Source organism: Mesorhizobium sp. P160219 (assembly GCF_057786095.1).
Genome location: NZ_JBYNWG010000001.1, coordinates 4,632,756 through 4,741,329, shown reverse-complemented (window position 1 = coordinate 4,741,329; position 108,574 = coordinate 4,632,756). Strand labels below are relative to the sequence as shown.

The following is a 108,574-nucleotide window of genomic DNA, read 5'->3' as shown; positions in this document are numbered from 1 at the left end:
TCCGACCGCCAACACGCTGATCATCCATCGCGCCGATATGTTCGGCCTGTCGCAGCTCTACCAGCTGCGCGGCCGCGTCGGCCGTTCCAAGGTGCGGGCATATGCGTTGTTCACGCTGCCGGCCAATCGCAAGCTCACCGACACCGCCGAGCGCCGGCTGAAGGTGCTGCAATCGCTGGACACGCTTGGCGCCGGCTTCCAGCTCGCCAGCCACGACCTCGACATCAGGGGCGCCGGCAATCTACTCGGCGAAGAACAATCCGGACACATCAAGGAGGTCGGCTTTGAGCTCTACCAGCAGATGCTGGAGGAGGCGGTGGCCGAGGTGAAGGATTCCGGTGAGGTGCAGGATGGCGGCTGGTCGCCGCAGATCGCGGTGGGCACGGCGGTCATGATCCCGGAAAGCTATGTGCCGGACCTGCAGCTCAGGCTGGCGCTCTACCGCCGCCTTGGCGATCTCGAAAGCACCGAGGAGATCGATGCTTTCGGCGCCGAGCTGATCGACCGCTTCGGCCCGCTGCCGGAGGAAGTGAAGCATCTGCTCAAGATCGTCTTCATCAAGGCACTCTGCCGGAGGGCCAATGTCGAAAAGCTCGATGCCGGCCCCAAGGGCGTCGTCATCCACTTCCGCAAGCGCGAGTTTTCGAACCCGGTCGGGCTGGTCAAGTACATCGGCGAACAGGGCTCGCTGGCCAAGATCAGGGCCGACCACAGCGTGGTCTTCATCCGCGACTGGCCGACGGCGGAAAAGCGCCTGGCGGGCTCGGCTGTCGTCATGACGCAGTTGGCGCGGCTGGTGGCCACCTAGACTTTCGGATGGAAATTCGACTGCAACTGCAGGTCGGATGCCGAGAACGTGCCGGCGCCGACGATGACGTGCCCGGCAGGCACGGTGAAGCCGCGCGCGGCGCCGGCGCCTTTCAGCAATCCGGCCCGGCGGTCGGGGTCGGACTCACGAAAACTGCCGCCCGGTTCCAGCCGGCAACTGTCGACGGTGATCGCGCCGAGAAGCTGGCTGCCCGAACCGAGCACCGTCTCACCGAACACCGCCGCGCCGTTGAGATAGCGGCCTTGATCGCCGATCACGATCGAGGCTCCCGGCCTGTTGGCCTTTGCAGTAAAACCGCCTTCGCCAAACTGGTTGCGTGAGCCGACGCGGATTGCGCCGGCGGATGCTTCGAACAGTGTGTTGGCGTGGAAAATGTTGGCGTCGCCGATCTCCAGCGCGCCACCGTCGGTGCAGAACAGGTAGACGCCGGGGAAGAAGACGTTGCCTCGCCCGATGACGGCGCCTGCGGAAATCAGCGTGGAGTAGGGGTCGTAGATCACGTTGCCGCGCTCGGACAGGCCAACAACCTCTTCGATCGTAAACAGGCCTTGCTCGCGGCGCACGCGGTCAAGGTAGGCGGACACGGACATAGGGACTCCATGGAGAATTGTTGCGCAGCGGACGATGACCGGCGCGACTACATCGGTGAGGATCGATTCTGGCACCAAGGGATATTGCACAGCCGTCGCGAAGATAAGAAGCCAAAGTGGGTCGCGGCATGGAGCTCCCCATCATTCGCCAGCGCTTGAATTCCGGTCTAGAATAGAAAATCGGCTTCGTGTATGGAGCCGCCATCCCCATATGGGGCGGGAATGGCGGGCAAAAGCCTGCTGGAAAGAGCGTTTGGGTGCAGCGATGACGAAATGGTCGCCGAATTCTTGGAGAGCAAAGCCGATCAAGCAGGTTCCTGCCTATCCGGACCTCGCCGCGCTGAAGAACACGGAAGCCCAGCTCGCCACCTTTCCGCCGCTGGTTTTTGCCGGTGAGGCGCGCAAGCTGAAGAAGCAGCTTGCGGCTGTCGCTGCCGGCGACGCATTCCTTCTGCAGGGCGGCGATTGCGCCGAGAGTTTCGCCGAACATGGCGCCGACAACATCCGCGACTTCTTCCGCGTCTTCCTGCAGATGTCGGTGGTGCTGACCTTTGCCGGCGCGCAGCCGGTGGTGAAGGTCGGCCGTGTCGCCGGCCAGTTCGCCAAGCCGCGCTCGTCCGACAATGAGACCAAGGGCGAGGTGACGCTGCCAAGCTACCGTGGCGACATCATCAACGGCATCGAGTTCGACCCCAAGTCGCGTATTCCCGACCCGGCCCGCCAGGAAATGGCCTACCGCCAGTCGGCGGCGACGCTTAACCTGCTGCGTGCCTTCGCCCAAGGCGGCTACGCCAGCCTGGAGAATGTGCATCGCTGGATGCTGGGCTTCGTCTCCGACAGCCCGCAAGGCGAGAAGTATGGCATGCTCGCCAACCGCATCACCGAGACGATGGACTTCATGAAGGCCGTCGGCATCACCTCGGAGACCAACTACGCGCTGCGCGAGACCGACTTTTACACCAGTCACGAGGCGCTGCTGCTCGGCTATGAAGAGGCGCTGACCCGCGTCGATTCGACCTCCGGCGACTGGTACGCAACGTCGGGCCACATGATCTGGATCGGCGACCGCACCCGACAGCCCGACCATGCGCATGTCGAATATTGCCGCGGCATCAAGAACCCGCTCGGCCTCAAATGCGGCCCGTCGCTGACGACTGACGGCCTGCTGGAGCTCATCGACCTGCTCAATCCGGAGAACGAGCCGGGCCGGCTGACGCTGATCGCCCGCTTCGGCTCCGACAAGGTCGCCGACCATCTGCCGAAGTTGGTGCGCGCGGTGCAGAAGGAAGGTCGCAGCGTCGTGTGGTCGTCCGACCCGATGCACGGCAATACGATCGAGGCTGCCGGCTACAAGACGCGGCCGTTCGACCGCATCCTCAAGGAAGTGCAGACCTTCTTCGAGGTGCATCGCGCCGAAGGCACGCACCCCGGCGGCATCCATGTCGAGATGACCGGCAAGAACGTCACCGAATGCACCGGCGGCGCCCGCGCCATCACCGCCGAGGAGCTGCAGGACCGCTATCACACCCATTGCGACCCGCGCCTCAACGCCGACCAGGCGATCGAGCTGGCGTTCCTGGTGTCGGATCTCTTGAAGAAGAGCCATCCGGTGCAGCACAAGCAGGTGGCTAACGGCTGAACCCGTTTTCAGAATTGAAATGATAAGCGCCAGAGAAATCCGGCGCTTTTTCGTTTGATCAACGCCCGCGTTCCCAGCGCAATCCGTTGAGCCGGGGATCATTGGCGAAGGCGGTTCTGGAAAACTCGATGCGCCTTTCCGGAAATTCGCAGATCCCCTGGACGCCGAGGGAGCCTAGCCGGATGCGCCATGTGTGCGGCTCCAGCGGCTTGGCCTTGGTAAAGCCGCGGCATGTCAGCAGCGCCACATTGACGCCCTTCGGGTCGCGCGCCGAACGGTAACGGATCGCCTCCAGCCCAGCCTCACGCGCGACATCGGCAATCGCCTGGCTGGCGGCATAGTCGGTCGGATGCGTCCAATGGGCCCGATCGCGGTCGAGCGGCGGCCGCGTCAGGTCGATGGCATTGTCGGTACGGATCGCGGCGGCGAAGGCGGTGTATTCGGCGGCGTCGCGCGGCCATGGCGTGTCGGGCGAATCGGCGAAGAACAGCAGGCGGTAGAAGGCCATTTCGGCGACCGCCGTCATGATCGTCTCCGCCGCATAGTAGACGCCCAGGGTGCGGCCGGCGCGGCGGAAGCGCGAGCCGTAGGGATAGATCGAGCCGTAGCGGAAGGGCGTCGCCAAGAGATAGTGGAGATGCCGGCATTCCATGGGGATCTGCGGCTTGGTCTCCTCGATCAGATCCTCGAGCAGCGCCTGTTCGTCCAGCGTGTCGACGATCTTCAGCGTCGAGACGCGGTGCTGCGCCTCGACCATGCGCCAGTATTTGCCGTCGAGCCGGACGGCTTCAGACGAGAGCGCGTCGGGAGTCCAGATAGGCAATGACATCGACAAGCCCGGTAATGGTGAGGATCTTTTCAAGCGGGCTGCCATCGAAAGCCGTGTTGGCGTTCTTCAGCCATGCCCGGGCTATCGTCTCGTCACCGCCGACAATGGCATCGAGCGAACGGAACAGCCGCACGAACAGCACCGCGAGTTCGAACGGCTTGGTGCCGCGCTCCAGCAGGAATTCCTGCCTGCGCATGCGTGAAACCGTGGCTTCCGAGACGCCGATGATCGACGCAAGCACCCTGGCGGTTATATCCAGGAGTTCGGCGGCACGCAGCGTGGCCTTGGTCAGAACCGCGTTTTCGGCCGCCGTCGCGGTGAGATCAGGGGCGGCATTGGGTTGTGTAACAGACATGGCCTCTCTCTTTCCATGGAAAATATAGTCCACTGAAATTCATATGGAAAGAGGCGGGATCCGATAAATTTGCCTGTGCCCGGGAATTAGCTGCACGCCGAAGCGTCAGTCTTTCTTGTATAGCAGCCAGTTCTTGCCGGTGCGGCCGGCCATTGTCGAGTGCCGGGTGACGCGGTTGCGCCCGCCAACCTTGGAGCGGTAGAGCGCCCGGTCCGCCTTGGTGTAAAGATCCTCCGGGCTTTCCGCTTCGGAAGCCATGCAGATGCCCATGGAAACGGTCACCGTGCCGTAATTGGCGCCGGTCTGGCTGCTGGTGAACGGCGTCTGTTCGATCAGCACGCGGATGCGTTCGGCGATCTCGTAAGTGGTATCCTCGCTGGCGCCCTCGACGATCAGCGCGAATTCCTCGCCGCCGGTGCGGGCAACGAACATGTCTTCACGGATGCTGGTCTGGAAGATTTCAGCGACGATCTGGATGATCTTGTCGCCGACCGGGTGGCCGTAGCGATCGTTGACACCCTTGAAATGGTCGATGTCGGCAAGGATCAGGGCGTTGAACAGGATCCCCTTGTTGGAGGTGTAAATCGCCGTGATTTGCTTGTCGAAGGCGCGGCGGTTCCAGATATGGGTCAAGGGGTCGGTGTCGGCGAGCCGCTTGTACTCCTCAAGCTTCGACTTGACGCTCTCCAGTTCCGCCGTCTTGTCGCTCAGCGTGGTTGCAACCTGCTTGCCGTGGTCGAGGGTCGAGTTGGTGGCTGCCGCCATGGCGCTGGCGACCTTCTGCAGCAGATCCTGCGAAAGCAGGCTGCGGTTGGCGAGGCCACTCGACGTCTCATCGAGGATCTTGCCGTATTTCTCGATATGGCTACGTTCGCTGCGCAGCAGCAAGGCGATGTCCTCGAGTTCCCTGGCCAGCACGTCGCGCGCCTGCTCGACAATGCCGGGACCGTGATGCTGGGCAAAGAAAGCGCGGCCGATGCGGTCGAGATCGTCCTGCGTCGGCTGGTTGCCCAGCGCGACGACGGCCAGGCCGAGTTCGCGATTGGCGCCTTTCAGTGCTTCGTAGAAGATTTCGTAATTGCGCGGCAGGCCAAGCACGCCGAGCTGACGCATGGTCGCCACAACGGCTGTTGCAATGTCGCTGTTTCGGTCGGTCTGGACGGCTGCCGGCTGCATGTTCTGTTCACTCTGCCTCTGGGAACCATCGCAGACCGTGCGAGATGCCGCCGACCGGAGAGTGCCAGCCGTATTTCGGATCATCCTGCGAAAGACACGTCCCCAATCGCGACATTCGCTTGGCAACGACCATAGATGCGCCGGCGCTAAAGTTTCCTTAATGTGCCGCCAGGTAACGCGTCCGTTCTACCGCAGGCTGCAGAAATGGTTTGCAAAGATCCTGAGGTCAGGTCCGAACGCGGCCACCCCATGTCGCATTTGCCGGTGCCCGGCTGCGGCAAAACTGAAATCCTCTCGGCCAGCGGCGAAGCCCTGGACGATGGCTGGTGGAGGTAGGGATGAGCAACAACCACAGCGGATCTTGCCTGTGTGGAGCCGTGCGTTTCCAGACGCGAGGGCCGTTGCGCGGCGTCATTTATTGCCACTGTTCGCAGTGCCGCAAGCAGAGCGGGCATTTTTACGCCGCGACCAACGTCGCCGACGGCGACATCACGATAACCGGCGCCGACAACATCAGCTGGTACGAATCGTCTTCCTTTGCCAAGCGCGGCTTTTGCAAGATCTGCGGCTCGGTGCTGTTCTGGAAGCCGGGTCAGGATGCCTATGTCTCAGTTCTGGCCGGATCGTTCGACAACCCGACCGGGCTCGAAGGCCAATGCCACATCTTTGTCGGCGACAAGGGCGATTACTATACGATCGACGATGGACTGCCGCAGTTCGAGAAGTCGACGCCGACAATCAAGGTTGCGGAGGAGTGATTTTGCGGCGGCTGCCTTATTCCCTTGATCCAGCCATTGCGATATCCCCTGCCGGTGATTCGAAGGGGATGCGGCATGCAGCGGCTGATCGGTGCTTACTTCAATTCTGTGCGAGCCTTTCGCAAGCTCGCCGCCAGCGAAAGGGCATTTCAGCAGGAACTGATGCTGCTGGTGCTGGCGCTGCCGCTCGGCTGGTTCGTCTCGGTCTCGTGGCGCGGCTACGCGCTGTTGATCGGCGCGGTGCTGCTGCTCATCATGGTCGAAGTGCTGAACACCGGCATCGAGGCAGCCTGCGATGCCTTCAGTCGCGAGTTCAACGTCGACATCCAGCTCGCCAAGGACTGCGGCTCGCTGGCGGTGCTGATTTCGGTTGTTATCGTCGCCGGCGTCTGGGGAATCGCCCTCATCGAGCGCATCACGGGACTACCGATCTGATCTGAACGCTCCCATATGTTAGTCACCAAAGGAGACTGACGTCGTGGAAGCCAATTTTCTGCTGCTTGAAAGAGCCGGCCTGCCGGAAGACCTGCGCTGGCTGGCGGAAAAATATCCGCGCGAGACATGGCAGGGCCACGCCAACATCCACGGCATGGCAAACATGTGGCTGCAGCGGCACGACATGTTCCGAGAGCTGGGCGGCATGCTCACCAACGGCATTGGCGACTATCGCGAAGGCAGGCTGACGGCGCCGGATTTCGCGCGCTGGTTCGCGCCGCGGCTGAACCACTTTCTCGGCAATCTCGACGGCCACCACAATGTCGAGGACTACCAATATTTCCCGGCTTTCGCCAAGGCGGAGCCGCGCCTGAAGCGCGGCTTCGAAATCCTCGATGCCGACCATCACACCATTCATGAGGGGCTGGAGCGCAACGCCGAGACGGCGAACGCCTTCATCCGCACGCTCGAGGAGAGCGAGGACAGGCAGCGCTTCGCCGCCGACGCCTATGCGGACGAGAACAGCCGGCTGATCGCCATGCTGAAGCGGCATCTGGCCGACGAGGAAGATCTCATCATCCCGCTGATCCTCGATCGCGGCGACCGGGCTCTGGTCGAGGACGACGACTGAACCTTACGATGTGGTTTCGCTGTCGCGGGCGTCCTTGGCGCGCTCCTTACCGGCGATGGTGCGGGCGATGAGCCAGGCAAGGATGGCGACACCCAGACCTATGGCAAGCGCGATCAGCAGCCGTTCGTGATGGAGCAGTGCCTTGCCTATCATCTGCTCGGCGCCGAGGCCGAAGACGTAGCCGATGCCGCAGAACAAAGCCGCCCAGACCAGCGACGACACCGCGTTGAGGATAACGAAGCGCGCTACCGAAATGCTGGCGAAACCGGCCGCGATGCCGCCGACCAGGCGCAGGCCATAGATGTAGCGGTTGGACAGGACGAATATGTTGGGATGGGACGAGACGAGACGGTAGGCGTGGTTGAAGCCGGGCCTCGCCTTCAGTTTCAGCACCCTGGGATGGTCGGCAAAGCTGCGGCCGAGAATGAAGAAAAACGTGTCGCCGACGAAGGCGCCAATGGCGGCCGCGAGGAAAGCCTTCCAGAGGATGAAGACATGCTGATGGGCGAAGAAGCCGCCGAGGATGGCCGCACTTTCGCCTTCGGCGACACAGCCCAGGAAAACCGCGATCAACCCATATTGCTCGATGAGGTGATGGACGATCCCGGTCATTGAGAGGTTTGCCGGCCCGACACTTTTTCGTCTATGCGGTTCACCTGTTCGGCCAGGCGCGCGATGTCCTCGCGCACGCCGATGATCTGGCTGTGGCGCAGTTCGTCCAGCTTTTCATGCAGAGCCATGATCTCGATCTCGGCCTTGAGGTTGACCTCATAGTCATGCGCGGCGTCGATGCGGTCGCGTGCGGCCTGGCGGTTCTGCGACATCATGATCACCGGCGCCTGCAGGGCGGCGATCATCGACAGCACGAGATTGAGGAAGATGAAGGGGTAGGGGTCGAATGAGTCTCGCCCGAGCAGCCACCAATTGGCGCCGATCCACAGCACCAGGAAAGCAATGAAGGACAGGATGAACGTCCACGAGCCGCCGATGCGGGCAATGGCATCGGCGATCCGGTCGCCGGCGCCCTGAAGGCCGGTGAGGCTGTCGTTGATATCCTGCGAGATGGGCTTGCGGTCGACAGTGCTCTGCAACACCCGCCGCTCGAGCTCGCTGAGGCCCTCCGGCGTTCGCCTCAGCCAGCGGTTGGCCAGTTCTGGCACGGTCTTGTGCATGGATGTCTCCATAGGAAAAGCATCGGCTTGGCAGCCTCGTTTGCATATAGGAAGATGGCGTTTCGTCAAAAGCGCGGCGCGAGGATGCAGGATGCCCGATTTCGCGAAGATTCGCGCCCGTGCTGCAAAACGCAAAGGCGGCGACGCCGTGCTGACCTCGCTGCTCGGGCCGGCGCCTGACAATGCTGCTGTTGCCGACATTACGGACGATCGCATCCTGTCGACGATGGCCGAGCGGGTGTTTGCCGCCGGCTTCGTCTGGCGCGTCATCGAACAGAAATGGCCGGGCTTCGAGGAAGCCTTTCTCCATTTCGAGCCGAAACGGCTGTTGTTTCAACCTGATGACTTCTGGCATGACCTGACGGCTGATCAACGCATTGTGCGCAACCCGCAGAAGATCAAATCCGTCCGCGACAACGCCGCCTTCGTTGAGCGTGTGTCGAAGGAACATGGCGGTTTCGGCAAATTCCTCGCGGAGTGGCCTGACGACGACCAGGTCGGGCTGATGGCGTATCTCGGCAAGCATGGCAGCCGGCTTGGCGGCAACACCGGCCAGTATTTCCTGCGTTGGCTGCAATGGGACGCCTTCGTCATCTCGGCCGATATGGTCGCGGCTTTGCGTGACGCCGGCCTCGACATCGCCGAAAGTCCGACGTCGAAGAGGGATCTCGACAGGATTCAGGCGCAGATCAACAAATGGGCGCAGGAAACCGGCCTGCCGCGCCGGCACATCTCGCGCATTCTGGCGATGTCGATCGGAGAGAACCATTCGCCGCAATCGCTGCGGGAATATATGGGCGATGACTGATCACCGAATTGGTCCAAACGAACGCCATTGCCCGGGCAAATTTGCCGCGCTAAACCGCAGGCATGACCCAGAAGACCGCACCCGATATTCTGCGCATCGCCGTTGCCCAGCTCAACCCGACGGTCGGCGATGTCGCCGGCAACCTTGCCAAGGCGCGCGAGGCGAGGGCCGATGCCGCCCGCCAGGGCGCCGACATCGTGCTCTACACCGAGCTTTTCCTTGCCGGTTACCCGCCGGAGGACCTGGTGCTGAAGCCGGCCTTCCTCAAGGTTTGCGAGAAGGCCGCGCAAGACTTCGCCGGAGATACCGCCGATGGCGGGCCGGGCGTCATCATCGGCACGCCGCTGAAGCGCAAGAGCGGCACCCACAATTCGATCATCGTCGCCGATGGCGGCAAGATCCTCGCCGAGCGCTACAAGCTCGATTTGCCAAACTATGGCGAGTTCGACGAGAAGCGCGTCTTCCAGGCCGGGCCCGAGGCTCAGGGACCCGTCAACTTCCGTGGTGTGCGCATCGGAATTCCGATCTGCGAGGACATCTGGGGCGACGTCGGCATCTGTGAAACCTTGGCCGAGAGCGGCGCGGAAATCCTGCTGGTGCCGAACGGCTCGCCCTACTACCGCGCCAAGATGGACGTGCGCCATCAGGTCGTTATCCGCCAGGTCATCGAGACCGGTTTGCCGATGATCTATGCCAATCAGATCGGCGGCCAGGACGAGCTGATCTTCGACGGCGCCTCTTTTGCCATCGGCGCCGACAAGACGCTCGCCTTCCAGATGAGCCAGTTCGAGGAAACTGTCGACGTCACCACCTGGAAGCGCAACCGCGTCGCCGCAGGCGCGCAAAACGCAGAAGAGTTCGACGGCTGGGTCTGCTCGGAAGGGCCGATGTCGAAAATCCCCGAGCGCGAGGAGGCGGACTACCGCGCCTGCATGCTCGGCCTGCGCGACTACGTCAATAAAAACGGCTTCAAGAACGTCGTGCTGGGTCTCTCCGGCGGCATCGATTCGGCGATCTGCGCCGCATTGGCCGTCGATGCGCTCGGCGAGGAGCGGCTGCGGGCGGTGATGATGCCCTACCGCTATACCTCGGAGGATTCGCTGAAGGATGCCGAGGATTGCGCCCGTGCGCTTGGCTGCCGCTATGACATCGTGCCGATCTTCGAACCGGTCGAGGGTTTCCTACACACGCTGGCGCAGCTTTTTGAAGGCACCAAGGAAGGCATCACCGAAGAGAATCTACAGAGCCGCGCGCGCGGCACGATCCTGATGGCGATTTCCAACAAGTTCGGCTCGATGGTCGTCACCACGGGCAACAAGAGCGAGATGTCGGTGGGCTACGCCACGCTTTATGGCGACATGAATGGCGGCTTCAACCCGATAAAAGACCTCTACAAGATGCAGGTCTATGCGCTGTCGCGCTGGCGCAACAGCCATGTGCCGCCGGGCGCGCTCGGTCCCTCAGGCGAGGTGATCCCCAGGAATATCATCGACAAGGCGCCGTCGGCGGAATTGCGCGAGAACCAGACCGACCAGGATTCGCTGCCGCCCTATCCGGTGCTGGACGACATTCTGGAATGCCTGGTCGAGAACGAAATGGGCGTCGACGACATCGTGGCGCGCGGCCACGACCGGGCGACGGTGACGCGCGTCGAACATTTGCTCTACATTGCCGAGTACAAACGCCGGCAAGCGGCGCCGGGTGTGAAGATCACCCGGAAGAATTTTGGCCGCGACCGCCGCTATCCCATCACCAACCGTTTCAGGGATCGCGGCTAAACATCTGATTAAATTGATGAACCTTGGGGGACGCATGTTTATCAGCTATTTCAAGGGAACACCTGAGTATCACATCCTGCGCTTCAAGAACGGCAAGATCAGGGAGCAGGGGCGCGGCATCTCCTTCTGGTACGGCACGTTCGGCACCACGATAGCGATGGTGCCGGTGACGTCGCTCGATAACCCCTTCATCTTCACCGAGACGACGGCGAATTTCCAGGATCTGGCAATCCAGGGGTCGGTCAGCTACCGCATCATCGATCCACTCAAGGCAGCCGAAGGTTTTGATTTCAGCGCCAAGCTCAGCCGTGCCGACGTCGTCGGCGACGGCCGGGAGAAGATCGCCGAGCGCCTGGTGCTTGCGATACAGAGCCGCGCCCGCGCGGTGGTTTCGAGCATGACGCTGGAACAGGCGCTGGCCGAGGTGACCAAGCTCGGTGGCAATCTCGCCGAACTCCTGCGCAACGATCCGATTGCCGCGACCGCCGGCCTGTCGATCGAGGAGGTTCACATCACCTCGGTCCAGCCGACGCCGGAGATCCGCAAGGCGCTCCAGACCGAATATCGCGAGGCGCTGCAGCGCCAGGCCGATGCCGCGATCTATGGGCGCCGTGCCTGGGGCGTGGAGAAGGAGCGCGAGATCAAGCAGAGCGAGCTGGCGACCGAAATCGAGCTTGCCGAACGCAACAAGCTGCTGGTCGATACCGAGGCGCGCAACAAGCTGACGCTTGCCGAGGCGCAAGCCAAGGCCCAACAGCTCGAACTCACCGTCTATTCGTCGGCGCCGGCGCACGTGCTGACGGCGATGGCTTTCAAGGCCTGGGCGGAAAAGGGCGGTTCGGTCGGCAATCTGTCGATCACGCCTGACATGCTCACCAGCGCGCTCAGCCAGCTTTCCACGCCGAAAGCCGGGTCCTGAAAGGCAAGCACGGGTGGCAAGCGACCAGAGCGGCAGGCCGATCGACCGGGTGATCGTCGTCACCCGCAAGACCGAGCTGGAGGAGCTGACGACGCGCTTCAACACGCAGGGACAGGCGCGCTTTTATCTCCGGCAGGCCGGCATGAATTTCGACCCGGTCAAGGCGGCGCATGACGTCTATCACCAGGCGCTCGACCGGGTGATGGGTTCGCTTCCCCAAGGCCTCAAACAGTTGCGGCTCGACCGCGAACTGGTACCGCAGTTCGAATTCGGCTCCGACGCGGTGATCGCGCTCGGTCAGGACGGGCTGGTGTCCAACACCGCGAAGTACCTCCCGTACCAGCCGCTGATCGGCATCAACCCGAACCCGGCGCTTTTCGACGGCGTGCTGCTGCCGTGGAATGCCGACGATACCGAAAAGGTCCTCGGCCTGACGATCGCCGGCAAGGCGAAGCGCCAGGCGGTGGTGATGGCCGAAGCGCGCTCCAATGACGGACGCCGGCTGATCGCCTTCAACGATCTGTTCGTTGGCGCCTCGACGCATGTCTCGGCGCGCTACGAATTGACCTATGGCGGCAGGACCGAGCGCCAGTCGTCGAGCGGCATTATCATCTCCACGGGCGCCGGCTCTACCGGCTGGCTACGCTCGGTGATGGCGGGCGCCGCGGGACTGGCTGCGGCCTATGGTGACAACTCCGTGCCGACCGTGCCGCCGCAAGGCTATGACCGCGAAGGCGAACAGCTGTTCTTTTCGGTGCGCGAACCATTTCCGAGCAACACGACCGGCGTGTCGCTTGTGCATGGCGTCATCACCCGCGACCGGCCGCTGGTGGTTTCTTCGCGGCAGAGCAGGGGCGGCGTAATCTTCAGCGACGGGATGGAGCTCGATTTCGTCGAGTTCAATTCCGGCACCGACGTGACCATCGCGATCGCCGACCAGAAGGCCTATCTCGTGGTGCCGTAAGCGCGCCAGGTCGGTAACCAAACCACGGGCCGGACCGAAATTCGGCCGCCCTCATTCTTTGCGAGGCACCATGCCCGACTCTGAGATCAGCTTCGACATGTCACGGATCGACTTCCGGGCGACCTCCGACCTGTTGATGGCGAGTTATTGGGGCGCCGGCCGCAGCGATGAGTTTCATCGCCGCGCTTTTGCCAACTCGTTCTGCACCGCGGCCTATATCGATGGGAACCAAGTCGGTTTTGGCCGGGCCATCACCGACCGTACGGTGTTTGCCTATCTCGCCGACATCATCATCTGGCCGCAGCATCGCGGCCAAGGCATTGGCACGCAACTGGTGCGGGCGCTCATCAACCACCCTGAACTCAGCACGGTCTCGCACTGGAGCCTGTCGACCAGTGACGCGCATGGCCTTTATGAGAAGCTGGGCTTCAAGGCATCGATCGACGGCCGCTACATGCGCCTCGATCGCAACCCGGAATGAGGCATAGCGAGGGGGTTGACCGGCTGTTGTTGCAAGATAACCTCACTGGTTGGACCAGTTACGCTTTGCCACGTGCCCGGCCTTGGCGATCCTTCATGGCGTCTCTATAAGGACCGCTCCGCAAGTGCCTTGCGGGAGGTCCGAATGGCAGTATTTCACATGGTAATGCGAGGCCGCGAAGCCTAGGTCTCACCTGGCGTCCGGCGAAGGTTTGTCCTTCGCACCGATGCCGGGTCGAGCACAGGCTTCTGCCGATGCCGGTCGCCACCCGGCAAATCGGGCGCGCCGCCACCTATGCCGAACCTCCGCAGCCCCGGGCGAATTGCCCAGCGCGGTTTTCAATTTCAGACCTTACCGGGACCGGGCAGATTTGCGCCCGGATGACAACATGGCTCGTTTCCGAATCGATCTGCGTGCAAGCGCCTTTCGCAGCGTTCTTAGCTTCACGCTCAGCCACTGGCGGCGCCAGCCGTGGCGGCTTTCGCTGATCATGGGCAGCTTCCTGCTGTCGACCCTGGCCGACGTCTTGACGCCGCTCTATTCCGGCCGGCTGGTCGACGCCGTCGCCAGCAGTGCGTTGGCTGACGATGTCGCGTGGAATGCGGCAATGGCGGCGTTCTCCGCGCTCATCGCTTTGGCGCTGACCGGCGTGGTGCTGCGCAACCTGGCTTTCATGGGTATTGTCGAACTGACGCTGAAGATGATGGCCGACGTCGCCGCCGACGCGTTCCATCGCGTGCAGCGCTTCTCAACCGACTGGCACGCCAACAGCTTTGCCGGATCGACGGTGCGCAAGGTCACGCGCGGCATGTGGGCTCTCGACCTGCTCAACGACACCATCCTGATTGCGTTGCTGCCGTCGGTCGCCATGCTGGTCGGCTCGACGTTGCTGCTCGGCTGGTTCTGGCCGCTGATGGGGCTGGTCGTGGCAGTCGGCTCGCTGCTGTTCATCACCGTGACGGCGCTGCTGTCGCTCGGCTATGTCGCGCCCGCGGCACGGCTCGCCAACATCTGGGATACGCGGCTTGGCGGCTCGCTTGCCGATGCCGTGAGCTGCAATGCCGTGGTCAAGGGTTTCGGCGCCGAGACGCGCGAGGAAACGCGGCTTGCCAAGGTCGTCGCCAAATGGCGCGCGCGGACCAGCCGCACCTGGGCGCGCGGCACCATCAACGGCACGACGCAAGGCGCCATGCTGCTGGTGCTGCGGACGGCAGTAATCGGCCTGTCGCTGATGCTGTGGGCCTGGGGCCAGGCAAGTGCGGGCGATGTCGCCTTCGTGCTGACCTCGTTCTTCGTGCTGCAGGGCTACCTCAGGGACATCGGCACGCATATCCGCAATTTGCAGCGTTCGGTCAACGACATGGAGGAACTGGTCGATTTCCAGTCGCAACCGCTCGGCGTCGAGGACCGGCCCGGCGCCAAGCCGATCCGGATCACGCATGGCCACATCGCCTTCGATAACGTCACCTTCCACTATGGTAGCCATCGCTTGCCGCTCTACCGCGACTTTTCGGTGGAGATAGCGGCGGGCGAGCGGGTCGGACTGGTCGGCCATTCCGGCTCGGGCAAGACGACCTTCGTGAAGCTGATCCAGCGTCTCTATGATGTCAGCGGCGGCAGGATCCTGATCGATGGCCAAGACATCTCCCAGGTTGCACAGGCGTCGCTGCGCGCGCAGATTGCCATCGTCCAGCAGGAGCCCATCCTGTTCCACCGCTCGCTGGCGGAAAACATCGCCTATGCCCGTCCGGACGCCACGCAGGCCGAGATCGAGCATGCCGCCAAGCTCGCCAGCGCGCACGACTTCATCACCGGCCTGCCGAAGGGCTACGGCACGCTGGTCGGTGAACGCGGCGTGAAACTGTCGGGCGGCGAGCGCCAGCGGGTGGCGATCGCGCGCGCCTTCCTGGCGGATGCGCGCATCCTGATCCTGGACGAGGCGACATCGAGCCTCGATTCGGAATCGGAAGTGCTGATCCAGCAGGCGATGGAGCGGCTGATGGTTGGCCGCACGACGCTGGTCATCGCTCACCGTCTGTCGACGGTGCGGGCGCTGGACAGGCTGCTCGTGTTCGACCGTGGCAAGATCGTCGAGGAAGGCTCGCATGACGAGCTGATCCGGCTGAAGGGCGGCATCTACCGCCGCCTGTTCGAGCGGCAGGCGCTGGAACTGACCAAGGGCCTGGTGATCTGAGCTGAACGCAGAGCCCTATCCGAGGGATAGGGCTCTGCCTGGTTCATCCAGGCATTCGCTCGAATGGCTGAAGCGCTGGGTCGATCGTGTCCCAGGCGTGGCCGCGCACGGTGTAGGTGACCGCCTGCGGGTCGAACTGGCCGGGATCATCGAGGCTCGTGGCCTGGATAGCCGTCACCTCCGGCATGGCGACGAACGTTACGTAGACCGGCGTGCCGCAGGTCGGGCAAAAGGCCTGGGCTTTTTCATTGCCGCTGTCGGCGATCATCCGCCACGTGCTCGGCTCGCCGGTGATCTTTACGTCAGCGCGCCGGCCGAAGGTCACATAGGAACAATGGCCAGTACCGCTGCGCTTTTGGCAATCGAGGCATTGGCAGTGATTCTGAAAGATCGGCTCGCCGCTGGCCTCATAGCGGATCGCGCCGCAGGCGCAGCCGCCGGTAAAGTGCCTGGTCATTGTCGTTCTCCCGCTGTCAGATTGCTTCAGGCCGATTTCGGCTTGGCGAACAGGTCGATGCCTGTGCCGGTTTCGAGGAAGGATTTCATGCTGGACAGCACGGCCGGCCAACCCTGGCTGATGCCCTTGGCCATGCCGCTGCCGGCTTCGAGCTCGTCATGGCTGACGGTCAGCTTGACCATGGTGTCGTATTCCTCGATGGCGAACGTCACCTGGCTGTGCTTGGTCGGATCGTCGGCCTGCGAGGCGTTGGCCCAGCTCATGACCAGCCGGGTTGGCGGCGAGATTTCGACGACCTTGCCAACGAGTTCGACGGTCCGTTCGTCATTGGCGCGGATGTGTTCCCATTTCGAGCCGGGCTTCCAGTCGGAGACGTTTTCGTGGCCCCAGTAGCGCTTGGCGATATCGGGCCTGGTGATGGCTTCGAACACCTTTTGTGGCGTCGATCTGATGTAGGTCACGTAGACAAAACTGGTGGTTTCCCGGGTCATTGGTCGTCTCCTTCGAGTTCTTGTTTCAGGTCGTGCAGCAGGCTCAGCCGCTGCCGTTCGAATTTTCGCACCCACCGCTCGTAGACTTCGTGCAGCGGCACGGGGTTGATGAAATGCAGCTTCTCTCGGCCACGCTTGACCGTGCTGATCAGATTGGCCGCCTCCAGAAGATCGATGTGCTGGGTCGCGGATTGCCTTGCCATGTCGAGGTTTTGGCAAAGCTCGCCGAGCGTCTGGCCGTTCTTCTCACACAGAAGATCGAGCAGCCTTCTGCGGGTCGGGTCGCCCAGCGCTTTGAAAACCTTGTCGGCGTCCATCGGTCTCACTCATCTTGAAGACACAATATGCAGGTAAATACCTGCATGTCAAGCTGTGGCTAAGCTTGGCCTGAAGGGGAGGGATTTATAGTGTCGGATTGCTGGCGCGCGGAGCGAAGCACCGAGCCCGGAATCGGGGCAAGAACCGGTGCGGGCGCGCAGGACTATGCAGCGGTGGCTGTGAGCTAGGCTCTAACGACGAACTTGTCGGGATCGGCGCAGAAATGGGCGATGATCTGGCAGAGGTCCGGCTCGTTGACCATGCGTACGGCCTCGGCCCCATTGACCCATTTGCGGGTGCGCGCGCGCTTTTCCTTCCAGCGGTCGGCAACGTGCTCGACCTGCAGCGGAAACACCAGCACTTCGCAAGGGACTTCCTCGCCGGACGCGAGGGCCTTGGCGTAGAAGTAACGACCGGCCTCGAAAAGCGAAATCTTGCCACGCAATCCGGCTTCCTCGCCCGCCTCGCGCGCCGCTGCCTCGCAGAGCGGCTCCCTGGCCTCGGGCCAGCCCTTCGGCAGCACCCAACGCCCGGTGTCTCGGCTGGTGATCAGCATGATCTCGACGCCGTCTTCGTTATTGCGCCATGGCAAAGCGGCAACCTGCAGGCGACAAGGCGAAGTGCCGAAGAGCTTGCGGACCCTTTCAGCCAGATGGTCGTGTGTCGCCGGTGTCGTCAGCATCAGTGAAAGCTACCCCAGCCCTCAGAATCGTTAGCCGCCGTATGAATCTTACCGACAAGTGTAAGTCTTAAAAGTAAAAAACATCACACCGACCCGTCAAACTCCGCCAACAGCTGTCGATTCGACAGAATATTGTCCCTTCCAGTGCCTGTTTTCATAGCAAACGGGGCGGGTTTGGCCGTCTGGGCAGAAATGGGGGCTGGCGCGAATCAGCCGGCGTGATCGTCGGCGATCGGCTTCTGGTAGGTAAAACCCATGTCCCAGGGAAAGTAGATCCAGGTGTCCTGACTGACTTCGGTGATAAAGGTGTCGACCAGCGGCCGGCCTTTCGGCTTGGCGTAGACGGTGGCGAAATGCGCCTTGGGCATCATGGCGCGCACGATGCCTGCCGTCTTGCCGGTGTCGGTGAGGTCGTCGATGATCAGCACGCCCGCGCCATCATCGGCGAGCAGCGCCGGGGTGATCTCCTTCAGCACCTGCAACTGCCCTTGGCTGGTGTAGTCGTGATAAGAGGCGACGCAGACCGTCTCGATGACGCGTATTCCGAGTTCGCGCGAGATGATGGCGGCGGGAACCAGGCCGCCACGGGTGATGCAGACGATGGCCTTCCACTGACCCTTGTTGGCGCCGGCAAGCCGCCAGGCGAGCGCCCGGGCATCGCGGTGGAACTGGTCCCAGGAGACCGGAAAGGCTTTTTCGGGAAGGGACATTCTGCACTCCGCGCGCAACATTGTGGAATGCGCGCGGAATTAACTGGAAAGTCAGGGCATTGGCAAGGGCGGGGCCAGCTGTGGAGTTACCGCGACAAAAAGGCCGCAACCGGCACGCTGCGCAACACGGTGCGCGTGACGCCGCCGAACAAAAGCTGACGCAGCCAGGAATGGCTGTAGGCGCCGAGCACCAGAAGGTCGGCTCCGGTCTCGGCGATCCGGGTCTGGATGACGTCATCGACCGAAGCATTACCCGATTTCTGCACCGACACGCTGACCGTTGCGCCATGCCTGGAGAGTGCCGCGGCGATCTCGGCGCCGGCGGCTTCCGGGTTGTCATCCAGCGTATCCGGCGGATCGATGACCAGAATGTCGGTCTTTTCGGCCTCGATGATGAAGGGCAGCGCGTCGAAGGCGGCACGCGCCGCCTCCTTGCTGCCGTTCCAGGCCAGCAGCACATGTTTGAATGTGGTGACCAACGGCCCCTCATGCGGCACCACCAGCACTGGCCGGCCGGCATCGTAAACCAGCGTGTCGACATCGGCGCTCGTGTCGCCCCCGGTCTCGCGCTGCGCGGCAATAATCAGATCGGCGGCGCGCACGCTGGAAATACCCGTCAGCGCGCTGTCGCCGGAAAAGCTCTCGAGGCTGCGCCATTCGAAGGAAAGGCCGGAATTCTCGATCCGCCCAACGAAAAGCGCCTGCAATTTCTCGGCGCGCTCGCGGTTCATGTCGGCGGAGACCTGCAGGAACTCAGTGTCGGGGAAGCCGGTTGCCGAGGTGTAGGGAACGGGCAGCGCTTCGGCATGGATGCCGATGAGATGGCTCTCGAACCGGTCGGCAAGCGGGATGGCGCAGTCGAGCACGCGTTCGGCGTCCTGTTCGTTCTGCAATATGGCGACGATGGTCTTGAAGCGCATGCGAAATCCCTCAAATCTGCCAGCGCGTGCTGCGCCCGAGGGAAAACGTGGGAGTGCGGTGCTTGGTTCCGGCCCGGCGATGGTCCGCGAACCCAGGGTCAATTGGCGGCGGTGAAGCCGGCCACCATCGCCTCGACGTCCTTGCGTGCCGAATCCAGCGCCTCCTGGCTGCGGGCGCGGACCACCAGCTCCGTCCAGAATTTGCCGTCGCCATATTTCGGATAGGAGCCGATGATGGTGTCGGGATGCGCCTTCTGGATGTCGCCCAGGGGACCGCCGATCAGGCCTTCGCCGAACGGGCAATGGACGGTGGCCGACAGCATCTTGGTGCCGGCCTTCAGCGTCGGCACGACATTGTCGAGCATGGCCTGGAAAATCGCCGGCACGCCGGCCATGACATGGACGTTGCCGATGCGAAAGCCGGGCGCGACGGAGACCGGATTGTCGATATGGTCGGCGCCGCGCGGCATGCGCGCCATGCGCTTGCGGGCCTCGGTGTATTCGATGCCGCGCGCGGCATAGCTCTCGCCCAGCATGGCATAGGCCTTGGCGTCGTATTCGCACGGCACCCCAAAAGCCTTGGAAACGGAATCGGCGGTGATGTCGTCATGCGTCGGGCCGATGCCACCGGTGGTAAAGACATAGGTGTAGCGGGCGCGTACGGCATTCACCGCAGCGACAATCTCGTCCTCCTCGTCGGGAACGATGCGCACTTCCTTCAGGTCGATGCCGATGGCCGTCATGATGTCGGCGAGGTGGCCGATATTTTTATCCTTGGTGCGGCCGGACAGAATCTCGTCGCCGATGACAAGCATGGCGGCAGTGACGATTTCAGGCATGGAAGGCTCCGGCAAACAGGCCCGTTGGCAGACAAGGTCGCCTGAGGCAGAAAGAAGGTCGCCTGAGATAGCGCGCCATCGAACTGGCGGCAATGCCGACACAAGCCGCCATCTGCCTTGCCGAGCGTTCCTCAGTGGGTGATGGTGCGCGCCGGTCCGCTTCCCGGGTGAAAACATGCTGGTATCGATTCTGCTTTGGCTTGTCGCCGGCCTGTCCGTGCTGGCTCTCGTCATCGTGGCCTGTCTGATGGCCGCTACGCTCTGGATTGCCGCCAAGGCCGAAAGGCTGGTGCCGGCCAGCGGAAACTTCGTCGAGATCGACGGCAGCCGCATCCATTATGTCGAAACGGGCGAGGGACGGCCGATCCTGTTCGTGCACGGACTTGGCGCGCAACTCCACCAGTTTCGCCACACGCTGTTTGAGCGCTTTGGCCCTGGCTACCGCCTCATTGCACTCGACCGGCCGGGATCGGGCTATTCTGTTCGCGCGCGAGGAGCCACCGGCCGTCTGCCTGAACAGGTCGAGATCATCAGGCGCTTCATCGAAACACTCGGGCTGGAAAGGCCGCTCGTGGTCGGGCACTCGCTGGGGGGCGCCGTCGCGCTGACCCTGGCCTTGGAGCATCCCGGCGCGATTTCCGGCATCGCCTTGCTGGCGCCGCTGACGCATCTGGAAGCCGGCGCCCGCGAGAAAGCGGGCCTGCTCTATATCCGTTCGCGGCTTTGGCGCTGGATCATGGCCTACACCGTCGCGATACCGACAAGCCTCAGATATGCGCGGCAGACACTGGAGTTCATCTTCGCGCCGCAGGCCGTTCCCGCCGACTACATGATCGATGGCGGCGGATGGCTCGGGCTGAGGCCAAGCCATTTCCATGCAACCTCCACCGATTTCGTAGCGGTCGAACAGGATCTTGGCCGCATCGAAGAGCGCTATGAAGAGATCGCCATGCCGGCCGGCATTTTCTTCGGGACAGCCGATCGCGTCATCGCCATGCGCATACATGGGGAGCCGATGAAGGACAGGATCGAAGGGCTCGATTTCGAGACGGTCGAAGGCCTCGGCCACATGCCGCAATTCGTCGAGCCGGACCGCGTCATCGCCTTCATCAAGCGCATTGCCGAGCGGACATTCGCCGGCCAAGACCTCACCACAGCCTCACAACAATTTCACTGAACCATTCGGCTGATATCCGGTTTTACCCCGTGTCGCACCCAAGGCGGCGGATACGGAGTAATTCAATGTACAGGAAAGTTTTTGCAGCATCCGTGCTGACGATCGGTCTTGCCACATCGGCGATGGCGCAGTCATCGGACAGCACGTATTCCAACCATCACAGCTGGTGGCCGTTCGGGAACGAGCAGTCATCGACCGTCGACCAGAGCACCACCGGCAGCATCAATGCCGACGGCAGCCAAGGCTATGGCGGCGCTACGGGGCCGTGCGCCTCCGACCCGTCAGGACCCTATGGAAATGTGAGGCCCAACGTGAACGATCAATATTGCGGCAAGTGATCAAGCCGCGGCTTCGACTGACCGGCAGGATGTCCCGCCTGTTTGTTTTGACACGCAATTCCCAAGGGAATTGCTTAGGCGAGCATCCATGGCCGGCAGCGAAAGCTGAGGGGCAAGGATCAGTCGGAAACTTCGGTCTGCGGCCGGTCGCGGCCGTCGGCCAGTTCGTCGTGCCACTTGCCTTCGGCATCCTCATACTGGATGCCGTCCGTGGCGCCGGCGATCTGCTGTTCGGCCGAGGCGATCTCGGCGGCGCGCAGCGCATCCTGGTGGGTCGGGAATGTCTCCGAGAATGTCGAACCGACCTTGTAGGCCCAGCCCCCGTCATGCTCGACGATCTTGTAAGTCAGCTTCGCCATGGAATCCTCCGGTTCGTCCGTCCGCTCAATGCGGCCCGTTTTTCATTGCAATTTGGGCTTCAATGCAACTTGGCGTCTGGCAGCCGGTCTTCGGGAACCAGCACTTCCGATTCCTTGGCCGCTTCGATCAAAGCCCTGCGTGCATCGGCCGTCGAACGATAACCTTCCAGCACTTTGAGGCAAGTGTCGAGAGCATCACGATGGCGCGGGCCGCGATTGAGCGGCCACACCGTCATCAGACACTCCGCCGCTTCCTGGGTGCTGCGGATCTGGCGATATTTGCCGACATGGCCGAGTTCGACCACGACCGGGGTTTCAAAAGGTTTGTTATCCATGATGGCCGCAACGCAAAGCAGCCAATATGGTTGCAAAAATGGCCGTCAGCCTGCGCCCAAACGTCTCACCAACCGCAATCGTTGGTCTCAGTAACCGCAGTCGTTGCGCAGCCAGTGGGCGTTGGCCCAGCCGGTCCGTCCGCCGATTTCGACCTGGTACCAGTTGCCCCGGCGGTCGAAAATCTCGGTGTGGTCGCCGTTGAACAATTGCCCGATCATGCGCGACGACGAGTTCGGCCGTGCGCGCACGGCGAGAAACCCGCTGCCGGTATCCAGATCGTAGTGCCTGGACAGGCCGTGCACCGTGCCTTCGCAATATTGCGCGCCGACCGGAGACGACGCGGCGAACGACAGTGCGACCACCAGAGCGGCGGCTGCCGGATAGATTGCCCTTGATGCCATGGACTTTGCTCCCAACCCGGCCGCCAAGGCGGCCTACCCCCAGGGACTATAGCGGGCGGATTAAAGCGAAGCTGCGGCAATCTGTCCAGCAGATGCGTTTGGCGCATCCGTCGGCGCTGCCTGTTCAGCCCTTCGTCCAATGCTGCATCGTCGTCACCGAGCGGGCAAGCTGCGGCGCGGGATGGATTTTTTCGCTGAAGGTGGCGGCGGCGCGCCAGCCCCAGCGCGGATCGGCGAGGAAGGCGCGGGCCAGCGCCACCATGTCGGCGCGGCCGTCGGCGACGATCGCCTCTGCCTGCGAGGGATCGTCGATCAGGCCGACAGCCCGTGTCGGGATGCCGGCGCCCTTGCGCACCGCTTCGGCCAGATGCACCTGATAGCCGGCGCCGGTCGGCAGCTTCTGCAACGGCGAATTGCCGCCGCTCGAACAGCAGATATAGGCAACATTAAGCGCCTTCAAGGCTTTGGCCACCTCGATCGCCTCGTCGACCTCGAAACCGCCATCGACCCAGTCCTTCACCGACAGGCGGGCGCCAAGCATCAGGTTTGGAACTGCCTTCCTCACCGATTTGGCGATCTCGATGAGGAAACGCATGCGGTTTTCCAGCGAGCCGCCCCAGCGGTCGGTGCGCTGGTTGGAAAGCGGCGACAGGAACTGGAAGATCAGATAGCCGTGCGCGGCGTGCAGCTCGAGGAAGTCGAAGCCGGCGCGCTCGGCCCGCCTCGCGGCTTGAGTGAAGCGCTCGACAAGCTGCAGGATTTCATCTTCCTCCAGCGCATGCGGCACATTCCAGCCGGTGTCATAGGCGATGGCCGAGGCTGAGACGGTCTGCCAGGGATCCTCGCCCGGCTGCAATGGGCCGCCGCCCTCCCAGGGCTTTCGGTTGGATGCCTTGCGGCCGGCATGGGCAAGCTGAATACCGAATTTCGTTTCCGGCGCGGCGACGCGCCTTGCTGCATCCAGCGTGCGCCGGGCGGCCGCCTCGTTGTCGTCGGAATAGAGGCCGAGGCAGCCATGGGTGATGCGGCCGCGCCGTTCGACGTCGGTCATCTCGACGGTGACCATGCCGGCGCCCGACATCGCCAGGTTCATCCAGTGATAGAGATGCCAGTCGCTGGCCGAGCCGTCTTCGGCGGAATACTGGCACATCGGCGCCACCGCGATACGATTCGGAAAGGTCAGGCCATCGAGGGCGATCGGCTGGAAAAGCGCTGCGGTCATCAAAAAACTCCGGAGAGGGACTGCAGCTATTTAGGCGATGGCAGTTGCCGGCACCAGACACGAGGCGGTGAAAGCTTCGCCGTTTCGGTTGCGCGCAAAACCGTTCGCGGTTACGCCATGGCGCCGACAGCTTGGAGCTCATCATGGAAGATCGTATCCGCATCCGCTCGGAGGAAGTCCTGTCCGACGACTGGGCGGTTCTGAAGAAGACCGTCCTCGATTATCGCCGGCGCGACGGGCAGTGGGAGACGCAGATTCGCCAGACCTACGACCGTGGCGACGGCGCGGTGATCCTGCCTTTCGATCCCGAGCGTCAGACGGTGCTTCTGGTGCGGCAGTTCCGCTACCCCGCCTACGTCACCGGCCACCGCGAACCGCTGATCGAGGCCTGCGCCGGCCTGCTCGACAAAAACGATCCCGAAACCGCCATCCTCAAGGAGGCCGAGGAAGAGCTCGGCTATCGCCTACAGAACATCGAGCGGCTGTTTTCCCCCTATATGAGCCCAGGCAGCGTCACCGAACGGCTGTGGTTCTTTGTGGCGCGCTATTCACCCGCCGACCGCATCTCGGCCGGCGGCGGCGCGGCCGACGAGGGCGAGGACATCGAGGTTCTGGAAATGCCTCTTGATGAAGCGCTGGCCGGCATTTCAGACGGCCGCATCATCGATGCCAAGACGATCATCCTGATCCAGCATTTGAAACTGTACCCGATGAAGGGCTAGCTCGGCGAAGCTCGACGTGCCTCACTGCTGCGGGCAGGGTGGCACGTCCACTTCGCGGATGAAGTTGCGCAGGTTGCAAGGACAGCGGAATGGCGCGTGGCGCAAAGGCATGGCTGAAGCGAAACAGCGCGCGGGCATCTCTCCTGTTGCTGAACGCCGCGCTGCTTGTCCGCTACCGCCGGTTGACCCAGCGTTTCCTTGAGCGGATGCGGCATCTGCCGAATTTTGCAGCCCCGGTGACGTTCACGGAAAAGATCCACTGGCGCAAGATTTTCGATGACGATCCTCGCTTTACCGGTCTTCTCGACAAGCTCAAGTCCAAGGAAATCGTCAGGGAGCGGCTTCCCGGGCTCGCCATCCCTGAGGTGCTGTGGCAGGGCGACGATCCGCGCCAGATCCCCTTCGATGACCTGAAAATCCCCTACGCCGTCAAATGCAACCACGGTTGCGCCATGAATGTCATCGTTCGCGATCCGGCCAACGCCGACCGGGAGGCGATCATTGCCGAGATGACGGAATACCTTGGCCAAACCTATGGCGCCCGGAAGCTGGAGCGCAGCTATGCGCACATAGAGCGGCGGGTTTTCGTCGAAGCACTTGTGGGCAAGGACCAGGGCTATGACCCGGTCGACTACAAATTCTGTGTGCTGGCTGGCCGCGTCGCCTACATCGTCGTCGTCGCCTTCCGTTCCACGGTCAAGAATACCGCCCACCTGGATCGCGATTGGCGCCCGCTGAACATCGTCCAGGGCGCGATCAACTCGAGCCTGGAAATTCCCCCTCCCAAGAGCCTGGCGCGGATGATCGAGGCAGCCGAGGCGCTCGGCAGCGAGTTCGACATGGTGCGTGTCGATTTCTACGAGGAGGAGGGGGAGCCGATCTTCGGAGAATTCACGGTCTACCCACGCAGCGGCTTGCTGCAATTCGACCCGGCTGCCTTCGACCGCGAACTGGGCGCGCATTGGGATATTGGCGCGTCAGCTTACCTCAGTCGTTTGCCCAGCCGATTTGCCCGGCGATATAAGGCAACGCTGGTCGCCGCCGGCTATCTCGACGTTTGACGGCTACTGGGTGGCCTGCCACCCCGAAGCTCGAAGAGCGAAGGATGGTGCGGAGAACCCATACGATTAGAGATCGAGGGAAACTGATAGCTCAGCAGGTCAATAGCCGTGATTTCGAAGTGCTGCCTCAACTGAGCCGTAGCGGTCAATTTGCCCTGCTGGGATCAATCTTCGTGAGCCGCTGCCTGGTCTCGACCACGCGCCTTTGCGCAGATCGGATTCGGCAACACAAAGGCGAGATTCATAGCGACGCCGCAGTCTTCATGGAGCAAGTTTTCAGCGCGCTTCCTGCTGCGACTCGGCCGATTACCGCTAAGGTTACCGGCAAGCTCTCCCACGTCCGGACTGGGTCGAGATCATTTGAAGAACTCTTTCAGCTTGTTGAGTCGACTGTCGCCAGAGGCCCTCCGGTCTTCAGGACTCGGCGCCTCGCCGATCGTATCCTGCTGGATAAAGCGAGGTTCTCAGCCACCATTTTCTCGCTGAGTACCAGCGCGAACTCGGTCTGTTTGATGCGCTGCTGAGCATCAGCGAGTTGCATCGTGAAAAGATCGGTTGCCATTGTTGATCCGGGATCCGCGAGATTCATGATTGCGTAACACATGGCGGCCGAAATCGTTCCTAGTTGTCGGGCGAAACCGGTGCCGCAAAGGGCGGCTGAGTTTGAACTTCCCACCCGACCAGACGTCCGCGAGCGCCAAGGCATCGAGAGCCCAGTGATCGGAGGGCCACTACGAGCGGGCGCAACCCGACCACTTAAGTGATCAGCCTCGCTACAGCCTTGACAGGTACAGTCGCGGCCTCATCAAGGGGAGGTATCAATGGTCTCGGCGATTGGAAACCAACATCGGCAGGCAGCTGAAACTCGACCGAAACCCGCAAAGACAGAACCGGGCGAAGGATTTGCGCCAGGCAAAAGCGCAGACAGCGTAGGACATCGCGCCAAGGCAATGGCGGCAGAAAGTGGCGACACGGTTTCTGGCGCCCAGGGGCGCGCCGCATCGACAATCGCCAGGATGGATATCACCGTTTTGGCTCCACAGAGCGAAGAGCCGCCTTTGGAGTAGCCCGGGCGGCCGTGCCGCTGCCTCGGTCCTTGTGCAGCACAACGCGCGCTGGCTACGCTCGGTGGACATCGTCGTCTCGAAACACTTCGGGCGTTGCACTGCCGCGAGCCGCCTTCGCTGCTGGTCGAGGGGCTGTAACCCTTGGTGAGGCCGGCATCGCCTCGCCGGTCGTTGCGAGCCCACGATCGCGCGGCCAAGCGACCTTCCCTGTGTCGGTCTCTATTTGATACTAGGGGACGGCGGTTTCATCACGGGCAATTGCAGCTGGTCAATGGTTGCGACGATGCCGGCGGCAATGGCTTCCGCCTCATGGATCAGTTCCGGACCATAGAGCCCATTGACCATCTCTTCGCTCGGCAGCACGCCAGGAGGACAGTTCTTCCATTGTGCGCCGGATGAGCGTCAGCGCTGCCCGGCATTGGTCGGCTTCGATCTTCATAGCCCTTCAAACATCCAATTCGTCTAAAATGTTCCGGAACTAATTTAGCAATTGCTAATTGAAGTCGCAGTTCTGCGAGTCAGTGCATGCGTCTGAAATTCATCAAGCCCATGGAACCCGAACTGGTCGACACGCCGCCGATGGGCGATGATTGGATTCATGAGATCAAATTCGATGGCTACCGCACCCAGGTCATCAAGGATGATGACGGGATTCGGCTGATCACCAAGAACGGTTATGATTGGACGGGCCGCTACATCCAACTTGCCGGTGAGGCGGAAGCGATCGAGGCGAAAGACTTCATCATCGACGGCGAGACCATTACGATCAATGAGGCTGGCCTATCCGACTTCCATGCGCATCAATCAGCCGCGACCAGCCGCAAGCCTTCGCGCGATCTGTATCTGCTAGCATTCGACCTCTTGCACCTGAACGGGCATGACTTGCGGAACACGCCGGTGGAAGACCGTCGCGAGATACTCCGGGCGTTGATCCCGGACGGCGGCCGAATTCAGTTCAGCGAAGCGATGCCGGGCACTGGCGACGCCGTCTTTCATCTGGTCGACCAGGCTGGGCTTGAAGGTATCGTTTCAAAGCGGAAGGGCAGCAAGTATCGGTCGGGTCCGACGACGAACTGGCGCAAGATCAAGTGCTATGCCGAAAAGGAGATGGACATCATCGGCGTGCAGCGCGAGGCCGGCAAGCCTGCCATGGTGCTGATGGCCGACAAAGGCCACTATGCCGGCGGCGCCTTCGTCACCTTCAAGGCGGACAAGCGCCAGCGCCTATGGGACCGCGTGCAAGGCAAGATTGGCGGGCCGGCGCCGAAAGGGCTCAAGAGTGACAAGGCCGAATGGCTAAAGCCGGGCCTGGTCGGCCGCGTGCGGTTCCTAAAGGGCGAGGAGAAGCTTCGCCATGCCAAGCTGCTGGATTTCCGGGAGGAGACTTAGCCCGGAGGCTTGTCCCGGGGCTGTGCCGGTCCTGTCCCGTTCCACTGGATGAACTTCGCCCTCTGGCCGGTGATGGTCTCGATCGACTTCAACAGGGGTCCATGGACCTTACGTAGAGCTTGGTAGTGCTCGCCGTGGTACGCCAGGAGCGGCCCGACGATGCTCTTGTGCAGCGCTTCGGCTGCCGCCAGGAAGCGCTCGATTTCAGCCCGGGAAAGTTGTTCCGAAGGTTTGGTTCTGGCCATTGGCGCTCTCCATTGAGGGGTCGCCGCAACGAGGACTATAATCCTACATGCCGGACTGCCTGACAAGAGGGCTCGCCGGCCTTACCCCGCAGGTAGCAGTAGGGCGACGGCGCCAAGCGCAGCATCAGGAGCAACCACCAGCAAAGATGAGCAACGGCAGGCCCGGCGACCTCCTTTGGCACACGGACAAACAAGAAGGTCGCCGAGCCTTACCGGCGCTGCTTTGTGAGGGAGACGACGCCGGATGAGATGAGAGTATGCGATCGTGCTAATCTCTGCGAACCATGCGAACGAAGGAAAGCCTTGTGGCACGGACGTTGAGATCAAGGTCGGCGGGGCGCTGATGCAGGATTCTTCCAAAGCGGTAGTGAGTCCAGAGCGGAACATTAGCGTCGGCCAACGGTTAATTCGGCAGTGTTCCGAACCGTGATTGGTAGAGCGATGGTGACGTTTCATCTTGTCTATTTTTCCGGCCTCACGGCAGACCAGCTGCTAGGCAGCGCCGTTCCTATCCTGGCGTGTTTGCTGCTTTATAACGCTCTGGCTACGGACGCCTAACTGATGGGTCGGCCAGCGGCCGGCCTCCTTGGCAGCCGGCGATTGCCATCCCCATGCCAACTTCAAGACCTATCACGAGGCCAAAGACAAGCTTGCCGACGAAATCAATGGCGAGGGCCGGACAGGACGCCACACGTCCAGGCAGGGCTCTCTGACGGCATTGGCGATGGCCCGTTGGCAATTCGGGGGTCCATTGTTCCCATTTCTGTTTCTCCCAAAACTGCCCGCTGCCTCACGGTGGCGAGCTTTTTCGTTATAGGGCCCTCCGCGCTGGGCAATCTGTTCCAGGAGCTTCTGTGATGCCTCTATGACGCGGCAAACCTTGGAAAAGGTTTCCGTGGCAGGACCGGGGTACGATTCTAACCAACTACCGCTGTATAGGCCACTAGCGCCCGACGATCCGGCTAATCATGTCGTCATCAGGTGCGCTGTCGGTGAATTCCCGTAGCAGCGCCTTCGCGTGGTCTACCCAATGCTCTTCAGCCAGGTTCAACTCCCGAACGGATCTCCTGAAGGTCTCGCACACCACATCGAAATCGAAGGCGTCAATGCTGTAGCCTTCCTCGTCATGGTCCATCGGCCGCCTCCCCTATGGGGGAAACTGTACGGAATCGTACGAAGCAAGTGCAAGCGCATTCAAAAGCAATTGGCTGATGCCGCCCGATCGTTCCACAATGTGTTGCTAATATGCAGCACCGACTGAATCTCCGATCAGCGGCACTTGTGGTTGGTTCCAACAGCTGCACGTTGACGGCAAGATGCCAAAGCCAACGACATGCGGGCGACGAAGATGGACAAGCGACAAAACACAAGAAATGTTGAGTTGGTCGGTCTTCTGGCCGTGCCGTTGTCAGTTCTAATCACGCTGCTGATAGCTGGAATGATCCTTTGCTGAAATTTTCAAGTGGCAAAAGGCTGGGGCGGCGGGTTTTCCCCTTTGAAAGAAGTCACCATGTCCCAATCCGTCGAACCCCCGATATTGCCAGAGGATAGCCCAGACCGTGGGGTGAACTGTGAAGTCGCATTAGAAGCCGCGTTTGCGGCCTTGGTGACTGCGTCAGAAGCGCAAGGTTGGACGCCACAGGAAACGGCCGCAACTCTTCTTAAAATCGCGACGGAGCATGCCCACCGGGTTAAGGCCGCTGCGGCCCCAGCCGGCTCCTAAGGGAGTGCCTTGACCTGGCCCGCGCGGTCGGTCGCTACCGACAGGAGTGTTGCAGCAGGTATTCCAGCAAGAGTGTTAAACCTCTTCAGTTGCTACCCGCGTCAGCCTTTTCTATGGTAGCCAGTGAGTTCTTACAGAACAAATCCTAAGCATTTCAAATGGTGCGGACGACGGGAATCGAACCCGTACGATCAGAGATCGAGGGATTTTAAGTCCCTTGCGTCTACCAATTCCGCCACGTCCGCAGGCCAGCCCTTTTCAGACGCCAGCGAAAACCCGTCAAGCCATCTTTTGCCGAGTGTCGGACTCATGAAAGGTGGTTCGTGATGGCAAAACAGTTGGTTGTTGCCAAAATCTCAGTCGCCGAGAAGGCTCAGAATTTGTAGCTGAGATTGATACCGACCGCGTTCAGCTTCACATCCTGATCGCGATCGTTGAAGGGTTCCGCCACGTCATAGTGCTCGGAGCCGAAATCGTAATAGCGATATTGCGCGCCGACGATGAATTTGTCGGTCAGCGCATAGTCAACGCCGGCGCCCAAGGTCCAGCCGATATTCGTGCGTGTGCCGGCGAACGACGCGCCCGCGACTTGCGACGTTTCGATGCCGGCAAAGGCGACGCCGCCGACGCCGTAGACCAGCACGCGGTCCATGGCGAAGCCCGCTTTGGCGTTTACAGATCCGAACCACTTGATGTCCGTGCGGAATGTGCTTCCAAGGCCTGATACCGCCGTACCGTCGACGGCGGAATAATTGAGCTCCGCCTCGGCGCCGAGCACCGCCTGATCGAACTGCCACAGGCCGGCGACATGGCCCCCGACGAAACCGCCGTCAATATCGGGCGAGATGGAAAACGGCGCGCCTTCCGTCACTGATATGTCGGACTGGCCCCAGCCGTAGCCGGCCTGCAGGCCGGCATAGTAGCCGGTCCAGTCGAAGCCTGGTTCGGTCATCGGCACCGCCATCGGGTCGGCGGCGAATGCCGGCGCGGCCAGAGCGATCAGAAATCCGGCACTGGCAATCGTCAGACACCGCATCGAGTTCTCCGAAAAGGCTGTTCAGAAGGCGCCTTGCCGGAAGGTAATCCTATTCGCCGCAAAACGGAACCCATTGTTCAACAATCGGAAGCACCCGTTGCTGCGCTGGGTGCTCTATCTTGGGGGGCGCTATTTGGCGTCGATGAAGTCCAGCGCCGCCTTGCTATATTCGTCCGGCGCCTGCAGCATGGCGAAATGGCTGGCGTTGGGCAGGATGATGAGCTTGGCGCCCGGAATGACGGAGGCCATGTATTCGGTGTGTTCGCGCTTGATCGCCTCGTCATGGTCGCCGGCAACGATCGCAGTCGGCGTGGTTATCTTGCCGAGCTGTTCCTTGGTCCAGGCCGGCTCCGACTCCCACATGTGGCTGATCTGCGCCACGAAGGCATCGTACTGGTCGGGAGTCTTCGACAGTTTCTTGTAGTCGCGTCCCGAGCGGTCGATATAGGCGGCAAAGGTCTTGTTGGTCAGCACACCCGGATCGACGCCATCGGTGGTGACGTTGGCGGCCTGCGCAAAGAGCCTTGTCAGCCGCTCCGGATGATGCAGCGCGATGTCGATGCCGATAATGCCGCCGTCGCTCCAGCCGACAAGAGCGGTCTTGTCGATCTTGAGATAGTCGAGCAGCGCAAGATAGTCCGACGCCATGAGGTCATAGCCGTAAGGCTGCTCGGTGCGGGTAGAGCGGCCATGGCCGCGGCTGTCGGCGATAATAACCTTATGCGTCTTGGACATGGTCGCCACCTGGCTTGCCCAGATGTCGCCATGGCCAAGGCCGCCATGGATCAGGAGAATCGGATCACCGGCGCCGAAAACGGCGTAGTACATCTGAATGCCGTTGACCGGCGCATATCCGCTCTGTTCAGGCTTGGGCATGGCCGCCGGTTCGGGCAAGGTCTGCCAACGTTCCTCGGCGGATGCAAAGCCGGCCGAGATCAGGAACAGGGTGACGAAGGCGAGTGCTTTCAGGAACCGGGTCATGACTTCACCTCAGGAGGTTTCGGCCTCATCACAACAAAAACCCGCCTCGCGGCGGGTCGTCGGCGCAAATCAGCACCGTCGGCAGAATAGTAGCATAAGTGCCGGCACAAGCCAAACTGAATGACCGCCGTGACGCTCGCCGGTGTGAACGGGTGCAGCGCATCCGCCGATCATCGAGCGGATTTCGTCCGTGATCGCTGGCCAAAACCTTGCCGGCTTGGCACAGTCTGGCAAACAGGAGTTTTTCATGGCCAAGCAGCCGTCGGCGACGAAACCCAAGCCCTGGACCGAGATGGCGACGCATCTGGTCGACGTCGCGACGGGGCGCAAGCCTGCCGATCTCGTCATTCGCAACGGCCGCTGGGTGAACGTGCACTCCGGCGAAATCATAGCCGGCACCGACATCGCCATATCAGGCGGCCGCTTCGCCTATTGCGGGCCGAATGCCAGCCATGCCATCGGCCAGGGCACCAAGGTGGTCGACGCCGGCGGTCGCTATCTCGTGCCCGGCCTGTGCGACGCGCACATGCATGTCGAGAGCGGCATGGTGACGGTGACCGAGTTCTGCCGCGCCGTCATCCCGCACGGCACCACCTCGATGTTCATCGATCCGCACGAGATCGCCAATGTGCTGGGTCTGCCCGGCGTGCGGCTGATGCATGACGAGGCCGTCGCCATGCCGATCAACGTCCATGTCCAGATGCCGTCCTGCGTGCCGTCCGCGCCGGGGCTGGAGCATGCCGGGGCCGAACTGACGGTCGCCGATGTCGCGGAAGCGATGACCTGGGAAAACATCATCGGGCTCGGCGAAGTGATGAATTTTCCCGGTGTCGTGGCCAACGATCCGGTGATGTCGGGCGAGATAGCCGCCACGGTGCGAGCGGGCAAGACGGTCGGCGGCCACTATGCGTCAGGCGATCTCGGCCTGCCGTTCCATGGCTATGTCGCCGGCGGGCCGGAGGACGACCATGAAGGCACGCGCGCCGAGGACGCGATCGCCCGCGTGCGCCAGGGCATGAAGGCAATGCTGCGGCTGGGCTCGGCCTGGTACGATGTTGCCTCGCAGATCAAGGCGGTGACCGAGAGCGGGCTCGACCCGCGCAACTTCATCCTGTGCACCGACGACAGCCATTCCGGCACGCTGGTGCATGAAGGCCATATGGACCGGGTGGTGCGCCACGCCATCCAACAGGGATTGAAGCCGGTGACGGCGATCCAGATGGCGACGCTGAATACCGCCCAGCATTTCAAGCTGGAGCGCGAGATCGGCTCGATCGCGCCGGGACGGCTGGCCGATCTGCTGATCGTCGCCGATCTCGCCGCCATGACCATCGACGAGGTCTATGGCCGCGGTATCAGGCTGGCCAAGGGCGGCAAGCTCGAGATCGACATCCCGGCCTATGATTACCCCAAATCGGCGAAGAACACCGTCAAGCTCGGCAAGAAGCTGAAGCCAGGCGACTTCGACATTGCGGCGCCCAAGGGCGCCAACGAGGTGCGGGTGCGGGTCATCGGCGTGATCGAAAACCAGGCGCCGACGCGGGCGCTGGAGGCCGACCTGCCGGTCGAGGACGGGCTGGTCGCCATGGACCGCCGCAACGACATCTGCCAGATCGCGCTGGTCGAGCGCCACCGCGGCACCGGCGGCGTCACCAATGCCTTCGTCTCAGGCTTCGGCTATATGGGCGACTGCGCCATTGCGTCGAGCGTCGCACATGATGCCCACCACATCATCTGCGTCGGCACCAACAAGGAAGACATGGCGCTGGCCGTCAACCGCCTGGGCGAGGTCGGTGGCGGCGTGGTGCTGTTTTCAAAGGGCAAGGAACTGGCGCTTGTCGAAATGCCGATCGCCGGGCTGATGTCGGACGAGCGCGCCGAAATCGTGGCGGCCAAGGCCGAGAAACTCACCGAAGCAATGCGCAAGATGGGCTGCTCGCTCAACAACGCCTACATGCAGCACTCGCTGCTGGCGCTGGTCGTCATTCCGGAGCTCAGGATTTCCGATGTCGGCCTGATCGACGTGACGACGTTCCAGAAGGTCGATCTTTTTATCTGAGATCAGCCCGCTGCTTGGCTCTCATCCGCCGGTGGCGATGGTCAGCACCTTGAATGGCGTGGTGATGATGATCTCGGCGACGGATCCGACTGCCTTGCCGAGGCCTCGGCCGAGATTGTCGATCTGGCCCTGCGTGGGTTCGTCCGATGCCAGGCCGGCTGGAGCGCGCAGACGGTCGCCGAGCAATTGCACAAGGAACGGGTTGTCGGCGAATTTGGCGTGGTTCAGGCGGTCGCCGCCCTTGATCTGGCTGAGGTCGGCCACAACGACGCCGTAACTGGCAATGTCGGCGGCGTTGCCGTAGTCGCCGACGCGCGGCTTGTCGCCGGATAGCAGGCTGGACAGTCTCAGAGCACGGTCGTCGGCGGAAAGCAGGATGACGAACGGCCTGTCGGGCTTGCCGTAGCGGATCATCTGCTTCTTGAAGACGTCGACATCGATATCGGGCGATGCCAGGACGACACGGCCGAGCTTGCCGTCGAGATCGCGGTCGCCGGTGATGGCGAGCTGGCGCAGCGCTTCCATCGTCACCCAGGTTCCCATCGAATGCGCGATGATGTCGATGCTCTTGACCTTTGTCTTGGCGAGCATCCTGAGCGTCGCCTCGAGGTCGTCGCGCGCGGCGTTGGCGCTGTCCTTGTCGTAGATATAGCCCGTGGTCTTGCCGCTCGAAGCCCACGAAAACAGGATCGGCGTGCCGGGATATTCGGTGTCGTGGGCGATCTGCGTCAGCCGGTAGACCCCGTCGTCGAAGCCGTTGTTGAAGCCGTGGACGAAGACCAGCGCGCGATCGCCATTCATGGTGATGTTGGCACCGACGGCCTTGGCGAATTGCGAGGCGTCGCCATAGTGGACGACGTCGGTGGCGGTGAATTGCTTGGCCGGGTTCGAATTTGCCGAGCCCTTGGCGCGCTCGATGGCGCCGACCTGGTGGACCTTCGGCACGGTGACGTCGACGCGGGCGTAGCTGGTGGTCAGCGAGCGATCGCCATCGAACACCTGGCGTGGGTCCTTGGTCGCCTGCTTGCGGGTGGTGGCGACGAAGATTTCGTGGGTGGCCGCGATGTCGGAGGCAGGCACCGAAACCGTCGTCTTGTTCAACAGGTCATGGGTGTTGGGGCCGGCGCAGCCGGCGGCAGCGAGCGCGAACGCAAGGACCAGGACAGTCTTCCAACGCTCGTTCACGCGGGCTCCCGCTGGCGCATTGGCGCCGATTTCAATGTCGTAGAGGCAGAGACCGGCCCGGTCCAGTTGAAAGTGATCGGGCCGAGCGGCATTCGCGACCTCACGCGGCGACGGTCGCCGCAAGGCGACAGCCTTATTGTCCGAGCGCGCTGATACGGTCGGTCACCGTCTGGTCGCTGGCAAAGCCATCATCCTCGCGCAGCCGCTGGCCGATCATCTTCACCAGTTCGGGATTGTCGGCGAACTTGGTGTGGTTGAAGCTGTCGCCTCCCTTGACCTTGGAAAGGTCGACCACGGTGACGCCATAAGCGGCGAGGTCGGCGGCATCCTTGTAGTCGCCGACGCGTGGCCGCGAGCCGGCGATCAGGCCTGAGAGCCGCAGCGCCCGGTCGTCGTCGGAGAGCAGCAGGATGAACGGCTTGTCCGGCTTGCCGTAGCGGCGCATCTGGCTCTTGAAGACGTCGACGTCGATGTCGGGAGAAGCCAGCACGACATCGCCGAGCTTGCCGCCGAGATCGCGGTCGCCGGTGATGGCCATCTGGCGCAGCGTTTCCATGGTCACCCAGGTTCCGAGCGAATGGGCGACGATGTCGATGCGCCGCGCGCCGGACTGCTGCAGCATGCGCAATGTCACCTCCAGCTGATCGCGGGCGGCGCTGGCGCTTTCCTTGTCATAGACATAGTCGGTGGTTCTGGCGCCCGATGCCCAGGAAAACAGCACCGGCGTGCCGGGATAGCCGGAATCGTGGACGATCTGGGTCAGGCGGTAGACCGCGTCGTCGAAGCCGGTGTTGTAGCCATGCACGAAGACCATGACGCGGCCGCCGCGCGCGGCGATGTCGGCGTTGAGCGCGCTTGAGAATTGAGGCTGCGCATCGTAGCCGACGACCTCGGAAGCCATGAAGTATTTCGCCGGGTCGTTCGACTTGCCGCGCGAGCGGCGCTCGATCTGGCCGGTCTGGTGGACGCCGGGAACGGTGACGGTGACGCGGGCGTAGTTCAGCGTCGCCGAGCGTTCGCCGTCGAAAACTTTGTTGGGATCGTCGGATTTCTTGCGTGTGGTGGCAATGAAGATCGAGTGATTGCCCGAGATTTCGGTCACCGGCGTGGACATGACGGCGCTGCCGAGCAGTTCCTCGGTTTTGCGGCCGCCGCAGCCGGCGATCAACAGGGCAAGTGCAAGAATGCAAATCGTCTTCAAACGCACGTCAAAAATTCCACTCCGGCCAAAAGGCCCATATACCCCCGCGGCACCTCCCGGACAGTGAGAGTGCGGCAGAAGTAAGTCGTGTCCAGCCGAAATGTGGTCAGCGTCGAGCCACGGTCATCGCACTGTTGCGCGAAAGCCAGAATGGCGGCAGGAACGCAGGGATGTTGGAGAAGGGCAATACCTCGGGCTTGAGCCTGATGCCGAGCACATCGCCCATGAAGGCGCGGCGCGCCTCGATGCGGCGCCATGCCTCGGGATAACGGGCCGCGATCTCCTCGCGCAACGCCTCATCGGCAAGCGCGATACCGTCTTCGATGTTGGTGGTGAAATAGCTGGTTCCGGTCGCCGGAATGATGTCGACCTGCAGCGCCATGCCCGATTGCAGCTTGATGTCCGAGCCCGAAAACACCGGCGAATGCATCCATTCATCGATATGGACGAGATGGCCGGGATTGAGCGAGACGCCGAAGAACGGGTCGCCTATGCGGTCATGCACGGCTTTCCACAGCGCTCCGCCGGCAACGCCGATGCCGATGGTCTCGTACCAGTCGACGACGGCGGCGAAATAGGGCGCTACCAGCTGTTCGACATAGTCGCTTATCTCGCGCGGCAGTTCGGCCGCGCTCTCGACCAGGAAGCCGGCGCGGGCGTTGAGCGAGCCCTGGATGCCATAGGCCATGGTGACAGGATCGCCGCGCTTGATGATGTCGAGGCGCGGGCTAGGCAAGCCGTAGGGCGCACGCCTGCCGGCGGACAGCATCGGGTGGCAGCACAGGGGCAGGCCGTTGATCCCCATCAGCCGCGCGGCCCGCAATTCGCTCATGCCGGGCTCGATACCCCCAAGCACATTGCGCAGGCCCTGCGAGGAAAAAGTCGCGGCGAATTCGAAGGACGCCAATTGGTCTGCCTCGTTGATGGCGCGTAGGCCGTCGGATGGGTTCATCAACAGGTTGGCGGCGTTGACCACCGCGCCTCTGTCGCCGGCCAGTGTGCGCAGCGTATCGGCGATGAAGGAAGGCAGGTCGAGCGTCGTCTCGCCAAAGCCGCCATCGCCGGGGCCGAACGGCTTCCAGCCGATGGCGCCGATCTTCTGGCCGGCCTTCAGGCCGCAGGCGGCAAGCGTGTCGGATAGAGAGGCCGAGCGGTCGCGTGGCTGCGCCGGCAGCGAGAAGGTCTGGTAGAGGACGCGCTCGTAAGGCCCGTCGCAGATTTCGGCATAGCCCCAGCCCTCATTGCCGACGAGAAGCTTTGACTGGCTGCCGGGGACGATGACCAGCAACGTCTCCTCGAAACGCGGATCGTAACCACTGAGATAGGCGACATTGGCCGCGTGCTCGCGGTCGCCATAGACGGCAAAGGCGTCGAGCCCGGCCTTGGCGCCGCGCGCCAGCAGAGCCTCGATGCGTGCTTCGTAGGTCCGCCGCTGAACTAGCGGCATCACTGTTGGCTCGCCGAATTCAGGAAGGTCTACGGTCTTCAGGGCGACAGCCGAAACAGGCATGAAGATGGCTCCAATGGATTTCCTGCTGGCGCGTCAAAGCGGCCGCGCCGCATCGGTGGCTGCAAACGGCGAATTGTGCAATAGGCTTCGCCTTCGAACCATTCGATCCAGAGGTGACGGCGCCATGAACAGTTTCTCCTCCCGTGTCGCCACCGCCGCAGCCGCGATCCGCGAGATCTTTCCCGAAACGCCGCTGCAGGAAAACGACTATCTGTCGAAGAAGACGGGGGCTCGGGTGCTGTTGAAGCGCGAGGATCTTTCGCCGGTGCGCTCCTACAAGATCCGCGGCGCCTTCAACTTTTTCCGCAAGGCGCTTGCCGCCGGCAACGAGGCCGAGCTGTTCGTCTGCGCCTCGGCCGGCAACCATGCGCAGGGCTTTGCCTTCGTCTGCCGCCATTTCGGCAAGAAGGGCGTGGTCTTCATGCCGGTGACGACGCCGCAGCAAAAGATCGACAAGACGCGGCTGTTCGGCGGCGATTTCGTCGAGATCAGGCTGGTCGGCGACTTCTTCGACGACTGCTACCGCGCCGCCTTCGAATTCACCGAAAGTTCCGGCGCGCATATGGTGCCGCCCTTCGACCACAAGGATATTATCGAGGGGCAGGCGACGGTCGCCTATGAGATCGCCGACCAGATGCCAGGCGCGCGCATGCCCGACATCATCATGCTGCCGGTCGGCGGCGGTGGCCTGGCCGCGGGGGTGACGCACTATTTCGCCGATCAGCAACGTGACGCGCGCTACGTCTTTTGCGAACCGGCCGGTGCGCCGAGCCTGCATCAGAGCCTCGCCAGCGGCAAGCGCGTCCGGCTCGCCAATGTCGACAATTTCGTCGACGGCGCGGCGGTGGCCGAGATCGGCCGCGAGCCGTTGCGCCACCTCAAGGAGTTCGCCGCTCAGGCGGTGCGGCTGATCCCTGAGAACCGGCTCTGCGCCACCATGATCGAGATGCTCAACATCGAAGGTGTGGTGCTGGAGCCGGCCGGTGCCTTGGCGATCGACGCGTTGAAGGATTTTTCGCGCAAGGAAATCCGCGGCAAGACCATCGTCGCGGTGGTGTCGGGCGGCAATTTCGATTTCGAGCGGCTGCCCGACGTGAAGGAGCGGGCGCTGCGCTTCGAGGGGCTGAAGAAATACTTCATCATCCGCTTTCCGCAGCGGCCGGGCGCGCTGCGCGACTTCCTCGAACTGCTCGGTCCCGACGATGATATCGCCCGCTTCGAATATCTGAAGAAATCGGCACGCAATTTCGGCTCTGTGCTAATCGGCATCGAAACCAGGGACCGGCGTAACTTCGATCTGCTGAGGGCAAATTTCGAGGCCGAGGGCGTGCACTATCAGGACATCACCGACAACGAGACCCTGGCCGGGTTCATCATATGAGCGGTACAGCCTGCCACCCGAAGCTCGAAGAGCGAAGGGTGGTCTTCGTCGCGCTGTTTTCCGGCATCAACGTCGGCGGCAACCGCATCGTCAAGATGGCGGAGTTGCGAGCGTTTTTCGAAGAGTTCGGTTTCTCGGACGTCGCCAGCTATGTACAGAGCGGCAATGTCGTGTTCCGGGCCAGGAAGGGCGACGCCGCCACGCTGACGAAACAGATCGAAGCCGCTTTCGAGAAGAAATGGGGCTTTCATTCGCGCATCATGGTGCGCGATCTCTCCTGGTTCGAACGGTTGGTGAAGGAGAATCCGTATCCGGAAGTCGCCGGCGATCCGACCAAGCTGCACGCCTACACGCTGGAGCGCCAGCCGACGGCGGACGAGATCGCCAAGCTTGCCGAAAAATGCACCGGCCCGGAAAGCTTTGAGGTCAAGGGCGACGTGCTTTACCTCAAGGCGCCGGACGGGCTCGGCAAATCGGTGTTCGCCGGGCTGATCCCGCGCATGCTGAAAGTGCCGGGCACCGCGCGCAACTGGCGGTCGGTGCTGGCGCTGCTGGAGATGGCCGGCAAAGCCGGTGCAAAATAACGCTATGCCGCCGGTGCCTGCTTCCACTCGAAAGTCAGCTCCTCGCGGAAGGCAAAGCGCTTGATGTGATCGGCAACGACGCTCTCCATGCGCTCCAGCGATCCGCTTTCATCCGTCGACACCGTGATATGCAGCGCTGCCGCATCGGCATCGAGAACCGTGCGGCCGAGCGACAGATCGATGGTGCCGTGGTTCAGATCGAACTCGACGGGAAATTTGTGCGCCCAGTGCTTGCACAACTGCTGCAAATAGCGGCTGGCATATGCGGTGGAGACATCGGCACGGCTGGTCGGCATAAATGAATTCTCCTGGATGAGGCACTGGCTTTGTTTGGCTGGCGCGACAGGCAGGTAAATAGGTGCCGTTGCTCGAAATGGCAAAGGCGGCCGGCTTGTCGGCGCGGCCGCCTCGCTCAAGATGGCGTGATCGCTACCAGGTGCCGGTGTTCGGCATCGATGCCCACGGCTCGGCCTTGGGCTTGGCCGGGCCCTTCTGCAGCAGTTCGAAGGAGATGCCGTCCGGCGACTTGACGAAGGCCATGTTGCCGTCGCGCGGCGGCCGGTTGATGATGACGCCATTGTCCATCAGATGCTGGCAGGTGGCGTAGATGTCGTCGACCTCATAGGCGAGATGGCCGAAATTGCGGCCGCCCTTGTACTCCTCCGGATCCCAATTGTAGGTCAGTTCGATCAGCGGCGCCTTCTCAGTGATGCCGCTTTCTACATCCTCGGAGGCGGCGAGGAAGATCAGCGTGAATCGGCCCTGCTCGTTTTCGTAGCGGCGCACTTCCTTAAGGCCGAGCTTGTTGCAGTAGAAATCGAGCGAGACATCGACGTCGGCGACACGGACCATTGTGTGGAGGTAGCGCATGGGATTTCCTCGGGGATGTTTGGGTTGCGAGGCAACATAAGGTCCACCCCGCCGAAGGGCAACGAGCATCGGACTGAAAGTGGTCACCGGTTTGACAAAGCGCCGGACACAAGTGGTTGCCGATTTCGGCGAAATCCCTTGCAAATTGCCGACCGGTTGACCGCCTTGATGGATCGTCATTGCTGTCGGCAGCGACGCCGGCAAACAACAAGTCAGCTATTCCTGTATTCAACCGTGAAAAAAGGCACGGCAGGTCTTGCACACCCCGGAAGCGGCGGTGTTAATCTAATGTCAAGAATCACTTGCGGTTTTCTTGAAAAAAGGGGGCGTTCTTATGGGGGATAAGGCCTCTTTCACGAGGCGGGATGAGAACCTTGACGACGCCCTGAAGCGCGACAGTGGCGGCGATAGCGCCGACCTTGTCGAAATCGCCGGCGCCATCAAATGGTTCGACGTGGCCAAGGGCTACGGTTTCATACTACCCGATGACGGTTCTTCGGGCGACATCCTCCTCCATGTCACCTGCCTTCGAAAGGACGGTTTTCAGACTGCATTGGAGGGCGCGCGTGTCGTGTGCCTTGTCAAGCACGGCGACCGTGGTTTGCAGGCGTTCCGGGTGCTGTCCATGGACACCACTACGGCGATCCATCCGGCCGAGATGCAGGAACAGCGCACCCATGTGGCGGTGACGCCGGAAAGCGGGCTCGAGCGGGCGCTGGTCAAGTGGTTCAACCGCACCAAGGGCTTCGGCTTTCTGACGCGCGGCGAGGGCACCGAGGATATCTTCGTCCATATGGAGACGCTGCGCCGCTATGGCATCACCGAGCTCAGGCCCGGACAGGTCGTGCTGGTGCGTTTCGGACGCGGTGACAAGGGCCTCATGGCTGCCGAGATTCACCCCGATATGGGCACCTTGCCGGTCGCGCATTAGGACGCGAGCCCTTACGATGAACTCCAGTCGACCAATTCAGGACGGCTCTTTTTCTTGGTTTCACCACGATCTTATCCGAATACCTGAGACCACTTTTAGGGATCATGGTCTTTGGTCGAGGATTTCCAATGGCGTACAGGAACTGGCTGACAGCGGGCGCGCTCTGCGTCATCGTTGCGGTAGCCGCAGGCGCTTACTTCTATTCCGGGCAGCCGACCGCATCCCAGCAGACGATCGCCGGCGGTCAGGCGATGATCCTTCCCGTCGATCCGACACCCTTGGTCGTGGCGACGAAAGGCGGCGATAAATCCTTTTCGATCGAAGTCGCCGACACCGACTCGGAACGCGAGGCCGGCCTGATGTATCGCCAGGATATGGCCGACAATCATGGCATGCTGTTCGTCTTCGAGATGCAGAAGCAGGTCGGCTTCTGGATGCACAACACGCCGATGCCGCTCGACCTGATCTTTGTTGGACAGGACGGCAAGGTCCGGGCCGTCAAGCACGGCACTCCATTGTCCGATGCAGTCATCTCGCCGGGTGTGCCAGTGCGCTTCGTGCTGGAGCTCAAGGCCGGCACCGCCGCCAAAAACGGCATCGACCATGGCGATCTGCTGCGCCATCCGGCCGTCGGCACTGTGTCCGGCCCCGGCATGCCGCCATCGGACAAGGGCAACGCGCCCACGCCCGGCGCCGGCTGAGCCGCTCCCGATGCAATTCTTCTCCCATGACGGGTTCGACTTCGCCTTCCTCGACCGCCGGCCGGCGTCGGGGGCGGGCGATCCGGTGCTGATGATCCACGGCTTTGCCTCCAGCCACTATGTCAACTGGGTATCGCCCGGCTGGTTCAAGACGCTGAACGATGCCGGCTATCGCGCCATCGCCTTCGACAATCGCGGCCACGGCTCGTCGTCGAAAAGCTATGACGAGGCCGACTACACCCCGGCCAAAATGGCTTCGGACGCGGCGGCCCTGCTCGACCATCTCGGCATCGGCCGCGCGCATGTCATGGGCTATTCGATGGGCGCGCGCATCGCGGCGTTCCTGGCGCTGTCCGATCCCGACAAGGTGGCGACGCTGGTCTTCGGCGGCCTCGGCATCGGCATGGTCGACGGCGTCGGCGACTGGGATCCGATCGCCGAGGCGCTGCTGGCCGACGATCCGGCCGCCACCAGCCATCCGCGCGGTCGCTCCTTTCGCGCCTTTGCCGATCAGACGCGCAGCGACCGCCGGGCATTGGCTGCCTGCATCGCCACGTCGCGCGAACTGCTCAGCGAACACGACATGACGCGCATCGCCCAACCGACGCTGATTGCGGTCGGGACGACAGACGATATCGGCGGCTCGCCCGACGAGCTCGCCGCGCTGATGCCGAATGCCAAGTCATTTCACATCGACGGCCGTGACCATATGCTGGCGGTGGGCGACAAGACCTTCAAGCAGCGGGTTTTGGAGTTTTATGCCGAAAATCCGCTTTAACCGGTAAGCGATTTTCGGGCGATATGGATTGGGCGGCCGGCGAGGGGTGGCAAACAATGGCACAATGGGGAAGAAGCGCCGACGCTCTGCCGGGCCCCGTCGTGACAAGCAAGTTCGGCAAGCGTTCCGTCATCCTGGCGCTGCTCGCCTTCGGTGCCGGTGTGATAGCGCTGACCACAATGGTGGCGCTGCCGACCCACGCATCCGAGCGTGCCCAGAACATCGCCACGGGTTTCTTCATGGCGGTTTTCCTGCTGGCAGGGCCGTTCGCGCATATTGCCGGATTGATTTTCGGGCTGATGGCGCTGGTGCGTTCGAACGATAGCCGCGTGCTTGGGGTCGTCGGCATCCTGCTCAACGGCGGCTCCCTGGCGGTTGGCTTCCTGCTGCTTGTGGCAATGGCATCGACGATAGGCGCTTTCACCTGATCGGGGACGAGTAATGGCCGGATGGGGAAGAAGCACGATAGCAATGCCCGGCGTGGTGGGGCGGAGCAGCTTGGGCAAACGCTCGGTGATCCTGGCCCTGCTGGCGTTCGCAATGGATTTTGCGGCGGTGGTCACGCTGGCGTTGATGCCAGGCGAGGCGTCGCTGGCCGCTCAAAACGTCCTCGGCGGGGTTTTTCTGGTGGTGTTTCTCGTTGCGGCGCCGCTGGCGCACATCACCGGCGTGGTTTTTGGCTTGATGGCACTGGGACGTTCAAACGACAATCATGTCCTCGGCATCGTGGGTATCCTCCTCAACGGGCTGTCGTTGGTGATCGGCCTGTTCTTTGTTTGGGCGGCCACCAAGTCCGTTGGCGCCTTCAGGTGATCGATCTTCGTCTGGCTTGCAGCCGGAGGCGGTGCCGCTTTGGTTGATCTTCTCGTCACCTACATGGAGATGCGCCCGCGCGATTTGGCGCCTGCACGCGTCAGCCCTGCAGCAGCGACCACGGTGGCGCCGGAAAGGCTGGACTGCGCCGCTTACATCGACCTCTACCGCGCTGTCGGCGAGCCGGTGCAGTGGGACCAGCGGCTGCGCATGCCGGCGGAAGACCTCGAGCGCCTGCTGGCGCTGCCCTCGACACATATCCATGTGCTGCGCGTCGAGGGCGAGGCCGCTGGTCTGTGCGAATTCAACGGCGTCGGCCAGCCTGAGGTCGAGCTGGTTCATTTCGGGCTGGTTCCCGCCTTCCAGGGTCGCAGGCTCGGCCCGTTCCTGCTCGACCAGGCGCTTCGCGCCATCTGGTCGCGGGCGCCGCAAAGGATCTGGCTTCATACCGACACCTTCGATCACCCTGGCGCGCAAGCGGTTTACCGGCGCGCCGGTTTCAAAGCCTATGCCCAGCGCATGGAGACATTTCCGGATTAGGATTTGAGCGTTTCTAGAGACCGCGCCAGGTTTTGCCTGGCCTGGGGCTCGAACCTCTGGCGGAATTCCTGCGTGTGAAAAATATGCTGGCGCGCGAGGAAAGTCTTGAGAATCGCGCCGCGACCGGCGCGCCACATCGGCTCCTCGACCCAGCCATATTCGCGGCGGACCGCTTGTTCATAGGCGTCGAAAGCGTCGGCTGACGCACCCAGGATCGCCAGGTCCATGTCGAGGAAAAGCGCTGCGTCGCGGAGGGCGTTCTCATCGGCAAGGCACCGTGGTTGAAGGCTGGGCAGTTCATGCGTGGCGGTGGCGACGATCATCGCCGCTATGCGGCCGAGGCGCTCCGGATCGGTGCGGGCGGCAAGTTTGTCCTGCGCAAGTGCCGCACTCCTGGCCTCGTTGTCCTTGGCGCGGCTGTCATAGATGGCGTCATGGAACCAGATTGCGGCTTCGACGGCGCCGGAATCATGCAGCGATGCTCGATATTCGTCCGCCAGCGCCAGCAACGCCTCTATATGGGCGAGGTTGTGATAGTGGCGATCCGGAGCTTGATAGAGCGCGGAGAGCGCGCGTTTCAGCGGAGCGTCGATCAAGGGTTCGTTTTCCATGGCGGCTTGAATTTCCGTGAACCAAATCCATTTCACCGAGCACTAAGGAAAATTGAGTTCAATCGTGCTATGATCTGGCTTATATGTGCCGCCGGAGAATAGGCAAGCGGCCAGGACGCAGGACAAGACGTCGATGAACAGCATCAGCATTTCCCGCCCCACAATGGTCCAGCCGATCGATCCGATCTGGCGTTCGGTCCGCGACGAGGCGATGGAAGCGGTCAACCGCGACCCGCTTCTGGCGGCGTTCCTCTATTCGACCATCCTCAACCAGGAGAGCCTGGAGGAAGCTGTCATCCATCGGCTCGCCGAGCGGCTCGCGCATCAGGACATCGGCTCCGACCTCATCCGCCAGACGTTCAAGTCGATGCTGGCCGACGACAAGGAATGGTCGTCGATCGTGCGTGTCGACATCCAGGCCTATTACGACCGCGATCCGGCCTGCGACCGCTTCATCATGCCGGTGCTCTATTTCAAGGGTTTCCATGCCATCCAGACGCACAGGCTGGCACATTGGCTGTGGAATCAGGGCCGCAAGGATTTCGCGCTCTATCTGCAGAGCCGCTCGTCCTCGGTGTTCCAGACCGACATCAACCCGGCCGCCCGCATCGGCAAGGGCATCTTCATCGACCACGCCACCGGCCTCGTCGTGGGCGAGACGGCGGTGATCGAGGACGATGTGTCGATCCTGCATGGCGTGACGCTGGGCGGCACCGGCAAAGCCGGCGGCGACCGTCACCCCAAGATCCGTTACGGCGTGCTGATCGGCGCCGGCGCCAAGATTCTCGGCAATATCGAGATCGGCCATTGCTCGAAGATCGCGGCAGGCTCGGTCGTGCTGTCGCCGGTGCCGCACAACAAGACGGTTGCCGGCGTACCGGCCCGCGTCGTCGGCGAGACCGGTTGCGACCAGCCTTCGCGGCAGATGGACCAGCTTTTGCCGTCGCAGTCGATGGATCAGGTCGTCAGCTTCGACATCTGATTTGCAACACCCGGCGTGCCGGACTGAGTCCGGTTGCCGGCGCCGTTGCCCCTGGAGCATGATGCCGAAACGTGTGAGGCGGTTTTCGGACGACATCATGCTCTACCTCCTTGATTTAGAGGCGGATTTGGATTCGACCTGAAATCATCCGGCCCCAGGGTTCGCGTTCTATCCAGCCGGCTTGCCTTTACATCGCCATTGTCGACGTGCCAGAAGCGCGTTCCAACGAGCAAGCCCGACGATCGGAGAAGACTTTTGAAGCCGGACGAAATCAGAAAGCTGGACGCCTATTTCAAGCGCGTCTTCCAGAATCCCAAACTCGAGGTGAAGGCGCGGCCGCGCAAGGAAGATTCGGCCGAGGTCTATGTCGGCGACGAGTTCCTCGGCATCGTCTTCAAGGACGAGGACGACGGCGACTATAATTTCTCGATGGCGATCCTCGACATCGATCTGGCCTGAGCCCAGACGGCTACGGACTTCGGCGATTGGCGGCAGCCAGCTGCGCCATCGTCATCCCGGGGAGAAGCAGCCGCAGAGCGGCGTCGCTGAGACCCTGGGATACATTCCGGGCCTCGGCTCAGGAATGTGGCGGTCCAGAACTGCCTCTGCTGCTTCCCAACAGTAATTCTGCACCGCTTCGCTGCCTTAAGGGCATGGAACGGATCCTCGGGTCCGCGCGGCTTCGCGCCCGTGTATGACAAAAGCAGAGGGCCGCTACCGTGCGGTCTTTAAGACGCGCGTGGCCTCGGCAACGATAGCGGCGTCAAGCGCCGGCCAGTTGCCCAGCAACTCCCGGGGAAAGCGGTAGGTCAGGCTGAGGCTGTCGCCGACCTGGATGTCCCGCTCGCAGGGCGCCAGCGATTCCTCGGCGCTCGGTCCGCTCAGGCAGCGGGCGACGAACGGGTCCTTGCCGGGCCGGCCGGCGACCGCGAGCACCTCGTTGAGATAGCCTGATTTTTCCGTAAAACCGTAAATCGTCGTGCCGCCGGGGCCGGGCGCGCCGGGCTGGCTGATGAGCGCGCTGTAGATCGGCGCGAAACGGCCGCTCATGTCGCGCGACATCATCTGCGGTTCGAACGACAGGAAGATGATGTTTTTGGCCGTGCCCGTGTGGTTGAAATCGTCGCGTGCGGCTTCGCTGTAACCGTCCATCTGGGGATAGCGCAGATAGAGGTCGAGGCGCGAAGCGATGCCGTCGCGCCGCGCCTGTAGGAAGCGGATGGCGTTGGCCGGCACGGCAATGACATTGTTGCCGATCACCACCCGGTGGACCGTGGAGTCGTCGGTGTAGCCGGCCATGGCGATCGAGCGGCCGAACCATTTTCCGCCAAGGCTGATCGCCAGCGACAGCAGCGCCAGTGCGGCAAAGGCATAGAACACCCGCTTCATCAGCACGGAATCGACGACGTTGAACTCTTCGGCGGTCGCTGCCTGCTTCATCGCAATCCCCATAGTCGCCGCCGTCTGTCCCTGGGCGGCACACATGCCGTGGCACGGCTCTTGCTGCGCTGGACGCGACTGTGCGATCTCATGGTAAACGGAAGGTAAAGATGAGCCTGCTGCTGCCCGTTCTCTTCGCTTCTGCAGTCGGCCTCACTGCCTGCGGGCTTACCGGGTCCGTGATGGAACTGGCGGCGGGCCGCCGGCTTGCCTTTGCCGAGCCTTATGTGTCGCCGGCGTACATCCTGCGCTCGCTGGCCGCGACCGCTTGCGCCGGTCCGTTCATGCTCGCCAACGATGCGCTCGATGCGCGGCGCGAAGGCCGCATTTCGATGCTGATGCTGGTGTCCTGCGGCTGCACGGTGATCGCCTGGGCGCTGGCGCTGGGCATCGTGCTGATCGCCATTGCCTCCTGGGGCATTGGCTCTCCTGGTGCGCTTCAGCTTTTGGTGGAATCGCTGGCGCGGTATTTGCCTTGAGGCAATTGCTGGGGAAACCGCTACGCGGTTTTCCCAGGATTGTTCTAGGGTTTGTCCCGGCCTGCGACGAATCGGAGACTGGAAATGCCGACCTATGCAATCGACGGAAAATCGCCCCGTTTCGAGGATGCCGACAGCAACTGGATCGCGCCCGATGCGACCTTGATCGGCGACATCAGCGTCGGTCGCAATGCCGGCTTCTGGTTTGGCGCAGTCATCCGCGGTGACAATGAGCCGATCGTCGTCGGTGCCGACAGCAATGTCCAGGAGCATACGGTGATGCACACCGATCCCGGCTTTCCGCTGACGATAGGGCAAGGCTGCACCATCGGCCACCGCGCCTTGCTGCATGGCTGCACGATCGGCGACAACAGCCTGATCGGCATGGGCACCATCGTGCTCAACGGCGCCAGGATCGGCAGGAATTGCCTGGTCGGCGCCGGCGCACTGGTCACCGAAGGCAAGGAGTTCCCCGACAATTGCCTGATCGTCGGCTCGCCCGCGCGGGTGATCAGGACGCTGGACGATGCCGCGGTCGCCAGGCTGCGCGCCTCGGCCGCGCACTATGTCGCCAACGGCAAGCGCTTCAAGGCCGGGCTGAAGAAGGCCTGAACTCTATTCCTGTTTGACGATGATCTTTCCCGAACGGCGGGTCAGCGCAGCAAAAATCGTTTCTCGCTTTCGCTGACGCGGTCCTTCGGTTCGGGATCATGGTCTGAAATGGTGGAGCCGGCCCGGGGACGGGGCCGGCTCCTTAAAACCCGGTCGTTGGGGACGGGGAGGGTGGGGACTCGACCGGGCTTTCTCGTTAGGCACGTCGCATTATTCGATGTGCTTGACCTCTGTAATGGCGTCCTAGCGGACGCTGGCGACCGCGTCGGCGCGGCCGTCGTTGATCGTCACCCACACGCCGGAATTCTGGTCGGACTGGCGCTTCAGGTAGGTGTAGTCGGTGTCGGTCCAGGACAGCACCTTGGACTCCAGATTATCGAGGATGAACTCGCCGAGGCTGGTGCGCACGGTCAGCACCGCATGGCCGTCGCCATTTTGTTGGCGCGCCACGGTCATCAAGAGATTGCCGGCGGGAACGCCAAGCGCCATCAATTCGCGGCGCTTCTCCAGCGCATAATCCTCGCAGTCGCCGAAGCCGCTGTCGGGATAGGACCAGACCTCTTCCTTGCCCCACATTTCCATGTCGGTGCGCGGCACGATCCGGGTGTTGACAGAATTGTTGACGTCGACGATCGCCGCCCACAGCTTGCGGGTCAGTTCGACCGGTGTCTGCTTCGGCGTGCGCTGAGCGCATTCCTGCGGCAGCTTCTGGCAGAATTCGTAGTGACCGACCGGCTGTGTCGTGCGGCCGCCAGTGTGCATGTAGGCCGGTCCTGCTGCTTGCGCCGTTCCCCAAGCGGGAAGCTGCATCGCCATTGCCAAGAGCAACAGCTTGCCCCACGTCTTTGCCATTCGTCAGTCTCCCCGTTTGAGGAGACAATGACAGCGTTGGATTTATTTGACGCAAAAACCCGAAGTAGACATTGAGTAAAACCCCAATAGAATAAGCGTAAAATTTGATCTATTTTAATATAAAATCGTTCAGGGTCTCGGCGTAAAACCGCGGTGTCGGAGGCGCGGATTCCGGGTGGAGCCGTGGATTTGCGAGTGCCGCTACAAGCTGCAGAGGCAGGCGGAACGCCGGCAACAAAAACCGGCCGCGCAGGGCGGGTTCGTCTTTGCTGCCTGTTGCCGATCGTTCAGGCGCGCGGAGCGTTGAACTCGGAATCGAGCGTTTCCGGGCGCTGGATGACGGCGAATTCGATGGCGACGCCATCCTCGAAATGACGCACCACCTGGCCACGCATGGTGCCCAGCATCACCTGGATGCCGAGCGCCGGCTTGACGTCGATCTCGACCGCCGCGCCCGACAGCGACAGGTCGATGATGCGGCACTGGTACTGCCGCCCATCGGTGAGCTGCAGCACGCTTGTCGGGTTGCGCGGCGCCACGCGTTCGTGGCGGCGGTCTTCCGGCAGGTCGAGTTCATGCTTGTTGGCGAGCCAGGTCAACTGCGCGGCCAGTTTGTCCTTCTTGCGATCCGAGGCAATGACGGTCATGGCAAAGCCGTCCTGCGAAGTGCGCGTCACCACGCCCTCGATGCGGCCGATATGATCGATATAGGCAATGATTTTTTCGCCCGGCATGCCGACGCGCTCGGTGCGCAGCGCGACATTGCCCGGCGACATATCGACGACCTGGCAGGGGTGCTCGGTGCGGTCCTCCAGCATGAAGCGCCCGTAGATCTTGACCCGGACGCGCTGAAAATTACGCCTTTCGGCGCGGGACGGTGCGTATTCGACCGCCGCTGACCTCATGACTGCCTACACCCCGTTGGCATTCCCGCGTCGTGCGTGGAATCTCGGCAAAAACTACAGCCAAGCAGGTTAACAAAGGGGAAAAGCGGGCCGCCGATAGTTAAGATTAGCGCCGGCTTGGAGACTATTGCTCGCGCCCGCCGTCGAACACGACGAGGTGGCGGATACGGCGCGACCGACCGAGCGCCGAGATGGTCTCCGGCGCTTCGAGTTCGGGAGCCAACGACGGAACGGATATTTCCGGCCGGTTTTTCAGGAACATCGGGTCCTTGTCGGGATCGATGACGTGGATGGCATCGATCAGCGCATCGGTGATCGGGTCGGCGCCCAGCCAGAACGGCTTTTCCACGGCGCTGATGACGCCGAGGCAGCGCGGGTTCTCGACGCCGCCATCGAGCGGCAGCGCAAGCAGTTCGAAGTGGTTGGAACGGCCGCTGCGGCTGAACCCCTCATAAGTGATCAGCACCACGGATTTCTGCTCGAAAACCCCGTGAATGAGGCGCGACACCAGCCGCTGGTCCTTCTCACGCCATAGCGAGGGGAACGAAAAACCCTTGAGCTCGCGGCCGTAGCCGGCGCAAAGCCTGGTGCCGGCAAGCCGGAACACCGCTTCGCCACGCGTATCCCTTTCCAGGATGAAGGTGTCGGCCAAAAGCGCCTTGATGTCGGCAGGTTCGATCTCCGAACGCTTTGGGGCAGGACGTCCACCACGCAGGCGATTCCAATAATGGAACAGCGCGATTGATCCGTTCTGGTTCATGCTATTAAACTCCGCGCATTCTGCCGTCTGATGGTCCCATCGGTGAACAGAAAGGGCGCCCTCCGATGACCTACATGCGTTCCGGAGCAGGATGCGTGCCAGCGTCGTTAAGACTTGTTCACGGGTCGGGGGCGTTAAGGTTAACAAGTGGTTTACGTTGCGCGCGCAGGCTTGCCATGGCACACCAAAACCACTCCAGAAGCGGTCGTTTCGCGACGACCAACAGCACTTCGGTCAATAGTTTTAGGGGAGCAGGGGGCTCGACCAGCCGTTCAAGGGAAACGTTGGACGGCTTCTTTTTGATTCGCGGTTTGTGATTCGCGCTTTGTGATTCGTAGTTTGTGATTTGTCCGGGCATGGCCTAGATGCTCGCGACACGCAAATCCCTGGATCAGAGCATATGAGCGAACCGGCCGGCCCCCTGGAGACCGAACAGACCGCGGAGGCGCCGCCGCCGCGCCGCGAGCCGGTGTTCAACCTGCCACCGGCGGTGCTGGCGGTGATCGGCATCTGCGTTGCCGTCTTCCTGCTGCAGCAATATGTGCTGACCGAAGAGCAGCAGATAACATTGCTCACCGACGGCGCCTTCATTCCGGTCCTCTACACCGGCCAATACGGTTTCGACTGGTTCCTCTTCACCCGTCCTTTCACCTATGCCTTCATGCATGGTGGCGTTGCCCACATTGCCATCAACATGGTTGCGCTGGCCGCCTTCGGGTCGCCGCTGGCCAACCGTCTCGGCTGGTTCTGGTTCGCCTTGTTTTTCGCCGCCACCGGGCTGGCCGCGGTGGTGCTGTTCTGGGCGGTCCATCCATACGGCGAAGCACCGCTGGTCGGCGCTTCCGGGGCGATATCGGGCATGATGGGTGCGGCGGCTCGCTTCGGGTTCCGTACCGACCGCTCCTCCGGCAGGGCGGCCTTTGCCGGTCCCGTGCTGCCGATCGCAGTCGTTTTGCGCATGCGCGGCGTCGTCAATTTTCTCGGCGCCTGGATGGTCATCAATCTCGCCACCGGCCTTTACGGTCTCGGGCTCGGAGAACCCGGCCAGATCGCCTGGGAAGCGCACATTGGCGGCCTCGTCGCAGGCTTCTTCGGATTGCGCTGGTTCGACCGGCGCTGGCGGGCGCCTGAATGGGAGATCCCCGACGACCAGCGCACCCCCCACTAGCGCACTCTATTGGCGCACCCCACTGGCACACCCCACTGGCACACTTGAAAAGCAACCGATCACGGCGCACGATGTTCACTCTTATGTGAAGCCGGTCAGGGCGGGAGCTGGCTAGCCAAGCAGGAGGAGGAGGACGCCATGACGGTTAAGGCAATTCTCGAGAGAAAAGGCCATGACGTGTTCACGCTCGGGCCGAATGTAAAGCTCAGCGAAGCCATTCGAATCCTGGCCGACCACAAGATCGGTGCACTGGTCATCACCAACGGCGATCGCAAGATCGTCGGCATCCTTTCCGAGCGTGACATCGTGCGGGTCGTTGCCAGGGAAGGCGCTGCCGCACTTGATATAACGGTACGCTCGGCGATGACGCCGAAAGTGAAGATCTGCAACGAGAACCACACGGTCAACGAGGTGATGGAGATCATGACCAAAGGCCGTTTCCGCCATCTGCCGGTGGAAAAGGATGGGCTGCTCGACGGGATCGTGTCGATCGGCGACGTGGTCAAGCGCCGCATCGAGGATGTCGAGCGCGAGGCCGACGAAATCAGGGCCTATATCGCAACGGCCTGACCTGACGAAGAAACCGCCGTCCGAATACCGGCCGGCGGCGTTCATTCTATCGGTTGCCGAGCGGCCGAAAGGGGCTGAAAAGGCCAGCCCACTGCTCTGCGCTGCTTTGGGCGCTTGTCTCGCGAAGCGGTTTGCACTAGCGAAGACCGATACCCAAATTCGCGAAAATCGCAGTTTTCGCGAGCCAAAAGCGCAGGCCACCATGACCCTTATCGATACCCGCACGCCCGATGCCAAACGTTTTATTCCCGGCGCTACCGGCGATTGGGAGATCATCATCGGCCTCGAGGTCCATGCGCAGGTAACCTCGGAAGCAAAGCTGTTTTCCGGGGCGTCGACGACTTTCGGCGCGGCGCCCAACGCCAATGTCAGCCTGGTCGACGCGGCCATGCCCGGCATGCTGCCGGTCATCAATGAGGAATGCGTCAAGCAGGCGATCCGCACCGGCCTCGGATTGAAGGCGCAGATCAACCACAAGTCGGTTTTCGACCGGAAAAACTATTTCTATCCCGACCTGCCGCAGGGCTACCAGATATCGCAGTTCAAGCAGCCGATCGTTGGCGAAGGCACGATCGTCATTTCGGTCGGTCCCGACCGGCAGGGCGAGTTCGAGGATATCGAGATCGGCATCGAGCGCCTGCACCTGGAGCAGGACGCCGGCAAGTCGATGCACGATCAGCATCCCACCTTGTCCTATGTCGATCTCAACCGCTCCGGCGTGGCGCTGATGGAGATTGTCTCCAAGCCCGACATGCGCTCCGCCGACGAGGCCAAGGCGTATGTCACCAAGCTGCGCACCATCGTGCGCTATCTCGGCACTTGCGACGGCAACATGGACGAAGGTTCGATGCGCGCCGACGTCAACGTCTCCGTTCGCAAGCCCGGCGGCGAATTCGGTACGCGCTGTGAGATCAAGAACGTCAACTCGATCCGCTTCATCGGCCAGGCCATCGAGTTCGAGGCGCGCCGCCAGATCGCCATCCTCGAGGATGGCGGCAAGATCGACCAGGAAACCAGGCTGTTCGACGCCGTCAAAGGCGAGACGCGCTCGATGCGCAGCAAGGAAGAGGCGCATGACTACCGCTACTTCCCCGATCCCGACCTTTTGCCGCTGGAGTTCGACCAGGCCTATGTCGACGCGCTGGCCAAGGAGTTGCCGGAACTGCCCGACGACAAGAAGGCGCGCCTGATCTCCTCACTTGGCCTGTCGACATACGACGCCTCGATCCTGGTGTCGGAAAAGCCGATCGCCGACTATTTCGAGCAGGTGGCCTCGGGCCGCGACGGCAAGCTTGCCGCCAACTGGGTCATCAATGACCTGCTCGGCCAGCTTAACAAGGCCGGCAAGGGCATTGAAAATGCTCCTGTAACACCGGAGCAGCTCGGTGCCGTGATCGACCTGATCAAGGAAGGCACCATCTCCGGCAAGATCGCCAAGGATCTGTTCGAGATCGTCTGGAACGAGGGCGGCGATCCGCGCCAGTTGGTCGAAAGCCGCGGCATGAAGCAGGTCACCGACACCGGCGCCATCGAGAAAGCGGTCGACGAGGTGATCGCCGCCAACCCCGACAAGGTCGAGCAGGCTCGCGCCAAGCCGACCATGGCCGGCTGGTTCGTCGGCCAGGTGATGAAAGCCACCGGCGGCAAGGCCAACCCGCAGGCGGTCAACGATCTGGTCAAGGCCAAGCTCGGTATCGAATAGAACAATGTTCGTCCGCACCGCCAGCGAACGTGACCTTGCCGCTGTCCGCGCGCTGCTGGTCGAAACCTGGCACGCAACCTACGACGCGATCTATGGCGCCCAGCGGGTGATCGAAATTACCGACGACTGGCATTCGATCGCCTCGCTCAAGGCGCGGCTGACAAGGCCGAACTCGGAATTCCTGGTCGCCGATGACGGCAAGCGTATCGGCGGCATGGCTTTTGCCGCCGCAACGACGGATGCGAAGATCGTGCTGCTGAACCAGCTCTATGTACTGCCGGCCTGCCAGCGGCAAGGCATCGGCCAGGCCTTGCTGGACGAGGTCGAAGCCAGCTTTCCCGAGGCGAACAGGTTGCGCGTCGAGGTGGAAGAGGCCAACGTGCCGGCCATCGCCTTCTACCGTTCGAAGAGATTTTTGCCGGTCGGCAGCACCGCCGATTGCGGCGGCGGTTCGGGGTTGCCGGCGCTGATCTTCGAGAAACCGCTGGGATAGGCGCCCGACGAAACGCTCAGTGCTGTCCTTTCAGCACGACCAGATAGCCGCGTTCCACCGGCTGCCGGAAGGCGATCTGTTCGGATGTGCCCGGATCTTTCGATTGCTTTTCGATGACGTAGCCGCCGGGGTGAGACTTGAGCCATTCCTCAGGCTTGTCGGCGTTCTCGAATGGCTTCTCTATTCGCCCAAGGAAACCGACCTCGCCCTGATAGTCGTAAGCGACGGCCCAGTCGGCGTCCTTTCGTTCGTCGATGAAGCTCGCCAGCTGCGTGAGATCGTAGCGTTTGAACACGGTCGCCGAGGCGGCGGCGTGGCCGATGGCGAAAAGGGCAAGCATGACAAAGGCCGTCGCCCTCAGCCTGGCGACTGAAATCTCGGCCATGAAATAGCCCAGCAGAATGGTCGCGAACGGTAGTGCCGGCACGACATAGTGCGGCTGCTTGCCGGATATGGCGCTGAAGACCAGCAGCACCGCAATGAACGAGAACGACAGCAGGCGCAGGGCACGCAGATCCGGGGATTTGGTGTCGATCAGGCTGCGTATCCGGGCAACCGGCCTCAGCCGCCACACCGGGGGGATAAAGGCCCAGGGCACGAACATGAGCGGCAACAGCATCAGGTAAAAGTAAAACGGCCGGCCATGCGAATTGTGCAGGCTTCCGGTAACCCGACCTGCCGACTGGTTCCAGACGAGATCGTAGACGAAACTGCCCTTGGTCAGGATGGTCGCGGGCGCCAGCCATATAGCGACCGGGACAAGGGCGGCGAGAATTGCCAGGCCGGCTCCGGCAAAGAACTGCAAAGGGGCAAGGCCGGCTCGCCGGTCACGCCAGAGGGGATAGAGCAGGACGGGCGCGCCGATGTGAATGAGCACGACCGGGCCTTTGGCCAGCACGCCGAGCCCGATGAAGAGACCCGCCAGCACCGCCTGCCAGCGGTTGCCGGTCCTGGCGAAGCCCAGCAACGCCAGCAGTGCGGCGACCACACAGGCCGTCAAAAGCATGTCGAACAGGATCAGGGTCGAATAGATGACAAAGACGGTGCTGCCGGCCACCAGCCAGGGGATGCGACTGGCGATTTCCGGGCGCTCGGGAAACAGGGTTTTGGCCAGAAGTGTCGTCAGCCAGATGACCAGCGACGAGGCAGCGAAGATGACGAGCATCGCCGCCGCGCGGCTCACACCGAAGATGTTCCAGACGAGATCGATGAGCCAGAACAACAGCGGCGGCTTCTGCAGATAGGGCGCAAAGTTCATCGTCGGTACGAAGACATGTCCACCGAGATACATCTCCCAGGCGACGCTGAGATAACGCGTCTCGTCGACCGGCAGTAGCGGACGGAAAGCGAGCGCGATGCAAAGCAGGGCCAGCAGGAAGAGGTAAGGCAGCAGCCGTTCAATTCGTGTCGGTATCAAGTTCGGGGACCGCCCAGGAAATGGTTTTCCACGTCCGGTCGTGCACGATGCACCGTCTCCGGACCGGAGCAGAACCGCACCATGATTTTGGCCGAATTGCAACGATGCCGGCTTGGTATTGTGGATTACGCCTGCGTACCGGCAAATAGTTGAAAAATTTGATGATTGGCTCCGAGTATGGCTTCAGGCCGAGCGCAGCGGCGGCGTCAATTCGCGCATCAGGAGTTCCAGCTCTCGCTGGTCGCCGGTGGCGGTCTTGTCGAAGATGGTTGCCAGCTGTGATTTGACGGTGCCGTCCGAGACGCCGCTGGCAGCCGCGATTTCACGCCGTGTCAGCCCGGCGGCGACATGGCCGGCGACACGCTTTTCCGCTGCGGTCAGTCCGAACAGCGCAGCGATCGCTTCCAGCGCCGGCACTGATGCGGCGCCGGCGGCGGCAATGAAGATGGCCGCGGCGGCGCGCGGCGACATGCGGGCCGAAATGTCGCGTCGCGCCAGAGGCATGACATGCGCCACCGCCGGAGACATGGCCTTCACCAGCGGAATGTTGATGCCGGACGGTCCGAGCGCGAATTCGTCGCGCGTGCCGAGCTGGACGGCGCGGCCGATGGCGGTGTTGGCGTTGGCATAAGCGAAGGACAGCTGGCCGCGCACCGAGGACACTGAGGCGGTTTCGGTGAGCAGGGCTTCGGCTGCCGGATTGGCGAAAATGATCTGCATATCGTCGGCGACGATCAGCACTGGATGGTCGAGGCTCTCAAGGATCGAGCGAAAGATGTCGGCCTTGCGCCGCTCGGCCTCGAACAGGTCGCCGATGGTCACCGCACGCCGGACATGGGGGGCGAGCCTGGACATCAGGTCGATATCCCTGGCTGAAATCTGGGGCCTGTCCTTGTCGGTAACCACCATCAGCGTGCCGGTGCGCGCCGGCTGCTTCATCAGCGCTACCCAGAAGAAATCGTCGAGACGGTTGGGTTCCACCCACTCGCGCACGATGCGGCTTTCGAGCCAGTTCTGGCGGGCGTCAGGGCCTTGCAGGGCGTAGACGCTGTCGACGGTCAACGGTATGTCGACTTCCATCTTCGGCACCGCCTTGAAAAAGGGCACCTCGCAGGCGTAGTCGCGCTGCAGCGGCTCAAGCAGAACCGGATCGCCGCAGGAAGTCGAAAACCGGGCCGAGTTTCTCGCCGTATCGACGACCGCCAGCATGGCAAGCCGGCCGAGCGCCAATTTGCAGATTGATTCAAGCGTCGATGGCCAACGGCCGACATCGACAATCGAATCGTAGATTGCCTCGACGATCTGCGGCAGGGCGCGACCGACTATGTTGGCCTGGACAGACACGTAGAGCCTCGTAAGGATTGCAGCGTAGTGGCAGGTCACACACTGTCTCTGCCTGGGGTCGCACACAACATAGCCGGCTTGGTTACGTCTGTGAAACGTCTCACAGCGGCGTTCGGTGTATCGTGAGCGCTTACGGGCTGGCCAGAACGTACCTGATGAGCCGTTGTCTAAGAGCGCTCGGGCCGCTCTGCGATACAAATCAAAGTGAACGGAATTGGAATTTTTCAGGGAATAAATGAGTAAACTTCCACATTGTCGATCAACCTGGTTCTGCCAAGCCACGCCGCGGCAAGCAGGCGGCCATCGCCGTCACGCCGCCACGAGGTGAGCGTCAGGCTCTCGCGCGCGGCGACATAGTCGACGCTGTCGAAGCCTGCCTCGAGAAGCGCGGCAGTGGCTTTACCGGTCACGCCGTTTTCATCGGCACCGGCCGCGAGCGCTGCCGCCGTCTGGCGCAAGATGACATTGAGCTGTCGCGCGACGTCGAGCTCGGCGGCGTCGAGATAGGCGTTGCGCGACGACATTGCCAGGCCATGCGCATCGCGCACGGTTGGCGCGCCGACGATTTCCACCGGAAGGTCAAGATCGCGGCAGAGCTTTCGGACGACGCAAAGCTGCTGGTAGTCTTTTTCGCCGAAGATGGCGTAGTCGGGCAGGGCTTGCAGAAAGAGCTTGGCCACGACCGTGGCGACGCCCTCGAAGAAGGTCGGCCTGAAATCCGATTCCAGGCCAGAAGACGGGCCGCCGACCGAAATCTTCGTCGCAAAGCCTGCCGGATACATTTCGGAAACCGTAGGCGTGAAGGCAAGCTGTGCGCCGGCCTCGGTCAGCCGGTCGAGATCGCGGGCCAGCTGCCGCGGATACTTGTCGAGATCTTCAGTGGGGGCGAACTGGGCCGGGTTGACGAAGATGGAGACGACGCAGCGATCGGCCGTTGCGAGCGCAGCCCCGACCAGCGAGATATGGCCGTCATGCAAAGCGCCCATGGTCGGCACCATGGCGACGCTCAGGCCTTCGCGCCGCCATTCGCGGATCTGCGCGCGAAGGCCGCGCACGGTGTCGACGACGAGCGGCTGGCGGATGGGGGGCCGGTTCATGCCTTGTCCTTGTCGCTCGCGGCTGAAAAGACGTGGCCCGGCCCGGGGAAGGTGCGGCTGCGCACCTCCGCCGCATAACGCGCCGCGGCATCGGCGACAGCGCTGCGCAAATCGGCGTATTCCTTGACGAATTTCGGCACCCGGTCGACCGTCAGGCCGACCATGTCGTCGATGACCAGGATCTGGCCGTCGCAATCGCGGCTGGCGCCGATGCCGATGGTAGGAATGGTAATGTGCCGGGTGAGGTCGGCGGCAACGGTCTCGACCGTGCCTTCGATGACCAGCGAAAACGCGCCGGCCTTTGCGACCGCGTCGGCGTCGCGCATGAGCGCGGCCACATTCTCCGGCGTGCGGCCCTTGATCTTGTAGCCACCGTCCTTTTCCACCGATTGCGGGTGCAAGCCGATATGGCCCATCACTGGAATGCCGGCCGTGACGATTGCGGCGATCTGGAGGGCGACTTCGACGCCGCCTTCCAGCTTCACCGCCTCGCAGCCGGTTTCCTCAGAGATGCGGCGCGCCGAGGCAAGGGCTTGCGCGGCCGAAGTCTCGTAGCTGCCGGCCGGCATGTCGACCACCACGCAGGCCTTTGACGAACCGCGCATCACGGCCTGGCCATGGGCGATCATCATCTCCAGCGAGGCGCCGAGCGTGGTCTTGTGGCCATGCAGCACCATGGCAACGCTGTCGCCGACCAGGAGAAGGTCGACATGATCGTCGAGCAGGCGGGCGACGGGATAGGTGTAAGCGGTAAGGCATACGACCGGCACGCCGCCCTTGCGGGCGCGTATTGTCTCCGCACTGATCCTGGCGACAGCTAAGGCCATTCCTCACCTCCCGCAGCCGGCGTTGACTACAGCGCCGCGCGTCCCGTGGACGCGCAAAGGACGCTGTAGCACTTTGGTTTGCGCATGATCCTTTCCGAAAATCGATTTCGATTTTCGGGGTCATGCGGCAGCGCCGGGCGATGAGAGCTTTAGGAAGACGCAGCCGGCTTGGCAAGCGTCGGTTCGCAGGTGCGAAATGGATCGGCCAATGACCGAGCGTTTCGGCATGCCGTCAGTGCCGCAGGCGCCGCAAAACCCTTGCCTTCGCCAAGGCCTGACGCCATAAGCAGGGAACAGCCACCGCCGCGCGCCCGCGAGGATCTGAATGAAAACTTTCCTTCTGCAGTTTTTCACCTGGTGGAACCGCCAGACGCTGGGAACCCGTTTTCACACCTGGCGCCACGGCAACAAGGTCGGCCAGGATGGGGCCGGCAATGTCTACTACGAAGGCGGCGTCGATTCGGAAGGCCGCACCCGCCGCTGGATCATCTACGCCAATTATTCGGAGGCGTCGGCGATCCCTCCGGGCTGGCACGGCTGGATGCATCACCGCGTCGATGTGGCGCCGCCAAGCGACGACTATCGGCCGCGCGAATGGGAAAAGGCGCATGAGCCGAACCTCACGGGAACACCGGCGGCTTATCGCCCGAAGGGTTCCGTGCTCACCAATCAGCACCGTCCGCAGGTGACGGGCGACTACGATGCGTGGACGCCTGGTTCTTGACCGCCGGCCGGTCCTTTGTCGCCACAATTGGCGTTTAGCTGCTTGCTGATATGACAACGGCGAATAGCCTTGGGCGTGACAGAATCACCCGGGCCCAAACCACCGGTATCTCCGCATGAACATTTTCAGCCTGACATCGATGGCCGGACTGGCGGCAATTGGCGCTGTCGCCATGTTCCCGACAGCGTTTGCCGCGGCGCAGGCGCCTGCGGCAGCACCGGCAATCTCCGATCGCATCACCAATCCGGTCGCCGAATTTGCCGGCATCGACAAGATCACCGGCCGTATCATCACCTTCGATGTCTACATCGACGAAACCGTGCAGTTCGGCGCTTTGCAGGTGACGCCGCGCATCTGCTATTCGCGGCCGGAGAATGAAGAGCCGAAGACCGATTCCTTCGTCGAAGTCGACGAGATCACGCTCGACCGCAAGATCCGCCGCATCTTCACCGGCTGGATGTTCGCCGAGAGCCCCGGCCTAAACGCCGTCGAGCACGCCGTCTATGACGTCTGGCTAAAGGGCTGCAAGCAGAAGTCGGATGTGCCGCCGCCCGACGCGGCCAGTGCCGAGACGCCCAAGGTCGACGCGTCCAAGCCAAAGCCCGCCGCTGCTCCGGCCGCCGAACAGCCAGACCCCACGGAACCTGACGCGACCAACACCAACTGATCCTCCGGAACCGTGGTGGCAACTATGCGTTGGGCCATGGACGATGACGCATTTATGCGCTTGGAGGATATTCTGATGTCGGACAGCAAACGGATCACGGCCAGCAAAGACGACCTGCTCGAACTCGAAAAGGGGTTCTGGACGGGCGACGAAGCTTACTACGCCGCCAATGTCGACACAGAATGCCTGGTGGCATTTCCTGAGATGGCACAGGCAATGGACAATGCCGATCTGGCCAAGACAGCGACCAAGCCCAACCGCTGGCGCGACCTTCAGATCGACCTCAAGGGTATCATCGAGCCCGGCAGCGACATTATCATGCTGACCTATGAGGCTCATGCGACACGGGAAAACGGCGAGCCCTACGCGGCGCTGGTCAGCACTGGCTATGTCCACCGTGTCAACGGCTGGAAGATGATGTTCCATTCGCAGACGCCGATGGAAACCGCGAAGGGCTGACCCCTTTCACCGGTCGAGCCGGCTCGGCCGCTCGGTCTCCGATCAGGGATAAAAAACGGCTTCGCCCTTCAGCGCGTCGGCCAACATCTTCTCGTATTTGACGCGCGGCACGTCGACCGCGCCGAAGCGTTTGAGATGCTCAGTGGTGAATTGCGTGTCGAGCAGGGCAAAGCCGCGCGCCTTCAGCCGCTCGACCAGATGATACAGGCAGGTCTTGGACGCGTCGGTTTCCCGGGCGAACATGCTTTCGCCGAAGAACACGCGACCGAGCGAGACGCCATAGAGGCCGCCGACCAGCCGTTCCTCGCGCCATGCCTCGACCGAATGGCAGTGCCCCAGACGGTGCAGTTCGATATAGGCTTCGCGGATCGGCGCGTTGATCCAGGTCGAGCGGCGCTCCTCGCGCTTTTCGGCGCAGCCGTCGATCGTCGCCTCGAAATCGAAATCGAAGCGGATGTCGAACGGGTGCTTGCGAATTGTCTTCCGCAAGCTCTTCGGCGTGTGGAAGCCATCGAGCGGTATGATGCCGCGCGTCTCCGGCCGCACCCAGAACACTTCCGGGTCGGAAGCGCTCTCGGCCATCGGGAAGACGCCCGAGGCATAGGCCTTGAGCAACAGGTCGGTCGGAATGCGATAGCCGGGAGCGTAAGGACGGGTCATCGCGGCATCATAGCGGCAAGTCGGGCGCTATTCCTCTTTGGCCAGATACTTTTCCAGCCAGTGGATGTCGTAGTCGCCATTGGCGATATCGGCATTGCCGACCAGGTCGCGAAACAGCGGCAGCGTCGTCTTGATGCCGTCGACGACGAACTCGTCGAGCGCCCGGCGCAGCCGCATCATGCATTCGACGCGGTTGCGGCCGTGCACGATCAGCTTGCCGATCAGGCTGTCATAATAGGGCGGGATCTTGTAGCCGGAATAGACACCGGAATCGACGCGGATGCCGAGACCGCCAGGCGTATGGAAATGCGTAATCGTGCCGGGCGAAGGCGTGAAGGTGCGCGGGTCCTCGGCATTAATGCGGCATTCTATGGCGTGGCCGTTGAACTTGATGTCCTCCTGGCGCACCGAAAGCCCGCCGCCGGAGGCGACGCGGATCTGTTCGTGGACGAGATCGATGCCGGTGATCGCCTCCGTTACCGGATGCTCGACCTGCAGCCGCGTGTTCATCTCGATGAAGTAGAACTCGCCATTCTCGTACAGGAATTCGATGGTGCCTGCGCCGGAGTAGCCGAGGTCGGCGATGGCCTTGGCACAGATATTGCCGATGCGGGCGCGCTCCTCGGCGTTGAGGGCCGGCGAGGGCGCCTCTTCCCAGACTTTCTGGTGGCGGCGTTGCAGCGAACAGTCGCGCTCGCCGAAATGCACGCCGCGGCCGGCGCCGTCGCCGAATACCTGCACCTCGATGTGGCGCGGCTTTTCCAGGTATTTCTCGATGTAGACGGCATCGTCGCCGAAGGCGGCTCCCGCTTCCGTGCTCGCTGTCTGCAAGGCGATCTCAAGGTCAGCCTCGGTAAGGGCGACCTTCATACCGCGCCCGCCACCGCCTGCCGATGCCTTGATGATCACGGGATAGCCGATCTCGGCGGCAATGCGCCTAGCTTCCTTTTGATCGGTGACGGCGCCGTCGGAGCCCGGCACAACCGGAATGCCGAGCCGCTTTGCGGTGCGCTTGGCCTCGATCTTGTCGCCCATGATGCGGATGTGGTCGCCCGACGGGCCGATGAAGGTGATGTTGTGGGCGGCGAGAATGTCGGCGAACTTGGCGTTTTCCGACAGGAAGCCATAGCCCGGATGCACGGCATCGGCGCCTGTGATCTCGCAGGCTGCGACGATCTGGTGGATGTTGAGATAGCTGTCGCGCGACGGCGGCGGACCGATGCACACGCTTTCGTCGGCGAGCCTGACATGCATGGCGTCAGCGTCGGCGGTCGAATGCACGACCACGGTCTGGATGCCGAGTTCCTTGCAGGCGCGCAGCACCCGAAGCGCGATTTCGCCGCGGTTGGCGATGAGGATCTTCTGGAACATCCGGCCCGCTCTACTCGATCACGACGAGCGGCATGCCGTACTCGACCGGCTGGCCGTCCTCGAACAGGATCGCCGTCACCGTGCCGGCGCGCGGCGAAGGGATCTGGTTCATCGTCTTCATCGCTTCGATGATCAGCAGCGTCTGGCCTTCCTTGACCTTCTGGCCGACTTCGATGAAGGCCTTGGCGTCGGGCGAGGGCGCGAGATAGGCGGTGCCGACCATCGGCGAGGGGACCGCGTTCTTGGACGGATCGGCCACTGCTGGTGCGGCAGCCGCGCCGGCCGCGGGCTGCTGCGCTGCCGGAGCATAACCGGCCTGCGGTGCGGCGATGGCGTGGACGGCCGGCGCCTGGCGCGATACGCGCACCTTCAGGTCGCCGAGCTCGACTTCGATCTCGGTGAGATTGGTGTCGTTCAGTATGCCCGCCAGATCGCGGATCAGTTGCTGGTCAACACCGGTCTTCTTTATCGACATTTTCGAGCCTTCTGTTTGTGGGCCGGTCATAGGCGTGCCGCCAGCGCCTGCAGCGCCAGCGAGTAGCCAAGCGGCCCGAACCCGCAGATCATGCCGACAGCGACCGGCGCGACCATGGAGACGTGGCGGAATGGTTCCCGCGCGTGGATGTTGGAGAGGTGAACTTCGGCGACGGGCAGCGGCGCGACAGCGCGGATGGCGTCGTGAATGGCAATCGAGGTGTGGCTGTAGGCACCCGGATTGATGACGATGCCGGCTGCCTTGTCGCCGGCTTCATGGATCCAGTCGACGAGGTCGCCCTCATGGTTCGACTGGCGAAAATCAATCTCGAGGCCAAGCGCGGCGCCCGCCTGCTTGCAGTCGTCGGCGATCGCGGCAAGCGTCTTGCCGCCATAGATGCCCGGCTCGCGCTTGCCGAGCGCGTTCAGGTTGGGGCCGTTCAGGACGAAAATCGTTTTCAAAAATGCCGACCTTTTCCGACGCCGGCCTCAAGCCGGCGCGCAGGGCCTTCTATAATGGGCATAGCCGCCCGCGGAAAGAGCACAAGTGCGATCTTTCACTGTCCACAACAGGCGGAAATGTGCCCGTGAGAAATAGGCTCGCGTGCAAGATCAGAGCGCGGCTTTCGCCGCCTCGATCTTTTCAGCCAGCACTTCCTGGCCGAGCGCCCCGAACACCACCTCATTGCCGACCACGTAGGAAGGCGTTCCGGTGATGGCCAGCTTGTTGGCGAGGTCGAAGGTCTTGGAGAAAGCCTCGGTGATGGTCGGATCCTTCATCTTCTCGCGCAATTTCGCCTCATCGGCGCCTAGCGACAGCGCAACCTTGATGGCCGCCGCCTCGGTGGCGCGGCCCTGGCCGCCGAGCAGGGCGTTGTGGAACTCGCCGTATTTCTCCGGATGCATCAGGTGGAAAGCCATCGAGACGACGCTGGCCTTTTGCGAATCCGGCCCGAGGATCGGGAATTCCTTGAGCACGAAGCGCAGTTCCGGATCGGCCTTTGTCAGAGCCTGCATGTCGTCGATGGCGCGTTTGCAGAAGCCGCAATTGTAGTCGTAGAATTCGACGATGGTGACCTTGCCCTTCGGATTGCCGACGACGCCGTCGAAGGTCGAGTTGAAAATCTCGGACTTGGCCTTCTCGATGACGCCGAGGCTGGCTATGCGCTGCTCTTCCTTCTGCTTGGCCTCGAGCGCCTCCTGCACTTCGAGCAGCACTTCGGGGTTCTTCAGGAGATAGTCGCGGATAATGCCCTCGACCTCAGTGCGATCGATCTTGGTGTCGGCAGAGGCGGTCTGCACGGTCTGCGCCGTGCCGGCCTTGGCCACCTGCGGACTGCCGGCGACGAACCCGAAAGCGAGCATAGCAAGAGCAGCCGCCACTCCCGTCGTGCCGAGCAATATTGCCTTGTTCATCGTCTCATCCTCTTTACCGGTTCCGGTCTATCCTAGTCGCCGCGGGCGACCGGAAGGTTCATTTCTTGAGTTTGCCTGAAGGGTTGTAGTTTATGATGTCCTGCGCCCGAATCCAGCCGGGCTCGCCGCGCTTCAAGTCTTTTTGCGCGCGCATGGCGAAAATTTTCGCATTCGTGTAATCGCCGGAATAAAAGTGGCCCTCGGCGGTGGCGAGTTCCGCCGCCGGAATGTTGCCAAGCTCGCCATAGGCCTGGGCGAGATAGCGGTATCCGACCGTGTTTTCCTTGTCGCGCCCGAGACCGTTGTTGATCTGCACCACCGCCTTCTTCAGCGAGTCGGGCGTGCCGATGGCCATCAGCGCCTGGCCGAGGGAAACGGGCAACAGGCCCGACCTCACCGGATCGAGGCTGACCGCCTTGGCATAGGCGTCCGCGGCGTCCTTGGGCTTATTGGCCTTCATCAGTATGTCGCCGCGCATTTCCTGGAAGTATGGGTTCTTCGGCTGTTCCTTGATCAATGCATTGGCCTTGGTCAGTGCTGCACCCAGATTGCCGTAGAGATAGGCCATCTGCGCTTCGCCATAGCGCGAGGCGAGGCTGCCCGGGGCCTTGCGGATCAGCCGCGTGGCGGCGGCCTGGCCGCCCATATAGGCGGCGATCTTGATGCGCATCATGTCGTGCCGCTGCTGCAGTGCCGGCGGATCGACCTTGTCGACGTTAGGGCTCTGCTTGACCAGCACTTCGAGATTGGCGATGCGCTCCTGCGGCATCGGGTGGCTGATGCGGTAGGGATCGACCTGCGTGCCGGAAAGCGACAGCGCGCTCTGGAAGCGGGCGAAGGTCTTCAGCATGCCCATGCCGGACTGGCCGGTGGCATTGAGATAGGTGATGGCAGAGCGGTCGGCGGTCGACTCTTCGGTGCGCTGGTAGGCAAGAATGCTGCGCTGCGCCATCTCGCCGCCGCCCGCAGCCACGCCCATGCCGGCGCCGGCAAGGCCGCGGCTGTTGGTGGTGGCGCCGGCAACGATGGCGCCGGCGCCAAGCAGCGTGGCGATGATGGCCATGGTCTTGGCGCGCTCGAGCTGGTCGCGCAATTTCTGCTGATGGCCGCCGGCGATGTGGCCGGCCTCGTGGGCGATGACGCCGATGATCTCGTTGGGCGTTTCGGCCTGCATCAGCGCGCCGGTGTTGATGAACAGCCGGCGCCCGGTAACGAAGGCGTTGAAGCTCTGATCGTTGACCAGAACGATATCGACACCGTCATTGGCAAGACCGGCCGCCTTGAAGATCGGCCGCGCATAGTCGCGCACCAGCGCCTCGATCTCGGCATCGCGCACGACCGGCACCGCCTGCGCGAAGGCCGTCACCGAGCCGGTGACAGCGACGGCGGCGGCAAGCAAAAGCGTCGCGAAGCCGCGCGCTGTCTTCCCGATGGAAGATTTGGACATCGTCGATTTGGGTCGGCTCAGCATGAGGTCCACTGGTAAACGAGCGGGCGAACGATGAAAAGTCACGGCACCGAAACTAGGCGAACTTGTGATCCTCACATCAATCGGGCATTTGTGCGGCGCTGCCGCCGGTTGATGGCTTTGAGCGGCGGGCCGGACGGAAAGATTGAGGTCAAATGGTAGTTTCGCTGTCGCGCCGCGGTGAAGTCGAGCCGTTTCACGCCATGGACATTCTGGCCGAAGCCAACCGGCTGAAGGCGACGGGCGTGCCTGTTGTGTCCATGGCCGTCGGCCAGCCATCCGATCCGGCGCCCGTGGGCGTGAGGGAAGCAGCCGCAAATGCGCTGAGGATCGGACGCATCGGCTATACCGACACGCTCGGTCTGGCGGATCTGCGCAAGGCGATCGCCACGCATTATGGCGACCATTACGGGATCGATGTCGCGCCGAACCGGATCGCCGTGACCACGGGATCGTCGGCCGCCTTCAATCTGGCATTCCTGGCGATGTTCGATCCCGGCGACCGCGTCGCCATCGCAGCACCCGGCTATCCGGCCTACCGCAACATCATGGCCGCGCTCGGTATCCAGATCGTCGAGATCGAGCTCGGCAGCGACGCCTATCTTCATGCCGAACATTTGAAATCGGCGCACCGGGAAAAACCGCTGAAGGGTGTGTTGTTCGCCAGCCCGGCCAATCCGACAGGTGCGGTCATTCCCGTCGACGAGTTGTCGGCACTGGTGAGGACAGCCGAAGAACTCGGCATCGCGGTGATATCGGACGAAATTTATCACCGGCTGGCCTATGCCGCGCCCGACACCACGGCGCTGGCCCATGGCTCAGGCGTGACGGTGATCAATTCCTTCTCGAAATATTATTGCATGACCGGATGGCGCATCGGCTGGATGGTGCTGCCGGAAGCTCTGGTGAGGCCGATCGAGCGCATCGCCCAGAGCCTCTACATCTCGCCGCCGGAACTGTCGCAGATCGCCGCGATCGAGGCCTTCAAGGCGACCCAAGAGCTGGAAGCGGTGAAGGCGCGCTATGCCTGGAACCGCGAGCTGTTGATGCGGCGCCTGCCGGAACTCGGATTTCCCTTGGCGGCGCCGATGGACGGCGCCTTTTACGCTTTCTGCGATGTCACCCGGCATACCAATGACAGCATGGCCTTTGCGCGCAAAATGCTGGCCGAAGCGCATGTGGCGGCGACGCCCGGTCGCGATTTCGATCCGCTGGCAGGACACCGCACGATGCGCTTTTCCTATGCCGGCAGCCATGACGACATGGTCGAGGCGATGGCGCGCATCGAGCGCTGGCTGAAATAGCGGGGACGAGCATGCCGGATCTTAAACAAGCGCTGGCCGACGTCGCCGCCGAGATGGCCGAGCGCTCCGATCGCGGCGAGGTCGCCACCTACATTCCGCAGCTCGGCAAGGTCGATCCGAACAAATTCGGCATTGCCGCCGTGACCAATGACGGCCGCGTGCTGGTCGCCGGCGACGCCGACCAGGCGTTTTCGATCCAGTCCATCTCCAAGGTGTTTACGCTTACGTTGGCGCTCGGCAATGTCGGCGACGCGCTGTGGCAGCGTGTCGGACGCGAGCCGTCGGGCAATCCGTTCAACTCGATCGTGCAGCTCGAGCATGAGAACGGCATTCCGCGCAATCCGTTCATCAATGCCGGCGCCATCGTCGTCTCCGACATACTGCTTGCCGGCCACCAGCCGCGCGAGGCGATCGGCGAAATCCTGCGCTTCATCCAGTTCCTTGCCGATGACGAAGCGATCATCATCGACCGCGAGGTCGCGGCTTCCGAACGCGCCACCGGCTATCGCAACTTCGCGCTTGCCAACTACATGAAATCCTTCGGCAATCTCAACCATGCACCGGAGCTGGCGCTGGGCGTGTACTTCCACCATTGCGCCATCGCCATGAGCTGCCGGCAATTGGCGCTGGCCGGCCGCTTCCTCGCCAATGGCGGCAGAAACCCGGCAACCGGGCACTCCGTGGTGTCTGCCGAGCGGGCGCGGCGCATCGGCGCCATGATGCTGACCTGTGGCCACTATGACGGTTCCGGCGATTTCGCCTTCCGTGTCGGCATTCCCGGCAAAAGCGGCGTCGGCGGCGGCATATTGGGGATCGTGCCGGGTGTTGCTTCGCTCGCCGTATGGTCGCCGGGCTTGAACGCCAACGGCAATTCCAAGCTGGGGTCGATCGCCTTGGAAAAACTGGCCAGGATGATGAACTGGTCGATTTTCGCCCCCTGACGCCTTCCGTCATTCGCGCATGCAAAAATCCCGCGCCGTGGTTTGAACGGCGCGGGATTTTTGTCAGGAACCTATCTTAATCGGCTGAATAGCTTAGAAAAAGCCCTTCCGCTGCCACCAGCCGGCGCGCTTCGGCTTTTCCTCGGCCTTTGCCTCGTCGGCAACGCTGGAGGAAACCACCGGCACCGCGGAGGTATCCGCGGCCACGGCTTTGCGCCGTGACGGGCGAGCCTTGGCGGGCTCGTCGTCGACGGTCGTTTCCGTGGCGGCATCGGCCGCAGCGGGGGCGGCTGCTTCGACGGCAGCCTCCGGTGCAGCCTCGGCCGCCGTCTCATCGGCGACTTCCACCACAGCCTTCTTTGCCCTTGAAGCGCGCTTCTTCTTCGGCTTTTCGGCTGGAGCGTCGTCGTTCGCCGCGGCGGGAGCCGCTGCTTCTTCAACCGCTACGGCTGCTACAGGCTCGCTTGCGGCCGTTCCGACTTCAGCGGCCTCGGCCACCGAGGCGGTTTCGCCGGCTTCGGTCTCCGTGCCGTCTTCGCGACGATTGCGCTTGCCGCCGCGCTTGCCGCGACGGCGCTTCTTGCCCTGGGCGTCATCTGATGCTTCCATCGTTTCGACGGCGCCAACCTGGGCTTCGTCTTGCTGTGTTGCATCGTCATCGCCTGGTTCAGCGGCAAAGTCGTCGCTTGCCGCAGATACCGAAGCACCTTCGGCGCCATGCTCGCGATCGCCATGTTCGCGTTCGCGATCCTTGCCGCCGCGCCGCCTGCGGCGCTTGCGACGCTTGCGGTCGCGGCCTTCGCCGTCCTCAGCCGATCTCGGCTGCTGCTGCTGCGACTGCGGCTGCGCCTGGCGCGGCTGCTCGGCCTGTACCACAACCTCGTCGTCTTCCTCCTCGATGACGATCTCGTCCTCGGGCTCTTCCGGCTCGACATAGGCCGGGAAGGTTCGCGCTTCGACAAAGCCTTCCGGCTTTTCGGCAATGGCGCCGCGGAAGATCGCGTAATGCTGCACACCGACCGTATCATCGGCCTCGACGGTGATGGTCAAGCCAAAGCGGCTTTCGAGTTCCACCAGCGTGCCGCGCTTGTGGTTGAGCACATAGAGAGCGGTCGCCGCCGGGGTCCGCACCGTGATGTGGCTGCGCGAATCCTTGAGCAGGAATTCCTCGATCGCCCTCACCACCATCAGCGCCACCGACGAATCGGAGCGCACATGGCCGGTGCCGCCGCAATGCGGGCAGGGCTTCATGGTCGATTCCAGCACGCTGGCGCGGATGCGCTGGCGAGACATCTCCATCAGGCCGAAATGCGAGATGCGGCCGACCTGGATGCGGGCTCGGTCGTTCTTGAGGTGATCCTTCAGCCGCTTCTCGACGGAGCGGTTGTTGCGGTTCTCCTCCATGTCGATGAAGTCGATGACGATCAGGCCGGCGAGATCGCGCAGCCTCAATTGTCTGGCGACTTCTTCCGCCGCTTCAAGGTTGGTGTGGAGAGCGGTGTCCTCGATCGAGTGCTCCTTGGTGGAGCGGCCCGAATTGACGTCGATGGCGACCAGCGCCTCGGTCTGGTTGATGATGATGTAGCCGCCGCTCTTCAGCGTCACCTGCGGCTGCAGCATGCGGTCGAGCTGCGCCTCGATGCCGTTGCGCACGAAGATCGGCGTCGTGTCGCGGAACGGCTGAACCACCTTGGCGTGGCTCGGCATCAGCATGCGCATGAAATCCTTGGCCTCGCGGTAGCCTTCCTCGCCGGAGACAAGAATCTCGTCAATATCCTTGTTGTAGAGGTCGCGCACCGAGCGCTTGATCAGGCTGCCTTCCTCATAGACGAGGGCAGGGGCGGTGGATTGCAGCGTCAGATTGCGGACGTTTTCCCAAAGCCGCATCAGGTATTCGTAGTCGCGCTTGATTTCCGCCTTGGTGCGGCTTTCGCCGGCGGTGCGCAGGATGACGCCCATGCCCTGCGGCACTTCGAGATCGGCAACGACCTCCTTGAGGCGCTTGCGGTCGACCGCACTGGTGATCTTGCGCGAAATGCCGCCGCCGCGTGCGGTGTTGGGCATCAGCACGGAATAGCGGCCGGCAAGCGACAGATAGGTGGTGAGTGCAGCGCCCTTGTTGCCGCGCTCTTCCTTGACCACCTGCACCAGCAGAATCTGCCGGCGCTTGATGACTTCCTGAATCTTGTACTGGCGGCGCACCGGCTTGCGGCGGCTGCGCACCTCTTCCAGCGCATCCTCGGCGCCTACGGATTCGATCTCGTGGTCGTCCGGATGCGAGGACTGCACCTCTTCCAGCATGCCGCGGTCATTGTCCCCGGAGGTGGCTTCGCCACTTGCCTCGCTGGACGACCTTTCGTCACCCGGCTCCGCCGCAGGGACAGCTTCGGAGATCACATCCGCTTCGACGCTTGCCGCGATCGATGTCGGGCCGCCTTCCGACGGTTCGCTCCTGGATGTCTCGGCGTCGGAGGCTTCGCTGTCGCCATGCCCGGCATGATCGTCATGCCCGGCGGTATCGGCCGCGGCATGCTCGGAAGCAGGCGCTTCGGAGACGGCATCGCTGCCGGCATCGCCATGTTCGCCGTTCTCATCATCGGCGCCGGCGTCGCGCTTGTGTTCGCCTCGCTCACGACCCTTGCCGCCGCGCCGGCGGCCGCGCCGGCCGCGATCGCGGCTCTGGCGGTCGTCGCCGTCATTGTCCTCGTTCTCCTCGTCCTCGGCTTCCTGCGCTTCAGCGCGCAGCAAAGCCTGACGATCGGCGACCGGGATCTGGTAATAGTCGGGGTGAATTTCACTGAAGGCGAGGAAACCGTGACGGTTGCCGCCATATTCGACAAAGGCTGCCTGAAGGGAAGGTTCGACGCGCGTTACGCGGGCGAGATAGATGTTTCCTTTGAGCTGCTTCTTGTCCTGAGATTCAAAGTCGAATTCTTCAATACGGTTACCGCGGATAACGACAACGCGTGTTTCCTCCGGGTGGGAGGCGTCTATCAGCATTTTGTTGGGCATTATTTCGTTTCCTCCCGGCAGCCGTCAGCCGCAGCTTGCGAGGCAAAGCCCGCTGCTGCGTGTCTGGGATGTGGGTGCCGGATGTCTGAATGTCCGCCGGACGCCGCTTGAGCGCCATGGCGGTGCCGCCCGCAGCCACAATGGCGCGGTTTGATGCGGACCTTTCCATGATTGCGCTTGAAGCCATCGTCACCAGCAGAACCTTTTGAACCAAAGCCCGGACGAACCGGACCAGCTTGTTTGCTCATACAGAGCCGGCACGGGAACAAACCCGGCCGTTTTCCTCACGCAGGCGATTCCCCCGCCACGGGCGCACACCTGCGAAATTCGTCGCGATCACCTGAAGCCTTTTCGCGGGAAGCGAAAGGAGCCGCCTTTCATCTGACCTGTAGCAGGAAGCTGCGGGAGAAGCGGTTCCAGGATTGCAGTGATCCACCATCGCTTTTATGATTTGACGGGGTGGAAGGCAACCCCGATTTCGGATGCCGGCAAAAAGCAGTGCCGTAACGGAAGCACAGGCCTTAATCCTCAATGAAAAGGCTTGGTTAACCTTCTCTGGATACCAATCGTTAATCGAGTCTGCGGCCTGACCGGCATTTCGACCAACCACGCGGGCGCAAGGCGCCAAACCAGGAGCGACTGCAAGAAATGGGACTGGCGGGCACCACAGACAAGGGCCATGGCCGTGCAGGCCGTTTCCTGCGCGCTGCCGGTGTGCTGTTGCTGCTGGCGCTTTGCCTTGCTTTTGCGCCGGTTTCACGCGCCGCCGATGCGCCACTCGGCGCCACCGCCTACAAGATGGCCGGCGACGCAACCAAGATGCGCATCGTCATCGATTTCGACCGCGAGCCCGACATCAAATGGTTCCTGCTGCGCGGCCCCAACCGGCTGGTCGTGGACCTGCCGCGCACCCGATTCGCCATTGGCGCGAAGGACGCCAAGGCCCGCGGCCTGGTCAAAGCGGTGCGTTATGGCGATCAGGGCGAGGGATCGCGGCTGATCCTGACCGGCAAGGGGCCGTTCTCGGTCGACAAGCTCGAGGTGCTCAAGAACGAGGACGGCGCAGGCTATCGCATCGCCATCGACATGTCGGCAGCCTCCGACCGCGAGTTCGACGAAGCCCTTGCCAACCAGGCGCTGACCACTGGCTCGACCGTCTCCACCGACAAGGGCTCCAGGGTCGGCACAGGGCCGATCTCCAATCCCGGGCATCGCTTCACCATCGTCATCGATCCCGGCCATGGCGGCATCGACGGTGGCGCCGAAGGCCTCAACGGCACCATCGAGAAGAACGTGACCTTGGCCTTTGCCACTGAATTGCGCGACAAGCTCGCCACCGTCGGCAACTACGACGTGTTCATGACGCGCGACACCGACGAGTTCCTGCGGCTCGATGACCGCGTGCGCATCGCCCGGCAGCACGAGGCTGACCTTTTGATCTCGATCCATGCCGACACGATCAGCGTCAAGGGTATCAGAGGCGCCACCGTCTATACCGTCTCCGACAAGGCGTCCGATCCGCAAGCGCAGGCGCTTGCCGACCGTGAAAACCTCTCCGACCAGTTCGCCGGCATGGTGATCAAGGACGACAACAAGGAAGTCACCGACATACTGATCGACCTGATCCGCCGCGAGACGCATAATTTCTCGATGAGCTTTGCCCACACTCTGGTCGGCCAGTTGTCCACCAGCGTCGGCCTGATCAACAATCCGCAGCGTTCGGCCGGCTTCAAAGTGCTGAAAGCGCCCGATGTGCCGTCGGTGCTGGTGGAACTCGGCTATCTCTCCAACGCCAAGGATGAGGCGCAACTGCTCGACGCCGACTGGCGCGGCAAGGCGGCGCAGAGCATCACCAACGCCGTCGCCCTGTTTGCCTCCGCCAAGATGGGAACGGGAACCGGAGGCTGAGATGGTCGCCGCCGCCCACGACCGGAGGCAGCGTTGCACGGGGACAACACTAGGCGCTTTTATTTCCGGTGGGGGATGCCGAAACCGGGCACTGCCGTATTTTGCCCACATGGTGGCGACATGGGTTTTCCATCACGGATCGGGACAGTTGCGAAGGCTTGCGCGAAAGGCGGCTTCGTCTAGGAAATTCCCGGACCTCGGACTGGAGCGGGCATGATTCGTCTTATCGGCTATTTCTTTGGTATCGGCACGACGCTGGCGCTTATCGTCGCCGCGGGCGTGGCGATATACATCAGCCATCTGTCGAAAGACCTACCCGACTACGAGGTTCTGGCCAAGTACGAGCCGCCGGTGACGACCCGCATCCATGCTTCCGACGGCTCGCTGATGGCCGAATATGCGCGCGAACGGCGGCTCTATCTGCCGATCCAGGCGGTTCCGGACCGGGTCAAGGCGGCGTTCCTGTCGGCCGAGGACAAGAATTTCTACAACCATCCCGGCATCGACATCACCGGGCTTGGCCGCGCCATCTACGTCAACCTGCAGAATCTGGGTTCGGGCAGGCGCCAGGTCGGCGCCTCGACCATCACCCAGCAGGTGGCGAAGAACTTCCTCTTGTCCTCGGACCAGACCTACGAGCGCAAGATCAAGGAGATGATCCTGGCCTTCCGCATCGAGCAGGCTTATTCGAAGGACCGCATCCTTGAGCTCTATCTCAACGAAATCTTCTTCGGTTTCGGCGCCTATGGCGTTGCGGGCGCGGCACTGACCTATTTCGACAAGTCGGTCAACGAACTCACCGTCGCGGAAGCCGCTTATCTGGCGTCGCTGCCGAAGGGGCCCAACAACTACCATCCCTTCAAGCATGCCGACCGCGCCATCGAGCGCCGCAACTGGGTCATCGACCAGATGGTCGAGAACGGCTACGTGACGCGCGAGGAAGGCGACAAGGCCAAGGCCGAGCCGCTTGGCGTGACGCCGCGCCGCAATGGCTCCTATCTGTTTGCGGGTGAATATTTCACCGAGGAAGTGCGCCGCCAGATCATCTCGCGCTATGGCGAGAACGCGCTCTATGAGGGCGGCCTTTCGGTGCGCACGACGCTCGATCCGAAGATCCAGCTCATCGCCCGCAAGTCGATGCAGAACGGCTTGCTCAAATACGACACGCTGCGCGGCTATCGCGGACCGGTGACGCATATCGATGCTTCCGGCGACTGGGGCGTGGCGCTGGGCAACGTCAAGGGGCTGGAAGACGTGCCGGAATGGTCGCTTGCCGTCGTGCTCGACAGCTCGGCGACCGGCCTTTCCATCGGCCTGCAGCCGACGCGGCAGATATCAGGCGACATCGTCAAGGAACGCGTCGAAGGCGCCGTCAGCAAGGAAGACATGAGCTTTGCCATGCGCCATGTGGTCGATGGCAAGACGGTCAAGGCCAAGTCTCCGGCCGATGTACTGCAGCCCGGCGACGTCATCTTCGTGCAGAAGAACGAAGGGTCGGAAGGCGCCTACACGTTGCGCCAGGTGCCGGAAGTGGAGGGCGGCCTGATCGCCATGGATCCACATACCGGCCGCGTGCTGGCCATGGTCGGCGGCTTCTCCTATGCGCAGTCGGAGTTCAACCGCGCCACGCAGGCGATGCGCCAGCCGGGATCGTCCTTCAAGCCGATCGTCTATTCGGCCGCGCTCGACAATGGCTATACGCCGGCCTCGGTTATCATGGACGGACCGATCACCATCCAGAGCGGCAACACGACCTGGACGCCGAAGAACTATGACGGCACGGTGGCCGGCCCCGCGACCTTGCGCTCCGGTATCGAAAAGTCGCGCAATTTGATGACGGTGCGGCTCGCCAACGACATGGGAATGAAGCTGGTGGTGGAATATGCCGAGCGTTTCGGCGTCTACGACCATCTGGCGCCGTATCTGCCGATGGCGCTGGGCTCCGGCGAGACGACGGTGATGCGCATGGTGTCGGCCTATTCGATCATGGCCAATGGCGGCAAGTCGATCAAACCCTCGCTCATCGACCGCATCCAGGACCGCTACGGCAAGACCGTGTTCAAGCAGGACGAGCGCGGCTGCGAAGGCTGCAACGCGCCCGAATGGAACAACCAGCCCGAACCGGAACTGGTCGACAATTCCGAGCAGGTGCTCGATCCGATGACTGCCTACCAGATCACCTCGATGATGGAAGGCGTGGTCCAGCGCGGCACCGGCGCCACCATCGCCGAGCTTGGCCGCCACATCGCCGGCAAGACCGGAACGACCAATGACGAGAAGGACGCCTGGTTCATCGGCTATACGCCGAACCTCGTCGTCGGCCTCTACATGGGTTACGACACGCCGCGCGGTCTCGGCCATGGCGCCACCGGCGGTGGTCTGGCGGCGCCTATCTTCAAGGACTTCATGCGCGTTGCGCTGGACGGCACGCCCAATGTCGACTTCAAGGTGCCGGAAGGCATGAACCTGGTCGCGATCAACCGCAAGACCGGCATGCGTGCCGCGTCGGGCGATCCCGGCACCATCATCGAAGCCTTCAAGCCCGGCACCGGCCCCGCCGACAGCTATTGGGTGATCGGCATGGGCGCCGACGGGTCCAACGGCGCCGGCGGACCGCTATCGCCGCAGGCTACGGAAGCTATCCAGGCACCCGGCGGCGGACTCTACTGACGACCTGATTTTTTACGTCGAATGGGCTGGCTTGTTGAGCCGGCCCATTTCGCTTTACAGGCAGCAATGCCGTGCCTATGTATCGCGCCGACCCAAGCGCCACTTCAAAAACAGGACAGAACAACCAGCCATGCGCGCGGAAACGCAGAATATTGTCGACGAGATCAGGCAGGCGATCACCCTGCTGAGGAGGCATCTTTGACTGGGATCAGGCTATAAAGCGGCTTGAATACCTGAACGTGCGCGCCGAGGATTCCAGCCTCTGGAATGATCCGCTGGAAGCGCAAAAGCTGATGCGCGAGCGCCAAGGCCTCGAAGACGGGATCGCCGGCGTCAAAAGCCTGACTCAGGCGCTGGAAGACAATATCGGCCTGATCGAACTGGGTGAGGAAGAGGGCGACCAGAGCGTGATCGCCGAGGCGGAAGCAGCCCTCCGCTCGATGCAGGGCGAGGCCAAGGCCCGCCAGGTCGAGACGCTGCTGTCGGGCGAGGCCGACGCCAACGACACCTATCTCGAAGTCCATGCCGGCGCCGGCGGCACCGAGAGCCAGGACTGGGCCTCGATGCTTCTGCGCATGTACACGCGCTGGGCCGAGCGTCGCCGTTTCAAGGTCGAAGTGCTGGAAGTCCATGACGGCGAAGAGGCCGGCATCAAGTCCGCCACGCTCCTGATCAAGGGCCACAATGCCTATGGCTGGCTGAAGACCGAGTCGGGCGTTCATCGCCTGGTCCGCATTTCACCCTATGACAGCAATGCGCGCCGCCACACGTCCTTCTCCAGCGTCTGGGTCTACCCGGTCGTCGATGACAGGATCGAGATCGACGTCTCGGAATCCGATGTACGCATCGACACCTACCGCTCATCCGGTTCGGGCGGCCAGCACGTCAACACCACGGACTCGGCGGTTCGCATCACCCATATCGCCACCGGCATCGCGGTTGCCTGCCAGGCCGAACGCTCGCAGCACAAGAACAAGGCGAAGGCCTGGGAAATGCTGCGCTCGCGCCTTTACGAGGAAGAGCTGAAGAAGCGCGAAGCGGTGGCCAATGCCACAGAAGCGTCGAAGAGCGACATCGGCTGGGGTCACCAGATCCGTTCCTATGTGCTGCAGCCCTACCAGTTGGTGAAGGACCTGCGCACCGGCGTCGAGAGCACCAGCCCGTCGAGCGTGCTCGACGGCGACCTCGACGACTTCATGGAAGCTTCGTTGTCGCAGCGCATCGAGGGCGGTGCCGGTGAAGCCGTGGCCGACCTCGACTAGGATATGTCCATATTCAGCTGAGGCCGGCCTGCGAATGGCAAATTCCTGCGCTTCCGCCACTTTCGACTCGGCTGACTTGAATAAGAACATCCCTTGGCGGGGGAGCGAAGGAGGAACCATGACTCGCAGGCTCACCGGCAAATGCTTTTGCGGCGCGGTCCAGTATGAAGTGGCGGACGAGTTCGTCTATGCCGCCAACTGCCATTGTTCGAACTGCCGGCGCACCACAGGTTCCGCCTTCAAGCCCTTCGCCGGCATCGAGCGCGAGAAACTTGCCCTTGCCGAAGGGCATCACGGGCTCATCCATTTCGGCGATGACAGCGGCCACGATGCGCATTGCAGCCGCTGCGGCTCGTTGCTGTATTCGCTGGTCCGCGACGGCGCCTATGTCCACGTCGCCATGGGCACGCTGGTCGACGATCCAACGATCCGGCCGACCGCGCACATCTTCGTCGGCTCCAAGGCGCCATGGTTCACCATCGCCGACGACTTGCCGCAATATGAAGGGCATGTGATCGCCGGTCCAGGCGACGTATAGGCTGGAACCACATACGGCCAATCCCGTTGTTTCGTTGCCCGTCTGCCGGGAGTTGAGCCTGGCCTTGGATCTCGTCAGCGGTTGCAGATGGCGGCGTAGATGTGCGGCCTCGCGCAGCAACTTCTTGCGCCGGCCAAGGAATCAGCCCAGCATCCGAGCGCTGGAAGAGAAAAAGCATTTATGGCCGGACGCGGCATATCTGCGACCTGACGATCCGGCCACTGGGAAGACACGTTCCGGGAACGGGCAAGCGAAACGCTTGATGCTCGTGTGAAAGGAACGCTTCCATGTCTGCTGCCACTCTCCGATCGGCCAGAGCCGTTCAACCGGCTGGCCGACTCCTGTTTTCCTTGTTCGTCACCCCGATCGTTGCAATCGCGATGGCGGTGCTGACCGCACCCGCCTTCGCCCATGACGCCAAGCCCACGGCGGCGAAGCCGCAAGGCTGGAGTTATCCCTTCGCCTGCTGTGCAAACTACGACTGCCGCACCACCCATACCGGCGAGGTGCTGGAAAAGCCGGAGGGTTATGTCATCGCCGGAACGGGGGAGGTCGTGCCGATGAGCGACAAGCGGGTCAAGGACTCACCCGACGGCGATTTCCACTGGTGCGCGCACCAGGCCGGCCTCGACGCAGGCAAGACGATCTGCCTGTTCGTGCCACCGCGTTCCTACTGAGTTCTGTTGGCAGTTCTCATCGGAAGGCCGGCCTTGGTGCTGAAGGCGCTTGCGTCAGACGGAAGCAGCGAGTGCTGAGGCGAAGTCGCGATACGGGCGCAGTGGGCGACCCAGAAGTGCCGTCAGGCGCTCGACGTCGCCGGCCTCGGGCAACATCCCGTCGGTGAAGAAACGCTCGCCCATCAGGCGCATGTCGTAGGCCATCCAGGCGGGCAGGAACTGCTTGAGATTTTGCTCAAAACCCTCCGTATTGTCGCCGCTGTAGCTGATCGGGCGGGCGAGTACGTCTGACCAGATTGCGGCAATGTCCGTCCCGGTCAGTGTCTGCGGACCGACGAGGTTGATCCTCTCGAACGCAAGCGGCTCCTTGGACCGTTCGCGACGCAGCAGCTCAAGAGCGGCGATCTCGGCGATATCGCGGGCGTCGATCATGGCGAGACCCTTGGGGCCGATCGGCATTGGGTAGGTGCCGTAGCCGGTGATGACGTCTTCGACCGTCAGATCGTTCTGGATGAAGTAGGCCGGGCGCAAGATCGTAGCTTTGAAGTCCATCTGTTCGATCATTCGCTCGACGCCGAACTTGCCCGCGAAATGCGGCACGTTCACATAGACGTCAGCGTGGATCACCGAGAGATAGACGATCCGCTCGATGCCGGCCGATCGGGCGACATTCAAGGCGATCAAAGCCTGGGTGAATTCGTCCGGCACCACGGCGTTCAAGAGGAACAGCGTGGAAACGCCAGACATGGCTTTGCGCAGCGAATCGACATCGAGAAAGTCGCCTTGCACGACGGATACGCCTGCCGGAAAACTGGCTTTCGACGGATCGCGCACGAGAGCACGCACATCGGCGCCGCGCTTGGCGAGCTGTTCGACGACTTGGCGGCCGATATTGCCGGTGGCGCCGGTAACGAGAATGGTCATGGAATTTCTCCTGTTGGGTTGCTTGACAGCCCCAATATGTGTGGCTCACAAAGAGCCCAGTAGACGGCAATTTTAGACACGTCGTCTCGCTGGTGGGACAGTCATGGATCTTTTAGCCCTTGCCGATTTTAACCTCGTGGCTCGCCATGGCGGCTTCGGCAAAGCGGCAAGGTCCACCGGCCGGCCCAAGGCAACGTTGTCCCGGCGCGTTGGCGAATTGGAAAGCAGTCTCGATCTGCGTCTGTTCGAACGGGGTGCGCGTAACCTGAAGCTGACCGAAGAAGGACGGGCGCTCTTCGAGCGGACGGGGGCGTTGCTTGCCGAGCTGGACGAGACGGCATCGGCGATTGCCTCGGGCGGTCAGAGACCCAAGGGCAGATTGCGGATCAGCGCGCCTTTGCATTTTTCGCAGACTGCAATGGGGAGGATCGCTGCGGGATTTGCCCTGAGGTATCCTGAGGTGAGGCTTGAAGTGACCACCGAAGACCGGCATGTCGACATGATCGAGGAAGGCTACGATCTGGTAATCCGGGTCAATCCGGATCCCGATGAAAGCCTGGTCGGACGGGCGTTTCTCCGCGACCGCCTGGTCGTTGTGGCGAGCCCGGACCTTCCTCGCCCGACCGATGGGCTCGCCGCTCCTGGCGTTGCGCGCGGGACAGGCGAGCGGCAAACATGGCAGGTGAAGACACCAGGTGGCCGGGCAACACTTAGAATCGAGCCGGTCCTCGCCTTGTCGACGCTGATCATGGTCCGGGATGCGGTGCGAGCCGGCATCGGCGCAGGACGGCTTCCCATTTCGTTGGTGGCCCACGACCTGGCTGACGGCACACTGGTGAATTGGGGGGATATTGACGGCCCCGAAATTTCTCTATGGACGCTCTACCCCTCCCGGCGGCTGCTCAGCGCGCGCGTGTCGGCGTTCCTGGATTTTCTGAAACAGGCTTTCCCAAACGGGACGCCGGACGAACTGGCCGCCTATATCGGCAGGTGACGACGATTGGGAGGTGACGACGGGCCTGCTTCAGCCAGAGCGCCGCTCGGCTCGATCGACCGGAGCCTGCTGACAGACAGTTGTCAGGAGCCTTCCTTTATGGTGCCTTGCCGCATGGGTGGCGGGCAACGGAGAGGAAAGCTTTTCATGACCATCAAGGCCAGCTGTCATTGCAAGGCGACGACGTTCGAGGTTTCGCAGGCGCCCGAGACGGTAACACAATGCACCTGCTCGTTCTGCTCCAAGCGCGGTTCGCTGTGGGCTTACTACGTTCCGTCGCAATTCAAGCTCACCAGCTCGCCGGAAAACGTTTCCTTCTATCAATGGGGATCGAAGACCGTCAAACACGGGTTTTGCGCCATTTGCGGCTGCGGCACCTTCACCGAAACGCCGGACTGGTCGACCGGAAAACCGGACTTCGACAATCCCAAGATCTCAGTCAATTCGCGGCTGTTCGACGATTTCGACCTCGACAAGGTCGAGGTGGTCGTCATTGACGGCAAGAACCTCTGGTAGGCCAGCACCAGCCACCGAAGCGGAAGTGTGGCGCGAGCGGGGAGAAGCCGCTTTCGCCGCTCGGTTTTTCGCCGCATTTCATGTTACAAGACCGGAGAAGGGCTTATATGCGCGAGCCGCAAAGGCCGCGCTTTGGAGAGGGACGATCCTTATGAAAAAGACTGTGCTCGTCGCCGTTGCGACGGCTGTGCTGGTGAGTGCCTGCACCACGACCGATCCGTACACCGGGGAGCAGAAGGTTTCGAACACCGCAGCCGGCGCCGGCCTTGGCGCCCTGGCGGGCGCGGGCCTCGGCCTGCTTGCCGGCGGCAATGACCGCCGCAACGCGCTGATCGGCGCCGGTATCGGCGCGCTGGCCGGCGGCGCCATCGGCGCGACCATGGACCAGAACGAGGCTGAACTGCGCCGCCAGCTCGAAGGCACCGGCGTCAGCGTCACCCGCACCGGCGACCAGATCATCCTCAACATGCCGTCCGACATTACTTTCAACGTCGACCAGGATGCGGTGAAGCCCGGCTTCTACCAGGTGCTGAACTCGGTTGCGCTGGTGCTGAAGAAGTTCAAGCAGACCACGGTCGACGTGTTCGGCCATACCGATTCGACCGGTGGCGACGAACACAATTTCGATCTGTCGCAGCGCCGCGCATTGGCGGTCGCCAACTATCTCTCAGGCCAAGGTGTCGATTCGCGCCGCTTCGCCGTCACCGGATTCGGCAAGACCCGTCCGATCGCGTCCAACGGAACGGCGGCCGGCCGTGCGCAGAACCGGCGCGTCGAGATCCAGCTTTCGCCGCTGACCTGAATTGTTCGGCATCGAAATGCGAAGGCGGCCCCCGCAAGGGGCCGCTTTCTTTTTGGGCTCCTGTGGTCCGCCAAAAGGTCTAACGCATTAGAGATTTCTAATAATCCCTTTCCGGAGGCCTTGGAAGGGATTAGCATTGGTGCGGTTCCAGAGGGGATGGGGCGATACAAACGGCCATGCAGTCACTTAGTCGGCCCCGGTCCTGCACGGCCAGATAAGGAAATCTGGGAGGAATGCATGACAAGAACAGCTCGTCTTGGGCGTTGCGGCGTCCTCATTTTGACAGGTCTGGTCTCTGCTTGGTGCGCGGCGGCCACGGCTCGAGCCGAGGACGCCAACAAAGCCGACATCGAAGCGTTGAAGAAATCGCTCGCCAAATATGAAGACTACACGGTCGCCGTCCGCGACCTTTATCTGTCGACTGTCGGGTGCGTCTATTACAGCGGGGACAGGATCGAGGGCGCAATGGACTATCCGAAGGGCGCTATGGGCATCCATTTCGTCAACGTCCCGAGTGTCGGTCAGAAACTCGATCCGATGCGCCCCAATGTGCTGATCTACGAGCCGACCAAGAAAGGCTTGAAATTGGTTGGCGTGGAATGGCTGGTGCCCCTGACGCCAGACACCAAGGAACCTCCAAAACTATTTGGCCAGACCTTCATGGGACCGATGGAAGGGCACTATCCGCTCATTCCGAGGGAGTTCGTCCACTACGACCTTCATGCCTGGCTGTTCAGAGACAATCCGAACGGCATGTTCAGTCCGACCAACCCGAACGTGAAATGCAGCAAGGCAGAGTTTCCGATGCTGGAAAACCCGACCAAGATGACACCCGGCCCGATGTGACGGACGGGCCAGGATAGGAGCGTGCCAAGAGTGCAAGCTGGCCGGCTGCATTTGAGAGCGCTCGGGAGTCAGGCTCGGACGACGATCGGCATGAGGGCCGGCGCGCATGAAGGCTGCCCGCATGAAGACAGGTATCTGGTCGCGGAAGTCGACAATGGCGCTGCGAGCCGTCAGTCGAAGGTAAAAGCGGCCCGCAAGGGCCGTTCTTGTTTGGCATGTCGGACTCCGTAATCAAGGCCTACGAGGTCGGCTGATCGACAATTGCCGCAACGATACGGCGCACGATCGGCAAGACCAGCAGCAGACTTGGAAAGCCCACTAGCCATGATGCTCCCCATGCATACGGCCAGGTCGCCACGAAACCGGTTGTCCAGCCCGCATTGATCAGCGTCGCTACCGCGGAAACAATGCACGACATCAGGATGGAAAGTACGAATGGCATTACCAGCGCATTGTAGGAGGCCGGTAGCTTCCTCGATTTCAAAACCTTGTGGGATGACGGTCGCATCACCTATCTCCTTCTCGAAAAGTGGAAGTATGCGCGGCTGGGCGCAGTCAGGCGGCCTGCGCCATTTGCTGGGCAAGGTTTCGAATAAAGCCGCGCAACGAACGCGGTTCGCGGCCCAGGGCGGCGCGCAATGTCAGACTGTTTCCGCCAAGGCCATAGTGGGCATAGTGGGCGTATATTTTGGCCAGCACCTGCATTTGGCGGTCATTGTAGGGAAGGCGTGCCTCGGCCGCCCACTCGCCAAATGTCGGCTCACCAGAAGAGATGGGTCTGCCAAGTTCCTCACTCATCATCGCAACGATGTCTTCCCGGCTGTGCATGCCGTCAGCGCACAGATCGAGGGTCGCGTAGGACAATCGCGCTTCGGTTAGGGCGATCGCCGCCACCTCAGCGACATCGCGGTAGTCGACGCGGGCCAGCTTCGCCGTCTTTGGAAACGGTTCCGAGAAAACACCATGTTCAACGACGGACGGCCAGGCCGCTGCGAGGTTCTGCATGAAATTGGCAGGGTGCAGAATCGTATATTCCATCGTCGTCGAGTAGAGAGCAGCCTCGACAGGCACCTTGCTGGCATGGTTCTTCAGTCGCGTATTGGTAGGCTGGATCACCGACGAGAAGACGAACTTTCGAACTCCTGCTCGCGTGGCGGCCTCAACCATGGCAACGCCCATGGCTGCTTCATCGGGAGCAAAAGCCGGCCCAATGTGAAAGACGCCGTCGACGCCCGCGACCGCCCTTTCGAGGCTCTGACGATTTCGCAAATCTCCTGTCGCAACCTCGGATGCGCCCACCTTCCGGGCCTTTTCGGCATTCGCAGGGTCGCGAACGAGCGCTCGAACATTGGCATTGCGGCGGACAAGTTCAGGCACGACAAGTCCCGCAACTCGGCCTGTGGCACCAACAACCAGAACAGTTGGATTGGCTACTTGCATGACGATTTCCTTCCATCAAGCCTGTCCTCGCGGGACAACTTGCAGAGAGGTACGACGTCGCAATTGTCGTTACAATTACCCGTTTTTGCGATATATTATGTCGAATGTCGGGAGAATGCATGAGCCGGATGGACGATTTCGAGGCTTTCATCGCGATCGTCGAGCATGGAAGTCTGACGACTGCCGCACATCGGCTGAACCGCTCGCTGCAGTCGGTCAGCCGGTCCCTGGCGGCACTGGAGCAATCAGTCGGCGTCGAGCTGATCCACAGGACAACGCGTCGCTCGACACCAAGTGAAGTCGGAGCAGCCTTTTTCAACCGGATCAAACCCGCGGTCGACGAAATAAACGACGCAAGACTTCAGGCGATCAATCAACGATCGGAGCCGGCAGGCGTCCTGCGCATCGGGGCGCCGGTTCTGTTTGGCCCGAACGTCCTGATGCCTGTCATCGCGGAATACATGCGGACATTTCCCCGGGTCGAGGTCGATCTTCAACTTTCCGATGGATTTGCCGATCTTGGCGCCGAAGGTCTCGACCTGGCAATACGCATCGGCGATTTGCCGGATTCCAACTTGAAAGCCAAACGCCTGGGAGCGTTGCGGCGCGTTGTGTTCGGCGCGCCTTCCTATTTCGCGCGGTGCGACCGGCCGGCCCATCCCTTCCAGCTGAGTGAGCACAGTTGCATCATCAGAACCGCTAACGAGCGTCCAGGTGAATGGACGTTTCAGATCGACGGGAAACCCCGGACCGTGAAGGTCGCAGGCGCTTTTCGCTCCAATCTGATGACCTCGGTCTATGCCGCCGCAATCCACGGACTGGGTTTGGGCTTCTCGCCTCTGTGGCAGATAAGACATTTGGTCGACGACGGTCTCGTCGAACTGGTTTTGACGGAATTCGAGCCGGCACCGGTGCCGATCCATGCCTTGTGGCAGGAAGGCCGGTCATCTTCGGCCAAGGTTCGGGCATTTCTGGATTTATTGGCATCCCGCCTGGAACTCAAAAGCCTGTAGCATCGACGGGTATTTGAAGCGCTCCAGGCCGGAAGAGATCGGGCAGATCGAGCCTGTCTTGCGATTACCGCGCATGGCGCTGATTGATCCTGAGCGGGCTCCAGATCTCGCATCCCAATCGCGTCCAGGAAAGCCGCGCGTCCTCGGGACGCCGCGGCTCATGGAATCAGACCTTGGCGACGATCTTCATGAAGGCCGGCATGTCGTCGCCGAAGCCGACGGTGCCGTCATTGTCTTCACCGCGGTTGTTGCCGCGGGCAGGGCGGCTGTTGCTGGCGCGCTGCGGCCTTGTGTCGCCGCGTTCCGGGGCGCGGTTCTCGTTGTTGCGATCGGAGACCTTGCGGTCGCTGTTTTCGGAGCGGATCGCTTCCTTGCGCTGATGCCGTTCGCCGATGTCGGCGACCGCGGCCTCGGCTACCACCGGCTGTTCCTCGCGCGCGGCATCTGCCGCTGGCGCGTCGTCGCTGCGCTTGGCATGGCGTTCGCGCGGCTTGCGCTCGCCACTCTCCTTGCGATCATGGGCCTTGCGGTCCTCGTCCTTGCGGCCGGCGCGGCGCGGAGCGCCACGGCCACGGCGGGGCGCTTCGTCCTCGCCGCCTTCGCTGGCGACCACGGTCGACAGGTCGCCGTCATGCCACTCGATCTTGTTGCCGATCAGCCGCTCGATGGCGTCGATGTATTTGGTGTCGGACTTGGTGGCGATGGTGAAGGATTTGCCCGAGCGTCCGGCGCGGCCGGTGCGGCCGATGCGGTGGACATAGTCTTCGGCGTGGATCGGCACGTCGTAGTTGAAGACGTGGCTGACGTCGGGAATGTCGAGGCCGCGCGCGGCGACGTCGGACGCCACGAGATAGCGCAATTTGCCATCGCGGAAATTGGCCAGCATCTGCATGCGGGCGCGCTGGTCCATGTCGCCATGCAGGGCGCCAGCGTCGAAGTCATACTTCAACAGCGAGCGGAACAGCTCCGCTACCTCGACCTTGCGGTTGCAGAAAATGATAGCGTTCTTCAGCTCGGCGTCTTCGGCCTTTATCAGATTGCGTAGCGTCTCGCGCTTGTCCCACGGCTTGGAGCCGGACTTGACCAGGCGCTGGATGATGTTGGTGGCAGCGGATGCCGCCTTGGACACCTCGACGCGCACCGGCGCATGCAGGAATTTCTCGGTGAGCTTGGTGATCTCCGGCGGCATGGTCGCTGAGAAGAACAGCGTCTGCCTGGTGAACGGGATCATCTCGCAGATGCGCTCGATGTCGGGGATGAAGCCCATGTCCAGCATGCGGTCGGCCTCGTCGATGACGAGGATCTCGACGCCGTTGAGCAACAGCTTGCCGCGCTCGCGGTGATCGAGCAGACGGCCGGGCGTGGCGATCAGCACGTCGGCGCCGCGCTCCAGCTTCTTGTCCTGCTCGTCGAAGGAGACGCCGCCGATCAGCAGCGCGATGTTGAGCTTGTGGTTCTTGCCGTATCTGATGAAATTCTCTTCGACCTGCGCGGCGAGCTCGCGCGTCGGCTCGAGGATCAGCGTGCGCGGCATGCGGGCACGGGCCCTGCCTTTTTCGAGGCGGGTCAGCATCGGCAGCACGAAGGAAGCCGTCTTGCCGGTGCCGGTCTGTGCTATGCCCAGAATATCCTTGCCGAGCAAGGCATGCGGGATCGCGCCAGCCTGGATCGGCGTCGGCACGGTGTAGCCCGCATCGGTGACTGCGGAAAGGACCTTGGGCGACAGGCCGAGGTCTGAAAAGGTCAACGCTTCTAGAGCGGTCGTGGTGTCTGAGGACAAGAGTTGCTGTCTTTGGCTGGTTCGGGGAAGCGCAACGGCATCCGTCGCGGCAAGCACAGCGTGCCTGCAAGATTGGTATTGCGATTAGGCGCAAGCCCGCGATTTGTCAACAGAAACGGGCGGGATTGGCACGATTGTGAAAAGGTAAGCTTAATCGCGATGCTTAATTAGGTAGTCACTCTTTGCGCCGGCTCAATAGCGAAACTGCTCGGCGAGAATGCGTTCGTTCCACGAATGGTTGGGATCAAACAGCAGCGTTGCCGTCGCAGTCGGCGATTCGCGGACCGTTACGGAAGCCACCGCCTTGACCTCGGTGTGATCGGCGGCGGTGTTCACCGGGCGCTTTTCCGACTCCAGAATATCGAAGCGTACGGTCGCCTTGTTTGACAACAAGGCACCCCGCCAACGGCGCGGCCGGAACGGGCTGACCGGGGTCAGCGCGAGCAACGGCGCATCCAGCGGCAGGATCGGCCCGTGCGCCGAAAGATTGTACGCGGTGGAGCCGGCCGGCGTCGCGATCATCACGCCGTCGCAGTTCAGTTCCTCGATGCGGACCTGGTCGTCGACGGTGATGCGGATCTTTGCCGTCTGGTAGGACTGACGCCACAGCGCCACCTCGTTGATGGCGAGTGCCGAAACCGTCTCGCCCTCATGCGTCAACGCCAGCATTTCCAGCGGGCGGATCGTTTCGGCGACGGCGGCCGCGATGCGCTCGGTGAGGCCCCCGACGCGGTACTCGTTCATCAGGAAGCCGATGGTGCCACGGTTCATGCCGTAGACCTTCTTTCCCGTGCTCATCGTGTCGCGCAAGGTCTGCAGCAGGAAGCCGTCGCCACCCAGCGCCACCACCACCTGGGCGTCGTCGAAGGATGCCTGGCCATAGCGGGCCGACAGGCTCTCCATCGCCGCCTTGGCATCGGCAGTGTCGGAGGAGACGAAGGCGAGATTGGCTTTGCTCATGACATTCCGATGGCGGTCGGCCGATGGCGGTCGGCGGCGGTTGCGTGGGGTAGCATGGGCAAGCGCATCTGCAAAGGGAGGCATCGTCCGGCGCAGTTGCGGCCGCGGCGAAACGAAATCGGCGGCTCGCGCTTCATGTCGCCGGAACGGCGAATGTGATGGTTAAGAGCGAGCTTAAACACTCGTAAAGCCTGATCGATCATGTTAGCCGACAGAGGATGGGTGGCTGGGGGGCTAGCCAGTCGAGACCTGTCTATTGCCGGTGACACGCCTGATTATCGTCTTCCTGATGCTGGGAAGTTTCGCCCTTCTCTTTGCTGAGCTTGTTCGGCAGTCCGAAGACATGAGCTCCAGGCCGATGGCCTCACGCTGCGGCGGCGCCGGCGTGCCATGCCCGCAAAACGCGTTGTAGGCTGAAGCCAATCCACCAACGACGATCCATCGCTCACTGCGCGACAATCCGCAGATTGGCGTTGCCGTAGAATGTGTAGGCGAGATAGGTCGGATCGCCGGTCTGGTAGAATTCTCTGCGCACATCCTGCAGGATCTCGGCCAGATAGACCGGCCCGTCCTTGATCCGCGTGCTGATGCCGCCATAGAAACCGGTCGAGAAGGCCGCTGCCGCGCGGTCGGTCAGTGGCCACATGCCGCCGATGAAGCCGGAAGCGCCGCCCGCCAGCACTGCCGGACCCCAGCCCTGCACGAAGCCGCCGAGCATCTGCGAACGGCCGGTGTCGCAGGCGTTGAAAAAGTAGAACGGATTGCCCTTGCCATGCGCGGCCGCGACCAGCGCGGCCCATGTATCGGGGTCGAGCGACTGGTCGACGAGATCGATGGCAAAGACCGGCCGGCCACTGCTCAGCTGGTTGACCTCGCCATGACCGGAGAAATGAATGAAACCGGTCGAGACTTCACCGACCAGTTTCTCGAAAGAGGTGAAATCGCCATCGAAGCGGCGGTAGCCGTAAAGCTTGCTCAGCGCCGCGATCTCGTCCTGCTGAAAGCGCAGCGAGCGCTTGTCGAGATAGGAGGGCGCGACGGCCGCGACGCCGGTGAAGGTCATGCGGTCGAGCGGGTTGTCGACCTGTGAGGCACTGCTGCGCGGAGCCCAGCGCGCCAGCCGGTAGCCCATGCCGAGAAAACCGTCGGCGACGGCGCCGTCGGCGCTGCGCGGGCGGATCAATTCCCAGGGCAGCGTCGGGCTGTTCGAGGTGATCTGGATCGAATGGAGTTCGCCTTTGCCGCGCAGCGACCAGAACACGTCCTTGAACGGTTTCGGCACATAGTCGCGGTAGAGCGCATCGCCAAAACCTTCGGCGGCGAGCGTGACAAAGCGCTTTTGCGCCCCCGTATCGCTGCTTGCGGCAGGCTGCTGCAGCGAAACGGCGCCGCGCAGGCTCAATCCGAGCTGCAGCAGGCGGCGGTATTCGGAGTCCAGCCATGCCGTCATCTCAGGTGGCGTCGAGAACGTATCGGTCACCGGACCGGCCAGATGCGGCGAATGGATGATGATCTGCCCCGAACCCAGCCCGCTCGGATCGTCATAGAGGATGGTCACGTCGAGATCGGGGACGTCATCGCCGGCTGCGCCGCCGAGCGTCACATTGCCAGTTACCGCCGGCTGCGGCGCCGCTGCGGCCAGCATCAGCATGGCAGGTGCTGCGGAGCGTTCGGCTGTGGCGCTCAGAGCGGCTGCCTCGACAGGCGCGGTGCGGCGAATGATAACCGACCGCGATGCCGATCCCAGGAACCTCCCGGCGCTGTAGATGCGCGCGATGAACTGGGCCGGCTTGCTGTCCTTGGCGATCGGCCGCGCCTTGACGTCGAAGCGGACGAAGTCGCTGTCGCCCTGGCGGTAGAGCGTCGTCCGTCGGCTCCATTTGCCGCCGTCAGCGAGATCGAAGCCGGAGGCGAACAGATCGATATCGATCGGCCATTGCTCGGTTCCCGCCGGCATCGCCATGGCCAGGGCGCCATCTTCCGTCACCGACGAGCCCGGCGCTGCCTTCACCTTCACTTCGGGCGTGAATTGCTCTTCGGTAAGGGCGATCGAAACGGTCACCGTCTCGCCGGCGACAATCTCATCCGGCGCATCGATGGTTGGATGGCGCACCACCTCGACAGCGCCCGTCTCGGGTTGTGGAAGGGCGCCGCCGGAAGGAGGGCTTTGCGCCTGGTCGATGGGCGGCGGCGCTGGTTTCGGTGGCGCCTGCGCCTCCGGCGGACTTTCGGCGCCGGTCGCGGGTGGCGGGGCCGATGTCATGCCGTCCTCAGGGGGGATCCCTGCCTTATCGGGGGGCGGTTCGGCGCCGGTGGCTCCGCCATCCTGCGGATAGGTCCCGCCGAGATTGTTCTGGGCAGCGGCCACAGCTGCGTCTTCAAGACGTTGCTTTTCCTCTTCGTATCGTTGCCGAGCCTGCTCTTCCTGCAATTGGCGCTGCTGTTCCTGGCGTTTGTATTCCTCGTAGAGCGCCGCCTCCTTGGCGCTGTCGCCCATCGCGGCATCGGGACTGCCGGAGCCCGGTGCAACGTCCATGGGGTAGGGCTCCTGACCGCTGCCATCGGCGTAGTCGCTGCCATCAGGCTCCCAACCGCCACTCCCGGAGATGTAGCCGCCGCTCGCCATCGCCGGCGGTGCCGGTTCCGGCACAAGCGGCAGCGCCGGTGCCGCGCCGGCCACCTGGTCCGGCGTCAGCACAAAGGCAGCGTCTGCCGAGCGGCCATATGCCATCCATGGCCACTGGGCGCCTGACGTTTTGTCGATAGTGGTTTGCCTGACCGAGGCGAGGATGATGGCTATGTCCGCGCCGCGCTTGACCAGCGCAGCGGTGAGCGCATCGGCAAATACGGTGACGGGGCGGGCTTCGTCCAGTGCAACGGTTCCGGGTTTGGCCGACAGAGCGACGATGGCGTGGGTGAGGGGATCGACCGCCGCCAGACCCTGCATCACGCCGGAAGTAGGGTTGTGGCCATCGCCGGGATTGTCGAGCAGAACCACCTTCAATGTCGGGGTTGCCTCGAGCGCCTGCATGAACAGATCGAGGGGCAATGCCGTCTGGTCGACCGTTTCCTTTGAATCGATCCGGGTGCCGCGCGTCAGTAAATAGTTCCTGCCGTTGGCCTGCGCGGTGTGGCCGACATAGTAGAAGATGCCGACGGAGTCCGGTTTGGCCAGGGATTGGGCGAAATCATGCATGGCGCGCGCGACATCGGCGCGGTCGCCATCCGACACCTGCCGGACGGTGAAGCCAAGCGATCGTAGTGTCGCTGCAACGAGTTCGGCACTGAGGTCGGCGTTGGCGATTGCCGGTGAGCCCTCAGAGGTCGGATTGGCGACAACCAGCGCTATCCGCTCTTCGCCGCGCGCAGCGGAGAAGAGCGCCATGGTCATCAGCAGCACGACCGCCAGAAAAAGGCGCATGACCGTGATCCAAGCCCTGCAGGCTGCGGCGCTCACGCCACGGCTTGCCCCAATTCATCAATGGCCCAACCTTGACCATATCATGTCGGCTTCGCCGGCGCACTGCCGGTGCCGATGATGCAGTTGTGTCGCTAAAAGATATTGACTGTATGTTTAGTAATTAATACCGTTGCCCGAGATACCGAGTTGGTCAGCCGGCATTCGCCGGTGAATGATCACCAGGACGAAGGGAACTTAGGGACTCGAGGCGCAATCCCGCCGGTCCCAACAATGGGAGACACAAGCATGCAGTTGAAATCGACCGCCACGGCGCTCGGCCTGTCGCTGCTGGCGATGACCGGCATTGCCCGCGCCGAGGGCGAACTCCAAATCTACAATTGGGGCAACTACACCAGCCCGGACCTGATCAAGAAGTTCGAGGAAACCTACAAGGTCAAGGTTACCGTCACCGACTACGACTTCAACGATACGGCTCTGGCCAAGGTCCGCCAGGGCGCTTCCGGCTATGACATCGTCGTTCCATCGGCCAGCGTGATGCCGATCTGGATCAGCGAAGGCCTGCTCTTGGAAACCGATCCCAACACGATGGAGAACTTTAGAAACGTCGATCCGAGATGGGTCGACGTGCCGTTCGACCCCGGCCGCAAATATTCGGTGCCGTGGCAATGGGGCACGACCGGCATCTCGGTCAACAAATCGGTCTATGCGGGCGATCCGAACACCTCGGCGATTTTCCTCGATCCGCCGCCGGAACTCGTGGGCAAGATCAATGTCGTGCCCGAAATGGGAGACATCATGTTCCTCGCCATTGCCTATGAGGGCGGTAAGTACTGCACCGACGACAAGGTGCTTTTGAAAAAGGTGCATGACAAGCTCATCGAGGCGAAAGCGAAATGGCTGTCGCTCGACTATGCGGCCGTCGACGGTCTCGGCAGGGGCGACATTGCCGCCGGCGTCAACTGGAACGGCATATCGCTGCGCGAGCGGCTGGAGAACGACAAGATCGTCTACGGCTATCCCAAGGAGGGCTTTCCAATCTGGATGGACAATGTCGCGGTGCTCAAGGATGCCAAGAACGTCGAGAACGCCAAGCTCTTCCAGAATTTCATCATGGACCCCAGGAATGCAGCGATGATCTCGGCCTTCGCGCACTACGCCAATGGCATCAAGGGCTCCGAGCCCTTCCTGCCGGCCGATATGAAGGGCGCGCCCGAAGTGGATGTTCCGGCCGAATTTGCCGACAAGGGCCAATTCATGTCGGCCTGTCCCGCCGACGTCCAGGCGCTCTACACCAGGATCTGGACCGATCTGCAGAAATAGCAGCGCCGCCGGCCGAAGCTGACCAACATCGGGCCGCGCATCGCGGCTCGGCCATCCCCAATGCCAGATGCCGTAAAGCCGCCGCGGGAGATTTTTTATGTCCGATCTCGACCTTTGCTACATGCCGGCCAGCGAGGCGTTGCGGCTGTTCAAGGCGAAGAAACTGTCGCCTCTGGAACTGATGCAGGCCACCATCCGCCGCGCCGAGGCAACCAAGGCGACGATCAACTGCCTCACCTTCACGCATTTCGACGAGGCGATGGATCTCGCCAGAAAAGCCGAGGCGAAATACGCCAGAGGCGCCAGGACCGGCGCGCTCGAGGGCCTGCCGATCGGCATCAAGGATGAGAGCTACATCAAGGGCAAGCCGACCTCGCATGGCTCGCTGCTGTCCGGGGACGCCATTGGCGGCCATACCTCGACCATGAACGAGCGTGTCATGAAGGCCGGCGGCATCGTCCACGCCCGCACCGCGACGCCCGAATTCAGCTGCGCCGGTTATACCTGGTCGAAGCGCTGGGGCGTCACGCGCAACCCCTGGAACCCGGATTTCACGCCGGGCGGTTCGTCGGGCGGTTCGGCGGCAACGCTGGCCTCCGGCACGTCGTCGATCGCAACCGGCTCGGACATAGCGGGCTCAATCCGCATCCCTGCCTCGGCCTGCGGCCTGGTCGGCTTCAAGCCGCCTTACGGCCGCAATCCCGATGAGCCGCCGTTCAATCTCGATTTTTTCTGCCACACCGGGCCCTTGGCCCGAAACGTCGGGGATGCGATCCTGCTGCAGAACGTCATGGCCGGGCCGAGCCCGCTCGACATCGCCACGCTGCGCCCGAAACTGCGCCTGCCGCTCGACTACAAGCCGATCAAGGGTTGGAAGATCGCATTCTCCATGGATCTCGGGTCCTTCGAGGTGGATGCGGACGTGCGCAAGAACACGCTCGCTGCCTGCGATGTGTTCCGCTCGCTCGGCGCCACCGTCGAGGAGGTGGACCTCGGCTGGGGCGACGAGGTGCTCAAGGCCGGCATGGCCTATCTCGAACATCTCTTCGGCGCCTCGCTGTCGCCGCTGCTCGCCAAGAACGGCAAGGACATGACCAGCTATGCCAGGCAGTTCGCGCAGGACGGGCAGAAGTCGAAGGCGACGGATTTTGTCGCGACGCTCGATGTGGCGGCCAGGATGTACCTGACGCTGGGGCCTTTGCTGGAAAAATACGACGTGCTGATCTGCCCGACCAATGCGCTTCCCGCAGTGCCGGCGGAATTCGATCAGACCAAAGGCAAGGTCGAGATCAATGGACGAGAGGTGAACCCGTCGCTGGGCTGGGTGATGACGACGCCGTTCAACATGCTGAGCCGCTGCCCGGTTCTGTCGATCCCGTCGGGCCGCGCCGCCAACGGCGTGCCGACAGGCATCCAGATTGTCGGCCGCACCTATAGCGACGCTGACGTGTTCCGGGCGGGTATGGCCTATGAGACGGCTCGTGGTCAGTGGTACACGAATGCCGGGACACGCCCGGCGCTGTGAGTCCGCAGGGCGCCGGCATGCCAAGGCAGCGGCGGGATGTTTCGGCCGCCGGGGAAAGGCCTGACGACAATGGCGCAACGCATAGCCACTCCGGATGCGGGAAAAAGCAAGGCGGCCAAGGGTGCGGCGAACGACGCCGCGCCCAAGGACCGCCGGCGCGAGCGCGGCGAAGCGAGCGTCCAGCGCATCATCGACGCCACCATCGAGCTCATCGCGGAGGAGGGGCTGGCCAGCGTCACCATGCAGCGCATTGCCGAGCATGTCGGCTCGTCCAACGCACTGGTGGTCTTTCATTTTCGCAGCAAGGAGAACCTGTTCCGGGCCGTCCTGCAATATCTCAGCGACCAATATGACGCGCTGTGGCTGACGCTGGTGCGGGCGCCCGGCCTGTCGCCGGTCGAGCGGGTGTTGGGCGCGGTCGATTGCGCGCAGCGCTTTGCCCGGCAGCATCCGAAATGGGTCTCGGTCTTCGTCGTGTTTTCCAGCGACCGCAAGAGCATGCAGATCTACAATGAAATCGGCCTACCGAGCGATCTCGCCTACACGGCCGAAGCGCGCGAGCTGCTGATCGAGATTTCACGCAGCGGCGGTTACACCGGCGTCGACATAGACACGCTGTCGGAGAGCCTGAACTATCTGGTGCATGGCGCCTGGTATTGGGACCATCTCAACCCGTCCAGCCGCGACACCGACGTGCTGCGCAAGACCATGCTGCTCCTGCTGCACCAGGCCTTTCCGCGGCATTTTGACTTGGGGTGAGATGCGGCCATTGCGAGCGACGAAAGCGTCCTCTGCAAACCTAAACCCGAAAATCTCTACGATGCCTTGATCTCTGTAAAAACGCTTGCACAATCCAGAGGTGCGAGCTAAACAACCCAGGGATGTATTCGAGGGTGGGTAAATGTGGCATTGGGCGATACTTCTGTTGCTGATTGGCGTGCCGGTTTTCTTCGCCGTCTGGTCGTCGCGCAAATCGTCACAGAGCCCAGATGACCTCGTGGGGTTCGGCGGCTGGCTGATCCTGCTGGCGATCAGCCTGTCCCTTTCGCCGTTGCGCACACTTGTCGATATGGCCAGTCTGGTCAAAACCTACCAACAGCTTGTTACAGTGCCCAACGGGGCCTTGGCCATCTATGGCGAGGCAGCCCTCAATCTGGCATTTCTGGTGCTTCAGCTGGTCGTGCTTGTTTCGATGCTGCGGCGAAGCCACCGCTTTCCGCAGCTGTTCATATGTCTGTGGTTCGCGATCCCTCTCTTATTCGTACTGGACACAGTTTGGATATCGACTGTTCTGGGTGTCCCGGTAAACCGTTTGCTTGCCGGAGGAGCTCTGGTTACACCTTTGGCATCCTTCATAGTCACAGGGATCTGGGCCGCCTACGTCTACACGTCGGTTAGGGTGAGGAACACGTTCGGCGATACGGCAGCCATACAGGCTGCCACATTTTCCTAGAAGGTCCGACGGCTGCGAGTTGGCCTGATGTCGTGCTGCCAGCTCCGCCGAATAGAACCGTCGGCAGTCCTCCTTCGACTAACGAGCTTCGAGTGGCCTGCCACCCGAAGCTCGAAGAGTGAAGGGTGGTGCCCCCGGACGGAATCGAACCGCCGACCTTCGGTTTACAAAACCGCTGCTCTACCAGCTGAGCTACAAGGGCACGGCGCTCCGGTTAGCATATTTCGTGCGCCAGTAAAGACAAAACTCCGTTTTCGATCGCTAATGGACCCCGCCGAGGTGGGCGGGCCGCCATGCTGAAAACCGCCAATGCGATCCCTACATATCTCTCAGGTGCAAACGCATCGAACGGGGTGTCGCATGATCAGACTTGTCATCATCCTGCCGCTTGTCGTCATCGCCTGGTTTCTCGTGGTGAAGCTCATCAAGGATGTGAAGAGCGCCAAGATCGACTGGACCGGCGTCGCCACCATCATCGGCTTCATCGTGCTGGCCTTCTGGCTGCGGCACGTTACGGGCATGGGGTGACGGGAGCGAATAGCGAATAGGGAGTAGCGAATAGGGAAGTCTTAACTCCCGAAAGCCATTTCGCTACTCGCTACTCGCTACTCGCTACTCGCTGAAACCTTCGAACCTTTCGCCGCACCGCGACGACTGATCTCCAGAGGCGAATGGTCGCCTCGACCAGGGAGATCATCATGTTGAAGCGCACTCTTACGTCAGGCCTCGTCGCCATTCTCGTCGCCACCGGCGCGCTCGCCGGCACCGTGCAGTCGTCCTCCGCTCACAGCCACCACCATCATCACAAGCACCACGACAAGCCTTGGTGGTGGTGGAACCACCACCACAAGCACCACCACCACGAAAAGCCTTGGTGGTGGTGGAACCACCACCACAAGCACCACCACCACAAGCATCATCATGGCAAGGTGATCATCTTCCTTTGAGCGAGACGACCGCCTCGCGGAAAGGGCGGCTTCGGCCGCCCTTTTTTGCTTGGCCTCGATAGCGATGAAACCGGCACGCAGCAGATTTTTGCCGGACCCGAGAAGAAATCTCAAAAACCTTCGAACCTTTTTTCTCGTCGCGACGACCCATCATCAAGAGGCGGATGGATCGCCTCTCGCAACGAAACAAGGAGATCGTCATGTTCACGCGCAAAATCGCTTCCGCTCTTATCGCCAGCACTGTCGCCGCCACCTCGCTGGTCGGCACCGTCCAGCCGTCGGCCGCCCACAGCCATCACCACAACCGCGAAATCGGCATCGGCATCGCCGCCGGCGTCGGCGGGTTCGTGCTCGGCAGCCTGCTCAACCAGCAGCCCCGCACCGTCTATGTCGACGACGAGGGTGGCTCCTGGCACGTCCGCCGCTGCGCCAACCGCTACGCCAGTTACGATCCGTACTCCGACACCTATGTCGGCTATGACGGCTACCGCCACTATTGCCGCCTTTAGGAGGAGGCACCCCCACACGGAAAGGAGGGGCTGTACGCAGCCCCTCCTTCCTGATTTGAGCGCGCCGCGGTGCGGGCTACGGTTCGGAGATCGGCAATCCCGCTGCACGGCAGATGCGGGCAACACTCGCATTCTGCGATTGATCGCCCATGGCGATGAGTTCGAAGCTGCTTCCTTCATCCGGATAGATCTTGGCGGCGAACGGTTGGTCTGTTGTATGACCACCGGACGACGTCTTTGCAGCGACATGGCCGCAGACCAGGATTTCGCGGCGGCCGTCGAGCGTTCGCTCGCCGGCACGCATCGTCCCGAATTTGGCGGATACAGGATCCTGCAAATGCTGGCGAATGCCGATCGTGATTGTCTCCTCCAAAGCGAGCGAGATCGGAATCTCGCTGACTTGCTGGGAGACAGGGGCGGGTTCGGGCGCCGTCGCCACGCATCCGCACAGTGAAGCGGCGAGCAAAAGCTGAAGCGTTCTCCGCATTATAATCGGAACCCGCCGATCATCCTCGTCACCTCAGCGGCGGCGTCGCGCACCAGCGGCCCGATCTCCTCCAGCCGCTCCATCGTCACCCGCACCGTCGGTCCGGAGACCGAGACACCGCCGATCGGCTCGCCGAACTCGTTGAAAATGGCGGCGGCCACGCAGCGCATGCCGGGATGCCGCTCCTCGTCGTCGACCGACCAGCCGCGGTGCTTGATGACAGCCAGGTCATGGGCCAGCGCCGAAATGTCGGACAGCGTCTTGTCGGTGAAGCGCTGCAGGCCCGACTTGCGCAGGATGGCGGCGACGCGTTCCGGCTCGAGCTGCGCCAGCACCGCCTTGCCGATGCCCGAGGCATGGAAGGAGCTGCGCGTGCCCGGGCGGAAGAAGGCGCGGATCGCCTGATGGGTCTCGACCTGGCTGACGAAAACGACGCAATCGTCCTCGGCGACGCCGAGATTGGCGGTTTCACCGGTCTTCTCCATCAATTCCTGCATGACCACGCGGGCCCGGTCGACAAGCTTGCGGCGGCGCAGGAAGGCGGCACCCATGCGGTAGGTCTCGACGCCGATCGACCACAGCTGGTCCGATGTATCGAATTCGACCATGCCGTGGTTCTGCAGCGTCGTCAGCATGCGATAGGCGGTGGACGCCGCAAGCTCGCTGCGCGCCGAAATCTCGCTCAGCGACAGGCCGCTGCCTTCGGCGACGATGGCCAGGATGCGCAAGGCCCGGTCGAGCGACTGTACAGAACCGGCCTCGGACGGACCGTTGAAAGCGCGCGGCCGGCCGCGCTGGCGTTTTTCGCTGGTTTCCATGGCGGCATTGTCGCCGGTTTCGCCGAAATCGCAATGAAAAACTTTTTCATCGATTTTGATGGCCGGATTTATGGAAAACGAAAAAGCCAGGGGAATCAGTGTATAGAAGCGGTTTTCTCGAAATGAAAAATTATTCTGAAAAAATTGAAAAATGAAAACGACACTGGCATTGTCAACCAACCAACAATCTTGAGGAGGCTGGACATGGCCAGGATGCGCGCTGTCGATGCAGCGGTTCTCGTTCTCGAAAAGGAAGGCGTTTCCTGCGGCTTCGGCGTGCCGGGCGCGGCGATCAATCCGTTCTATTCGGCGCTGAAGGCGAGGGGCTCGATCCGCCACATCCTGGCGCGCCATGTCGAGGCGGCCTCGCATATGGCCGAAGGCTACACGAGAGCCAAATCCGGCAATATCGGGCTGTGCATCGGCACCTCGGGCCCGGCCGGCACCGATATGATCACCGGGCTTTATTCGGCGGCGGCGGACTCCATCCCGATCCTGTGCATCACTGGTCAGGCGCCGCGGGCACGGCTCAACAAGGAGGATTTCCAGGCGGTCGATATCGCCGCCATAGCCGCACCCGTCGCCAAATGGGCGGTCACGGTCATGGAGCCCTATCTCGTGCCGATGGCGCTGCAGAAGGCATTTCACCTGATGCGCTCGTCGCGACCGGGCCCGGTGCTCATCGACCTGCCGGTCGACGTGCAATTGGCCGAGATCGAATTCGATATCGATGCCTATGAACCGCTGGTCCCGTTCAAGCCGGCAATGTCGCGCGCCCAGGCCGAAAAGGCCTTGGCGATGCTCAATGCCGCGGAAAAGCCGCTGATCGTCGCCGGCGGCGGCATCATCAACGCCGATGCGTCGGATCTGTTGATCGAATTCGCCGAGATAACGGGCGTGCCGGTCATCCCGACGCTAATGGGCTGGGGCGCGATCCCCGACGACCACCGGCTGATGGCCGGCATGTGCGGGCTTCAGACCTCGCATCGCTACGGCAATGCGACGATGTTGGAAGCCGATTTCGTCTTTGGCATCGGCAATCGCTGGGCCAACCGCCACACCGGTTCGGTCGATGTCTACACCAAGGGCAAGAAATTCATCCATGTCGACATCGAACCGACCCAGATCGGCCGGGTGTTCGCGCCGGATCTCGGCGTCGTCTCGGACGCCGGTGCGGCACTGAAGATGCTGCTCGACGTCGCCACCGAATGGAAGACGGCAGGAAAGCTGCGCGACTGGTCGGGCTGGGCGAAGGAATGCCAGACCCGCAAGAAGACGATGAAGCGCAAGACGCATTTCGAGCAGGTGCCGCTGAAGCCGCAGCGCGTCTATGAGGAGATGAACAAGGCGTTCGGCCGTGACACCACCTACGTCACCACGATCGGCCTCTCGCAGATCGCCGGGGCGCAGTTCCTGCATGTCTACAAGCCGCGCAACTGGATCAATTGCGGCCAGGCCGGCCCGCTCGGCTGGACGCTGCCGGCAGCGCTTGGCGTGCGCGCCGCCGATCCGGATCGCACCATCGTGGCGCTGTCGGGCGACTACGACTTCCAGTTCATGATCGAGGAACTGGCGGCCGGCGCACAGCACAAACTGCCGTATATCCATGTCGTCGTGAACAATGCCTATCTCGGCCTGATCCGCCAGGCGCAGCGCGGTTTTGCGATGGATTTCGAGGTGAGCCTGGCCTTCGAGAACGTCAACCGCGCCAACGATCCGGAGGCCGGCTACGGCGTCGACCATGTCGCGGTCGCAGAAGCGATGGGCTGCAAGGCGGTCCGGGTGCGCAAACCGGAAGAGTTCGCCGGCGCGTTCAAGGAAGCGCAGCGGCTGATGAAGGAATACCAGGTGCCGGTGGTGCTCGAATTCATCCTCGAGCGCGTCACCAACATTTCCATGGGCACGGAAATCGACAAGATCACCGAATTCGAGGACCTTGCCGAAAGCCATGAGGATGCGCCAACGGCGATTGTGTTGCTCGATTAGGCGCGCCGATATTCAGGTGAGACAGGCCTGCAAACGGCGCCTTCCTGCGCTTCCGGTGCTCACGTACAGAAAGTACGTTCCGCTCCGGTTTTCGAAAGTCACCGTTTTCGACTCTGCCCGACCTGAATCTCAACACGCATAGGGCCAAGCAGAAGAAGGAGAAAAAGAATGCCGCGTTTTTCAGCCAATCTGTCGATGCTCTTTGGCGAGCATGAGTTCCTCGATCGCTTCGATGCCGCAGCCCGCGCCGGCTTCAAGGGCGTCGAATATATCGGCCCCTATGATCATACGCCTGACGTGGTCGCGGCCCGGCTGAAGAAGAACGGCCTGACACAGGTGCTGTTCAACCTCCCGGCCGGCGACTGGGGCAACGGCGAGCGCGGCATCGCGGTTTTGCCCGACCGCGCGCCGGAATTCCGGCAAGGCATCGCCAAGGCGATCAGCTATGCCCATGCGCTCGGCTGCGAGCAGGTCAATTGCCTCGCCGGCATCGCGCCGCAGGGCGTGGATCGTTCGGTGCTGGAAAATACTTTAGCCGAGAACCTCGCGTTTGCAGCCGAGAAACTGGAGCAGGCCGGCATCCGGCTTTTGATCGAGCCGATCAACACGCGCGACATACCGGGTTTTTTCCTGAACTATTCGGAGCAGGCGCTGGCGCTGATCGAGCGCGTCGGTTCGAAGAACCTGTTCCTGCAATACGACATCTATCACATGCAGATCATGGAGGGGGATCTCGCCCGTACCATCGAGGCCAACCTCGGCCGCATCGCGCATATCCAGCTTGCGGACAATCCCGGCCGTCACGAGCCGGGGACGGGCGAGATCAATTATCCCTTCCTCTACGAGCATATCGACAGGATCGGCTATTCCGGCTGGGTCGGAGCGGAATACAAACCGAAGGCGGGGACGGAGGCTGGGCTGGGGTGGTTTCGGGAGCTTAACGGGCAGGGGAGTGCCGCGGCTTAGCTGTTACGATTGAAGTCGCGTTCCTTCGCGCCCCCCTCTGGCCTGCCGGCCATCTCCCCCACAGGTGGGGAGATCGGACGTCATCCCGGCTTTCGCTCCCCAACATTGCAGGGTGAGCGAGGCGCCGAAACTGCCAATCTCCCCACAAGTGGGGGAGATGGCCGGCAGGCCAGAGGGGGCGCGAAGGAACTCAGCCTCAACAAAGGAGAAAACAATGGAAACCATCGGCTTCATCGGCCTTGGCATCATGGGCGCGCCGATGGCGGGGCATCTCCTGGATGCCGGCTACGCCGTCATTGCCAGCGACCACCGCTCGAAGCCGCCGGCCGATCTCGTCGCCAAGGGCTTGAGAAGCATCACCGGCCACGCGGCAGTGGCGAAGGCCGCGGATATCATCATCACCATGGTTCCCGACACCCCGCAGGTAGCCGAGGTGCTGTTCGGCGAGAACGGTGTCGCTTCCGGCCTGAGCAAGGGCAAGCTGGTCATCGACATGAGCTCGATCTCGCCGATCGAGACCAAGGTTTTCGCCAAGAAAATCAACGATCTCGGCTGCGACTATCTTGACGCGCCGGTGTCGGGCGGCGAGGTCGGCGCAAAGGCGGCGTCCCTGACCATCATGGTTGGCGGCGAGGACAAGGCGTTCGAGCGAGCCAAGCCCGTGTTCGAAAAGATGGGCAAGAACATCACGCTTGTCGGCCCGAACGGCGTCGGCCAGACCACCAAGGTTGCCAACCAGATCGTCGTGGCCCTGACCATCGAGGCGGTCGCCGAGGCGCTGGTCTTTGCCTCAAAAGCCGGCGCCGACCCCGCCAAGGTCCGGCAGGCGCTGATGGGCGGGCTGGCGGCATCGCGCATCCTCGAGGTGCATGGCGAGCGCATGATAAAGCGCACCTTCGCGCCGGGCTTCCGCATCGAACTGCACCAGAAGGATCTCAACCTGGCGCTGGAAGGCGCCAAGGCACTCGGTGTCTCGCTGCCCAATACGTCGACCACGCAGCAGCTGTTCAATTCCTGCGCCGCCAATGGCGGGGCGAAGGAGGATCATTCGGCGCTGGTTCGCGCGCTGGAGCGGATGGCGGGGCATGAAGTGGGTGAATAGTGAATGGTGAATAGTGAATGGTGAATGGTGACGGTAAGAACGCTTTCCCATTCACTATTTCACCATTCACCCTCCAAGGAATTTCCGTGCCGCATAAAGGCTCACCGCCGCCGCATTCGACACGTTGAGCGAGCGGATGGCGCCGGGCATGTCAAGGCGGGCGAGCGTGGTCACCGTCTCGCGCGTCTTCTGGCGCAGGCCCTTGCCTTCGGCGCCAAGCACCAGCGCGATCTTCTCGCCTGAAAAACCCGTTTCGAGTTCGGCCGGCCCGTCCGAATCGAGGCCGATGGTCTGGAAGCCGGCTTCGTGCAGCTGTTCCAGCGCGTCGGCGAGGTTCTTCACCTCGACCTGGTCGATATGTTCCAGCGCGCCGGAGGCGGATTTGGCCAGCACGCCGGATTCCTGCGGGCTGTGGCGGGCCGTGGTGATCAGCGCACCGGCGCCGAAGGCGACCGCCGAGCGCAGGATGGCGCCGACATTGTGCGGGTCGGTGACCTGGTCGAGCACCAGCACCAGTTTGGTATCGCCGAGCGCGTCAAGGCGCTTGGGCTTCAGCGGCTCGGCCTCGATCAGCACGCCCTGGTGGACGGCGTCCGAACCGGTGATCTTGTCGATGTCCTTCGGCTCGACCAGTTCGGCCTTGAACGGCAAAGCGGCGAGGTCGGCGATCGCCAGCCGCTCGGCGGCATTGCGCGTCACCAACATCTTTCTGATCCGCCGGCGCGGATTGTCGAGCGCGGCGCGCACCGTGTGCAGGCCATAAAGCCGCACCAGCCCGTCGGCGGCGTTCTCGCCCGGCGGCACCGGCTGGCGCGGCCGGAAGGCAGGCGCGCCGCCGGCCTTCTCGTCGCGATGAGCGCGACGCAGCTTAGCGTAGTGGGTGTCTTTGGCGGTCTTGGACGTGTTGTCATTGCTCATGGCCGGCTTCTATAGCCGCGTCGCCGGGCCATGGATACAGGCAGAAAGCCGGCTTGCCGGGTGAGCTGTCAAAATCAGCGCATTTTGCCTTGGGGTGCGGTTGACACCCACTGGCCTTGCCGCCATAAGGCGCTTCGCTGATTTCGGACAAAACCCTGGTTTCGACCTGATCGGCGAGAATGCCTCGTTGCAAGGCTTCGACGGCAGGCTGGAGAGGTGCCCGAGTGGTTAAAGGGGACGGACTGTAAATCCGTTAGCTTAGCTTACGTTGGTTCGAATCCAACCCTCTCCACCACTGCCAGCCCGCGAACCTTGAGGACGATGCGGGTATAGCTCAGTGGTAGAGCAGCAGCCTTCCAAGCTGAATATGCGGGTTCGATTCCCGCTACCCGCTCCAAACTCCCCACTCCGCATCAGATCTCAGCGAATATCTCGACAACGTTGCCGTCCGGATCGCGGAAGAACACTGTCCTGTGGCCTCATTCCTGGTCGGTGAGCGGCAGGACCGGCTGCACGCCCTTGGCCTGAAGCGCCTCGGCGCAAGCAGCGACCATCTCCGGCGCCACCCGGAATGCCAGCTGAAGCGACAGCGCATCCCGCTGCTGCGGCGTGTCGTTGAACATCATGCCGAGGCTGGTCAAGGCCAGCGTGTTCGGGCCGCCCCGATATTCGATCCACCTGTCGCCGAGTTCGCGCTGCAGATCAAATTCCATCACATCCCCGTAGAAGTGCCGCATGGCGGCCATGTCGCGGGCGAAGATGACGGTGTAGTCGATCTGACGGATTTCATTGAGCGCATTCATTGTCGAAGTCCCGTGGGCAGATGTTCGATCGCCCGCAACCTAGCTTTCCTTTAAAGTAGTACAAGACTATAGCTTATACTGGTATCGGAGGTGACTGCATGCCATACGACGGCCCACGGCACGATGAGCTTGCCCGCTTCCTGCGCGAGCGGCGGGACCGCTTGCCGCGGATCGATGGCGCCAATGGCCGCCGCCGGGCGCCGGGCCTCAGGCGCGAAGAGGTCGCCGCCCAGGCGGGGATCAGCACCACCTGGTACACCTGGCTCGAGCAGGGACGGGAGGTGAACGCGTCGCCGCAGGTGCTTCGCTCGCTGGCGCGGGTGCTGAGACTGAGCCGGTCGGAGCAGGCCTATCTCTTCCAATTGGCGCGGCCCGATCTCGATTGGCGAAACCGGCTCGGCGCGCAAGGCCTGCCCAGCGCGCCGTTGCTCAGCCTGCTCGACGGGCTGGCGCCGCACCCGGCATATGTCGTCAATCGCTACTGGCAGGTCGTCGCCTGTAACCATCCGGCGGCGGTGCTGCTTGGGGATTTCGAGACGGATGATGAGTGGTCCGGCAGCCTGCTCGCCCGGCTGTTTCTCGACCTGGAATGGCGGCAGCGCTTTGTCGACTGGCCGGAGGTTTTGCGCTCGGCGGCGGCGCAGTTCCGGCTTGCCACTGTCGCCATGACTCGCGATCCGGTGCTGGCTGCGCTGGTTTCGTCACTGGAAGCGGCAAGCGAAGCGTTCGCCACGTGCTGGAACAGCCGCGACATCGCCGAGCCACCGATCTGGCGGAAATCCATCCGGCACCCTGTCGCCGGCGCGATGTCGTTCGATTTCGCCACGTGCAGCCGGGCGGCCGCGACAGTGATTTCTCGGTTTCCGTCTACACGCCGGTCGATGCGTCGACTGCCAGGCGGTTCGCGGCGCTGGTCGCAGCAACGCCCGACAGCCGCAAGGCGGTGCCGGGCGTGTTTGCGCGTGATGCAGGCGCAGAAGTCTAGCTGTTGAAGGCGGACGCGACCTGGTGTTGCTGCGGCACCTGTCCGTTCGGCGTCAGTCTGTCGACAATGCCGGGCAGGGCTGTGGACAATTGCTTGAGCAACTCCTGCTCGTCCAGTCCGGTCCTTTGCGCGATCTCTCGAATGACCTGCGGGCCGATCGCCTTGCCGAGATCATTGGCGTTGATCGGCTGGTTCTGTCCGGTGCCGACCCAGGAGTCAGCGACATTGCCTTGGCCGGCAGTCTTGAGCTTGTCGAGCAGTCCGCCCAGTCCGCCAAGCAGGCCGCCATCCCCTGAGGCCGTGGTTCCGGTGGGGGCTGGCGTTTGAGGCTGGGCGGGCTCGCCCGTCTCTTCGGCACTCGTCTGTTCGGCGCTTCTGCCGCTCAGCATCTTTCCCACCAGCAGCGCGCCGAGCGCGATCATCAGCGGTTTGGTGATGTTGCCGCCAGGTACGGCGTTGTCAAAAAGTCCCATAGGTCAATCCTCCATAACGACCAAGCCCGTCCCGCCGGCTACAATGGAGCATGCGGGCGGAAATTCAAGTTGGCTTGAGCTTTTGACAATCATGTGACCATGATCGGCCGGCGGGGGAATGGAGAGGAAAAATGGGCATTATCAGTTGGATCATCCTCGGCGTCATCGCCGGCTTTATCGGCAGCAAGATCGTCAACAAGACCGGCCAGGGCCTGATCATGGATATCGTGCTCGGCATTGTCGGCGCCATCGTCGGCGGGCTGATCTTCAGCGCCTTTGGCGCCACGGGCGTGACCGGCCTCAACATCTGGAGCCTGATCGTCGCCGTCATCGGCGCGGTGGTCGTGCTGTGGGCCTATCACCAGTTCTCCGGCAAGCGAACGCTTTAGGCACCAGTCTGCCGACTGGCTGACCGCAGGACGGCCAAACCTGCTTCGACGCGTTGACTTGAAGGTCAGGCGACGACGGTCAGCCTGCGTTTGCGTTCATCAAGCGAGACGATGGTCAGCCCGCTCGCGACCACCAGCAGGATGCCGCAGACCGCCAGGGCATTCGGGAACTGCCCGAATACCAGCACGCCTGAGATGACCGCCCAGACGGTAAAGCAGTAGTAGAACGGCGCCACCACGCCGGTCGGACCGACGCGATAGGCCATGAAGATGAAGAAATGGCCGAAGATCAGGAAGAATCCGGCGCCGGCCATGAGCAGCAGGTGCCGGGCTTCCGGCATCACCCAGCGCTCGGAAACGAGATGCGCGGCGCCCGCGCCGATCAGCACCACCACGACGGCGGAAATGGCGACGATCATGCCCGGCACTTCGGCCGCGACCCGCCTGCCGGCAAGATCGCGCGCCGCCGCCAATGCCGCGTTGCCGAGCGCCAGCAACGCATAGACCGAGATGCCCTGCATGGTCGGCTGGGCCACCATAAGCGCACCGATGAAGCCGAGCCCGATCAGCGCCATGCGCACGCCGCCGATCCGTTCGCCGAACAGGATGGAGGAGCCGACCAGCATCAAAAGCGGGGTGATCTGCCCGAGCGCGGTCGAATCGGCGATCTGCATGTTGGCCAGCGCCACGACGTAGCAAAGGATGGCCGCCAGCTCGAGCAGGTTGCGGCGCAGCACGCGTTTGTCGAAGATCAAAGGGATCTGCCTGCCATAGCCCAGCAGGAACAGCAGCGGCATGCCCCATAGCGTGGCCGCGACCCCGCGCAGGAACAGCACTTCATAGGACGGCAATCCCGCTGTGGCGAGCTTCATCATCGTGTCGTTGACGAGGTACGACCCCGTCGAAACGATCATGAACAGCGGGCCGCGTATGGAGGTCGGTATGAATTGCATGGGGCAACCAAATCAGACCGCCGCCGCAGCGGCAATGGGCCAGGCGCCGGCTGCACATCCGGCAGGCAAAGGCCAGGACATGGGCGGGACAGGACATGGGCGGGAATAGCAAACAGGTGCTGGAGCCCGCAGCCCCCATTTCATTTCCGTTCGCGCGTTCCTATATCAGTGCCACATCCCCGCAATCGGATCATCGGTTCGCACCGAGTGGACAGCGCACCCGGCCACAAGGCACTTGTGTTTTTCGGCCGTAGTCGCTAATCGCCCCGCATTCGACTGAACTGAAGGTCAAGGCCGTCCAAGGAAAGAGACTATGGCAAAAGGTAAATTCGAGCGTAACAAGCCTCATGTGAACATTGGCACGATTGGCCACGTCGATCATGGCAAGACGTCGCTGACGGCGGCGATCACGAAGTATTTTGGCGAATACAAGCGCTACGACCAGATCGATGCGGCGCCCGAAGAGAAGGCCCGCGGCATCACGATTTCGACGGCGCACGTCGAATACGAGACGGCAGCGCGCCACTACGCCCATGTCGACTGCCCCGGCCACGCCGACTATGTGAAGAACATGATCACGGGTGCTGCGCAGATGGACGGCGCGATCCTGGTGGTGTCGGCCGCCGACGGCCCGATGCCGCAGACCCGCGAGCACATCCTGCTTGCCCGTCAGGTCGGCGTGCCGTCGATCGTGGTGTTCCTGAACAAGGTCGACCAGGTCGACGACGCCGAGCTGCTCGAACTGGTCGAGCTCGAGGTTCGCGAGCTTCTGTCGAAGAACGAGTTCCCCGGCGACGACATTCCGATCGTCAAGGGTTCGGCGCTGGCTGCTCTGGAAGACTCCAACAA

At 62.4% G+C, this 108,574-nt stretch carries 117 protein-coding genes and 4 tRNA genes (2 of these 121 only partly in view); 63 read left to right on the top strand and 58 right to left on the bottom strand.

Annotated features, from left to right (window positions below):
- Positions 1–808: the end of a transcription-repair coupling factor gene (mfd, locus tag AC3EMP_RS23120; protein WP_023691172.1), read on the top strand. 2,684 nt of this gene lie to the left of the window's left edge; 808 of the gene's 3,492 nt are visible here — the last part of the coding sequence; its start codon lies off the left edge, out of view; its stop codon occupies positions 806–808.
- Here mfd and AC3EMP_RS23115 read toward each other — a convergent pair.
- The gene (locus AC3EMP_RS23115) at positions 805–1,413 is read right to left on the bottom strand and encodes a hypothetical protein (RefSeq protein WP_196814070.1); all 609 of its coding nucleotides are present in this window, start codon (positions 1,411–1,413) and stop codon (positions 805–807) included. The genes mfd and AC3EMP_RS23115 overlap by 4 nt on opposite strands.
- A 271-nt stretch (positions 1,414–1,684) precedes the next feature.
- On the opposite strand from AC3EMP_RS23115, the gene AC3EMP_RS23110 reads away from it, so the two are divergent.
- Entirely contained in the window at positions 1,685–3,058 is a 1,374-nt protein-coding gene (locus AC3EMP_RS23110; RefSeq protein ID WP_023688326.1) for a class II 3-deoxy-7-phosphoheptulonate synthase, read from the top strand.
- A gap of 58 nt (positions 3,059–3,116) precedes the next feature.
- On the opposite strand, the gene AC3EMP_RS23105 is transcribed toward AC3EMP_RS23110, so the two are convergent.
- The 3 genes from AC3EMP_RS23105 to AC3EMP_RS23095 all read right to left on the bottom strand — a co-directional run bounded on the left by AC3EMP_RS23105 (position 3,117) and on the right by AC3EMP_RS23095 (position 5,418).
- A complete protein-coding gene (locus AC3EMP_RS23105) occupies positions 3,117–3,887 on the bottom strand; it encodes an RES family NAD+ phosphorylase (RefSeq protein WP_023688327.1) in 771 nt (256 codons plus the stop codon).
- A complete protein-coding gene (locus AC3EMP_RS23100) occupies positions 3,847–4,242 on the bottom strand; it encodes an MbcA/ParS/Xre antitoxin family protein (protein WP_023667557.1) in 396 nt (131 codons plus the stop codon). Before AC3EMP_RS23100 ends, AC3EMP_RS23105 begins: the two co-directional genes overlap by 41 nt.
- A gap of 105 nt (positions 4,243–4,347) precedes the next feature.
- A complete protein-coding gene (locus AC3EMP_RS23095; protein ID WP_023821397.1) occupies positions 4,348–5,418 on the bottom strand; it encodes a GGDEF domain-containing protein in 1,071 nt (356 codons plus the stop codon).
- Between the two features lie 338 nt (positions 5,419–5,756).
- On the opposite strand from AC3EMP_RS23095, the gene AC3EMP_RS23090 reads away from it, so the two are divergent.
- From AC3EMP_RS23090 to AC3EMP_RS23080, 3 genes are all read left to right on the top strand, one after another.
- Positions 5,757–6,176: a GFA family protein gene (locus AC3EMP_RS23090; RefSeq protein ID WP_023667555.1), complete on the top strand. Its 420-nt coding sequence runs from the start codon at positions 5,757–5,759 to the stop codon at positions 6,174–6,176.
- 75 nt (positions 6,177–6,251) lie between these two features.
- Entirely contained in the window at positions 6,252–6,611 is a 360-nt protein-coding gene (locus AC3EMP_RS23085; protein ID WP_023667554.1) for a diacylglycerol kinase, read from the top strand.
- Positions 6,612–6,654: 43 nt separating this feature from the next.
- Complete coding sequence (locus AC3EMP_RS23080; RefSeq protein ID WP_023667553.1) at positions 6,655–7,242, top strand: hemerythrin domain-containing protein; 588 nt, start codon at positions 6,655–6,657, stop codon at positions 7,240–7,242.
- Positions 7,243–7,245: 3 nt separating this feature from the next.
- On the opposite strand, the gene AC3EMP_RS23075 is transcribed toward AC3EMP_RS23080, so the two are convergent.
- Positions 7,246–7,854 (bottom strand): DedA family protein, encoded by a 609-nt coding sequence (locus tag AC3EMP_RS23075; RefSeq protein ID WP_023753306.1) that lies wholly within the window; start codon positions 7,852–7,854, stop codon positions 7,246–7,248.
- Positions 7,851–8,414 (bottom strand): DUF1003 domain-containing protein, encoded by a 564-nt coding sequence (locus AC3EMP_RS23070; RefSeq protein ID WP_023688332.1) that lies wholly within the window; start codon positions 8,412–8,414, stop codon positions 7,851–7,853. The genes AC3EMP_RS23075 and AC3EMP_RS23070 overlap by 4 nt, the downstream gene beginning before the upstream one ends.
- A gap of 91 nt (positions 8,415–8,505) precedes the next feature.
- On the opposite strand from AC3EMP_RS23070, the gene AC3EMP_RS23065 reads away from it, so the two are divergent.
- The 6 genes from AC3EMP_RS23065 (at position 8,506) to AC3EMP_RS23040 (ending at position 15,558) form a co-directional block, all read left to right on the top strand.
- Positions 8,506–9,222 (top strand): DNA-3-methyladenine glycosylase I, encoded by a 717-nt coding sequence (locus tag AC3EMP_RS23065; RefSeq protein WP_023695415.1) that lies wholly within the window; start codon positions 8,506–8,508, stop codon positions 9,220–9,222.
- 62 nt (positions 9,223–9,284) lie between these two features.
- Positions 9,285–11,000: an NAD+ synthase gene (locus AC3EMP_RS23060; RefSeq protein ID WP_352596596.1), complete on the top strand. Its 1,716-nt coding sequence runs from the start codon at positions 9,285–9,287 to the stop codon at positions 10,998–11,000.
- A 34-nt stretch (positions 11,001–11,034) separates the two neighbouring features.
- Positions 11,035–11,919 (top strand): SPFH domain-containing protein, encoded by an 885-nt coding sequence (locus AC3EMP_RS23055; protein ID WP_023701171.1) that lies wholly within the window; start codon positions 11,035–11,037, stop codon positions 11,917–11,919.
- 13 nt (positions 11,920–11,932) lie between these two features.
- A complete protein-coding gene (locus AC3EMP_RS23050; protein ID WP_027050400.1) occupies positions 11,933–12,883 on the top strand; it encodes a diacylglycerol kinase catalytic domain-containing protein in 951 nt (316 codons plus the stop codon).
- Positions 12,884–12,953: 70 nt separating this feature from the next.
- On the top strand, positions 12,954–13,364 hold the full coding sequence (locus tag AC3EMP_RS23045) for a GNAT family N-acetyltransferase (RefSeq protein ID WP_023710609.1): 411 nt from the start codon (positions 12,954–12,956) through the stop codon (positions 13,362–13,364).
- A gap of 388 nt (positions 13,365–13,752) precedes the next feature.
- Positions 13,753–15,558 (top strand): ABC transporter ATP-binding protein, encoded by a 1,806-nt coding sequence (locus AC3EMP_RS23040; protein ID WP_352711424.1) that lies wholly within the window; start codon positions 13,753–13,755, stop codon positions 15,556–15,558.
- A gap of 43 nt (positions 15,559–15,601) precedes the next feature.
- On the opposite strand, the gene AC3EMP_RS23035 is transcribed toward AC3EMP_RS23040, so the two are convergent.
- From AC3EMP_RS23035 to AC3EMP_RS23005, 7 genes are all read right to left on the bottom strand, one after another.
- Entirely contained in the window at positions 15,602–16,015 is a 414-nt protein-coding gene (locus AC3EMP_RS23035) for a GFA family protein (protein WP_023695410.1), read from the bottom strand.
- A gap of 26 nt (positions 16,016–16,041) precedes the next feature.
- Positions 16,042–16,506: an SRPBCC family protein gene (locus tag AC3EMP_RS23030; RefSeq protein WP_023688339.1), complete on the bottom strand. Its 465-nt coding sequence runs from the start codon at positions 16,504–16,506 to the stop codon at positions 16,042–16,044.
- On the bottom strand, positions 16,503–16,823 hold the full coding sequence (locus tag AC3EMP_RS23025; RefSeq protein WP_023688340.1) for an ArsR/SmtB family transcription factor: 321 nt from the start codon (positions 16,821–16,823) through the stop codon (positions 16,503–16,505). The genes AC3EMP_RS23030 and AC3EMP_RS23025 overlap by 4 nt, the downstream gene beginning before the upstream one ends.
- Positions 16,824–17,008: 185 nt before the next feature.
- The gene (locus AC3EMP_RS23020) at positions 17,009–17,506 is read right to left on the bottom strand and encodes an NUDIX hydrolase (RefSeq protein ID WP_023667541.1); all 498 of its coding nucleotides are present in this window, start codon (positions 17,504–17,506) and stop codon (positions 17,009–17,011) included.
- A 209-nt stretch (positions 17,507–17,715) separates the two neighbouring features.
- Positions 17,716–18,216 (bottom strand): xanthine phosphoribosyltransferase, encoded by a 501-nt coding sequence (gpt, locus tag AC3EMP_RS23015; RefSeq protein WP_023667540.1) that lies wholly within the window; start codon positions 18,214–18,216, stop codon positions 17,716–17,718.
- 86 nt (positions 18,217–18,302) lie between these two features.
- Positions 18,303–19,136, bottom strand: a complete 834-nt coding sequence (locus AC3EMP_RS23010; protein WP_023681540.1) for a universal stress protein — start codon at positions 19,134–19,136, stop codon at positions 18,303–18,305.
- 98 nt (positions 19,137–19,234) lie between these two features.
- The gene (locus AC3EMP_RS23005) at positions 19,235–19,975 is read right to left on the bottom strand and encodes a competence/damage-inducible protein A (RefSeq protein ID WP_023681539.1); all 741 of its coding nucleotides are present in this window, start codon (positions 19,973–19,975) and stop codon (positions 19,235–19,237) included.
- A 175-nt stretch (positions 19,976–20,150) separates the two neighbouring features.
- Here AC3EMP_RS23005 and AC3EMP_RS23000 point away from each other — a divergent pair, with 175 nt between their 5' ends.
- Together AC3EMP_RS23000 and AC3EMP_RS22995 are read left to right on the top strand one after the other, a co-directional pair.
- Positions 20,151–21,152 carry an alpha/beta fold hydrolase gene (locus AC3EMP_RS23000; RefSeq protein WP_352711421.1) on the top strand — a complete coding sequence of 334 codons (1,002 nt, stop codon included), beginning with the start codon at positions 20,151–20,153 and terminating at the stop codon, positions 21,150–21,152.
- Between the two features lie 65 nt (positions 21,153–21,217).
- The gene (locus AC3EMP_RS22995; protein WP_023688343.1) at positions 21,218–21,490 is read left to right on the top strand and encodes a hypothetical protein; all 273 of its coding nucleotides are present in this window, start codon (positions 21,218–21,220) and stop codon (positions 21,488–21,490) included.
- A gap of 119 nt (positions 21,491–21,609) precedes the next feature.
- On the opposite strand, the gene AC3EMP_RS22990 is transcribed toward AC3EMP_RS22995, so the two are convergent.
- From AC3EMP_RS22990 to AC3EMP_RS22975, 4 genes are all read right to left on the bottom strand, one after another.
- The gene (locus AC3EMP_RS22990; protein ID WP_023667535.1) at positions 21,610–21,849 is read right to left on the bottom strand and encodes a DUF2188 domain-containing protein; all 240 of its coding nucleotides are present in this window, start codon (positions 21,847–21,849) and stop codon (positions 21,610–21,612) included.
- Between the two features lie 59 nt (positions 21,850–21,908).
- Positions 21,909–22,187 carry a DUF982 domain-containing protein gene (locus AC3EMP_RS22985; RefSeq protein ID WP_032891817.1) on the bottom strand — a complete coding sequence of 93 codons (279 nt, stop codon included), beginning with the start codon at positions 22,185–22,187 and terminating at the stop codon, positions 21,909–21,911.
- 84 nt (positions 22,188–22,271) lie between these two features.
- Positions 22,272–22,586, bottom strand: coding sequence for an SH3 domain-containing protein (locus AC3EMP_RS22980; protein ID WP_023691186.1), 315 nt, complete (start codon positions 22,584–22,586; stop codon positions 22,272–22,274).
- Between the two features lie 124 nt (positions 22,587–22,710).
- A complete protein-coding gene (locus tag AC3EMP_RS22975) occupies positions 22,711–23,808 on the bottom strand; it encodes an NADH:flavin oxidoreductase/NADH oxidase (RefSeq protein ID WP_023681535.1) in 1,098 nt (365 codons plus the stop codon).
- 143 nt (positions 23,809–23,951) lie between these two features.
- On the opposite strand from AC3EMP_RS22975, the gene AC3EMP_RS22970 reads away from it, so the two are divergent.
- Both AC3EMP_RS22970 and AC3EMP_RS22965 read left to right on the top strand, forming a co-directional pair.
- Complete coding sequence (locus tag AC3EMP_RS22970) at positions 23,952–24,530, top strand: NUDIX domain-containing protein (protein ID WP_023667531.1); 579 nt, start codon at positions 23,952–23,954, stop codon at positions 24,528–24,530.
- 89 nt (positions 24,531–24,619) lie between these two features.
- On the top strand, positions 24,620–25,591 hold the full coding sequence (locus AC3EMP_RS22965; RefSeq protein ID WP_488494680.1) for an ATP-grasp fold amidoligase family protein: 972 nt from the start codon (positions 24,620–24,622) through the stop codon (positions 25,589–25,591).
- Positions 25,592–26,877: 1,286 nt separating this feature from the next.
- Here the strand turns inward: AC3EMP_RS22965 and AC3EMP_RS22960 are convergent.
- The gene (locus AC3EMP_RS22960) at positions 26,878–27,021 is read right to left on the bottom strand and encodes a hypothetical protein (RefSeq protein ID WP_245259867.1); all 144 of its coding nucleotides are present in this window, start codon (positions 27,019–27,021) and stop codon (positions 26,878–26,880) included.
- A gap of 162 nt (positions 27,022–27,183) precedes the next feature.
- On the opposite strand from AC3EMP_RS22960, the gene AC3EMP_RS22955 reads away from it, so the two are divergent.
- Entirely contained in the window at positions 27,184–28,047 is an 864-nt protein-coding gene (locus AC3EMP_RS22955; protein WP_023667527.1) for an ATP-dependent DNA ligase, read from the top strand.
- Here AC3EMP_RS22955 and AC3EMP_RS22950 read toward each other — a convergent pair.
- The 5 genes from AC3EMP_RS22950 to AC3EMP_RS22930 all read right to left on the bottom strand — a co-directional run bounded on the left by AC3EMP_RS22950 (position 28,044) and on the right by AC3EMP_RS22930 (position 32,032).
- Positions 28,044–28,292, bottom strand: coding sequence for a hypothetical protein (locus AC3EMP_RS22950; protein WP_023695401.1), 249 nt, complete (start codon positions 28,290–28,292; stop codon positions 28,044–28,046). The genes AC3EMP_RS22955 and AC3EMP_RS22950 overlap by 4 nt on opposite strands.
- A 943-nt stretch (positions 28,293–29,235) precedes the next feature.
- Positions 29,236–29,427 carry a hypothetical protein gene (locus AC3EMP_RS22945; RefSeq protein ID WP_023667524.1) on the bottom strand — a complete coding sequence of 64 codons (192 nt, stop codon included), beginning with the start codon at positions 29,425–29,427 and terminating at the stop codon, positions 29,236–29,238.
- Between the two features lie 747 nt (positions 29,428–30,174).
- Positions 30,175–30,260 (bottom strand) — tRNA-Leu (locus tag AC3EMP_RS22940).
- Positions 30,261–30,388: 128 nt separating this feature from the next.
- On the bottom strand, positions 30,389–31,051 hold the full coding sequence (locus AC3EMP_RS22935) for an outer membrane protein (protein ID WP_023702493.1): 663 nt from the start codon (positions 31,049–31,051) through the stop codon (positions 30,389–30,391).
- Between the two features lie 129 nt (positions 31,052–31,180).
- Positions 31,181–32,032: an alpha/beta fold hydrolase gene (locus tag AC3EMP_RS22930; protein WP_023702492.1), complete on the bottom strand. Its 852-nt coding sequence runs from the start codon at positions 32,030–32,032 to the stop codon at positions 31,181–31,183.
- A 247-nt stretch (positions 32,033–32,279) separates the two neighbouring features.
- Here AC3EMP_RS22930 and ade point away from each other — a divergent pair, with 247 nt between their 5' ends.
- Positions 32,280–34,091 (top strand): adenine deaminase, encoded by a 1,812-nt coding sequence (gene ade, locus AC3EMP_RS22925; protein ID WP_352711415.1) that lies wholly within the window; start codon positions 32,280–32,282, stop codon positions 34,089–34,091.
- 21 nt (positions 34,092–34,112) lie between these two features.
- Here the strand turns inward: ade and AC3EMP_RS22920 are convergent, their stop codons facing one another.
- The 3 genes from AC3EMP_RS22920 to AC3EMP_RS22910 form a co-directional block, all read right to left on the bottom strand.
- Complete coding sequence (locus AC3EMP_RS22920; protein WP_023734424.1) at positions 34,113–35,276, bottom strand: alpha/beta hydrolase; 1,164 nt, start codon at positions 35,274–35,276, stop codon at positions 34,113–34,115.
- 133 nt (positions 35,277–35,409) lie between these two features.
- Positions 35,410–36,483, bottom strand: a complete 1,074-nt coding sequence (locus tag AC3EMP_RS22915) for an alpha/beta hydrolase (RefSeq protein ID WP_023691199.1) — start codon at positions 36,481–36,483, stop codon at positions 35,410–35,412.
- Between the two features lie 100 nt (positions 36,484–36,583).
- The gene (locus AC3EMP_RS22910; protein ID WP_352670468.1) at positions 36,584–37,987 is read right to left on the bottom strand and encodes an aminopeptidase P family N-terminal domain-containing protein; all 1,404 of its coding nucleotides are present in this window, start codon (positions 37,985–37,987) and stop codon (positions 36,584–36,586) included.
- A 124-nt stretch (positions 37,988–38,111) separates the two neighbouring features.
- Here AC3EMP_RS22910 and ilvA point away from each other — a divergent pair, with 124 nt between their 5' ends.
- A complete protein-coding gene (gene ilvA, locus AC3EMP_RS22905) occupies positions 38,112–39,368 on the top strand; it encodes a threonine ammonia-lyase IlvA (RefSeq protein WP_023735350.1) in 1,257 nt (418 codons plus the stop codon).
- Complete coding sequence (locus AC3EMP_RS22900; RefSeq protein ID WP_050591491.1) at positions 39,365–39,952, top strand: DUF1697 domain-containing protein; 588 nt, start codon at positions 39,365–39,367, stop codon at positions 39,950–39,952. Before ilvA ends, AC3EMP_RS22900 begins: the two co-directional genes overlap by 4 nt.
- 2 nt (positions 39,953–39,954) lie before the next feature.
- On the opposite strand, the gene AC3EMP_RS22895 is transcribed toward AC3EMP_RS22900, so the two are convergent.
- Together AC3EMP_RS22895 and AC3EMP_RS22890 are read right to left on the bottom strand one after the other, a co-directional pair.
- On the bottom strand, positions 39,955–40,248 hold the full coding sequence (locus AC3EMP_RS22895) for a DUF2218 domain-containing protein (RefSeq protein ID WP_023735352.1): 294 nt from the start codon (positions 40,246–40,248) through the stop codon (positions 39,955–39,957).
- Positions 40,249–40,381: 133 nt separating this feature from the next.
- Entirely contained in the window at positions 40,382–40,822 is a 441-nt protein-coding gene (locus AC3EMP_RS22890) for a VOC family protein (RefSeq protein WP_023667513.1), read from the bottom strand.
- Between the two features lie 334 nt (positions 40,823–41,156).
- On the opposite strand from AC3EMP_RS22890, the gene AC3EMP_RS22885 reads away from it, so the two are divergent.
- From AC3EMP_RS22885 to AC3EMP_RS22860, 6 genes are all read left to right on the top strand, one after another.
- Complete coding sequence (locus AC3EMP_RS22885) at positions 41,157–41,753, top strand: cold-shock protein (protein WP_352653775.1); 597 nt, start codon at positions 41,157–41,159, stop codon at positions 41,751–41,753.
- A 128-nt stretch (positions 41,754–41,881) separates the two neighbouring features.
- On the top strand, positions 41,882–42,454 hold the full coding sequence (locus AC3EMP_RS22880) for a DUF192 domain-containing protein (RefSeq protein WP_023691205.1): 573 nt from the start codon (positions 41,882–41,884) through the stop codon (positions 42,452–42,454).
- A gap of 10 nt (positions 42,455–42,464) precedes the next feature.
- Positions 42,465–43,232, top strand: a complete 768-nt coding sequence (locus AC3EMP_RS22875; protein WP_023735354.1) for an alpha/beta fold hydrolase — start codon at positions 42,465–42,467, stop codon at positions 43,230–43,232.
- Positions 43,233–43,333: 101 nt separating this feature from the next.
- Positions 43,334–43,660: a hypothetical protein gene (locus AC3EMP_RS22870; protein ID WP_352596614.1), complete on the top strand. Its 327-nt coding sequence runs from the start codon at positions 43,334–43,336 to the stop codon at positions 43,658–43,660.
- Between the two features lie 70 nt (positions 43,661–43,730).
- Positions 43,731–44,045, top strand: a complete 315-nt coding sequence (locus AC3EMP_RS22865; protein ID WP_023822943.1) for a hypothetical protein — start codon at positions 43,731–43,733, stop codon at positions 44,043–44,045.
- A 39-nt stretch (positions 44,046–44,084) separates the two neighbouring features.
- A complete protein-coding gene (locus AC3EMP_RS22860) occupies positions 44,085–44,585 on the top strand; it encodes a GNAT family N-acetyltransferase (RefSeq protein ID WP_352596616.1) in 501 nt (166 codons plus the stop codon).
- Here AC3EMP_RS22860 and AC3EMP_RS22855 read toward each other — a convergent pair.
- Positions 44,582–45,196, bottom strand: a complete 615-nt coding sequence (locus tag AC3EMP_RS22855; RefSeq protein ID WP_023681513.1) for an HD domain-containing protein — start codon at positions 45,194–45,196, stop codon at positions 44,582–44,584. The genes AC3EMP_RS22860 and AC3EMP_RS22855 overlap by 4 nt on opposite strands.
- Positions 45,197–45,329: 133 nt before the next feature.
- Here AC3EMP_RS22855 and cysE point away from each other — a divergent pair, with 133 nt between their 5' ends.
- Both cysE and AC3EMP_RS22845 read left to right on the top strand, forming a co-directional pair.
- Positions 45,330–46,178, top strand: a complete 849-nt coding sequence (cysE, locus tag AC3EMP_RS22850; RefSeq protein WP_023691209.1) for a serine O-acetyltransferase — start codon at positions 45,330–45,332, stop codon at positions 46,176–46,178.
- A 255-nt stretch (positions 46,179–46,433) separates the two neighbouring features.
- A complete protein-coding gene (locus AC3EMP_RS22845) occupies positions 46,434–46,637 on the top strand; it encodes a DUF3126 family protein (protein WP_006200852.1) in 204 nt (67 codons plus the stop codon).
- A 255-nt stretch (positions 46,638–46,892) separates the two neighbouring features.
- Here the strand turns inward: AC3EMP_RS22845 and AC3EMP_RS22840 are convergent, their stop codons facing one another.
- Complete coding sequence (locus tag AC3EMP_RS22840) at positions 46,893–47,618, bottom strand: hypothetical protein (protein ID WP_023710585.1); 726 nt, start codon at positions 47,616–47,618, stop codon at positions 46,893–46,895.
- A gap of 110 nt (positions 47,619–47,728) precedes the next feature.
- Here AC3EMP_RS22840 and AC3EMP_RS22835 point away from each other — a divergent pair, with 110 nt between their 5' ends.
- Both AC3EMP_RS22835 and AC3EMP_RS22830 read left to right on the top strand, forming a co-directional pair.
- On the top strand, positions 47,729–48,097 hold the full coding sequence (locus AC3EMP_RS22835) for a DUF6949 family protein (protein ID WP_023710584.1): 369 nt from the start codon (positions 47,729–47,731) through the stop codon (positions 48,095–48,097).
- Between the two features lie 84 nt (positions 48,098–48,181).
- Positions 48,182–48,709 (top strand): gamma carbonic anhydrase family protein, encoded by a 528-nt coding sequence (locus tag AC3EMP_RS22830; protein WP_023710583.1) that lies wholly within the window; start codon positions 48,182–48,184, stop codon positions 48,707–48,709.
- A 243-nt stretch (positions 48,710–48,952) separates the two neighbouring features.
- Here the strand turns inward: AC3EMP_RS22830 and AC3EMP_RS22825 are convergent, their stop codons facing one another.
- The 4 genes from AC3EMP_RS22825 to AC3EMP_RS22810 form a co-directional block, all read right to left on the bottom strand.
- The gene (locus AC3EMP_RS22825) at positions 48,953–49,561 is read right to left on the bottom strand and encodes a transglutaminase-like cysteine peptidase (RefSeq protein WP_023710582.1); all 609 of its coding nucleotides are present in this window, start codon (positions 49,559–49,561) and stop codon (positions 48,953–48,955) included.
- A 287-nt stretch (positions 49,562–49,848) separates the two neighbouring features.
- Positions 49,849–50,466 (bottom strand): PilZ domain-containing protein, encoded by a 618-nt coding sequence (locus AC3EMP_RS22820; protein WP_023667501.1) that lies wholly within the window; start codon positions 50,464–50,466, stop codon positions 49,849–49,851.
- Positions 50,467–50,590: 124 nt separating this feature from the next.
- A complete protein-coding gene (locus AC3EMP_RS22815; protein WP_023706619.1) occupies positions 50,591–51,226 on the bottom strand; it encodes a PAS domain-containing protein in 636 nt (211 codons plus the stop codon).
- Positions 51,227–51,344: 118 nt separating this feature from the next.
- The gene (locus AC3EMP_RS22810; RefSeq protein ID WP_488494679.1) at positions 51,345–51,584 is read right to left on the bottom strand and encodes a hypothetical protein; all 240 of its coding nucleotides are present in this window, start codon (positions 51,582–51,584) and stop codon (positions 51,345–51,347) included.
- 42 nt (positions 51,585–51,626) lie between these two features.
- Here AC3EMP_RS22810 and AC3EMP_RS22805 point away from each other — a divergent pair, with 42 nt between their 5' ends.
- From AC3EMP_RS22805 to AC3EMP_RS22790, 4 genes are all read left to right on the top strand, one after another.
- On the top strand, positions 51,627–52,394 hold the full coding sequence (locus AC3EMP_RS22805) for a rhomboid family intramembrane serine protease (RefSeq protein WP_023706620.1): 768 nt from the start codon (positions 51,627–51,629) through the stop codon (positions 52,392–52,394).
- A gap of 138 nt (positions 52,395–52,532) precedes the next feature.
- Complete coding sequence (locus AC3EMP_RS22800) at positions 52,533–52,964, top strand: CBS domain-containing protein (protein ID WP_023667498.1); 432 nt, start codon at positions 52,533–52,535, stop codon at positions 52,962–52,964.
- A 202-nt stretch (positions 52,965–53,166) separates the two neighbouring features.
- Positions 53,167–54,666: an Asp-tRNA(Asn)/Glu-tRNA(Gln) amidotransferase subunit GatB gene (gatB, locus tag AC3EMP_RS22795; RefSeq protein WP_352711407.1), complete on the top strand. Its 1,500-nt coding sequence runs from the start codon at positions 53,167–53,169 to the stop codon at positions 54,664–54,666.
- 4 nt (positions 54,667–54,670) lie between these two features.
- Positions 54,671–55,159, top strand: a complete 489-nt coding sequence (locus tag AC3EMP_RS22790; protein ID WP_027050422.1) for a GNAT family N-acetyltransferase — start codon at positions 54,671–54,673, stop codon at positions 55,157–55,159.
- Between the two features lie 16 nt (positions 55,160–55,175).
- Here the strand turns inward: AC3EMP_RS22790 and AC3EMP_RS22785 are convergent, their stop codons facing one another.
- The 4 genes from AC3EMP_RS22785 to panB all read right to left on the bottom strand — a co-directional run bounded on the left by AC3EMP_RS22785 (position 55,176) and on the right by panB (position 59,844).
- The gene (locus AC3EMP_RS22785) at positions 55,176–56,576 is read right to left on the bottom strand and encodes an ArnT family glycosyltransferase (protein ID WP_050485847.1); all 1,401 of its coding nucleotides are present in this window, start codon (positions 56,574–56,576) and stop codon (positions 55,176–55,178) included.
- 183 nt (positions 56,577–56,759) lie between these two features.
- Positions 56,760–57,920, bottom strand: coding sequence for a helix-turn-helix transcriptional regulator (locus AC3EMP_RS22780; protein ID WP_023738939.1), 1,161 nt, complete (start codon positions 57,918–57,920; stop codon positions 56,760–56,762).
- A 224-nt stretch (positions 57,921–58,144) separates the two neighbouring features.
- Positions 58,145–59,017 (bottom strand): pantoate--beta-alanine ligase, encoded by an 873-nt coding sequence (gene panC, locus AC3EMP_RS22775; RefSeq protein ID WP_488494678.1) that lies wholly within the window; start codon positions 59,015–59,017, stop codon positions 58,145–58,147.
- Positions 59,014–59,844, bottom strand: a complete 831-nt coding sequence (gene panB / locus AC3EMP_RS22770; protein WP_352711404.1) for a 3-methyl-2-oxobutanoate hydroxymethyltransferase — start codon at positions 59,842–59,844, stop codon at positions 59,014–59,016. The genes panC and panB overlap by 4 nt, the downstream gene beginning before the upstream one ends.
- Before the next feature lie 325 nt (positions 59,845–60,169).
- Between panB and AC3EMP_RS22765 the strand changes: the two genes are divergently transcribed.
- The 3 genes from AC3EMP_RS22765 to AC3EMP_RS22755 all read left to right on the top strand — a co-directional run bounded on the left by AC3EMP_RS22765 (position 60,170) and on the right by AC3EMP_RS22755 (position 61,694).
- Entirely contained in the window at positions 60,170–60,568 is a 399-nt protein-coding gene (locus AC3EMP_RS22765; protein WP_023710575.1) for an NADH:ubiquinone oxidoreductase subunit NDUFA12, read from the top strand.
- Between the two features lie 115 nt (positions 60,569–60,683).
- Positions 60,684–61,235, top strand: coding sequence for a DUF2155 domain-containing protein (locus AC3EMP_RS22760; RefSeq protein WP_023828633.1), 552 nt, complete (start codon positions 60,684–60,686; stop codon positions 61,233–61,235).
- Positions 61,236–61,310: 75 nt separating this feature from the next.
- Positions 61,311–61,694 carry a hypothetical protein gene (locus AC3EMP_RS22755; RefSeq protein ID WP_023667489.1) on the top strand — a complete coding sequence of 128 codons (384 nt, stop codon included), beginning with the start codon at positions 61,311–61,313 and terminating at the stop codon, positions 61,692–61,694.
- Between the two features lie 42 nt (positions 61,695–61,736).
- On the opposite strand, the gene aat is transcribed toward AC3EMP_RS22755, so the two are convergent.
- The 6 genes from aat to AC3EMP_RS22725 all read right to left on the bottom strand — a co-directional run bounded on the left by aat (position 61,737) and on the right by AC3EMP_RS22725 (position 67,086).
- Positions 61,737–62,354: a leucyl/phenylalanyl-tRNA--protein transferase gene (gene aat / locus AC3EMP_RS22750; RefSeq protein ID WP_023681498.1), complete on the bottom strand. Its 618-nt coding sequence runs from the start codon at positions 62,352–62,354 to the stop codon at positions 61,737–61,739.
- 27 nt (positions 62,355–62,381) lie between these two features.
- The gene (gene accC, locus AC3EMP_RS22745) at positions 62,382–63,725 is read right to left on the bottom strand and encodes an acetyl-CoA carboxylase biotin carboxylase subunit (protein ID WP_023681497.1); all 1,344 of its coding nucleotides are present in this window, start codon (positions 63,723–63,725) and stop codon (positions 62,382–62,384) included.
- A gap of 10 nt (positions 63,726–63,735) precedes the next feature.
- On the bottom strand, positions 63,736–64,200 hold the full coding sequence (gene accB, locus AC3EMP_RS22740; RefSeq protein ID WP_023681496.1) for an acetyl-CoA carboxylase biotin carboxyl carrier protein: 465 nt from the start codon (positions 64,198–64,200) through the stop codon (positions 63,736–63,738).
- A gap of 26 nt (positions 64,201–64,226) precedes the next feature.
- Positions 64,227–64,661, bottom strand: coding sequence for a type II 3-dehydroquinate dehydratase (gene aroQ / locus AC3EMP_RS22735; protein WP_352711400.1), 435 nt, complete (start codon positions 64,659–64,661; stop codon positions 64,227–64,229).
- A 150-nt stretch (positions 64,662–64,811) separates the two neighbouring features.
- The gene (locus AC3EMP_RS22730) at positions 64,812–65,615 is read right to left on the bottom strand and encodes a DsbA family protein (RefSeq protein WP_023667484.1); all 804 of its coding nucleotides are present in this window, start codon (positions 65,613–65,615) and stop codon (positions 64,812–64,814) included.
- A 58-nt stretch (positions 65,616–65,673) separates the two neighbouring features.
- Complete coding sequence (locus AC3EMP_RS22725) at positions 65,674–67,086, bottom strand: M48 family metalloprotease (protein WP_023691221.1); 1,413 nt, start codon at positions 67,084–67,086, stop codon at positions 65,674–65,676.
- Between the two features lie 152 nt (positions 67,087–67,238).
- On the opposite strand from AC3EMP_RS22725, the gene AC3EMP_RS22720 reads away from it, so the two are divergent.
- The gene (locus AC3EMP_RS22720) at positions 67,239–68,387 is read left to right on the top strand and encodes a pyridoxal phosphate-dependent aminotransferase (protein ID WP_023688384.1); all 1,149 of its coding nucleotides are present in this window, start codon (positions 67,239–67,241) and stop codon (positions 68,385–68,387) included.
- Positions 68,388–68,398: 11 nt separating this feature from the next.
- Complete coding sequence (locus AC3EMP_RS22715) at positions 68,399–69,328, top strand: glutaminase (protein WP_023735371.1); 930 nt, start codon at positions 68,399–68,401, stop codon at positions 69,326–69,328.
- A gap of 93 nt (positions 69,329–69,421) precedes the next feature.
- Here AC3EMP_RS22715 and AC3EMP_RS22710 read toward each other — a convergent pair whose 3' ends face one another.
- On the bottom strand, positions 69,422–72,340 hold the full coding sequence (locus tag AC3EMP_RS22710; protein WP_023695366.1) for a ribonuclease E/G: 2,919 nt from the start codon (positions 72,338–72,340) through the stop codon (positions 69,422–69,424).
- A 648-nt stretch (positions 72,341–72,988) separates the two neighbouring features.
- Here AC3EMP_RS22710 and AC3EMP_RS22705 point away from each other — a divergent pair.
- The 5 genes from AC3EMP_RS22705 (at position 72,989) to AC3EMP_RS22685 (ending at position 79,395) form a co-directional block, all read left to right on the top strand.
- The gene (locus AC3EMP_RS22705) at positions 72,989–74,248 is read left to right on the top strand and encodes an N-acetylmuramoyl-L-alanine amidase (RefSeq protein ID WP_023695365.1); all 1,260 of its coding nucleotides are present in this window, start codon (positions 72,989–72,991) and stop codon (positions 74,246–74,248) included.
- A 213-nt stretch (positions 74,249–74,461) separates the two neighbouring features.
- Positions 74,462–76,918, top strand: a complete 2,457-nt coding sequence (locus tag AC3EMP_RS22700; RefSeq protein WP_023695364.1) for a penicillin-binding protein 1A — start codon at positions 74,462–74,464, stop codon at positions 76,916–76,918.
- 130 nt (positions 76,919–77,048) lie between these two features.
- A protein-coding gene (gene prfB, locus AC3EMP_RS22695) for a peptide chain release factor 2 (RefSeq protein WP_155922402.1) occupies positions 77,049–78,180 on the top strand; the annotation gives its coding sequence in 2 pieces (ribosomal slippage) (positions 77,049–77,114 and positions 77,116–78,180; 1,131 coding nt in all).
- A 118-nt stretch (positions 78,181–78,298) separates the two neighbouring features.
- Complete coding sequence (locus AC3EMP_RS22690; protein WP_023691227.1) at positions 78,299–78,718, top strand: GFA family protein; 420 nt, start codon at positions 78,299–78,301, stop codon at positions 78,716–78,718.
- A gap of 287 nt (positions 78,719–79,005) precedes the next feature.
- Positions 79,006–79,395, top strand: coding sequence for a hypothetical protein (locus tag AC3EMP_RS22685; RefSeq protein WP_023691228.1), 390 nt, complete (start codon positions 79,006–79,008; stop codon positions 79,393–79,395).
- Positions 79,396–79,449: 54 nt separating this feature from the next.
- On the opposite strand, the gene AC3EMP_RS22680 is transcribed toward AC3EMP_RS22685, so the two are convergent.
- Positions 79,450–80,319 carry an NmrA/HSCARG family protein gene (locus AC3EMP_RS22680; RefSeq protein ID WP_023715785.1) on the bottom strand — a complete coding sequence of 290 codons (870 nt, stop codon included), beginning with the start codon at positions 80,317–80,319 and terminating at the stop codon, positions 79,450–79,452.
- A gap of 103 nt (positions 80,320–80,422) precedes the next feature.
- Between AC3EMP_RS22680 and AC3EMP_RS22675 the strand changes: the two genes are divergently transcribed.
- From AC3EMP_RS22675 to AC3EMP_RS22660, 4 genes are all read left to right on the top strand, one after another.
- A complete protein-coding gene (locus AC3EMP_RS22675; RefSeq protein WP_352535557.1) occupies positions 80,423–81,313 on the top strand; it encodes a LysR family transcriptional regulator in 891 nt (296 codons plus the stop codon).
- A gap of 147 nt (positions 81,314–81,460) precedes the next feature.
- Positions 81,461–81,829, top strand: a complete 369-nt coding sequence (locus AC3EMP_RS22670; protein WP_023667471.1) for a GFA family protein — start codon at positions 81,461–81,463, stop codon at positions 81,827–81,829.
- Positions 81,830–81,980: 151 nt separating this feature from the next.
- Positions 81,981–82,631 (top strand): YiaD family glycine zipper/OmpA-like lipoprotein, encoded by a 651-nt coding sequence (locus tag AC3EMP_RS22665; RefSeq protein WP_023667470.1) that lies wholly within the window; start codon positions 81,981–81,983, stop codon positions 82,629–82,631.
- 237 nt (positions 82,632–82,868) lie between these two features.
- Positions 82,869–83,477, top strand: coding sequence for a hypothetical protein (locus AC3EMP_RS22660; protein WP_352711392.1), 609 nt, complete (start codon positions 82,869–82,871; stop codon positions 83,475–83,477).
- A gap of 238 nt (positions 83,478–83,715) precedes the next feature.
- On the opposite strand, the gene AC3EMP_RS22655 is transcribed toward AC3EMP_RS22660, so the two are convergent.
- Positions 83,716–83,985 carry a DUF2798 domain-containing protein gene (locus tag AC3EMP_RS22655; protein WP_023667468.1) on the bottom strand — a complete coding sequence of 90 codons (270 nt, stop codon included), beginning with the start codon at positions 83,983–83,985 and terminating at the stop codon, positions 83,716–83,718.
- Positions 83,986–84,032: 47 nt separating this feature from the next.
- Positions 84,033–84,917, bottom strand: a complete 885-nt coding sequence (locus tag AC3EMP_RS22650) for an NmrA/HSCARG family protein (RefSeq protein WP_023691232.1) — start codon at positions 84,915–84,917, stop codon at positions 84,033–84,035.
- Between the two features lie 119 nt (positions 84,918–85,036).
- Here AC3EMP_RS22650 and AC3EMP_RS22645 point away from each other — a divergent pair, with 119 nt between their 5' ends.
- Positions 85,037–85,930, top strand: a complete 894-nt coding sequence (locus AC3EMP_RS22645; protein WP_023691233.1) for a LysR family transcriptional regulator — start codon at positions 85,037–85,039, stop codon at positions 85,928–85,930.
- Between the two features lie 166 nt (positions 85,931–86,096).
- Here AC3EMP_RS22645 and AC3EMP_RS22640 read toward each other — a convergent pair whose 3' ends face one another.
- From AC3EMP_RS22640 to AC3EMP_RS22630, 3 genes are all read right to left on the bottom strand, one after another.
- Complete coding sequence (locus AC3EMP_RS22640; RefSeq protein ID WP_352535559.1) at positions 86,097–87,710, bottom strand: DEAD/DEAH box helicase; 1,614 nt, start codon at positions 87,708–87,710, stop codon at positions 86,097–86,099.
- Positions 87,711–87,902: 192 nt separating this feature from the next.
- Entirely contained in the window at positions 87,903–88,670 is a 768-nt protein-coding gene (locus AC3EMP_RS22635; RefSeq protein WP_023729798.1) for an NAD kinase, read from the bottom strand.
- Between the two features lie 445 nt (positions 88,671–89,115).
- Complete coding sequence (locus AC3EMP_RS22630) at positions 89,116–92,091, bottom strand: caspase family protein (protein ID WP_352711388.1); 2,976 nt, start codon at positions 92,089–92,091, stop codon at positions 89,116–89,118.
- Between the two features lie 285 nt (positions 92,092–92,376).
- On the opposite strand from AC3EMP_RS22630, the gene AC3EMP_RS22625 reads away from it, so the two are divergent.
- The 4 genes from AC3EMP_RS22625 (at position 92,377) to AC3EMP_RS22610 (ending at position 96,389) form a co-directional block, all read left to right on the top strand.
- Positions 92,377–93,411, top strand: coding sequence for an extracellular solute-binding protein (locus AC3EMP_RS22625; RefSeq protein ID WP_488494677.1), 1,035 nt, complete (start codon positions 92,377–92,379; stop codon positions 93,409–93,411).
- Between the two features lie 97 nt (positions 93,412–93,508).
- Positions 93,509–94,936, top strand: a complete 1,428-nt coding sequence (locus AC3EMP_RS22620) for an amidase (protein WP_023688399.1) — start codon at positions 93,509–93,511, stop codon at positions 94,934–94,936.
- Between the two features lie 69 nt (positions 94,937–95,005).
- Positions 95,006–95,695 carry a TetR/AcrR family transcriptional regulator gene (locus tag AC3EMP_RS22615; RefSeq protein ID WP_023688400.1) on the top strand — a complete coding sequence of 230 codons (690 nt, stop codon included), beginning with the start codon at positions 95,006–95,008 and terminating at the stop codon, positions 95,693–95,695.
- 166 nt (positions 95,696–95,861) lie between these two features.
- Positions 95,862–96,389 (top strand): DUF2569 family protein, encoded by a 528-nt coding sequence (locus AC3EMP_RS22610; protein WP_352711386.1) that lies wholly within the window; start codon positions 95,862–95,864, stop codon positions 96,387–96,389.
- Positions 96,390–96,515: 126 nt separating this feature from the next.
- Here AC3EMP_RS22610 and AC3EMP_RS22605 read toward each other — a convergent pair.
- Positions 96,516–96,591, bottom strand: a tRNA-Thr gene (locus AC3EMP_RS22605).
- A gap of 158 nt (positions 96,592–96,749) precedes the next feature.
- On the opposite strand from AC3EMP_RS22605, the gene AC3EMP_RS22600 reads away from it, so the two are divergent.
- From AC3EMP_RS22600 to AC3EMP_RS22590, 3 genes are all read left to right on the top strand, one after another.
- The gene (locus AC3EMP_RS22600) at positions 96,750–96,917 is read left to right on the top strand and encodes a hypothetical protein (RefSeq protein ID WP_023710564.1); all 168 of its coding nucleotides are present in this window, start codon (positions 96,750–96,752) and stop codon (positions 96,915–96,917) included.
- A 170-nt stretch (positions 96,918–97,087) separates the two neighbouring features.
- Positions 97,088–97,336: a hypothetical protein gene (locus AC3EMP_RS22595; RefSeq protein ID WP_352711383.1), complete on the top strand. Its 249-nt coding sequence runs from the start codon at positions 97,088–97,090 to the stop codon at positions 97,334–97,336.
- 200 nt (positions 97,337–97,536) lie between these two features.
- Positions 97,537–97,845, top strand: coding sequence for a BA14K family protein (locus AC3EMP_RS22590; RefSeq protein WP_023667455.1), 309 nt, complete (start codon positions 97,537–97,539; stop codon positions 97,843–97,845).
- Between the two features lie 76 nt (positions 97,846–97,921).
- On the opposite strand, the gene AC3EMP_RS22585 is transcribed toward AC3EMP_RS22590, so the two are convergent.
- Both AC3EMP_RS22585 and bhcR read right to left on the bottom strand, forming a co-directional pair.
- Positions 97,922–98,284, bottom strand: a complete 363-nt coding sequence (locus tag AC3EMP_RS22585; RefSeq protein WP_245259986.1) for a hypothetical protein — start codon at positions 98,282–98,284, stop codon at positions 97,922–97,924.
- 47 nt (positions 98,285–98,331) lie between these two features.
- Positions 98,332–99,150: an HTH-type transcriptional regulator BhcR gene (gene bhcR, locus AC3EMP_RS22580; RefSeq protein WP_023734387.1), complete on the bottom strand. Its 819-nt coding sequence runs from the start codon at positions 99,148–99,150 to the stop codon at positions 98,332–98,334.
- Between the two features lie 204 nt (positions 99,151–99,354).
- Here bhcR and gcl point away from each other — a divergent pair, with 204 nt between their 5' ends.
- The 3 genes from gcl (at position 99,355) to AC3EMP_RS22565 (ending at position 103,204) form a co-directional block, all read left to right on the top strand.
- Complete coding sequence (gene gcl / locus AC3EMP_RS22575; protein WP_352711381.1) at positions 99,355–101,136, top strand: glyoxylate carboligase; 1,782 nt, start codon at positions 99,355–99,357, stop codon at positions 101,134–101,136.
- Between the two features lie 168 nt (positions 101,137–101,304).
- Positions 101,305–102,102, top strand: a complete 798-nt coding sequence (gene hyi, locus AC3EMP_RS22570) for a hydroxypyruvate isomerase (RefSeq protein ID WP_023715773.1) — start codon at positions 101,305–101,307, stop codon at positions 102,100–102,102.
- A gap of 214 nt (positions 102,103–102,316) precedes the next feature.
- Positions 102,317–103,204, top strand: coding sequence for a 2-hydroxy-3-oxopropionate reductase (locus AC3EMP_RS22565; RefSeq protein WP_023753190.1), 888 nt, complete (start codon positions 102,317–102,319; stop codon positions 103,202–103,204).
- A 66-nt stretch (positions 103,205–103,270) separates the two neighbouring features.
- Here the strand turns inward: AC3EMP_RS22565 and AC3EMP_RS22560 are convergent, their stop codons facing one another.
- Complete coding sequence (locus AC3EMP_RS22560; protein WP_023753189.1) at positions 103,271–104,122, bottom strand: TrmH family RNA methyltransferase; 852 nt, start codon at positions 104,120–104,122, stop codon at positions 103,271–103,273.
- Between the two features lie 210 nt (positions 104,123–104,332).
- Here AC3EMP_RS22560 and AC3EMP_RS22555 point away from each other — a divergent pair.
- Positions 104,333–104,417: transfer RNA gene (locus tag AC3EMP_RS22555), tRNA-Tyr, on the top strand.
- Between the two features lie 28 nt (positions 104,418–104,445).
- Positions 104,446–104,519: transfer RNA gene (locus tag AC3EMP_RS22550), tRNA-Gly, on the top strand.
- An 82-nt stretch (positions 104,520–104,601) separates the two neighbouring features.
- Here the strand turns inward: AC3EMP_RS22550 and AC3EMP_RS22545 are convergent.
- Complete coding sequence (locus AC3EMP_RS22545) at positions 104,602–104,925, bottom strand: VOC family protein (protein ID WP_352711378.1); 324 nt, start codon at positions 104,923–104,925, stop codon at positions 104,602–104,604.
- A 98-nt stretch (positions 104,926–105,023) separates the two neighbouring features.
- Here AC3EMP_RS22545 and AC3EMP_RS22540 point away from each other — a divergent pair, with 98 nt between their 5' ends.
- The gene (locus tag AC3EMP_RS22540) at positions 105,024–105,917 is read left to right on the top strand and encodes a helix-turn-helix transcriptional regulator (protein ID WP_023681466.1); all 894 of its coding nucleotides are present in this window, start codon (positions 105,024–105,026) and stop codon (positions 105,915–105,917) included.
- Here the strand turns inward: AC3EMP_RS22540 and AC3EMP_RS22535 are convergent.
- Positions 105,907–106,383, bottom strand: coding sequence for a YidB family protein (locus AC3EMP_RS22535; protein WP_023681465.1), 477 nt, complete (start codon positions 106,381–106,383; stop codon positions 105,907–105,909). The genes AC3EMP_RS22540 and AC3EMP_RS22535 overlap by 11 nt on opposite strands.
- A 131-nt stretch (positions 106,384–106,514) precedes the next feature.
- On the opposite strand from AC3EMP_RS22535, the gene AC3EMP_RS22530 reads away from it, so the two are divergent.
- On the top strand, positions 106,515–106,772 hold the full coding sequence (locus AC3EMP_RS22530; RefSeq protein WP_023667446.1) for a GlsB/YeaQ/YmgE family stress response membrane protein: 258 nt from the start codon (positions 106,515–106,517) through the stop codon (positions 106,770–106,772).
- A 65-nt stretch (positions 106,773–106,837) separates the two neighbouring features.
- Here the strand turns inward: AC3EMP_RS22530 and AC3EMP_RS22525 are convergent, their stop codons facing one another.
- Complete coding sequence (locus tag AC3EMP_RS22525; protein WP_023681464.1) at positions 106,838–107,725, bottom strand: DMT family transporter; 888 nt, start codon at positions 107,723–107,725, stop codon at positions 106,838–106,840.
- A 313-nt stretch (positions 107,726–108,038) separates the two neighbouring features.
- Between AC3EMP_RS22525 and tuf the strand changes: the two genes are divergently transcribed.
- Positions 108,039–108,574, top strand: the 5' end (the start) of a protein-coding gene (gene tuf, locus AC3EMP_RS22520; protein ID WP_023723394.1) for an elongation factor Tu. The gene runs 640 nt beyond the window's last position; only the first 536 of its 1,176 coding nucleotides appear in the window; its start codon is at positions 108,039–108,041; the stop codon falls past the right edge of the window.

Excerpts from the sequence above, each read along its gene's own strand:
- AC3EMP_RS22560 (WP_023753189.1), bottom strand. The coding sequence starts at position 104,122 with ATGAGCAATGACAACACGTCCAAGACCGCCAAAGACACCCACTACGCT.
- AC3EMP_RS22530 (WP_023667446.1), top strand. The coding sequence starts at position 106,515 with ATGGGCATTATCAGTTGGATCATCCTCGGCGTCATCGCCGGCTTTATC.
- AC3EMP_RS22710 (WP_023695366.1), bottom strand. The coding sequence starts at position 72,340 with ATGCCCAACAAAATGCTGATAGACGCCTCCCACCCGGAGGAAACACGC.
- AC3EMP_RS22890 (WP_023667513.1), bottom strand. The coding sequence starts at position 40,822 with ATGCGCTACCTCCACACAATGGTCCGTGTCGCCGACGTCGATGTCTCG.
- AC3EMP_RS22660 (WP_352711392.1), top strand. The coding sequence starts at position 82,869 with ATGACAAGAACAGCTCGTCTTGGGCGTTGCGGCGTCCTCATTTTGACA.
- aat (WP_023681498.1), bottom strand. The coding sequence starts at position 62,354 with ATGACCCGTCCTTACGCTCCCGGCTATCGCATTCCGACCGACCTGTTG.
- panB (WP_352711404.1), bottom strand. The coding sequence starts at position 59,844 with ATGGCCTTAGCTGTCGCCAGGATCAGTGCGGAGACAATACGCGCCCGC.
- AC3EMP_RS22655 (WP_023667468.1), bottom strand. The coding sequence starts at position 83,985 with ATGCGACCGTCATCCCACAAGGTTTTGAAATCGAGGAAGCTACCGGCC.
- accB (WP_023681496.1), bottom strand. The coding sequence starts at position 64,200 with ATGTCGATAAAGAAGACCGGTGTTGACCAGCAACTGATCCGCGATCTG.
- AC3EMP_RS22855 (WP_023681513.1), bottom strand. The coding sequence starts at position 45,196 with ATGGAAAACGAACCCTTGATCGACGCTCCGCTGAAACGCGCGCTCTCC.
- AC3EMP_RS22950 (WP_023695401.1), bottom strand. The coding sequence starts at position 28,292 with ATGGCCAGAACCAAACCTTCGGAACAACTTTCCCGGGCTGAAATCGAG.
- AC3EMP_RS22885 (WP_352653775.1), top strand. The coding sequence starts at position 41,157 with ATGGGGGATAAGGCCTCTTTCACGAGGCGGGATGAGAACCTTGACGAC.
- AC3EMP_RS22995 (WP_023688343.1), top strand. The coding sequence starts at position 21,218 with ATGTACAGGAAAGTTTTTGCAGCATCCGTGCTGACGATCGGTCTTGCC.
- AC3EMP_RS22835 (WP_023710584.1), top strand. The coding sequence starts at position 47,729 with ATGAGCCTGCTGCTGCCCGTTCTCTTCGCTTCTGCAGTCGGCCTCACT.
- AC3EMP_RS22525 (WP_023681464.1), bottom strand. The coding sequence starts at position 107,725 with ATGCAATTCATACCGACCTCCATACGCGGCCCGCTGTTCATGATCGTT.
- AC3EMP_RS22715 (WP_023735371.1), top strand. The coding sequence starts at position 68,399 with ATGCCGGATCTTAAACAAGCGCTGGCCGACGTCGCCGCCGAGATGGCC.
- AC3EMP_RS22805 (WP_023706620.1), top strand. The coding sequence starts at position 51,627 with ATGAGCGAACCGGCCGGCCCCCTGGAGACCGAACAGACCGCGGAGGCG.
- AC3EMP_RS22565 (WP_023753190.1), top strand. The coding sequence starts at position 102,317 with ATGGAAACCATCGGCTTCATCGGCCTTGGCATCATGGGCGCGCCGATG.
- gatB (WP_352711407.1), top strand. The coding sequence starts at position 53,167 with ATGACCCTTATCGATACCCGCACGCCCGATGCCAAACGTTTTATTCCC.
- AC3EMP_RS22830 (WP_023710583.1), top strand. The coding sequence starts at position 48,182 with ATGCCGACCTATGCAATCGACGGAAAATCGCCCCGTTTCGAGGATGCC.
- AC3EMP_RS22645 (WP_023691233.1), top strand. The coding sequence starts at position 85,037 with ATGAGCCGGATGGACGATTTCGAGGCTTTCATCGCGATCGTCGAGCAT.
- AC3EMP_RS22720 (WP_023688384.1), top strand. The coding sequence starts at position 67,239 with ATGGTAGTTTCGCTGTCGCGCCGCGGTGAAGTCGAGCCGTTTCACGCC.
- AC3EMP_RS22875 (WP_023735354.1), top strand. The coding sequence starts at position 42,465 with ATGCAATTCTTCTCCCATGACGGGTTCGACTTCGCCTTCCTCGACCGC.
- gpt (WP_023667540.1), bottom strand. The coding sequence starts at position 18,216 with ATGTCCCTTCCCGAAAAAGCCTTTCCGGTCTCCTGGGACCAGTTCCAC.
- AC3EMP_RS22630 (WP_352711388.1), bottom strand. The coding sequence starts at position 92,091 with ATGCGCCTTTTTCTGGCGGTCGTGCTGCTGATGACCATGGCGCTCTTC.
- AC3EMP_RS22665 (WP_023667470.1), top strand. The coding sequence starts at position 81,981 with ATGAAAAAGACTGTGCTCGTCGCCGTTGCGACGGCTGTGCTGGTGAGT.
- AC3EMP_RS22900 (WP_050591491.1), top strand. The coding sequence starts at position 39,365 with ATGAGCGGTACAGCCTGCCACCCGAAGCTCGAAGAGCGAAGGGTGGTC.
- AC3EMP_RS22990 (WP_023667535.1), bottom strand. The coding sequence starts at position 21,849 with ATGGCGAAGCTGACTTACAAGATCGTCGAGCATGACGGGGGCTGGGCC.
- AC3EMP_RS23070 (WP_023688332.1), bottom strand. The coding sequence starts at position 8,414 with ATGCACAAGACCGTGCCAGAACTGGCCAACCGCTGGCTGAGGCGAACG.
- AC3EMP_RS23085 (WP_023667554.1), top strand. The coding sequence starts at position 6,252 with ATGCAGCGGCTGATCGGTGCTTACTTCAATTCTGTGCGAGCCTTTCGC.
- AC3EMP_RS22675 (WP_352535557.1), top strand. The coding sequence starts at position 80,423 with ATGGATCTTTTAGCCCTTGCCGATTTTAACCTCGTGGCTCGCCATGGC.
- AC3EMP_RS22600 (WP_023710564.1), top strand. The coding sequence starts at position 96,750 with ATGATCAGACTTGTCATCATCCTGCCGCTTGTCGTCATCGCCTGGTTT.
- AC3EMP_RS22670 (WP_023667471.1), top strand. The coding sequence starts at position 81,461 with ATGACCATCAAGGCCAGCTGTCATTGCAAGGCGACGACGTTCGAGGTT.
- ilvA (WP_023735350.1), top strand. The coding sequence starts at position 38,112 with ATGAACAGTTTCTCCTCCCGTGTCGCCACCGCCGCAGCCGCGATCCGC.
- AC3EMP_RS23095 (WP_023821397.1), bottom strand. The coding sequence starts at position 5,418 with ATGCAGCCGGCAGCCGTCCAGACCGACCGAAACAGCGACATTGCAACA.
- AC3EMP_RS22815 (WP_023706619.1), bottom strand. The coding sequence starts at position 51,226 with ATGAACCAGAACGGATCAATCGCGCTGTTCCATTATTGGAATCGCCTG.
- AC3EMP_RS22595 (WP_352711383.1), top strand. The coding sequence starts at position 97,088 with ATGTTGAAGCGCACTCTTACGTCAGGCCTCGTCGCCATTCTCGTCGCC.
- AC3EMP_RS23065 (WP_023695415.1), top strand. The coding sequence starts at position 8,506 with ATGCCCGATTTCGCGAAGATTCGCGCCCGTGCTGCAAAACGCAAAGGC.
- AC3EMP_RS23040 (WP_352711424.1), top strand. The coding sequence starts at position 13,753 with ATGGCTCGTTTCCGAATCGATCTGCGTGCAAGCGCCTTTCGCAGCGTT.
- AC3EMP_RS23025 (WP_023688340.1), bottom strand. The coding sequence starts at position 16,823 with ATGGACGCCGACAAGGTTTTCAAAGCGCTGGGCGACCCGACCCGCAGA.
- AC3EMP_RS23010 (WP_023681540.1), bottom strand. The coding sequence starts at position 19,136 with ATGCGCTTCAAGACCATCGTCGCCATATTGCAGAACGAACAGGACGCC.
- AC3EMP_RS22910 (WP_352670468.1), bottom strand. The coding sequence starts at position 37,987 with ATGCCTGTTTCGGCTGTCGCCCTGAAGACCGTAGACCTTCCTGAATTC.
- AC3EMP_RS23075 (WP_023753306.1), bottom strand. The coding sequence starts at position 7,854 with ATGACCGGGATCGTCCATCACCTCATCGAGCAATATGGGTTGATCGCG.
- AC3EMP_RS22650 (WP_023691232.1), bottom strand. The coding sequence starts at position 84,917 with ATGCAAGTAGCCAATCCAACTGTTCTGGTTGTTGGTGCCACAGGCCGA.
- AC3EMP_RS22540 (WP_023681466.1), top strand. The coding sequence starts at position 105,024 with ATGCCATACGACGGCCCACGGCACGATGAGCTTGCCCGCTTCCTGCGC.
- AC3EMP_RS22965 (WP_488494680.1), top strand. The coding sequence starts at position 24,620 with ATGGCGCGTGGCGCAAAGGCATGGCTGAAGCGAAACAGCGCGCGGGCA.
- AC3EMP_RS22930 (WP_023702492.1), bottom strand. The coding sequence starts at position 32,032 with ATGACCCGGTTCCTGAAAGCACTCGCCTTCGTCACCCTGTTCCTGATC.
- AC3EMP_RS23105 (WP_023688327.1), bottom strand. The coding sequence starts at position 3,887 with ATGTCATTGCCTATCTGGACTCCCGACGCGCTCTCGTCTGAAGCCGTC.
- AC3EMP_RS22880 (WP_023691205.1), top strand. The coding sequence starts at position 41,882 with ATGGCGTACAGGAACTGGCTGACAGCGGGCGCGCTCTGCGTCATCGTT.
- AC3EMP_RS22825 (WP_023710582.1), bottom strand. The coding sequence starts at position 49,561 with ATGGCAAAGACGTGGGGCAAGCTGTTGCTCTTGGCAATGGCGATGCAG.
- AC3EMP_RS22625 (WP_488494677.1), top strand. The coding sequence starts at position 92,377 with ATGCAGTTGAAATCGACCGCCACGGCGCTCGGCCTGTCGCTGCTGGCG.
- AC3EMP_RS22935 (WP_023702493.1), bottom strand. The coding sequence starts at position 31,051 with ATGCGGTGTCTGACGATTGCCAGTGCCGGATTTCTGATCGCTCTGGCC.
- AC3EMP_RS22810 (WP_488494679.1), bottom strand. The coding sequence starts at position 51,584 with ATGCCCGGACAAATCACAAACTACGAATCACAAAGCGCGAATCACAAA.
- AC3EMP_RS23045 (WP_023710609.1), top strand. The coding sequence starts at position 12,954 with ATGCCCGACTCTGAGATCAGCTTCGACATGTCACGGATCGACTTCCGG.
- AC3EMP_RS22535 (WP_023681465.1), bottom strand. The coding sequence starts at position 106,383 with ATGGGACTTTTTGACAACGCCGTACCTGGCGGCAACATCACCAAACCG.
- AC3EMP_RS22955 (WP_023667527.1), top strand. The coding sequence starts at position 27,184 with ATGCGTCTGAAATTCATCAAGCCCATGGAACCCGAACTGGTCGACACG.
- AC3EMP_RS22840 (WP_023710585.1), bottom strand. The coding sequence starts at position 47,618 with ATGAAGCAGGCAGCGACCGCCGAAGAGTTCAACGTCGTCGATTCCGTG.
- AC3EMP_RS22755 (WP_023667489.1), top strand. The coding sequence starts at position 61,311 with ATGTCGGACAGCAAACGGATCACGGCCAGCAAAGACGACCTGCTCGAA.
- AC3EMP_RS22820 (WP_023667501.1), bottom strand. The coding sequence starts at position 50,466 with ATGAGGTCAGCGGCGGTCGAATACGCACCGTCCCGCGCCGAAAGGCGT.
- AC3EMP_RS23110 (WP_023688326.1), top strand. The coding sequence starts at position 1,685 with ATGACGAAATGGTCGCCGAATTCTTGGAGAGCAAAGCCGATCAAGCAG.
- AC3EMP_RS23090 (WP_023667555.1), top strand. The coding sequence starts at position 5,757 with ATGAGCAACAACCACAGCGGATCTTGCCTGTGTGGAGCCGTGCGTTTC.
- AC3EMP_RS22635 (WP_023729798.1), bottom strand. The coding sequence starts at position 88,670 with ATGAGCAAAGCCAATCTCGCCTTCGTCTCCTCCGACACTGCCGATGCC.
- AC3EMP_RS22700 (WP_023695364.1), top strand. The coding sequence starts at position 74,462 with ATGATTCGTCTTATCGGCTATTTCTTTGGTATCGGCACGACGCTGGCG.
- AC3EMP_RS22895 (WP_023735352.1), bottom strand. The coding sequence starts at position 40,248 with ATGCCGACCAGCCGTGCCGATGTCTCCACCGCATATGCCAGCCGCTAT.
- cysE (WP_023691209.1), top strand. The coding sequence starts at position 45,330 with ATGAACAGCATCAGCATTTCCCGCCCCACAATGGTCCAGCCGATCGAT.
- AC3EMP_RS23000 (WP_352711421.1), top strand. The coding sequence starts at position 20,151 with ATGCTGGTATCGATTCTGCTTTGGCTTGTCGCCGGCCTGTCCGTGCTG.
- AC3EMP_RS23030 (WP_023688339.1), bottom strand. The coding sequence starts at position 16,506 with ATGACCCGGGAAACCACCAGTTTTGTCTACGTGACCTACATCAGATCG.
- AC3EMP_RS22705 (WP_023695365.1), top strand. The coding sequence starts at position 72,989 with ATGGGACTGGCGGGCACCACAGACAAGGGCCATGGCCGTGCAGGCCGT.
- hyi (WP_023715773.1), top strand. The coding sequence starts at position 101,305 with ATGCCGCGTTTTTCAGCCAATCTGTCGATGCTCTTTGGCGAGCATGAG.
- AC3EMP_RS23005 (WP_023681539.1), bottom strand. The coding sequence starts at position 19,975 with ATGCCTGAAATCGTCACTGCCGCCATGCTTGTCATCGGCGACGAGATT.
- AC3EMP_RS22970 (WP_023667531.1), top strand. The coding sequence starts at position 23,952 with ATGGAAGATCGTATCCGCATCCGCTCGGAGGAAGTCCTGTCCGACGAC.
- AC3EMP_RS22975 (WP_023681535.1), bottom strand. The coding sequence starts at position 23,808 with ATGACCGCAGCGCTTTTCCAGCCGATCGCCCTCGATGGCCTGACCTTT.
- AC3EMP_RS23060 (WP_352596596.1), top strand. The coding sequence starts at position 9,285 with ATGACCCAGAAGACCGCACCCGATATTCTGCGCATCGCCGTTGCCCAG.
- AC3EMP_RS22765 (WP_023710575.1), top strand. The coding sequence starts at position 60,170 with ATGAAAACTTTCCTTCTGCAGTTTTTCACCTGGTGGAACCGCCAGACG.
- AC3EMP_RS22790 (WP_027050422.1), top strand. The coding sequence starts at position 54,671 with ATGTTCGTCCGCACCGCCAGCGAACGTGACCTTGCCGCTGTCCGCGCG.
- AC3EMP_RS22800 (WP_023667498.1), top strand. The coding sequence starts at position 52,533 with ATGACGGTTAAGGCAATTCTCGAGAGAAAAGGCCATGACGTGTTCACG.
- AC3EMP_RS22615 (WP_023688400.1), top strand. The coding sequence starts at position 95,006 with ATGGCGCAACGCATAGCCACTCCGGATGCGGGAAAAAGCAAGGCGGCC.
- AC3EMP_RS22685 (WP_023691228.1), top strand. The coding sequence starts at position 79,006 with ATGTCTGCTGCCACTCTCCGATCGGCCAGAGCCGTTCAACCGGCTGGC.
- AC3EMP_RS22680 (WP_023715785.1), bottom strand. The coding sequence starts at position 80,319 with ATGACCATTCTCGTTACCGGCGCCACCGGCAATATCGGCCGCCAAGTC.
- AC3EMP_RS22620 (WP_023688399.1), top strand. The coding sequence starts at position 93,509 with ATGTCCGATCTCGACCTTTGCTACATGCCGGCCAGCGAGGCGTTGCGG.
- AC3EMP_RS22980 (WP_023691186.1), bottom strand. The coding sequence starts at position 22,586 with ATGGCATCAAGGGCAATCTATCCGGCAGCCGCCGCTCTGGTGGTCGCA.
- AC3EMP_RS22760 (WP_023828633.1), top strand. The coding sequence starts at position 60,684 with ATGAACATTTTCAGCCTGACATCGATGGCCGGACTGGCGGCAATTGGC.
- accC (WP_023681497.1), bottom strand. The coding sequence starts at position 63,725 with ATGTTCCAGAAGATCCTCATCGCCAACCGCGGCGAAATCGCGCTTCGG.
- bhcR (WP_023734387.1), bottom strand. The coding sequence starts at position 99,150 with ATGGAAACCAGCGAAAAACGCCAGCGCGGCCGGCCGCGCGCTTTCAAC.
- AC3EMP_RS22690 (WP_023691227.1), top strand. The coding sequence starts at position 78,299 with ATGACTCGCAGGCTCACCGGCAAATGCTTTTGCGGCGCGGTCCAGTAT.
- AC3EMP_RS23055 (WP_023701171.1), top strand. The coding sequence starts at position 11,035 with ATGTTTATCAGCTATTTCAAGGGAACACCTGAGTATCACATCCTGCGC.
- AC3EMP_RS23035 (WP_023695410.1), bottom strand. The coding sequence starts at position 16,015 with ATGACCAGGCACTTTACCGGCGGCTGCGCCTGCGGCGCGATCCGCTAT.
- gcl (WP_352711381.1), top strand. The coding sequence starts at position 99,355 with ATGGCCAGGATGCGCGCTGTCGATGCAGCGGTTCTCGTTCTCGAAAAG.
- AC3EMP_RS22945 (WP_023667524.1), bottom strand. The coding sequence starts at position 29,427 with ATGGACCATGACGAGGAAGGCTACAGCATTGACGCCTTCGATTTCGAT.
- AC3EMP_RS22725 (WP_023691221.1), bottom strand. The coding sequence starts at position 67,086 with ATGCTGAGCCGACCCAAATCGACGATGTCCAAATCTTCCATCGGGAAG.
- AC3EMP_RS22730 (WP_023667484.1), bottom strand. The coding sequence starts at position 65,615 with ATGAACAAGGCAATATTGCTCGGCACGACGGGAGTGGCGGCTGCTCTT.
- AC3EMP_RS22590 (WP_023667455.1), top strand. The coding sequence starts at position 97,537 with ATGTTCACGCGCAAAATCGCTTCCGCTCTTATCGCCAGCACTGTCGCC.
- panC (WP_488494678.1), bottom strand. The coding sequence starts at position 59,017 with ATGAACCGGCCCCCCATCCGCCAGCCGCTCGTCGTCGACACCGTGCGC.
- AC3EMP_RS23020 (WP_023667541.1), bottom strand. The coding sequence starts at position 17,506 with ATGCTGACGACACCGGCGACACACGACCATCTGGCTGAAAGGGTCCGC.
- ade (WP_352711415.1), top strand. The coding sequence starts at position 32,280 with ATGGCCAAGCAGCCGTCGGCGACGAAACCCAAGCCCTGGACCGAGATG.
- AC3EMP_RS23100 (WP_023667557.1), bottom strand. The coding sequence starts at position 4,242 with ATGTCTGTTACACAACCCAATGCCGCCCCTGATCTCACCGCGACGGCG.
- AC3EMP_RS22545 (WP_352711378.1), bottom strand. The coding sequence starts at position 104,925 with ATGAATGCGCTCAATGAAATCCGTCAGATCGACTACACCGTCATCTTC.